General features: G+C 67.9%; 108 protein-coding genes and 1 tRNA gene (2 of these 109 cut by a window edge). 50 read left to right on the top strand and 59 right to left on the bottom strand.

All coding sequences use genetic code 11. The features are described from left to right. From B3611_RS10075 to B3611_RS10065, 3 genes are all read left to right on the top strand, one after another. Positions 1–726, top strand: the end of a protein-coding gene (locus tag B3611_RS10075; RefSeq protein WP_291314942.1) for an ABC-F family ATP-binding cassette domain-containing protein. 1,080 nt of this gene lie to the left of the window's left edge; 726 of the gene's 1,806 nt are visible here — the last part of the coding sequence; its start codon lies off the left edge, out of view; its stop codon occupies positions 724–726. Positions 727–976: 250 nt separating this feature from the next. Further along, positions 977–2,119: an NRAMP family divalent metal transporter gene (locus tag B3611_RS10070; protein ID WP_291314963.1), complete on the top strand. Its 1,143-nt coding sequence runs from the start codon at positions 977–979 to the stop codon at positions 2,117–2,119. Between the two features lie 30 nt (positions 2,120–2,149). After that, positions 2,150–2,944 carry a putative hydro-lyase gene (locus B3611_RS10065; RefSeq protein ID WP_291314941.1) on the top strand — a complete coding sequence of 265 codons (795 nt, stop codon included), beginning with the start codon at positions 2,150–2,152 and terminating at the stop codon, positions 2,942–2,944. 82 nt (positions 2,945–3,026) lie between these two features. On the opposite strand, the gene B3611_RS10060 is transcribed toward B3611_RS10065, so the two are convergent. From B3611_RS10060 to B3611_RS10050, 3 genes are read right to left on the bottom strand one after another with little or no spacing between them, the layout of a single operon-like run. Beyond that, entirely contained in the window at positions 3,027–4,769 is a 1,743-nt protein-coding gene (locus B3611_RS10060; RefSeq protein ID WP_291314940.1) for an acetyl/propionyl/methylcrotonyl-CoA carboxylase subunit alpha, read from the bottom strand. Between the two features lie 11 nt (positions 4,770–4,780). Further along, positions 4,781–6,340: a carboxyltransferase domain-containing protein gene (locus B3611_RS10055; RefSeq protein ID WP_291314939.1), complete on the bottom strand. Its 1,560-nt coding sequence runs from the start codon at positions 6,338–6,340 to the stop codon at positions 4,781–4,783. Beyond that, positions 6,337–7,098, bottom strand: a complete 762-nt coding sequence (locus tag B3611_RS10050) for a LamB/YcsF family protein (RefSeq protein ID WP_291314938.1) — start codon at positions 7,096–7,098, stop codon at positions 6,337–6,339. The genes B3611_RS10055 and B3611_RS10050 overlap by 4 nt, the downstream gene beginning before the upstream one ends. 194 nt (positions 7,099–7,292) lie before the next feature. Between B3611_RS10050 and B3611_RS10045 the strand changes: the two genes are divergently transcribed. Together B3611_RS10045 and ppk2 are read left to right on the top strand one after the other, a co-directional pair. Continuing rightward, complete coding sequence (locus B3611_RS10045; RefSeq protein ID WP_291314937.1) at positions 7,293–7,616, top strand: putative quinol monooxygenase; 324 nt, start codon at positions 7,293–7,295, stop codon at positions 7,614–7,616. A 47-nt stretch (positions 7,617–7,663) separates the two neighbouring features. Next, a complete protein-coding gene (gene ppk2 / locus B3611_RS10040) occupies positions 7,664–8,509 on the top strand; it encodes a polyphosphate kinase 2 (protein ID WP_291314936.1) in 846 nt (281 codons plus the stop codon). A gap of 10 nt (positions 8,510–8,519) precedes the next feature. On the opposite strand, the gene B3611_RS10035 is transcribed toward ppk2, so the two are convergent. Together B3611_RS10035 and B3611_RS10030 are read right to left on the bottom strand one after the other, a co-directional pair. Beyond that, entirely contained in the window at positions 8,520–9,083 is a 564-nt protein-coding gene (locus tag B3611_RS10035; RefSeq protein WP_291314935.1) for a DNA-3-methyladenine glycosylase, read from the bottom strand. 93 nt (positions 9,084–9,176) lie between these two features. After that, positions 9,177–9,839, bottom strand: coding sequence for a heme oxygenase (biliverdin-producing) (locus B3611_RS10030; protein WP_291314934.1), 663 nt, complete (start codon positions 9,837–9,839; stop codon positions 9,177–9,179). A gap of 122 nt (positions 9,840–9,961) precedes the next feature. On the opposite strand from B3611_RS10030, the gene B3611_RS10025 reads away from it, so the two are divergent. Both B3611_RS10025 and B3611_RS10020 read left to right on the top strand, forming a co-directional pair. Further along, complete coding sequence (locus B3611_RS10025) at positions 9,962–10,978, top strand: 3-hydroxyisobutyryl-CoA hydrolase (RefSeq protein WP_291314933.1); 1,017 nt, start codon at positions 9,962–9,964, stop codon at positions 10,976–10,978. Between the two features lie 151 nt (positions 10,979–11,129). Beyond that, the gene (locus B3611_RS10020; RefSeq protein WP_291314932.1) at positions 11,130–12,590 is read left to right on the top strand and encodes a glyceraldehyde-3-phosphate dehydrogenase; all 1,461 of its coding nucleotides are present in this window, start codon (positions 11,130–11,132) and stop codon (positions 12,588–12,590) included. Positions 12,591–12,653: 63 nt separating this feature from the next. Here the strand turns inward: B3611_RS10020 and B3611_RS10015 are convergent, their stop codons facing one another. From B3611_RS10015 to B3611_RS10005, 3 genes are read right to left on the bottom strand one after another with little or no spacing between them, the layout of a single operon-like run. After that, positions 12,654–13,727: a zinc-dependent alcohol dehydrogenase family protein gene (locus B3611_RS10015; protein WP_291314931.1), complete on the bottom strand. Its 1,074-nt coding sequence runs from the start codon at positions 13,725–13,727 to the stop codon at positions 12,654–12,656. Between the two features lie 38 nt (positions 13,728–13,765). Then, complete coding sequence (locus tag B3611_RS10010) at positions 13,766–14,908, bottom strand: glycosyltransferase family 4 protein (protein ID WP_291314930.1); 1,143 nt, start codon at positions 14,906–14,908, stop codon at positions 13,766–13,768. After that, positions 14,909–16,105 (bottom strand): NAD-dependent epimerase/dehydratase family protein, encoded by a 1,197-nt coding sequence (locus B3611_RS10005; RefSeq protein ID WP_291314929.1) that lies wholly within the window; start codon positions 16,103–16,105, stop codon positions 14,909–14,911. It lies immediately after the preceding gene. 163 nt (positions 16,106–16,268) lie between these two features. Between B3611_RS10005 and B3611_RS10000 the strand changes: the two genes are divergently transcribed. Continuing rightward, positions 16,269–17,951, top strand: a complete 1,683-nt coding sequence (locus B3611_RS10000) for an FAD-binding dehydrogenase (RefSeq protein WP_291314928.1) — start codon at positions 16,269–16,271, stop codon at positions 17,949–17,951. A gap of 22 nt (positions 17,952–17,973) precedes the next feature. Here B3611_RS10000 and B3611_RS09995 read toward each other — a convergent pair whose 3' ends face one another. Further along, positions 17,974–18,378, bottom strand: coding sequence for a hypothetical protein (locus B3611_RS09995; RefSeq protein WP_291314927.1), 405 nt, complete (start codon positions 18,376–18,378; stop codon positions 17,974–17,976). Positions 18,379–18,500: 122 nt separating this feature from the next. Here B3611_RS09995 and B3611_RS09990 point away from each other — a divergent pair, with 122 nt between their 5' ends. From B3611_RS09990 to B3611_RS09965, 6 genes are all read left to right on the top strand, one after another. Next, the gene (locus B3611_RS09990; protein ID WP_291314926.1) at positions 18,501–20,078 is read left to right on the top strand and encodes an SLC13 family permease; all 1,578 of its coding nucleotides are present in this window, start codon (positions 18,501–18,503) and stop codon (positions 20,076–20,078) included. Positions 20,079–20,209: 131 nt separating this feature from the next. Continuing rightward, entirely contained in the window at positions 20,210–21,364 is a 1,155-nt protein-coding gene (locus B3611_RS09985; RefSeq protein WP_291314925.1) for a YihY/virulence factor BrkB family protein, read from the top strand. 56 nt (positions 21,365–21,420) lie between these two features. After that, positions 21,421–22,308, top strand: a complete 888-nt coding sequence (locus B3611_RS09980; RefSeq protein WP_291314924.1) for an SDR family oxidoreductase — start codon at positions 21,421–21,423, stop codon at positions 22,306–22,308. A gap of 132 nt (positions 22,309–22,440) precedes the next feature. Further along, positions 22,441–23,124 (top strand): hypothetical protein, encoded by a 684-nt coding sequence (locus tag B3611_RS09975; RefSeq protein WP_291314923.1) that lies wholly within the window; start codon positions 22,441–22,443, stop codon positions 23,122–23,124. A gap of 36 nt (positions 23,125–23,160) precedes the next feature. Further along, entirely contained in the window at positions 23,161–24,033 is an 873-nt protein-coding gene (locus B3611_RS09970) for a patatin-like phospholipase family protein (RefSeq protein WP_291314922.1), read from the top strand. A gap of 252 nt (positions 24,034–24,285) precedes the next feature. After that, entirely contained in the window at positions 24,286–25,380 is a 1,095-nt protein-coding gene (locus tag B3611_RS09965; RefSeq protein ID WP_291314921.1) for an inositol-3-phosphate synthase, read from the top strand. Positions 25,381–25,421: 41 nt separating this feature from the next. Here B3611_RS09965 and B3611_RS09960 read toward each other — a convergent pair whose 3' ends face one another. Further along, on the bottom strand, positions 25,422–27,056 hold the full coding sequence (locus B3611_RS09960; RefSeq protein ID WP_291314920.1) for a peptide chain release factor 3: 1,635 nt from the start codon (positions 27,054–27,056) through the stop codon (positions 25,422–25,424). Positions 27,057–27,164: 108 nt separating this feature from the next. On the opposite strand from B3611_RS09960, the gene B3611_RS09955 reads away from it, so the two are divergent. Next, positions 27,165–27,701 (top strand): NADPH-dependent FMN reductase, encoded by a 537-nt coding sequence (locus tag B3611_RS09955; protein WP_291314919.1) that lies wholly within the window; start codon positions 27,165–27,167, stop codon positions 27,699–27,701. 12 nt (positions 27,702–27,713) lie between these two features. Here the strand turns inward: B3611_RS09955 and pth (B3611_RS09950) are convergent, their stop codons facing one another. Next, complete coding sequence (gene pth, locus B3611_RS09950) at positions 27,714–28,322, bottom strand: aminoacyl-tRNA hydrolase (protein ID WP_291314918.1); 609 nt, start codon at positions 28,320–28,322, stop codon at positions 27,714–27,716. A 16-nt stretch (positions 28,323–28,338) separates the two neighbouring features. Between pth (B3611_RS09950) and B3611_RS09945 the strand changes: the two genes are divergently transcribed. Further along, positions 28,339–29,250 (top strand): nitronate monooxygenase, encoded by a 912-nt coding sequence (locus B3611_RS09945; protein ID WP_291314917.1) that lies wholly within the window; start codon positions 28,339–28,341, stop codon positions 29,248–29,250. Here the strand turns inward: B3611_RS09945 and B3611_RS09940 are convergent. The 5 genes from B3611_RS09940 to B3611_RS09920 form a co-directional block, all read right to left on the bottom strand. Continuing rightward, positions 29,247–30,095 (bottom strand): fumarylacetoacetate hydrolase family protein, encoded by an 849-nt coding sequence (locus B3611_RS09940; protein ID WP_291314916.1) that lies wholly within the window; start codon positions 30,093–30,095, stop codon positions 29,247–29,249. The two genes, B3611_RS09945 and B3611_RS09940, sit on opposite strands and share 4 nt — an antisense overlap. 2 nt (positions 30,096–30,097) lie before the next feature. After that, positions 30,098–30,664: an aminoacyl-tRNA hydrolase gene (pth, locus tag B3611_RS09935; protein ID WP_291314915.1), complete on the bottom strand. Its 567-nt coding sequence runs from the start codon at positions 30,662–30,664 to the stop codon at positions 30,098–30,100. Between the two features lie 86 nt (positions 30,665–30,750). Then, the gene (locus B3611_RS09930; protein WP_291314914.1) at positions 30,751–31,428 is read right to left on the bottom strand and encodes a 50S ribosomal protein L25/general stress protein Ctc; all 678 of its coding nucleotides are present in this window, start codon (positions 31,426–31,428) and stop codon (positions 30,751–30,753) included. 198 nt (positions 31,429–31,626) lie between these two features. Further along, positions 31,627–33,519, bottom strand: a complete 1,893-nt coding sequence (locus tag B3611_RS09925) for an FAD-dependent monooxygenase (protein ID WP_291314913.1) — start codon at positions 33,517–33,519, stop codon at positions 31,627–31,629. A gap of 144 nt (positions 33,520–33,663) precedes the next feature. Continuing rightward, complete coding sequence (locus B3611_RS09920) at positions 33,664–35,055, bottom strand: MFS transporter (protein WP_291314912.1); 1,392 nt, start codon at positions 35,053–35,055, stop codon at positions 33,664–33,666. Positions 35,056–35,209: 154 nt separating this feature from the next. On the opposite strand from B3611_RS09920, the gene B3611_RS09915 reads away from it, so the two are divergent. The 7 genes from B3611_RS09915 (at position 35,210) to B3611_RS09885 (ending at position 43,164) form a co-directional block, all read left to right on the top strand. Next, positions 35,210–36,682 carry a fumarylacetoacetate hydrolase family protein gene (locus B3611_RS09915; RefSeq protein WP_291314911.1) on the top strand — a complete coding sequence of 491 codons (1,473 nt, stop codon included), beginning with the start codon at positions 35,210–35,212 and terminating at the stop codon, positions 36,680–36,682. 11 nt (positions 36,683–36,693) lie between these two features. Next, positions 36,694–37,371, top strand: coding sequence for a GntR family transcriptional regulator (locus B3611_RS09910; protein WP_291314910.1), 678 nt, complete (start codon positions 36,694–36,696; stop codon positions 37,369–37,371). A 41-nt stretch (positions 37,372–37,412) separates the two neighbouring features. Next, a complete protein-coding gene (hpaE, locus tag B3611_RS09905) occupies positions 37,413–38,930 on the top strand; it encodes a 5-carboxymethyl-2-hydroxymuconate semialdehyde dehydrogenase (RefSeq protein ID WP_291314909.1) in 1,518 nt (505 codons plus the stop codon). Positions 38,931–38,967: 37 nt separating this feature from the next. Next, a complete protein-coding gene (gene hpaD, locus B3611_RS09900; protein WP_291314908.1) occupies positions 38,968–40,041 on the top strand; it encodes a 3,4-dihydroxyphenylacetate 2,3-dioxygenase in 1,074 nt (357 codons plus the stop codon). 73 nt (positions 40,042–40,114) lie between these two features. Next, the gene (hpaH, locus tag B3611_RS09895; protein ID WP_291314907.1) at positions 40,115–40,900 is read left to right on the top strand and encodes a 2-oxo-hept-4-ene-1,7-dioate hydratase; all 786 of its coding nucleotides are present in this window, start codon (positions 40,115–40,117) and stop codon (positions 40,898–40,900) included. Further along, on the top strand, positions 40,885–41,676 hold the full coding sequence (locus tag B3611_RS09890; protein WP_291314906.1) for an HpcH/HpaI aldolase family protein: 792 nt from the start codon (positions 40,885–40,887) through the stop codon (positions 41,674–41,676). The genes hpaH and B3611_RS09890 overlap by 16 nt, the downstream gene beginning before the upstream one ends. Positions 41,677–41,688: 12 nt before the next feature. Then, positions 41,689–43,164, top strand: a complete 1,476-nt coding sequence (locus tag B3611_RS09885; RefSeq protein WP_291314905.1) for an NAD-dependent succinate-semialdehyde dehydrogenase — start codon at positions 41,689–41,691, stop codon at positions 43,162–43,164. Between the two features lie 61 nt (positions 43,165–43,225). On the opposite strand, the gene B3611_RS09880 is transcribed toward B3611_RS09885, so the two are convergent. Next, complete coding sequence (locus tag B3611_RS09880; protein ID WP_291314904.1) at positions 43,226–44,179, bottom strand: helix-turn-helix domain-containing protein; 954 nt, start codon at positions 44,177–44,179, stop codon at positions 43,226–43,228. 204 nt (positions 44,180–44,383) lie between these two features. Here B3611_RS09880 and B3611_RS09875 point away from each other — a divergent pair, with 204 nt between their 5' ends. Next, on the top strand, positions 44,384–45,793 hold the full coding sequence (locus B3611_RS09875; RefSeq protein ID WP_291314962.1) for an aldehyde dehydrogenase family protein: 1,410 nt from the start codon (positions 44,384–44,386) through the stop codon (positions 45,791–45,793). A 68-nt stretch (positions 45,794–45,861) separates the two neighbouring features. Here the strand turns inward: B3611_RS09875 and hisC are convergent, their stop codons facing one another. From hisC to B3611_RS09860, 3 genes are all read right to left on the bottom strand, one after another. Further along, positions 45,862–46,908, bottom strand: coding sequence for a histidinol-phosphate transaminase (hisC, locus tag B3611_RS09870; protein ID WP_291314903.1), 1,047 nt, complete (start codon positions 46,906–46,908; stop codon positions 45,862–45,864). A gap of 106 nt (positions 46,909–47,014) precedes the next feature. Continuing rightward, positions 47,015–48,679: an alpha-keto acid decarboxylase family protein gene (locus tag B3611_RS09865; RefSeq protein ID WP_291314961.1), complete on the bottom strand. Its 1,665-nt coding sequence runs from the start codon at positions 48,677–48,679 to the stop codon at positions 47,015–47,017. 62 nt (positions 48,680–48,741) lie between these two features. Then, complete coding sequence (locus B3611_RS09860) at positions 48,742–50,229, bottom strand: amino acid permease (protein ID WP_291314902.1); 1,488 nt, start codon at positions 50,227–50,229, stop codon at positions 48,742–48,744. A 106-nt stretch (positions 50,230–50,335) separates the two neighbouring features. Between B3611_RS09860 and B3611_RS09855 the strand changes: the two genes are divergently transcribed. Then, positions 50,336–51,496, top strand: coding sequence for a helix-turn-helix domain-containing protein (locus B3611_RS09855; protein ID WP_291314901.1), 1,161 nt, complete (start codon positions 50,336–50,338; stop codon positions 51,494–51,496). Here the strand turns inward: B3611_RS09855 and B3611_RS09850 are convergent. From B3611_RS09850 to B3611_RS09840, 3 genes are read right to left on the bottom strand one after another with little or no spacing between them, the layout of a single operon-like run. Beyond that, positions 51,493–52,470 carry a ribose-phosphate diphosphokinase gene (locus tag B3611_RS09850; protein WP_291314900.1) on the bottom strand — a complete coding sequence of 326 codons (978 nt, stop codon included), beginning with the start codon at positions 52,468–52,470 and terminating at the stop codon, positions 51,493–51,495. The genes B3611_RS09855 and B3611_RS09850 overlap by 4 nt on opposite strands. A gap of 8 nt (positions 52,471–52,478) precedes the next feature. Further along, positions 52,479–53,918, bottom strand: a complete 1,440-nt coding sequence (glmU, locus tag B3611_RS09845) for a bifunctional UDP-N-acetylglucosamine diphosphorylase/glucosamine-1-phosphate N-acetyltransferase GlmU (RefSeq protein ID WP_291314899.1) — start codon at positions 53,916–53,918, stop codon at positions 52,479–52,481. Positions 53,919–53,969: 51 nt separating this feature from the next. Continuing rightward, the gene (locus B3611_RS09840; RefSeq protein WP_291314898.1) at positions 53,970–55,217 is read right to left on the bottom strand and encodes an MFS transporter; all 1,248 of its coding nucleotides are present in this window, start codon (positions 55,215–55,217) and stop codon (positions 53,970–53,972) included. Positions 55,218–55,290: 73 nt separating this feature from the next. Between B3611_RS09840 and B3611_RS09835 the strand changes: the two genes are divergently transcribed. From B3611_RS09835 to B3611_RS09810, 6 genes are all read left to right on the top strand, one after another. Then, complete coding sequence (locus tag B3611_RS09835) at positions 55,291–56,793, top strand: multicopper oxidase family protein (protein ID WP_414646332.1); 1,503 nt, start codon at positions 55,291–55,293, stop codon at positions 56,791–56,793. A 1,292-nt stretch (positions 56,794–58,085) separates the two neighbouring features. Beyond that, positions 58,086–58,757: a TetR/AcrR family transcriptional regulator gene (locus B3611_RS09830; protein WP_291314896.1), complete on the top strand. Its 672-nt coding sequence runs from the start codon at positions 58,086–58,088 to the stop codon at positions 58,755–58,757. Then, complete coding sequence (gene mfd / locus B3611_RS09825; RefSeq protein ID WP_291314895.1) at positions 58,754–62,368, top strand: transcription-repair coupling factor; 3,615 nt, start codon at positions 58,754–58,756, stop codon at positions 62,366–62,368. The genes B3611_RS09830 and mfd overlap by 4 nt, the downstream gene beginning before the upstream one ends. A 45-nt stretch (positions 62,369–62,413) precedes the next feature. Continuing rightward, positions 62,414–62,490: transfer RNA gene (locus tag B3611_RS09820), tRNA-Leu, on the top strand. A 114-nt stretch (positions 62,491–62,604) separates the two neighbouring features. Continuing rightward, the gene (locus B3611_RS09815; protein WP_291314894.1) at positions 62,605–63,168 is read left to right on the top strand and encodes a DUF3558 family protein; all 564 of its coding nucleotides are present in this window, start codon (positions 62,605–62,607) and stop codon (positions 63,166–63,168) included. 656 nt (positions 63,169–63,824) lie between these two features. Continuing rightward, the gene (locus B3611_RS09810) at positions 63,825–65,108 is read left to right on the top strand and encodes a hypothetical protein (RefSeq protein WP_291314893.1); all 1,284 of its coding nucleotides are present in this window, start codon (positions 63,825–63,827) and stop codon (positions 65,106–65,108) included. 11 nt (positions 65,109–65,119) lie between these two features. Here the strand turns inward: B3611_RS09810 and B3611_RS09805 are convergent, their stop codons facing one another. Beyond that, entirely contained in the window at positions 65,120–66,271 is a 1,152-nt protein-coding gene (locus B3611_RS09805; RefSeq protein WP_291314892.1) for a lipase family protein, read from the bottom strand. Positions 66,272–66,548: 277 nt separating this feature from the next. On the opposite strand from B3611_RS09805, the gene B3611_RS09800 reads away from it, so the two are divergent. Beyond that, positions 66,549–67,040, top strand: coding sequence for a pyridoxamine 5'-phosphate oxidase family protein (locus tag B3611_RS09800; protein WP_291314891.1), 492 nt, complete (start codon positions 66,549–66,551; stop codon positions 67,038–67,040). A 7-nt stretch (positions 67,041–67,047) separates the two neighbouring features. On the opposite strand, the gene B3611_RS09795 is transcribed toward B3611_RS09800, so the two are convergent. From B3611_RS09795 to B3611_RS09745, 11 genes are all read right to left on the bottom strand, one after another. Further along, the gene (locus B3611_RS09795) at positions 67,048–67,899 is read right to left on the bottom strand and encodes a prenyltransferase (RefSeq protein ID WP_291314890.1); all 852 of its coding nucleotides are present in this window, start codon (positions 67,897–67,899) and stop codon (positions 67,048–67,050) included. Continuing rightward, the gene (locus B3611_RS09790; RefSeq protein ID WP_291314889.1) at positions 67,896–68,183 is read right to left on the bottom strand and encodes a lycopene cyclase domain-containing protein; all 288 of its coding nucleotides are present in this window, start codon (positions 68,181–68,183) and stop codon (positions 67,896–67,898) included. The genes B3611_RS09795 and B3611_RS09790 overlap by 4 nt, the downstream gene beginning before the upstream one ends. Continuing rightward, positions 68,180–68,491 (bottom strand): lycopene cyclase domain-containing protein, encoded by a 312-nt coding sequence (locus B3611_RS09785; protein WP_291314888.1) that lies wholly within the window; start codon positions 68,489–68,491, stop codon positions 68,180–68,182. Before B3611_RS09785 ends, B3611_RS09790 begins: the two co-directional genes overlap by 4 nt. Further along, positions 68,488–70,041: a phytoene desaturase family protein gene (crtI, locus tag B3611_RS09780; protein WP_291314887.1), complete on the bottom strand. Its 1,554-nt coding sequence runs from the start codon at positions 70,039–70,041 to the stop codon at positions 68,488–68,490. The genes B3611_RS09785 and crtI overlap by 4 nt, the downstream gene beginning before the upstream one ends. Beyond that, positions 70,034–70,909 carry a phytoene/squalene synthase family protein gene (locus B3611_RS09775; RefSeq protein ID WP_291314886.1) on the bottom strand — a complete coding sequence of 292 codons (876 nt, stop codon included), beginning with the start codon at positions 70,907–70,909 and terminating at the stop codon, positions 70,034–70,036. Before B3611_RS09775 ends, crtI begins: the two co-directional genes overlap by 8 nt. A 69-nt stretch (positions 70,910–70,978) precedes the next feature. Then, positions 70,979–71,779: a glycosyltransferase gene (locus B3611_RS09770; RefSeq protein ID WP_291314885.1), complete on the bottom strand. Its 801-nt coding sequence runs from the start codon at positions 71,777–71,779 to the stop codon at positions 70,979–70,981. Continuing rightward, positions 71,763–72,704: an ABC transporter substrate-binding protein gene (locus B3611_RS09765; RefSeq protein ID WP_291314884.1), complete on the bottom strand. Its 942-nt coding sequence runs from the start codon at positions 72,702–72,704 to the stop codon at positions 71,763–71,765. Before B3611_RS09765 ends, B3611_RS09770 begins: the two co-directional genes overlap by 17 nt. A gap of 11 nt (positions 72,705–72,715) precedes the next feature. Further along, entirely contained in the window at positions 72,716–73,396 is a 681-nt protein-coding gene (locus B3611_RS09760; protein ID WP_291314960.1) for an ABC transporter permease, read from the bottom strand. Next, a complete protein-coding gene (locus tag B3611_RS09755) occupies positions 73,396–74,043 on the bottom strand; it encodes an ABC transporter permease (protein WP_291314883.1) in 648 nt (215 codons plus the stop codon). The genes B3611_RS09760 and B3611_RS09755 overlap by 1 nt, the downstream gene beginning before the upstream one ends. Beyond that, the gene (locus tag B3611_RS09750) at positions 74,040–74,846 is read right to left on the bottom strand and encodes an ABC transporter ATP-binding protein (RefSeq protein ID WP_291314882.1); all 807 of its coding nucleotides are present in this window, start codon (positions 74,844–74,846) and stop codon (positions 74,040–74,042) included. The genes B3611_RS09755 and B3611_RS09750 overlap by 4 nt, the downstream gene beginning before the upstream one ends. Before the next feature lie 17 nt (positions 74,847–74,863). Then, on the bottom strand, positions 74,864–75,493 hold the full coding sequence (locus B3611_RS09745; protein WP_414646331.1) for a CPBP family intramembrane glutamic endopeptidase: 630 nt from the start codon (positions 75,491–75,493) through the stop codon (positions 74,864–74,866). Between the two features lie 75 nt (positions 75,494–75,568). On the opposite strand from B3611_RS09745, the gene B3611_RS09740 reads away from it, so the two are divergent. Next, positions 75,569–77,068, top strand: coding sequence for a tryptophan-rich sensory protein (locus B3611_RS09740; RefSeq protein WP_291314880.1), 1,500 nt, complete (start codon positions 75,569–75,571; stop codon positions 77,066–77,068). Between the two features lie 11 nt (positions 77,069–77,079). Here the strand turns inward: B3611_RS09740 and B3611_RS09735 are convergent, their stop codons facing one another. Continuing rightward, positions 77,080–78,048, bottom strand: a complete 969-nt coding sequence (locus B3611_RS09735; RefSeq protein ID WP_291314879.1) for a suppressor of fused domain protein — start codon at positions 78,046–78,048, stop codon at positions 77,080–77,082. Between the two features lie 150 nt (positions 78,049–78,198). Between B3611_RS09735 and B3611_RS09730 the strand changes: the two genes are divergently transcribed. Then, a complete protein-coding gene (locus B3611_RS09730) occupies positions 78,199–79,044 on the top strand; it encodes a Bax inhibitor-1/YccA family protein (RefSeq protein ID WP_291314878.1) in 846 nt (281 codons plus the stop codon). 158 nt (positions 79,045–79,202) lie between these two features. On the opposite strand, the gene B3611_RS09725 is transcribed toward B3611_RS09730, so the two are convergent. The 3 genes from B3611_RS09725 to B3611_RS09715 all read right to left on the bottom strand — a co-directional run bounded on the left by B3611_RS09725 (position 79,203) and on the right by B3611_RS09715 (position 80,929). Continuing rightward, positions 79,203–79,736: a hypothetical protein gene (locus B3611_RS09725; protein WP_291314877.1), complete on the bottom strand. Its 534-nt coding sequence runs from the start codon at positions 79,734–79,736 to the stop codon at positions 79,203–79,205. A 52-nt stretch (positions 79,737–79,788) separates the two neighbouring features. Further along, the gene (gene greA, locus B3611_RS09720; RefSeq protein ID WP_291314876.1) at positions 79,789–80,313 is read right to left on the bottom strand and encodes a transcription elongation factor GreA; all 525 of its coding nucleotides are present in this window, start codon (positions 80,311–80,313) and stop codon (positions 79,789–79,791) included. A gap of 109 nt (positions 80,314–80,422) precedes the next feature. Continuing rightward, on the bottom strand, positions 80,423–80,929 hold the full coding sequence (locus B3611_RS09715; protein WP_291314875.1) for a DUF4307 domain-containing protein: 507 nt from the start codon (positions 80,927–80,929) through the stop codon (positions 80,423–80,425). Positions 80,930–81,050: 121 nt separating this feature from the next. On the opposite strand from B3611_RS09715, the gene mca reads away from it, so the two are divergent. Genes mca through B3611_RS09700 form a run of 3 tightly spaced genes read left to right on the top strand, consistent with a single transcriptional unit; the run spans position 81,051 to position 83,095 of the window. Next, on the top strand, positions 81,051–81,977 hold the full coding sequence (gene mca / locus B3611_RS09710; RefSeq protein ID WP_291314874.1) for a mycothiol conjugate amidase Mca: 927 nt from the start codon (positions 81,051–81,053) through the stop codon (positions 81,975–81,977). After that, on the top strand, positions 81,977–82,270 hold the full coding sequence (locus B3611_RS09705) for a hypothetical protein (RefSeq protein WP_291314873.1): 294 nt from the start codon (positions 81,977–81,979) through the stop codon (positions 82,268–82,270). The genes mca and B3611_RS09705 overlap by 1 nt, the downstream gene beginning before the upstream one ends. A gap of 54 nt (positions 82,271–82,324) precedes the next feature. Beyond that, complete coding sequence (locus tag B3611_RS09700; protein WP_291314872.1) at positions 82,325–83,095, top strand: isoprenyl transferase; 771 nt, start codon at positions 82,325–82,327, stop codon at positions 83,093–83,095. A 13-nt stretch (positions 83,096–83,108) separates the two neighbouring features. Here the strand turns inward: B3611_RS09700 and coaA are convergent, their stop codons facing one another. Further along, a complete protein-coding gene (coaA, locus tag B3611_RS09695; protein ID WP_291314871.1) occupies positions 83,109–84,032 on the bottom strand; it encodes a type I pantothenate kinase in 924 nt (307 codons plus the stop codon). A gap of 161 nt (positions 84,033–84,193) precedes the next feature. Between coaA and glyA the strand changes: the two genes are divergently transcribed. Next, entirely contained in the window at positions 84,194–85,486 is a 1,293-nt protein-coding gene (gene glyA, locus B3611_RS09690; protein WP_291314870.1) for a serine hydroxymethyltransferase, read from the top strand. Here the strand turns inward: glyA and B3611_RS09685 are convergent. Then, complete coding sequence (locus tag B3611_RS09685) at positions 85,483–85,869, bottom strand: DUF5997 family protein (RefSeq protein ID WP_291314869.1); 387 nt, start codon at positions 85,867–85,869, stop codon at positions 85,483–85,485. The two genes, glyA and B3611_RS09685, sit on opposite strands and share 4 nt — an antisense overlap. A gap of 23 nt (positions 85,870–85,892) precedes the next feature. Here B3611_RS09685 and B3611_RS09680 point away from each other — a divergent pair, with 23 nt between their 5' ends. The 3 genes from B3611_RS09680 (at position 85,893) to B3611_RS09670 (ending at position 87,952) form a co-directional block, all read left to right on the top strand. Next, a complete protein-coding gene (locus B3611_RS09680) occupies positions 85,893–86,612 on the top strand; it encodes a LysR family transcriptional regulator substrate-binding protein (RefSeq protein ID WP_291314868.1) in 720 nt (239 codons plus the stop codon). Between the two features lie 52 nt (positions 86,613–86,664). After that, positions 86,665–87,243, top strand: coding sequence for an LGFP repeat-containing protein (locus B3611_RS09675; RefSeq protein WP_291314867.1), 579 nt, complete (start codon positions 86,665–86,667; stop codon positions 87,241–87,243). Between the two features lie 166 nt (positions 87,244–87,409). Then, entirely contained in the window at positions 87,410–87,952 is a 543-nt protein-coding gene (locus B3611_RS09670) for a GNAT family N-acetyltransferase (RefSeq protein WP_291314866.1), read from the top strand. A gap of 78 nt (positions 87,953–88,030) precedes the next feature. On the opposite strand, the gene B3611_RS09665 is transcribed toward B3611_RS09670, so the two are convergent. The 5 genes from B3611_RS09665 to glpX form a co-directional block, all read right to left on the bottom strand. Continuing rightward, entirely contained in the window at positions 88,031–89,746 is a 1,716-nt protein-coding gene (locus B3611_RS09665) for an MDR family MFS transporter (protein ID WP_291314865.1), read from the bottom strand. Then, on the bottom strand, positions 89,740–90,366 hold the full coding sequence (locus B3611_RS09660) for a TetR/AcrR family transcriptional regulator (protein ID WP_291314864.1): 627 nt from the start codon (positions 90,364–90,366) through the stop codon (positions 89,740–89,742). The genes B3611_RS09665 and B3611_RS09660 overlap by 7 nt, the downstream gene beginning before the upstream one ends. A 47-nt stretch (positions 90,367–90,413) precedes the next feature. Then, complete coding sequence (locus tag B3611_RS09655; RefSeq protein ID WP_291314863.1) at positions 90,414–90,941, bottom strand: hypothetical protein; 528 nt, start codon at positions 90,939–90,941, stop codon at positions 90,414–90,416. 65 nt (positions 90,942–91,006) lie between these two features. Continuing rightward, positions 91,007–92,407, bottom strand: coding sequence for a class II fumarate hydratase (locus B3611_RS09650; RefSeq protein ID WP_291314862.1), 1,401 nt, complete (start codon positions 92,405–92,407; stop codon positions 91,007–91,009). Positions 92,408–92,581: 174 nt separating this feature from the next. Then, positions 92,582–93,592, bottom strand: a complete 1,011-nt coding sequence (gene glpX / locus B3611_RS09645; RefSeq protein WP_291314861.1) for a class II fructose-bisphosphatase — start codon at positions 93,590–93,592, stop codon at positions 92,582–92,584. A gap of 266 nt (positions 93,593–93,858) precedes the next feature. Between glpX and B3611_RS09640 the strand changes: the two genes are divergently transcribed. Next, positions 93,859–94,437 (top strand): DUF4245 domain-containing protein, encoded by a 579-nt coding sequence (locus B3611_RS09640; protein WP_291314860.1) that lies wholly within the window; start codon positions 93,859–93,861, stop codon positions 94,435–94,437. A 6-nt stretch (positions 94,438–94,443) separates the two neighbouring features. On the opposite strand, the gene B3611_RS09635 is transcribed toward B3611_RS09640, so the two are convergent. Together B3611_RS09635 and xseA are read right to left on the bottom strand one after the other, a co-directional pair. Continuing rightward, positions 94,444–94,728: an exodeoxyribonuclease VII small subunit gene (locus B3611_RS09635; RefSeq protein WP_291314859.1), complete on the bottom strand. Its 285-nt coding sequence runs from the start codon at positions 94,726–94,728 to the stop codon at positions 94,444–94,446. 33 nt (positions 94,729–94,761) lie between these two features. Then, positions 94,762–96,018 (bottom strand): exodeoxyribonuclease VII large subunit, encoded by a 1,257-nt coding sequence (xseA, locus tag B3611_RS09630; RefSeq protein WP_291314858.1) that lies wholly within the window; start codon positions 96,016–96,018, stop codon positions 94,762–94,764. Positions 96,019–96,171: 153 nt separating this feature from the next. Between xseA and B3611_RS09625 the strand changes: the two genes are divergently transcribed. Continuing rightward, a complete protein-coding gene (locus B3611_RS09625) occupies positions 96,172–97,125 on the top strand; it encodes a 4-hydroxy-3-methylbut-2-enyl diphosphate reductase (protein ID WP_291314857.1) in 954 nt (317 codons plus the stop codon). Between the two features lie 78 nt (positions 97,126–97,203). Here the strand turns inward: B3611_RS09625 and B3611_RS09620 are convergent, their stop codons facing one another. The 3 genes from B3611_RS09620 to B3611_RS09610 are packed head-to-tail and all read right to left on the bottom strand — an operon-like array spanning position 97,204 to position 100,602. Further along, positions 97,204–97,998 (bottom strand): DUF6542 domain-containing protein, encoded by a 795-nt coding sequence (locus B3611_RS09620; RefSeq protein ID WP_291314856.1) that lies wholly within the window; start codon positions 97,996–97,998, stop codon positions 97,204–97,206. Positions 97,999–98,038: 40 nt separating this feature from the next. Further along, positions 98,039–99,133, bottom strand: a complete 1,095-nt coding sequence (locus B3611_RS09615) for a DNA recombination protein RmuC (protein ID WP_291314855.1) — start codon at positions 99,131–99,133, stop codon at positions 98,039–98,041. Positions 99,134–99,162: 29 nt separating this feature from the next. After that, complete coding sequence (locus tag B3611_RS09610; protein ID WP_414646330.1) at positions 99,163–100,602, bottom strand: AI-2E family transporter; 1,440 nt, start codon at positions 100,600–100,602, stop codon at positions 99,163–99,165. A 90-nt stretch (positions 100,603–100,692) separates the two neighbouring features. Between B3611_RS09610 and ychF the strand changes: the two genes are divergently transcribed. Both ychF and B3611_RS09600 read left to right on the top strand, forming a co-directional pair. Continuing rightward, positions 100,693–101,778: a redox-regulated ATPase YchF gene (gene ychF, locus B3611_RS09605; protein WP_291314853.1), complete on the top strand. Its 1,086-nt coding sequence runs from the start codon at positions 100,693–100,695 to the stop codon at positions 101,776–101,778. A 117-nt stretch (positions 101,779–101,895) separates the two neighbouring features. Next, positions 101,896–102,243 (top strand): VOC family protein, encoded by a 348-nt coding sequence (locus B3611_RS09600; RefSeq protein ID WP_291314852.1) that lies wholly within the window; start codon positions 101,896–101,898, stop codon positions 102,241–102,243. Here B3611_RS09600 and merB read toward each other — a convergent pair. Both merB and B3611_RS09590 read right to left on the bottom strand, forming a co-directional pair. After that, positions 102,240–102,785 carry an organomercurial lyase gene (merB, locus tag B3611_RS09595; RefSeq protein WP_291314851.1) on the bottom strand — a complete coding sequence of 182 codons (546 nt, stop codon included), beginning with the start codon at positions 102,783–102,785 and terminating at the stop codon, positions 102,240–102,242. The two genes, B3611_RS09600 and merB, sit on opposite strands and share 4 nt — an antisense overlap. A 130-nt stretch (positions 102,786–102,915) precedes the next feature. Continuing rightward, positions 102,916–104,370, bottom strand: a complete 1,455-nt coding sequence (locus B3611_RS09590) for an MFS transporter (protein WP_291314850.1) — start codon at positions 104,368–104,370, stop codon at positions 102,916–102,918. 94 nt (positions 104,371–104,464) lie between these two features. Here B3611_RS09590 and B3611_RS09585 point away from each other — a divergent pair, with 94 nt between their 5' ends. Continuing rightward, on the top strand, positions 104,465–105,169 hold the full coding sequence (locus B3611_RS09585) for a TetR/AcrR family transcriptional regulator (RefSeq protein WP_291314849.1): 705 nt from the start codon (positions 104,465–104,467) through the stop codon (positions 105,167–105,169). Here B3611_RS09585 and B3611_RS09580 read toward each other — a convergent pair. Next, positions 105,166–105,963 carry a Ku protein gene (locus B3611_RS09580; protein WP_291314848.1) on the bottom strand — a complete coding sequence of 266 codons (798 nt, stop codon included), beginning with the start codon at positions 105,961–105,963 and terminating at the stop codon, positions 105,166–105,168. The genes B3611_RS09585 and B3611_RS09580 overlap by 4 nt on opposite strands. A gap of 34 nt (positions 105,964–105,997) precedes the next feature. Here B3611_RS09580 and B3611_RS09575 point away from each other — a divergent pair, with 34 nt between their 5' ends. Next, positions 105,998–108,304, top strand: coding sequence for an ATP-dependent DNA ligase (locus B3611_RS09575; protein ID WP_291314847.1), 2,307 nt, complete (start codon positions 105,998–106,000; stop codon positions 108,302–108,304). Positions 108,305–108,421: 117 nt separating this feature from the next. Further along, positions 108,422–108,631 carry a DUF3072 domain-containing protein gene (locus tag B3611_RS09570; RefSeq protein WP_291314959.1) on the top strand — a complete coding sequence of 70 codons (210 nt, stop codon included), beginning with the start codon at positions 108,422–108,424 and terminating at the stop codon, positions 108,629–108,631. Between the two features lie 107 nt (positions 108,632–108,738). Here the strand turns inward: B3611_RS09570 and B3611_RS09565 are convergent, their stop codons facing one another. From B3611_RS09565 to B3611_RS09550, 4 genes are all read right to left on the bottom strand, one after another. Beyond that, complete coding sequence (locus B3611_RS09565) at positions 108,739–109,287, bottom strand: DUF488 family protein (RefSeq protein WP_291314846.1); 549 nt, start codon at positions 109,285–109,287, stop codon at positions 108,739–108,741. Positions 109,288–109,294: 7 nt separating this feature from the next. Beyond that, complete coding sequence (locus tag B3611_RS09560) at positions 109,295–109,819, bottom strand: hotdog fold domain-containing protein (protein ID WP_291314845.1); 525 nt, start codon at positions 109,817–109,819, stop codon at positions 109,295–109,297. Between the two features lie 125 nt (positions 109,820–109,944). Beyond that, positions 109,945–110,112: a hypothetical protein gene (locus B3611_RS09555; protein ID WP_291314844.1), complete on the bottom strand. Its 168-nt coding sequence runs from the start codon at positions 110,110–110,112 to the stop codon at positions 109,945–109,947. A 64-nt stretch (positions 110,113–110,176) separates the two neighbouring features. Further along, complete coding sequence (locus B3611_RS09550; RefSeq protein WP_291314843.1) at positions 110,177–110,926, bottom strand: spermidine synthase; 750 nt, start codon at positions 110,924–110,926, stop codon at positions 110,177–110,179. Between the two features lie 21 nt (positions 110,927–110,947). Between B3611_RS09550 and B3611_RS09545 the strand changes: the two genes are divergently transcribed. Beyond that, the gene (locus B3611_RS09545) at positions 110,948–111,388 is read left to right on the top strand and encodes a GNAT family N-acetyltransferase (protein WP_291314842.1); all 441 of its coding nucleotides are present in this window, start codon (positions 110,948–110,950) and stop codon (positions 111,386–111,388) included. A 37-nt stretch (positions 111,389–111,425) separates the two neighbouring features. Here the strand turns inward: B3611_RS09545 and B3611_RS09540 are convergent, their stop codons facing one another. Next, positions 111,426–112,862, bottom strand: a complete 1,437-nt coding sequence (locus B3611_RS09540; protein WP_291314841.1) for an MFS transporter — start codon at positions 112,860–112,862, stop codon at positions 111,426–111,428. Between the two features lie 63 nt (positions 112,863–112,925). On the opposite strand from B3611_RS09540, the gene B3611_RS09535 reads away from it, so the two are divergent. Then, positions 112,926–114,060: the 5' portion of a Dyp-type peroxidase gene (locus B3611_RS09535; RefSeq protein WP_291314840.1), read on the top strand. 2 nt of this gene lie beyond the right edge of the window; only the first 1,135 of its 1,137 coding nucleotides appear in the window; the start codon lies at positions 112,926–112,928; the stop codon is cut by the window's right edge — 1 of its three bases falls inside, at position 114,060.

Here is a 114,060-nt window from a genome sequence, read left to right as displayed (position 1 = left end):
CTCGACCCCACCCGCCGCGTCATCGACGCCGTGGAGGACGTGGCCAACTACGTCCAGATGGGCAGCCGCGAAATCTCCGCGGCCCAGCTCGCCGAGCGCCTCGGCTTCTCCCCGAAGCGCCAGCGCACCCCCGTCGGGGACCTCTCCGGCGGCGAGCGCCGCCGCCTGCAGCTCACCCGCGTGCTCATGTCGGAGCCCAACGTCCTGCTTCTCGACGAGCCCACCAACGACCTCGACATCGACACCCTCCAGGAGCTCGAGGACCTGCTGGACAACTGGCCCGGCACCCTGGTGGTCATCTCCCACGACCGCTACCTCATCGAGCGCATAGCCGATACCACCTACGCGCTGTTCGGGGACGGCACGCTGACCAACCTCCCCGGCGGCATCGGGCAGTACATTGAGCGCCGCGCCGCGGAGGAGGCGGCCTCCGGAACGCTCGATCTCGGGGAGGGGCGCGCGGACAGGGGCGTCGACAAGCGCCCCGCGATGAGCTCGCAGGAGGAGCGCGAGCTGCGCAAGAGGATGAACGCCCTGGAGCGCAAGATCGCGCGGGCGGAAGAGCGCTCTGGGCAGCTCGAGGCCGACATCGCCGCGAAGTCCGCGGCCGCCGCGCCCGATTTCGAGGCCATCGGGGCGGCGACCCGGGAGCTCGGCGCGATCCGGGCGGAGCGCGACGAGCTGGAGATGGAGTGGCTCGAGCTGGGGGAGGCGCTCGAGGGGTAGCGGGTAACACCGGCCCCGGGACGGGATGGGTGAATCGCCGGGTGTGCTCTACTATTTTTCAGGTCACATCTAACTTCACACTGAAAGGGGTGCCACAGTGAGTGCTCCCACGCCCCACGGCCCCAATCCGGTTGCCGGGAACACCGGCGGCTCCACCGCTGCAGCCGACGCCACGGATGCCCGCACCACCGGCTCCGACACCTCCGCCGCCCCGCGGGGGGTCGGCCCCGCCCTCGGCGCGGTCTTCCTCATGGCCACCTCGTCGATCGGCCCGGGCTTCCTTACCCAGACCTCGGTCTTCACGGTCCAGATGGGCGCCGCCTTCGCCTTCGCGATTCTCCTGTCGATCCTCGTCGACATCGCCATCCAGCTCAACGTGTGGCGCGTCCTCGGCATCTCGGGCCTGCGGGCCAACGAGCTGGGTAACCGCGTGCTCCCGGGCCTCGGCTGGGTCATGGCGGTGCTGGTGTTCATCGGCGGCATCGTGTTCAACATCGGCAACATCGCGGGCACCGGCCTGGGTGCGAACGCCATGCTGGGCGTCGACGCGAAGATCGGCGGTGGCGTCTCGGCCGCCATCGCGATCTTCGTCTTCCTCTCCAAGCGGGCCGGTGTCGCCCTCGACCGCATCGTCATCGCGCTCGGCGCCATCATGATCCTGCTCATGCTCTACGTCGCCATCGTCTCCCAGCCCCCGGTGGGCGAGGCGCTGAAGCAGACGGTGCTGCCGGAGAAGGTCGACTTCCTCGTGATCACCACGCTGATTGGCGGCACGGTGGGCGGCTACATAACCTTCGCGGGCGTGCACCGCCTCATCGACTCCGGCAACAGCGGGGTGGAGAACCTGAAGCAGATCAGCAACTCCTCCATCCTCGGCATCGTCGTCATCGGCATCATGCGCATCCTGCTCTTCCTCGCCGTGCTCGGCGTGGTCTCCTCGGGTGTCGCGCTGGCGAAGGACAACACCGCCGCCGATGCCTTCTTCCACGCCGCTGGCGAATTCGGCCTGCGCGCCTTCGGTCTCGTCCTCTGGGCGGCCGGCCTGTCCTCGGTGATCGGGGCGTCGTACACTTCGATCTCCTTCATCACCACCCAGGCCACCCCGGTGCGCACCCGCAACTGGCTCACCGTCGGCTTCATCGCCGCGTGCACCGTGCTCTACCTGCTCCTCGGCAAGGCCCCGCAGACGCTGCTCATCTTCGCCGGCGCCTTCAACGGCCTCATCCTGCCGATCGGTTTCGCCGTGGTGCTCTGGGCCGGGTGGCGCCGCCGGGACCTGCTGCAGGGGTACACCTACCCCAGGTGGCTCCTCGTCATCGGCGCTGTCGTCCTAGTCATCACCATCTACATGGGCGCACGTTCCCTGTCCAGCCTGACGGCCCTCTGGAGCTGACCGGCCAGCTATCCGGAATAGACTCGGGGCATGATCAGCGCCCCGAACCCCGCCGCCTTCACCCCCTCCGAAGCCCGCGCGTTCTGCCGCGACAACAACGTCGCCACCACCGCGGGCTTTTCCCGCGGTTACGCCCAGGCCAACCTCATTGCGGTGGACAAGAGGCACGCCTTTGACTTCCTGCTCTTCGCCCAGCGCAACCCCAAACCCTGCCCGATCCTCGGGGTTCTCGAACCGGGCCAGCTGAGCTCCGAACTCCTCCCGGACGGGGACATCCGCACCGACATCCCCGCCTACCGCATCTTCCGCCGCGGCGAGCTCGTCGACGAGGTCACCGACGCCACCGGGTACTGGACACCCGACACCGTCGCCTTCCTCATCGGCTGTTCCTTCACGTTCGAGCAGGCGCTTATCGACGCCCACGTCCCCGTCGCCCACATCGACCAGGGACGCAACGTCCCGATGTACATGACCGACATCGACTGCCGGCCCGCGGGCGTGTTCTCGGGCAAGATGGTGGTCTCCATGCGCCCGATCCCCGCCCGACAGGTCGCTGACGCGGTCCGCGTGACCTCGCGCTACCCGGCGGTGCACGGCGCCCCGGTTCACGTCGGCGACCCCGCCGCCATCGGCATCGCTGACCTCTCCGCCCCGGACTTCGGGGAAGCCGTGGATATCGCTCCGGGCACCATCCCGGTTTTCTGGGCGTGCGGGGTGACACCGCAGTCGATCGTCATGAGCTCCAAGCCGGAGCTGGCCGTGTGCCACTCGCCGGGGAAGATGCTCGTCACCGACATACGCGACAGTTTTTACCAGGTGCCGTAGGGTTCAGGCGCGCGAAACACCGGTGCCCCACGCGGGGGCACCGGGGCGTGCGCGGGGCGTCGTCACGCGACGCCGCGGGCGGCTAGGAGATCGTCGCGATGGTTGCGTTCGCACGGACGCGTTCGCCCTGCGCGGCCGTAAGCGAGATCTTTCCGTCGCGCGGGGCCTTGACCGTGGACTCCATCTTCATCGCCTCGACGGTGGCGATGGCCTCTCCGGCGGCTACGGTGTCGCCGTCGGAGACGAGCCACTCGACGATGGTCGCCTCGTACTTGCTGGTCACGGCGTTGTCAGGGGTCTCCGCGGCGGTGCCGGAGGAGTCCGCGGCCGGGTGCGCCGGGCCTCCGGCGCCGAGCAGCGCCGCGGGGAAGCCGACGGTGTGCAGGCGGCCGTCGATCTCGACGACCACCTGGGTGCGCTCGTCGTAGAGGTGCTCGATGTCGGCCACGTTGTGCTTCTCGGAGGGCGAGTAGTTGTGGTCCACCCAGTCGGTGTACACGCCCAGGGAGTCCCCGGTGAGCTCGGGTGAGGAAACCATGTCGCGGTGGAACGGCAGTACGGTGCGCACACCCTCGATGGCGAATTCCCTCAGCGCCTGGCGGGCGCGGGTGATGGCGGTGTCCCGGTCAGGGCCCCACACGATGAGCTTGCCCATGAGGGAGTCGTAGTAGGCCGGGATGGTCGTGCCGGTGCGCACACCGGTATCCACGCGGATACCGGGCCCGGTGGGCACGTCGAAGCGGGTGATGGTTCCCGGCGCGGGGGCGAAGCCGTTGGTCACGTCCTCGGCGTTGATGCGGAACTCGAAGGCGTGTCCGTTGACGGCCGGGTCGCAGTCCCCGCCGCCCCTTGCGAAGGAGAGGGGTTCACCGGCGGCGACGCGGAACTGCTCCGCGATAATGTCCACGCCCGTGACGGCCTCGGTGACAGGGTGCTCCACCTGCACGCGGGTGTTGACCTCGAGGAAGGAGACGGTACCGTCCTCGGAGACGATGTACTCCACGGTTCCGGCGGAGACGTAGCCCGCCCGGCGGCAGATGGCGCGGGCGCCCTCCTCGATGCCGCGGCGCTGCTCCTCGGTGAGGAAGGGCGCCGGCGCCTCCTCGATGAGCTTCTGGAAGCGCCTCTGCGTGGAGCAGTCACGCGTACCCAGCACGGCGACGTTGCCGTGGGTGTCGGCGAGGACCTGGGCCTCGACGTGGCGCGGGTGGGTGAGGAACTTCTCCACGTAGCACTCGCCCCGCCCGAAGGCCTCCCGGGCTTCGCGGCCGGCGGAGTTGAAGCCCTCCTCGATGTCCTCGACATCGAAGACGACCTTGAGGCCCCGCCCGCCGCCGCCGAACGCGGCCTTGATGGCGATGGGCATGCCGTGCTCGGAGGCGAAGTCGCGGGCCTCCTCCCAGGTGGTCAGCGGTTCTGAGGTGCCGGGGGCCAGGGGAGCGCCGACATCGACGGCGACCGCGCGGGCCGCGAGCTTGTCTCCGAGCAGCTCGATGGACTCCGGCGACGGCCCGATCCAGGCCAGGCCGGCTTCCTGGACGGTGCGGGCGAACCCGGCGTTTTCGGAGAGGAAGCCGTAGCCCGGGTGGACGCAGTCGGCGCCGGCGCGGTGGGCGACGTCGATGAGCGCGGGGATGTTCATGTAGGTCTCGGCGGAGGTCGTGCCGGGCAGGAGGTAGGCCTCGTCGGCGATCTGGGTGTGCAGGGCGCCGGTGTCGGGCTCAGAGTAGACGGCGATGGAGCGAATGCCGAGGTCGCGGGCGGTGCGGGCGATGCGCACGGCGATTTCCCCGCGGTTGGCGATCAGTACGGCGTTGAAGGTCATCAGTGCAGTCCTTACAGGGGGTAGAGCTCGAAGCGGATCTTTCCGCCGGGCGGGAGTTGGGCGGCGATGTCGACATCCTCGTTGACGACGGTGGCGATCACGGGGTAGCCGCCGGTGACGGCGTGGTCGCGCAGGAAGACGACGGGTTGGCCGGAGGGCGGGATTTGCACCGACCCGGCGACCATCCCCTCGGAGGGCAGCTCACCCTCGCGGCTGCGCTCGATCGGGGTGTCGGTTTCCAGGCGCAGCCCGACGCGGTTGGAATCGAAGGCCACAGTGAAGGTGGTGGACAGGAACGCCTCGATCGCCTCCGCGGAGAACCAGTCGTCGCGGGGGCCGAGCACGCAGCGCACCACGCCCACGGTCTGTCCGCCGACGCGCTCGACGCGGAGGGGGTTGCTCAGCAGCGCGTTGGCGGACTGCGGCGGGGTGAGCGACATGGAGATGGTGTCACCCTGCCGGATCGGCACGGGTCCGAGCCCGGAGAGCATGTCGGTGGCGGCGGAACCGAGCTCGGTGTCGGCGATGAGCCCGCCGCGCACGGCGACGTAGCTGCGCATGCCGGTGCGCTGCGGCGCGACGAAGAGCTCGGCACCCGCCGGTACGATGACGGGCGTGGCCAGGGGGACGGGCCGGCCGGAGACCGTCACGTTGGTCTCGGCACCCGTGACGCACACAACGGTCTCCGCCAGGGCCGCGAGAGTGAGCCCGCCGACGTTCTCGAGGAGCGTCGCGTTGCGGTGGTTGCCCACCGCCGCGTTCGCGGTGCGCGCCGAGGCACGGTCGCTCGACCCCGAGGTGGTCACACCGAGGTTTCCGTTGCCCTGCCGCCCGAGGTCCTCGTAGAGGGTCTGCAGCCCGGGGTCGTTGACGGTGAAGATGGGTCGTCGCGGCGGCCGGTCGAGGTGGAAGTGGCTCGGGGACTCATCGTCCGCCAGCTTGTCGACGGCCACGTAGCGCACCCGGTCGCCCGGTGCGACCAGGGCGGGCGGGGTGGCCGCGGAGTCCCACATCGGGGTGCGGGTGGTGCCGATGAGCTGCCAGCCCCCCGGGGAGGTCCGCGGGTAGATGGCGGAGAACTCTCCCGCCAGGGCGACGGCGCCCGCGGGCACCTCGGTGCGCGGGCTGGAGCGGCGGGGGACGGACAGGGCGGCGGAGGGGTCCGCGGGAACGCAGTAGGTGAAACCCGGGGCGAAACCGCCGAAGGCGGCGACCCACGTGGTGGAGGTGTGCCAGTCGATGAGCTGCGCGGGGGACATGCCGAGGCTGCGGGCCAGCTCGTCGACGTCCGAGCCGTCGTAAAGCACCTCGATCTCGATGTCGCGGGGGGTGGGGCGCTCGGCGGCCCCGGGCCGGAACCCGCGGAGGATGTCGATGGCGGCGGTGGTGGCGATCGGGGAGTCGAAGGTGACCAGCACCGTGCGCGCGGCGGCGACCACGTCGGTCTGGTGCTCCAGCGGGGAGGCGGTGAGGGCGGCGTGCCAGTCCATCACCGCGGCCAGGTCGGGTAGATCGACGATGAGCGCGCGGGTGCCCACGCGGCGCACGTCTGCGGTGGCGGGGGCGGTCACAGGAAGCTCCGGATGGAGATGCCCTCGTCCGCCAGGCGCGCCACCACGCTGCGCGTCAGCTCCACGGAGCCGGGGGAGTCCCCGTGCACGCACACGGATTCGGCAGCGACCTTTACCTCGGTGCCGTCGACGGCGGTGACGGAACCGGTGGCGGCGACCTGGAGGACGCGCGCGGCCACGGCGGCGGGGTCGTGCATTACCGCGTTGGGCTCGCGGCGCGAGACGAGCGTGCCGTCGGGGTTATACCCGCGGTCGGCGAAGGCCTCGCGGATGACGCGCAGGCCCGCCTTCTCGGCGATGCCCACGGCGACGCTGCCCGGCAGCAGCATGACCGGCAGGTTCCCGCCGAACGCCTTGATGCCGTCGACGACGGCGCGGGCGTGCGCCTCGTGGTGGACGATGGTGTTGTAGAGCGCCCCGTGGGGCTTGACGTAGCGCACCTCCGTCCCGTTGGCCCTGGCCAGGGCGTCGAGGGCGCCGATCTGGTAGAGGACCTCGTCCGCGAGCTCGGCCGGGGCGTAGTCGACGAAGCGCCGTCCGAAGGCGACCGGGTCGTGGTACGCGGGGTGCGCGCCGACCGCCACCCCCGCGCCAGCTGCGGCTGCGAGGGTGGAGGCGATGGAGTGCGGGTCTCCGGCGTGGAAACCGGTGGCCACGTTGGCGCTGGAGACCATGGTGAGCATGGCGGCGTCGTCGGCGACGGGGTTGCCCGCGGTGGTCTCGCCCAGGTCCGCGTTCAGGTCAATGGTTGTGCTCACGGTGTGCACCCTTCCTCGAACAGGATGGGGCACGGGCCGTCATCGCCCGCGCCCCACGTGGTTGATACCCCATTTATACCGTGGGTGCCGCCCTCGCCCGCTATCGTGAGCCGGCCCCGAGCCCCCGCCCGGCCTCCGCCCCGCGCGGTGCCCGCCCCGCCGGGGCGGTGGCGCCCGCGGGTAGCCTGGTTCGCATGATTCTCATCAACGTCAGGTTCCTGCCCAAACCCGAGCACGCGGAGAACTTCCGCGAGCTGGTCGACGAATTCACCCGGGCCACCCGCGCCGAGGACGCCTGCCTCTTCTTCGACTGGTACCGCAACGAGGACAACCCGGGCGAGTACATCCTCATCGAGGGTTTCCACGATGACGGCGCCGAGGCCCATGTCAACTCCCAGCACTTCAAGGATGCCGCCGAGCTTTTCCCGACCATCCTCACCGAGACCCCGCGCATCATCAACACCACCATCGAGGGCAAGACGGAGTGGGACGAGATGGCCGAGTTCCGGGTCGACTAAACAGCGGGTGGGCACCGCGCGCCCCGGCCAAGGTAGCGTTGGGTGACATGAGCGAGGACAAGACCAAGAAGCCACAGAAGCCGCCGAAGCTGTCCAAGAAGGCGTACGAAAAGGAGCTTCTGCGCCTGCAGGCCGAGCTCGTGGACATGCAGCAGTGGGTCGTCGAGACCGGCGCCCGCCTAGTCATCGTGATGGAGGGCCGCGACGCTGCAGGCAAGGGCTCGGCCATCAAGCGCATCACCCAGTACCTCAACCCGCGCACCTGCCGTGTCGAGGCGCTGCCCGCCCCGACGGAGCGCGAGCGAACCCAGTGGTACTTCGCCCGCTACATCGAGCGCCTGCCCGCCGCGGGCGAGATCGTCATCTTTGACCGCTCCTGGTACAACCGCGCCGGCGTGGAGCGCGTCATGGGCTTCTGCACCTCCCAGGAATACCGCCGCTTCCTCCACCAGGCCCCGATCGTAGAGCGGCTCCTGGTCGAGGACGGGATCATGCTGCGAAAGTACTGGTTCTCCGTCTCCGACGAGGAGCAGTACAAGCGCTTCCAGTCCCGCCTGGAGGATCCACTGCGCCGCTGGAAGCTCTCACCGATGGACCTGGAGTCCATCACACGCTGGGAGGAGTACTCCCGCGCCAAGGACGAGATGTTCGTCCACACCGACATCCCCTCGGCACCCTGGTACACCGTCGAGAGCGAGGACAAGAAGCGCTCGCGTATCAACGTCATCGCGCACCTTCTGTCCACCGTCCCCTACGAGCGCGTGAAGCAGGACCTCCCGGAAATCCCCGAGCGCCCCGAGGGCGACGATTACCAGCGCCCGCCCCGCGAGGAGTTCAACTACGTGCCCGACGTCGCCTCCAAGCTCGAGAAGAAGAAGGGCAAGAAGGCTTAGCGACGCCCCTTCACCCCTTCGGGTAACCCCTCGGCGTGGACACCGTGGGATCGCGCGGGATCCAGAAGCGCAGGGGGGCGTCGGCGTTCTTCGAGATGCCGATGCGCGGCCCGCACACCCACTCCGGCTCCTCCTCGCGCATGGTGAGCTGGACCGGCGTGCCGTTGTCCTCGAGCGTGAGCCCGAGCGCCTGCCCGAGGTTCCCCGGCCCCCGGGCGAGGTTCTCGTGCGGGATGAGGGCGCGCTCGGGGCGCTGGCGCCGCTCGCGGGCGAGATCCTCGCCCGCGATGACCTCCCCGCCGCGCATGAGGCAGCCCTGGCCCTCGCCCTCCGGGGCGCAGACGATGTTCCCGTTGTGGTGGATGCCGTAGGAGAAGTAGACGTAGAGCCGGCCGGGAGGGCCGAACATGGCGGCGTTGCGGGCTGTTTTGCCCCTGAAGGTGTGGGCGGCCGGGTCGTTGCCCCCCATGTAGGCCTCCACCTCCGTCAGGCGCACCGTCACCCCGTTGTGGGTGACCAGGCACCCCAGGAGCTGCGGAGCGACGATGTCCGCGGTGTCGGTGAAGTCGATCATGGAAAAGCCAGCCACCTTTCTCTGCGTCAAACGGCGTACCCGGCCACTGTAGGCGGGCCGGCGGGAACCCGGGCACTCGGGTTCATCGCCGTCTCACTGGCTGATGACGCTGCTGCGGCGTTCCAGATCGCGGAAGACGTTCTGGTTGTGGGTGAAGGCGTCCTTCGCGTGTGCGATCAGCTGGTCGCGTTCCGCGGGGGTCAGCTCGATGGAGTCGAGTGCGCGGCGGTAGGCGCTGCGGAACGGGGGAATCTTGCCCACGGTGGAGAAGTCGTAGAAGTGCAGGCCTTCGTTGTCCAGACCGTACGCGGTGTAGAGCATCCGGGCGATGACCTGGCCCCCGGCGATGTCGCCCAAGTAGCGGACGTAGTGGTGGGCGACGACGGCGGGGGCGTCGTCAGGCCCAAAGCTGTCCAGCGTGGCCGCGTAGGCAAGGGTGGACTCGGTGGGGGAGATGCGCTCGCGCCAGTCGGGCCCGATGAGGTGGGCGAGATCCGCCTCGAGGGCGGGGACGCGCTCGAGGCGGCTGTCCGCGAAGGCGGCGACGGCCGGCTCGGAGGAGAGGCGGCGCACAGCTGCCTCGAGGGCGGTGTAAATGAACCAGTACTGGGCGGTGAGGTCGATGACCTCCTCGCGGCCCAGCTTGCCCTCGACGAGGTCGGCCATGAAACGGGTGCTCTCGGCGTCACTGTGAGCGGAGGCGGTCTCCTCGCGCAGGGCGGTGGACAGGGGGCTGAGTACGGATGTCGCGGTCATGGGATCCTCCGGTTGGGAGTAGGTAAGGCTTACCTAAGGTTAGGGACTGTACAGGGGCTCAACAATCAACCGAACGGTTGATCCCGGGCGCGCGGCGCGTGGTCTGTGCCACACTGGCTCGCATGACTACTCCGAACGCAACCCCCACCGCCCCCGTGACCACGCAGGTCATCAATGCCACGGGTGTCATCACCCTCGACCGCCCCAAGGCGCTGAACTCCCTCAACCAGGAAATGGTCACGCGCATCACGGACGCGCTGAACGCCTGGCGCCACGACAACTCGATCGAGCAGGTCATCATCCGCTCCTCCGGCAAGCACTTCTGCGCCGGCGGTGACGTCCGCGCGGCCCGGGAGGGGATCCTCGACGGGCGCGCCGATGAGGTCGACCGCTTTTTCGCGGAGGAATACGCGATGAACCTCGCCATCGCGAGGTATCCGAAGCCCTACATCGCCCTGGTGGGCGGGGTTGACATGGGCGGGGGACTGGGAGTGTCCGCCCACGGTTCGCACATGGTGGTGGCGGAGGATGCCTTCGCCTCCATGCCCGAAATGAACATCGGTTACATCACGGACGTCGGCATGAGCTGGCGCCTGCAGAACATGAGTGCGCACCCCTCGCAGGGGCTCGGCACCTTCCTCGCCCTCACCGGGTACCGGATGACCCCCGACGACATGCTGGCCACCGGCCTGGCCACCCACAAGGTGGCCTCTCTCGACGGGTTGGCCGAGCGCATCGCGGAGGAGGGGCTCGGCATCCTCGACGAGGTTGCGCTCGCCCCGGGCGAGTCCGGGCTCGCCCGGTGGTTCGAACAGGCGGACAGGGTTTTTGTCGGTTCATGGGGCGAGATTCGACGCCGGTTGGAGGAGAGCCCCGAACTGGCCGATCTGAAGGAGCTGACGGACGAGCTCACCGCCCAGGCGTCGCCCTCGTCTCTCGTGGCGGCCGCGGAGCTGATGCAGGCCAATTCGGCGCGGGACCTCTCGGGCTCGCTGGAGAACGAGCGCGTCCTCGGTGCGATGGTCTCGCGGGAGCCGGACTTTGCGGAGGGTGTGCGCGCGGTGCTGAAGGACAAGACCAACGACGCCTCCTTCGCCCCCGAGCCCGGGACCGACAAGTACCGGGCAGTGCTCTCCTAACGGGGGGAGCGCGGCGGTCCCCCCGTCGCGCCCGCTTCAGCCATAAATAATTCTCCGAACAGGCATTCCGATAGAATGAGGGGCGTATGCGCACCCCCGGTTCGCGCGTTCAATGTTCGGATTCCCCCAGAAAAGCCAGTAAAGGACGACCGTGTCTGAAGCAACGACCACCCAGAACGACTGGAACCACAAGCTGACCCTCGCGCAGGAGATGCTGCCGCTGATCAGCAAGCTCCACCGCGAGAACAACGTCGTGACCTCCATCTACGGGCGTCTGCTGGTGGGTGTGACCGACGTGGACATCATCAAGGCGCACCGCTACGCCCGCCGCATCGTGGAGCGCGAGCTTCCCCTGGATGACACCCTCCCGATCCTCCGCGAGCTGGCCAACCTCAACCTCGGCACCGCCTCGATCGACCTCGGCCGCCTGGCCAAGAACTACTCCCGCGTGGAGGGCCGGGACCTGCGCTCCTTCCTCGAGGAGGAGCTCAGCGAGGTCATCAACACAGGCAGCGAGGTCGAGCCGCGCGACGTCGTGCTGTACGGCTTCGGCCGCATCGGCCGCCTGCTTGCGCGCATCCTCATCGCCCGCGAGGGCATGTACGGCGGCGTGCGCCTGCGCGCCGTCGTGGTGCGCAAGAAGGGTGCGGACGACATCGTCAAGCGCGCCTCGCTGCTGCGCCGCGACTCGGTCCACGGCGCCTTCAACGGCACCATCTCCGTCGACCACGAGAAGGACATCATCTGGGCCAACGGCACCCCGATCCAGATGATCTACTCGGATGATCCGGCGGGCATCGACTACACCAGCTACGGCATCAACGACGCCATCGTGGTGGACAACACCGGCCGCTGGCGCGACCGCGAGGGCCTGTCCCAGCACCTCCAGTCCAAGGGCGTGGCCCGCGTTCTCCTCACCGCCCCGGGCAAGGGCGACGTGCGCAACATCGTCTACGGCGTCAACCACGGCGACATCACCAGCGACGAGTCGGACCGCGTCATCTCCGCCGCGTCCTGCACCACCAACGGCATCACCCCCGTGCTGAAGGTGATCAACGACCGCTACGGCGTCAGGCACGGCCACGTGGAGACTGTCCACTCCTACACCAACGACCAGAACCTCGCGGACAACTACCACAAGGGCCCGCGCCGGGGCCGCGCCGCAGCCCTGAACATGGTGCTCACCGAGACCGGCGCCGCGAAGGCCGTCGCCAAGGCTCTGCCCGAGTTCGAGGGCAAGCTCACGGGCAACGCGATCCGCGTTCCCACCCCGGACGTTTCCATGGCTGTGCTGAACCTCGACCTGGAGAAGGAGGTGCAGAAGGACGAGGTCAACGAGTTCCTGCGCCGCGTGTCCACCGACTCCAACCTGCGCCAGCAGATCGACTACATCAACTCCCCGGACATCGTCTCCACCGACCTCCTCGGCAGCACCCACGCGGGTGTCGTCGACGGCCTGGCCACCATCGCCGCCGGCAACCACCTGGTGCTCTACGTCTGGTACGACAACGAGTACGGCTATTCCAACCAGGTCATCCGCATCGTCGAGGAGATCGGGGGCGTGCGCCCGAAGATCTACCCGGAGCGCAAGGAGCCCCAGGACATCCGCTAGAGCCGCGTGACGACGGCCCTCCCCGCAGCCAGCGGGGAGGGCCGTTTCCCTTCGGCCGCCGTACTACGGGTTGGTGATGATGACCTTCATCGCCTTGTTGCTCGACGCGTTGTAGAAGGTGTCCCAGGCCCGGTCCAGCTCGTCCCAGGTGAAGTGGTGGGTGGCCAGGGACTTGATCGGCAGGGTCGTCGACTGCACCGCCTTGAGCAGCATCCCGGTGGTGTTGGCGTTGACGAGCCCGGTGGTGATGGTGAGGTTCTTGATCCACATCTCGTTGAGGGCGAAGTCGACGGGCTTGCCATGCACGCCCACCACGGCGACGTTCCCGCCGGGTTTGACGTGGCGGGTGCACAGTTCCCAGGTGGCGGGCAGGCCGACGGCCTCGATGGCGGTGTCCACCCCGCGTCCCTCGGTGGCGGACTTGACCACGGTGTCGAAGTCCTGCGAGGAGGGGTTCACCGTGTGCGTGGCGCCCATGGAGCGGGCCATCTCCAGGCGGCTGTCATCCATGTCCGCCACGGTGATGCTGGCGGGGGAGTAGAACTGCGCGGTGAGCAGTACTCCCATACCGACGGGACCGGCGCCGACGATGAGGACATCGCTGCCCGGGGAGACCGCGCCGTACTGGACCCCGATCTCGTGGCCGGTGGGCAGGGCATCCGAGAGGAAGACGCCCACCTCCCTGTCCAGACCCTCCGGCAGGTGGTAGAGCGAATTGTCGGCGAAGGGGGTGCGCACGTACTCCGCGAGCGTGCCGTCGATCATGTATCCGAGGATCCAGGAACCGCCGTTCTCGCAGTGGCTGTAGAGCTGGCGCTGGCAGTTGCCGCAGGAGCCGCAGCGGGAGATGCAGGAGACGAGCACCTCGTCACCGGGCTTGAAGTTGGTCACGGCGGAGCCCACCTCCTCCACGATGCCGATACCCTCGTGGCCCAGGATCCGGCCCTTCCACTCGCCGGTTTCGCGGCGGGCGGTGTCCTCGATCTCCGGGTTCTTGCCGTGGGCGATGCCGAGATCGGTGCCGCAGATGGTGGTCGTGGTGATGCGGATGATGGCGTCGGTGGGCTCGAGGATGGTGGGGCGGGGGCGGTCCTCGATGCGGATGTCCTCGGTGCCGCAGTAGGTCAGGGCCTTCATGGTATGTCCTTTCGGGGAGGTAACTACCTCCGCCGATGCTACCGGGGTCCGGAGGATTGCGCGGCCGCCTCGTACACCTGAACCAGTTTCTCCGTCGCGGCCCGCCAGGACCAGCGCACCGCCTCCTCCCGGGCGCGGCGGGCCATGTCTCCGCGCAGCGCGGCATCGGTGAGCAGGCGCGCGAGCGGCTCCGCCCAGGCCGAGTCGGGCAGCGCCGGGTCGACGAGGAAGCCCGTGGAGCCGTCCTCGATGACGAAGGGAACCCCTCCCGCCCGCGCCCCGACCACCGGCACGCCCGAGGCGAGGGCCTCCAGGGCGACGAAGCCAAGCGTCTCGGTGGTGGAGGGGAAGAGGAAGGCGTCCGCGGAGGCGAAGGCGGCGGCCAGTTCGGGCCCGGACAGGTACCCGGTGAAGGTGATCCAGTCGCGCTCCATCGTCCGCCGCAGCTCGCGGTACTGCGGCCCTTCACCGACGAGGGCGAGCCGGGCGCCGGGGACGCTGCGGCGCACCTCCTCCATGATGCCGAGGGTGCGCGCCACGTCCTTCTCGGCGGAGATCCGGCCGACGTAGATGACGAGGGGGGCATCGGGGGAGCCGTCGCTTAGCAGTGCGCGCATCCGGCGCGTGTGCGCCGCCGGCGTAAACGTCCCGGTGTCCACGGCCTTGGGCCACAGCTCCAGGTCGCGGATGCCGTAGGACGCCGCCCTGTCCAGCATGGGGGCGGAGGTGACCAGGTTCGCGCGCGCGGTGCCGTGGAAGAGTCTGAGGGCCCGCTTCGAGCACGGGGCAAGCCAGGAGATGCCCAGGCGCAGCGTGTACTCGGGCACGTCCGTGTGGAAGGAAGCGACCACGGGAATGCCGAGGGCGCGTGCGGCGAGCGTGGCAAAGCCGGCGGTCCACATGGGGTTGACCGCGTGCACCACGTCAGGTTTGAAGCGCGCGAGGCGCAGGGGGACGCGCGGGTCGGGCAGCCCGGCGCGGATTTCGGGGTAGACGGGCCAGAACGGCACGGAGGGGATGCGCACGACCTCGAAACCCGCGTAGGTGCGGGGAGGATTCCCGGGGGCGAAGACGAGCACCTCGTGGCCCATGTCCGCCAGCTCGTCGAGGGTGCGGGTCACGCGGGTGATCACGCCGTCGATCTTCGGCAGGAAGACCTCGGTGAACAATGCGATCCGCATCTACTTCGCGCCGTCGGGCACGCCCTCGGCCTGGCCGCGGGTCCACAGGGAGCGCGCCGGGATCCGCTCCAGGTCGGCGCGGTGCGCGTAGCGCTTTGCGACATCCTCCACCTCGCGCAGGAGGCCCTCCTCGAGGCGGGTGGGTTCGAGGCCCAGGTCGAGGAAGGCGTCGTTGGCGACAAAGAGGTCGTTCTCGGGCGACTCCTTCCGCGGGTTCGGCACGTAGGCGACCCGGGCACCGGAGATGCGGCCGACCAGCTCGGCGAGGTCGCGCACGCGGTGGGTCTCGGTCATCTGGTTGAAGATCTTCACCCGTTCACCGCACGCGGGCGGGTTCTCCAGCGCGATCTGGATGCAGCGGACCATGTCCCGGATGTGGATGAACGCGCGGGTCTGGCCGCCGGTGCCGTGGACGGTCAGCGGGTAGCCGACAGCCGCCTGCATGAGGAAGCGGTTGAGCACGGTTCCGTAGTCACCGTCGTAGTCGAAGCGGTTGATCAGGCGCTCGTCGCGCAGCGTCTGGACTGTGTTGGTGCCCCAGATGATGCCCTGGTGCAGGTCGGTGATGCGCAGCTCGTCGTTTTTGGCGTAGTAGGCGAAGAGGTGCTGGTCCAGCACCTTGGTCATGTGGTACACCGAGCCCGGGTTGGTGGGGTAGAGGATCTCCTGGTCGACGTGCCCGCCGCCCTCGGTGGCGACCGTGACGCCGAGGTATCCCTCGGGGATCTTCATCCCGGCGGTCCCGTAGCCGTAGACGCCCATGGTGCCCAGGTGAAGGACGTGGATGTCGAGGCCGGACTCGACGATGGCGACGAGGAGGTTGTGGGTCGCGCTGACGTTGTTGTCCACCGTGTAGCGCTTCGTGCGCTGGTTCTTCATGGAGTACGGCGCGGCGCGCTGCTCCGCGAAGTGGATCACGGCATCCGGGCGGAATTCCCCGATGAACTCGAGGAGGCCGTCGAAGTCGCGCGCGATGTCGATGTTGTGGAATTCGATGTCTCGGCCGGAGACCTCGCGCCAGGCGGCGAGACGCTCGTTCACCGTCGCGATCGGAGTCAGCGACTCTGCTCCCAGCTCACCGTCGATCCGGCGGCGGGAGAGGTTGTCCACGATGGCGACCTCGAAACCGGCATCCGAGAGATGCAGGGAGGTCGGCCAGCCACAGAACCCGTCCCCGCCCAGAACCGCAACCCTCAACTCGACACCCTTTCTCCCGCCACCCCCTCGACACCGGTGGCACCTCCGGCCAATGTCCCGCCAAGGTTACCGGCCCCGCGGTGGTTCCGCCCGGTGAAGCGGGTGAACAACGGGTAACCGAAAGCGCCGTCGCGTGTCCGGGATGTTGGGTATGGTTTTGCCCATGAAAAATCAGGGTGCAGCCACCGCGGCGGGGGCGGACAACCCCGTCATCATCGTCGGTGCCGGCCTGGCCGGGCTGGTCGCGGCGCACGAGGCGGTCAAGGCGGGCCGCAGGGTGGTGATCGTCGACCAGGAGAGCCGGGCCAACCTCGGCGGGCAGGCCTTCTGGTCCCTCGGCGGGCTCTTCCTCGTGGGTTCCCCGGAGCAGCGCCTCATGAGGGTGGAAGATACCGAGGAGCTCGCCTGGCTCGACTGGGAGAACTCGGCGGATTACGACGACGCGGACCACGACGAGTGGCCGCGAAGGTGGGGCCGTGAGTTCGTCCGCTTCGCCTCGACGGAGATGCGCGCGTACCTGCGCGACCTCGGGTTGCGGGTGCTGCCGACGATCGGCTGGGCCGAGCGCGGCTCCGGCGACGCCTCCGGCCACGGCAACTCGGTGCCGCGTTTCCACGTCACGTGGGGCACCGGCCCCGAGGTGGTGCGCGTCTTCGCCGAGCCGCTGCTGGAGGCCGAAAAGCGCGGGGACGTCGAGTTCCGCTTTCGCCACCGGGTCGACGCCATCACCGTCGAGGGCGGCCGCGCCGTTGGCGTGGCCGGGGCCCGACTGGCGGAGGACGCGGGGGCACGCGGGGAGGCGTCGACACGCGACGAGCCCGGGCCCTTCGAGCTGCGCGGGGATGCCGTTGTGGTGGCGACCGGGGGCATCGGCGGCAACCTGGAGAAGGTGCGGCGGACCTGGCCCGAGGACCGCTGGGGACCGTGCCCGGAGGGCCTGGTCACGGGTGTGCCTGCGTTCGTCGACGGGCGCGGCATCGACATCGCCTCGGAGGCGGGTGCGCGGCTGGTCAACACCGACCGGATGTGGCACTACCCCGAGGGGATGGTCAACTGGGACCCGATCTGGCCCGGCCACGGCATCCGCATCATCCCGGGCCCCAGCGCGATGTGGCTCGACGCGACGGGCAGGCGGTTGCCCCCGCACCTCTTCCCGGGCTCGGACAACCTCGCCGCGCTCGCCCACATCGGGCGCACGGGGCACGGGTATTCCTGGTTCGTGCTCAACCAGGCCATCGCGGACAAGGAGTTCATCTTCTCCGGCTCCGAGCAGAACCCGGACATGACGGACAAATCGTTGCGCCGCCTGGCGGACAAACTCACCCCAGGCACCCCGGGTCCGATCAAGGCCTTCCAGGATCACGGCGTGGATTGGATCACGGCGGACACCATCGAGGAGCTCGTCGCGGGCATGAACGAGCTTGGCGACGTCCCCGTCGACGCCGACCTCGTCCGCCGGCAGATCATCGACCGCGACGCGCAGATGATGAACCCCTTCTCCAAGGACATCCAGGTCAACTACATCCGTATGGCGCGCAACTTCCTCGGCGACAGGATCGTCCGCGTCCACCCGCCGCACCGCCTGCTCGACGAGACGAAGGGGCCGCTCATCGCCGTTCGGCTGCACGTGCTGACCCGCAAGACGCTCGGCGGGATCGAGACCGACCTCGATGGCCGCGCCCTGCGCGGGGACGGATCGGTGTTCCCGGGCCTCTACGCCTGCGGCGAGGCGGCCGGGTTCGGCGGAGGCGGGATGCACGGCAAGAACGCGCTGGAGGGGACGTTCCTCGGCGGGTGCATCCACTCGGGCAAGCGGGTCGGGGAGGCGCTGGGGCGCCTCGTCTAGCGTTCTCCGGTCCCGGAAGAGGTTAAGCGCTCTCCACGATCACACCCAGGTGCAGCGAGTGCAGTTCGTGCGCGCCGGGCCCGGCGGGCAGGGCGGCAAGCTCGGCGGCGGTCTCCGCCGTGACGGGGATGATCCAGCCGAGGTTGGGGTCCAGGGCGGGGTTAGCGCGGGCATCGACCGGCACGAAGGTGACCGCCCGGCCTTCGGGGGCCGTGAGGCGCAGGGGAGTCCCGAGGTCCGCCAGCCGGGTCAGCGCCGACTCGGGGAGGGTGAGAACCACCATTTTTTCGTCGGTGTCGGGCGAGAGGTTCGCGGTGTGCACGTGCAGCGCGCCCACGCCCGCCTGCCGGAATTCGTCGGGGTAGTCCACCAGAGGGGTGGCGGGGGTGCCGCCGAGCAGCGCGCGCAGCCTGTCCAGAAGTCCCATGGCGGCAGTCTATCGCCTGGGCGGGTCGAAAACCGTGACGGCCGCCCGGCCCCCAACTGGGACTTTACGGTTCCCACTATTAAACTCGTAACCAACACCAATCTCTACGGAGGGAGTCTGCCGTGACCACGGCAACAGGCCACACCAACACCCCCAGCCAGCCCGGTGACGCGCCCGGCACCAACGCCGACAAGGGCCACCCGGAGCCGAAACACCCGGAGCCCAAACATCCCGACGACGAGCACCGGATGAGCACAGGCAAGCTCGTCTCGTTCTTCCTCTCCTTCGCCGCTCTCGCCGCGGTCCTGCTCATTCCGATGGACTCCATCGAGTGGCAGGGCCAGGTCGCCCTCGGCATGCTCGCCTTCGCCGTCATCATGTGGGTCTCCGAGGCGGTGAGCTACCCCGTCAGCTCCGTGCTTATCATCGGGTTGATCTCCATGCTGCTCGGCCTCTCGCCCGACCCGGACAAGCCGGAGAAGCTCTTCGGCACGAGCAAGGCGCTGGGCATCGCCCTCAACGGCTTTTCGACGTCCGCCGTGGCGCTCGTGGCGGCCGCCCTCGCCCTGGCCACCGCCATGCAGGCCACGGGCCTGCACCGTCGCATCGCGCTCTACGTGCTCAAGTTCGCGGGGGAGAAGACCTCGCACATCGTCGTCGGCGCCATCGTCATCTCGATCATCCTCGCCTTCTTCGTCCCCTCGGCCACCGCCCGCGCGGGCGCCGTCGTGCCGATCCTCCTCGGCATGGTCGCCGCCTTCGGACTGGCCGTCGACTCGAAGCTGTCGGCGCTGCTGATCATCACCGCCACCCAGGCGGTGTCCGTGTGGAACGTCGGCATCAAGACCGCGGCCGCCCAGAACCTGGTGGCCGTCGGGTTCATCGAGGACCAGATGCACACCACCGTCTCCTGGGGCCAGTGGTTCATCTGGGCGGCACCGTGGTCGGTGCTCATGTCCATCGCGCTGTTCTTCATCATGCGCGCGGCCATCAAGCCGGAGGTGGAGTCCATTGAGGGCGGCCGTGAGCTCGTCGAAAAGCAGCTCGGCGAGATGGGGCCCATGACGGGCGCCGAGAAACGGCTGACGGCCATCGCCGTCGTGCTCCTCGGTTTCTGGGCCACGGAGGGTGTGCTGCACCCGATCGACTCCTCCGTGATCACCCTCGTCGCGGTCGGCATCATGCTTCTGCCGGGCATCGGCGTGATGGAGTGGAAGTACGCGCAGAAGCACATCAACTGGGGCACCCTGATCGTGTTCGCGGTGGGCATCTCCCTGGGCTCGCTGCTGCTGAAGACGGGCGCGGCGACGTGGCTGTCGGAGAAGACCTTCGGCGCCATCGGGCTGGCCGGAATGCCGATCCTGGCCACCATCGCCATCGTGTCCATCTTCAACATCCTGATTCACCTCGGCTTCGCCTCGGCCACCTCGCTGGCCTCGGCGCTCATCCCGGTGTTCATCGCGCTGGCTTCGACTCTCGACGCCCCGAACGGCGGCATCGGCTTCGTGATCATCCAGCAGTTCGTCATCTGCTTCGGGTTCCTCCTCCCCATCTCCGCGCCGCAGAACATGCTGGCCTACGGAACGGGCGCGTTCACCACCAAGCAGTTCCTCAAGACGGGCATCCCCCTCACCGTGGTGGGCTACCTCCTCGTGCTGCTGCTGTCCGCCACGTACTGGAAGTGGATCGGGCTGGTGTAACCCCCTGCCCGGGTTAGGGTAGGCGCATGCGTTTGAGCCGTTCGAGCGAGGACCCCGGCAGCGGCCGCCGCACACCGTCGGTACCGCGGCCGGGGTCCGGCGCGTCCGCGGGGCGGGGACGGACCGGGTCCGTGCCGGACGGGGCCGCTCCGACCGGTGAGGCGCAGGCGGAGGCCGCGTCCCGCCGCGCCGAGCTGGTACTGCCCTACGGGGTGGGCGGGCTCGATGTCGTGGTGCCCGCCGGGGTGTTGCCCGACCCGCTCGCGGCGCCCGGCAACCGGCTCAGCTGGCCCGGGGCGAAGCTCGTGTTCAAGCGGGTGGTCGCGGACTTCTCCGTCGACGCGGTCACCGACCGGGCCGCGAGCCTGACGTACTACACGCTCCTGGCCATCGCGCCCGCGATCCTCGCCACTTACTCGCTCGTCCTCATGCTGCTGCCCCGCGACGGTACCGACGCCCCCCAGATGCTGCGGGACCTGCTCACCCGGTACGTGCCGGAGGCGCTGCAATCCCAGGCCGTCGAGCTGCTGGACACCATCGTGGGCACGCCGGCGGAGAACACGATCGCCCTGGCCGTCTCGGTCGCGGTCTCGCTGCTCTCGGCGTCCGCCTACGTCAGGTCCTTTTCCCGCAACGCAAACGTCATCTACGGACGCATCGAGGGGCGCACGCTGGTGGTCACGTGGGTGACCATGTGGGCGGTCACGCTGGTGCTGGAGGCGGGGGCGCTGGTGATCATCCTCGCCGCGCTGCTGCGGGAGTCCATCATCACGGGCGTGCTGGCGCCGGTCGCGCGGCCCCTCGGCCTGACAGGGGAGGTGGAGTACCTCACGGGGATCTTCCTGCCGGTGTGGTCCTGGCTGCAGCTGCCCTTCATTGTCCTCGTCTCGCTGGGCCTGGTGTCCATGCTCTTTTACTTCACGCCCAACGCCCGCCGGGGCAGATTCCGCCCCTTCACGCCTGGTTCGGTGTTCGCCGTGGCGGTCAGCGCCGCGAGCTGGACGGTGTTCACGTTGTACCTCTCGGCGGTGGGCGTGCGCAGTGCCTATGGGGCGTTCGGCACCGTTCTCACGGTGCTCGTGCTCGTCTGGTTCATGAACGTGGTGCTCCTGCTCGGGGTGAAGATCGACGCGGAGGTCCTGCGGGCCCGGGAGCTGCAGGTGGGTTACGACGCCGAGCGCGTGATCCAGGCGCAACCCAAGTCGATGGAGGCGGTGCAGTTCCGCCTGCGCGTGCAGCGGTGGCTCGACCGCGCCGCCGAGGACGTGAAAAACCGGAACGCGTGAATTTCGGTACGCTCGGTTATGTCACTAATTAGCAATTCGTTATAGGAGGATTCGCCATGTCGAACCTGACAGACCCGCGCAAGAAGTACCCCGTCATCTCCCCGCCGGCCCAGGAGCAGAAGCACCCGGGCCTGGAGATCAAGGCTGACCCGGTGCCGGAACTCGGCATGGACAGCTACAAGGGCAGCGGCAAGCTCGAGGGCCGCAAGGCCCTGATTACCGGTGGCGACTCCGGCATCGGTGCCGCCACCGCGATCGCCTACGCCCGCGAGGGTGCCGATGTCGCCATCGCTTACCTGCCCGAGGAGCAGCCGGATGCGGACCGCATCGTCAAGGCCATCGAGGAGGCCGGCCGCAAGGCCGTCGCCATCCCGGGCGACCTGCGGGAGCTGCAGACCTGCATCGACACCGTGACCAAGGCCGTCGAGGAGCTCGGCGGGCTGGACATCCTGGTCAACAACGCCTCGCGTCAGATTTACCACGACGGCATCCTGGAGATTTCCGACGAGGACTTCGACGACACAATGAAGTCCAACATCTACTCCTCCTTCCGCGTGACCAAGGAGGCCGTCAAGCACATGCAGCCCGGTTCCTCGATCATCTTCACCTCGTCGATCCAGGCCTACGAGCCTTCCGAGACCCTCCTGGATTACGCGATGACCAAGGCCGCGATGAACAACTTCTCCAAGGGTCTGTCGATGGACCTGCTGCAGAAGAAGGGCATCCGCGTCAACGCGGTTGCCCCGGGCCCGATCTGGACGGTTATCCAGCCCAGCCACGGCCAGCCCTCCGAGAAGGTACAGGAGTTCGGCCAGGGTTCCGAGATGGGCCGCGCCGGCCAGCCGGCCGAGCTCGCCGGTGCCTACGTCTACCTCGCCTCCGAGGACGCCTCCTACGTCTCCGGCACCACCCTTCCGGTCACCGGCGGTGCCCTGACGCCGTAGAACCGGCTCAGCAGAACCAGCAAAGTCGAACCGGCACACCGCCGGTGCCGCAGAGACCGCGGGAGACGGCACACGCCGTCCCCGCGGTCTCTGTGCGTCTACCGAACCGTTCGAGGGGATAGCATGTCCCGCATGACCGCCACCACGCGTGTGTTCCTCGCAACCCTCACCATCTTCCTCGCGGCGCTCGCCTCCGGGTGTGGTAGAGGCCAAGGTGAGGAGCAGGCGGCCCCTTCCACCGGGACGGAATCCGCCTCGCGGACGGTCACTGCGTCAGACACGGGGGCGTCGCCAAGCGAAAGCCCGCGGCCCCCCTTTCCTCCCGACGAGCCGCTTCCTGCGGATGCGAGGTTCACCTTCGCCAGCGGGCCCATCGAACTCGGCCGGGCGAACGGGGAGCCCGAGCTTTTCGACGCCTGCGCCGGCATCACCCCGGACGAGCTGAAGAAGGCGGGGCTGAGCCCGGCCTCGAACGGGGCGTTCAGGAACGACACCCAGATCGCGTGCACAACCATGAAGGACACGGGGGCGGTGGCCTACGTCATCTCCTCCATGAGGGGCGACCGTGACACCCTGCCGCAGCTGGATTCCACGTTCACCCTCCGCGAGGTCAACGCCTCGAAGAAGGTCCCCGCGATGTACGTCGCCCAGCTGGAGGACCTCCGCTCGAAGGTGCCCATGTGCGGCGCGTTCGTGGACACCCGGCGTGGGGCGCTCGGTGTGACGGTGATGGACGTGCACGGAAAGACCCCGGTGGACGCAATGTGCGCGGACGCGAAGGGGACGCTCGAGGCGCTCTACGCCGTCGGCAAGTAGCCCGCGCCCGTCCGGGCGGCGGTAGAGTCGGGGACCGTGATTGATGCACGGGACACGGCCCTGATCTTCGAGGGTGGCGGGATGCGCAACTCCTACACCGCCGCCTGCGTGGTCAAGCTCATCGAGGAGGACGTGCAGTTCGGCTGGGTGGGCGGGGTCTCCGCGGGCTCGAGTCACACGGTGAACTACCTCTCGCGCGACGCGTGGCGGGCGAAGGAGAGCTTCGTCGACTTCGCCAACAACCCCAGCTTCGGCGGTGTGTCCTCCCTGCTGCAGGGCACCGGCTACTTCAACGCCGAGTTCATCTACGAGACCTCCTCTGACGGGGACCTGCCCTTCGACTACGACGCCTTCGAGGCGAACCCAGCCGAGATGAACCTCGCGGCCACTCGCGCAGATACCGGTGACTCCGTGTACTTCACCCGCGCCGACATCCACGAGCGCGCGGACATGAACTCCTTCGTGCGGGCCTCGTCCACGCTGCCGCTCATCATGCCGATGCGCATTATCGACGGCGTGCCCTACGTCGACGGGGCCCTGGGAGAGTCCGGGGGTATCTCGATCCAGCAGGCGGAGGCGGCGGGGTACGAGAAGTTCCTCTTCGTGGCCACAAAGCCTCGCGACTACGTGCGACCGCAGGTCACGCGCCGCAGCGTCGTGCGGCAGGTGTTCCGCCGCAACCCGGCCGTCGGTAAGGCGCTCATCGAGCGGCCCGACAAGTACAACGCCTCCAAGCAGCGCCTCCTGGAGCTGGAGCGGCAGGGGCGGGCCCACCTGTTCTTCCCGGATGACATGCAGGTCACCTCGACAGAGAGGAACGTGGCCAAGCTGCGCTCGAACTTCGAGGCGGGGGAACGGCAGATGGAGGCGGAGTGGCCGGCCTGGGAGGAGTTCTTGGGGGCCGCCTGACACGGGGGCGGCAGTTTCCCCGGGAGCCCCGGAGGGCGGTTCCGTCGCTGACCCGTGCCAAAGTGGGGTGCGGTGTGCCGGCAATCACACCGGCGGGCTTGGCGCAGGACGGAGAAAACAATTCTCCGGCGGCTTGATCGGTAAAGCCACACAATCCGCTACCGAATGACGGGGGAGCTGCCAAAGTGAATTCGCACCGGGTTTCGTCGAATCAGTCGGCCCGGAACGGACGCTAAGGAGAATCACGCGAACATGGGAAACAAGAAGGTACGGGTCGCTATCGCGGGTGTGGGCAATTGCGCCACGTCCCTCATCCAGGGGGTGGAGTACTACAGGAACGCCCCGGTTGAGCAGAAGGTGCCTGGTCTGATGCACGTTCAGCTCGGCGATTACCACGTCGGGGACGTCGAGTTCGTCGCAGCATTCGACGTGGACGACGACAAGGTGGGCAGGGACCTCTCCGAGGCCACCGAGGCGGGCATGAACTGCACCATCAAGATCGCCGACGTTCCGCACCTCGACGTCCGGGTTCAGCGCGGCCCGACGTACGACGGCCTCGGCGAGCACTACCTGTCCACCATCACGGAATCCTCCGAAGAGCCCGTCGACGTGGCCCAGGCGCTCCGCGACGCCGACGCGGACGTCCTCGTGTCCTACCTTCCCGTGGGTTCCGAGGAGGCCGACAAGTTTTACGCCCAGGCCGCCATCGACGCGGGCTGCGCCTTCGTCAACGCCCTGCCGGTGTTCATAGCCTCCGACCCGGAGTGGGCGGGGAAGTTCACCGATGCCGGCCTGCCGATCATCGGCGACGACATCAAGAGCCAGGTGGGAGCAACCATCACCCACCGCGTGCTGGCCAAGCTCTTCGAGGACCGGGGTGTGCGGCTGGACCGCACAATGCAGCTCAACGTGGGCGGCAACATGGACTTCAAGAACATGCTGGACCGCAGCCGGCTCCAGTCCAAGAAGATCTCCAAGACCCAGGCCGTGACGTCGAACCTGACGGAGGGGCCGATCGCCGGCAAGGTGGAGGACCGGAACGTGCACATCGGCCCCTCGGACTACGTCGAGTGGCTCGACGACCGCAAGTGGGCCTACGTCCGTCTCGAGGGCACGGCCTTCGGGGACGTCCCGCTCAACCTGGAGTACAAGCTCGAGGTGTGGGACTCACCCAACTCGGCGGGCGTGATCATCGACGCGATCCGCGTGGCCAAGATCGCCCTCGACCGCGGGCTTGCGGGCCCGATCAACCCGGCATCCTCCTACCTGATGAAGTCCCCGCCGGCTCAGCTCGGCGACGAGGATGCCCGCGCCGACCTCGAGGCATTCATCAACGGCGGCGCCTGAGGGGTCTGAGAGGCCTGAGAGGCCCGGGGGGCCCGGTCCTCTCAGTCGGCCACCATCGGCTCCACCGTCAGCTCGGGGTGCTCCTTCTCCACGAAGGCCAGCTTCCACTTGTCCCCGAACAGCGCGATGAGCTCGCCGTCGGTGCGGGTGAAGATCTCCACACCGCGCTGCCGGCCTAACTCGACCGCGGACCCCGCGTCCGTGCGCCGGGCCACGGAGTAGGGCACCGGTTCCGTGATCGTCTCCACGTTGTACTCGTTTTCCATGCGCGCCTGCATGACCTCGAACTGCATCGGTCCCACGGCCGCCATGACGGGGGCGGCGTCGCCGCGCAGGTCGTTGCGCAGGATCTGCACCACGCCCTCGGCGTCGAGCTGGTCGAGGGCCTTGCGGAACTGCTTGTACTTGCCCAGGGACTTCGCCCGCAGCGTGCGGAAGTGCTCGGGAGCGAACTGCGGCATCGGCGGGAACTGCACTTTGCGCCCGGAATAGATCGTGTCGCCCGGGGCAAGCGCACCCGCGTTGACCAGACCGATGATGTCACCGGGGAAGGCGGTGTCGACGGTGTCGCGGGTACGCCCGAACACGGTCAGCGCGTACTTGGTGGAGAAGCTGCGCCCCGACTGCGCGTGCGTGACCTGCATACCGCGGTCGAACTCGCCGGAGACGACACGCATGAACGCCAGGGTGTCACGGTGGTTCTTGTCCATGCCCGCCTGCACCTTGAACACCACGCCCGAAAAGTCGTCTCCAAGCTGGCGGGTCGCGTCCATCGCGCTTGTCGACGCCTCCACGGCCGCCGGGTCGGAGTCCCTCCCCGCGGGTGCGGGCGCGATGGCGCACAGCGTGTCCAGGATCTGGTGAACGCCGAAGTTGAGCATGGCGGAGGCGAAGATCACCGGAGAGGTGACGCACTGCTCGAAGAGTTCCTGGTTGTGCACCGCGCCGTCGGCGGCGAGCAGCTCCGCCTCCTCGACGGCCGTCTCCCATGCGCCGGCCTCGCGTTCGAGGGCCTCTTCGGGGGAGAAGTGCTCCTCCGGGGCGATGGTGGAACCGCCCGCCGTGCGGATGAAGTGGACGTAGCTGTCGGCCTCGCCGTCAGGATTGATGTGGGCCAGCCCGCGGAAGTCCCCGGCCTCGCCCACGGGCCAGTAGAGGGGCGTGGGCTGCAGGTCGATCTCGGTGACGATCTCGTCGACGAGCTCGAGCGGCTCGCGCCCGATGCGGTCCCACTTGTTGATCACCGTGACGATCGGCAGCCCCCGCGCCTTGCACACCCGGAAAAGCTTCAGCGTCTGCGGCTCGAGGCCCTTGGCGGCGTCGATGAGCATGACGGCGGCATCGACGGCGGAAAGGACGCGGTAGGTGTCCTCGGAGAAGTCTGCGTGGCCGGGGGTGTCCACGAGGTTGATCACGTAGGGTTCCGCCGCGGTGGAGCCCTCCGGCAGGTACTCGAACTGCAGGGCGGAGGAGGCGATGGAGATGCCGCGGTCCTTTTCCATTTCCATCCAGTCGGAGACGGTGGACTTGCGGTTTCCCTTCCCGTGGACGGCGCCCGCCTCCGAGATCACGTGGGCGTGCAGCGCGAGGGCCTCCGTCAGGGTCGACTTACCGGCGTCGGGGTGGGCGATGACGGCGAAGGTGCGGCGACGGGCGGCCTCGGAAAGGGTGTTCATAAGGCCTACAGCCTAGTCGGGCCAGCGGTGGAGCCGGAATCGGTGCGCGGGCGCAGGCGTATAGTGTCCTCCGGAAACTGTAGACGAATCAACAAAAGGGAGTTTTCCATGAAAATCGGTGTCATCCTCGGCTCCATCCGTGAGGGCCGCCTCGGGGAGGAAGCGGCCCGCTGGGTCATCGAGTCCGCCTCCGGCCGCGGCGGGTTCGAGTACGAGCTGCTCGACCTCGCCGAGTTCAACGTTCCCGCCCTGGTCTCCGCGACCGTCCCGGCAATGGCGAACAGGCAGTACGAGGACGAGGCCGTCAACACCTGGTCGAAGGCCGTCGATTCCTGCGACGGGTTCGTCTTTGTCACCCCCGAGTACAACCACTCCGTGCCGGGCACGTTCAAGAACGCCTTCGACTCACTGTCCTCCGAGTGGACGGGCAAGCCGGTCGGTTTCGTCGGCTACGGCTCCGCCGGCGCCCTCCGCGCCGTCGAGCACTGGCGCCAGATCATCTCCAACTTCTCCATGCCCAACGTGCGCAACCAGGTCGCGCTGAGCATGTTCGAGGATTACGCGGACGGCGCCATCGCGCCGCGGGCATCGAAGGCGGCCGAACTCGACCGCATGCTGGGGGATCTCGAGGCGCTGCTCGCCTAGGAATGGCGCGCGTCAGGGGCGGGAATGGATGTCGTTCTGCGCCCGCTCCAGCCCGGCGGCGGTGATGAGCCGGGCGGCGTCCGCGGCCGTGGCCGCCTCCGCCGAGAAATCGCCCTCGACGGGGGAGAGGACCCAGTCCGGCACCGACGTGCCCTTCGGGGGCCGACCGATGCCCATGCGCACCCGGACGTATTCGCGCGTGCCCAGATGCTCGCTGACGGACTTCAGCCCGTTGTGGCCGTTCTCGCTGCCGCCCCGGCGCAGGCGCACCGTGCCCGCGGGCAGGTCCAGCTCGTCGTGAAGCACCACAACATGGTCCGGTTCCACCCCCAGGAGTTCGGCGAGGGGACCGACAGCCTCCCCCGATTCGTTCATGTAGGTTGTCGGGCGCGCGTAGGCGATACCCTCGTGGATCGCCACGAGGGCGCGGGTCCCACCCAGGGGCGCAAGCGCGGCCCCGGCCTTCGCGACCAACTCGTCAAGCGCCATGCAACCGACGTTGTGGCGTGTGGTTTCATAGCGCGGCCCCGGGTTGCCCAGGCCCACGACGAGCCACTCTGCGGTTGGGCTGCCGGCGGGGGCGGAGGAGCGGGGGAGACGGCGTCTGAGGAAGTCGAACACGGATATAACTGTAACCATGGACCTTCCGCGCATCATCGCCGCGCCCATGGCGGGCGGCCCCAGCACCCCGGAACTCGTCAACGCCGTGGGCTTCGGGTTTCTCGCCCTGGGCACCTGCAGCGTTGACAGTGCGCGTGAGCAGCTGGCTGCCGCGCGGGCACCCTTCGGCGTGAACCTCTTCTACCCGCAGCCCGAACCCCCGCGGGAGCGGGTACGCGCCGTCGCCGAAAAGTTGGGTGTGGGAATACCGGACGCCGACGTGACCAGCGGCTTCCACGAGAAGTTCGCGCTCGTGCTCGAGGCGGGCCCGGCCGTGGTGTCGTGCACCTTCGGGTGCTTCACCGCGGAAGAGATCGCGCTGCTGCACACGGCGGGGATCGAGGCGTGGGTGACCGTGACCGACGAGGCGGAGGCTGCCGAGGCCGCGCAGCGCGGTGCCGACGGACTCATCGTGCAGGGCCCTCTCGCCGGCGGGCACCGGGGAACGTGGAGCCAGGATGACGACCCGGACGAGCGCCCCCTGGAGGAGCTGCTCGCCGCCGTGACGGCCGCGGTGGGGCTGCCCGTCATCGCAGCGGGCGGGGTGCGCGGCCCGGGGGACGTCGAGAAGCTCCTGGCTCTGGGGGCGAAGTCGGTGGCGTGCGGAAGCGCCTTCCTTCTCGCGGACGAGGCCGGTACCAGCGAGCGCAACCGCGCGCTGCTGCGCGCCGGCGGGCAGTCCGTGCCCAGCCGCGCGTTCTCCGGCAGGTGGGCCCGCGGGGTGGAGACCGGCTTCACGCGGGATCACCCCGGCATGCCGGCGATTTACCCGTACCTCAAGCCTATGGTGCCGGACAATCCATATTGCCTGGTCGGCGCAGACTTCGCGGGTCTGGAGGAGGCGCCCGCGGCGGAGATCGAGGCGCGGCTCACCTCTTCCGCCCGCTAGACCACGCGGGTGGTGTTCTCGATGTAGCCGAGGCCGGCAACGGCCACGCGGACCGTATCACCGTCGGCCAGGTAGCGCTGCGGAGTGCGGGCGTGGCCGACACCGTCGGGGGTGCCGGTGGCGATCACGTCGCCCGGGTTGAGCGGGTAGAGGTGCGAGATGAACTCGACCAGCGCGGCGGGGTCGAAGACGAGGTCGTCGGTGGGGGCGTGCTGCACCCGCTCGCCGTTGAGCGTGGTCTCCAGCGCGGGGCCGGGGGTCCAGTCGGTGTCGAGCCAGGGGCCGAAGCCCGCCGTGGTCTCGAGCGATTTGCCCTGGTGCCACTGCTGGGTGCGTTTCTGGTAGTGGCGCTGGGTGTAGTCGTTCATGATGGAGTACCCGGCGATGTGGGTGTGGGCATCCGCGCGGGCGACGTGGCGGGCGCGGGTGCCCATCACCACCGCGAGCTCGCCCTCGTAGTCCAGGGTTCCGGCGTTGAAGGAGGGGACCACCGACTCGTCGTAGGGGCCGACGAGGGCATCGGCGAACTTGATGAAGAGCGTGGGAACGTCGGGCCGCTCGTGGCCCATCTCCTCGATGTGCTTGGCGTAGTTCAGCCCCACGCAGATGATCTTCCCCGGGCTGGGGACCACGGGGGCGAGGTCGGCGGGGGAGAAGCGGACTGCCGAGCCGTCGGCCGCGGCGGCAATTTCCCTCCACTGCGGGTCGGCGAGGAGCGCCCCGACGTCGGAGTAGCCAGGAATGACGCAGGCTTCGGTGTCGGATGTGAACCGGGCGGCGACAGTGAGGCTGTCGGCGTCGCGGGTGCTATCGCTGCCGTGTGTGCGGAGTGTGACGAGTCGCATGGCTACACGCTACCCGCCGCGCGAAGCAGCTCGTCGGCGGCGTCGGCGGCCACGATGGGAAGCTCCTCCGCCTCCTTCCTGCCGAAGGATTTGAGCACGTAGTCGGCCGGCGCCATGCGCCCGGGCGGGCGCCCGATCCCCACGGCCAGCTTGTTGTATTCGCGCGTGCCCAGGGACTTCGTCACCGACCGCAGGCCGTTGTGGCCGTGGTCGCCCCCGCCGGCGCGCAGCTTCACCTCACCCAGATCCAGGTCCAGCTCGTCGTAGATGACGTAGAGGTCGCGGGGTGCGGCACCGAAGTAGTCCGCCAACGCCTTGACGGGCCCGCCGGAGACGTTCATGTAGCCGCGCGTGCGGGCCAGCACCACCCTGCGGCGGGGCAGCAGCCGCCCCGCCGCGAGCTCGGCGACCTCCGTGTTGGTCTTCTTGTGCGCGCTGAGCTGGGCCGGCATCGGGGTCGCCCGGACCAGGAGCTCCTCGAGGACCACCACGCCGGCGTTGTGGCGGGTGGAGGCGTACTGCGCACCGGGGTTGCCCAGGCCGACGATCAGGACGGGGGAATCAGTCACGCCCACATCTTAGGGCAGGCCGGGAACGGGAAACGCCCCGCTACCCGGGTGGGCAGGGGGGCGTCGTGAAGCGGGTGCGCCGGGGCTTACTCGGAAGCGCCCTCGTCGCCCTCGCCGCCGTCGGCGATCTCGACATCCTGCTCGTTATCGGCGGAGTCGGCACCGGCCTCGGCGCCGCCCTCCTCGGCCTCGGCGGCAGCAGCCTCGAGCTCCTCGTCCTCCTGGAAGTAGGTGATGTTGACCATGAGGGTCTCCGGGTCGGTGACCAGGGAGGCGCCCTGCGGCAGGGTGATGTCGGCGGCGGTGATCTGGTCGCCGATCTCCTTGCCCTCGATGGAGATGGAGATCTCCTCGGGGATGTTCATGGCGTCGACCTCGATCTCGAGGACGGTGGCCTCCTGCAGCACGACGGCGTCCGGCTGCGCCTCGCCCTCGGTGATCACCGGGATCTCCACGACGACCTTCTCGCCGCGCTTGATGCCCAGCAGGTCGATGTGGTCGATGTCGAGGGTGAGCACGTTCTGGTCGATGTGCTTGACCATGCAGAGCATCTTCTGGCCCTCAACCTCGAGCTCGAGGACGGCGTTGGTCCCCTCGTTGCGCACGAGGGCGGTCATCTCGATGCGGTCCACGGAGAAATGGACGTTCTCGATGCCGGATTCGTAGAGCACGCCGGGGATGCGGCCCTCGCGGCGCAGGCGGCGGGATGCGCCTTTGCCGAACTCCTCGCGCTTGTCTGCCTTGATGACGGTCTGGGTAGCCACGTTCATTCTCCTGTGGTTCGGGGATGGGTCACAGGAAAAGCCTGCGACCACTTAACGGATGTGTTCTCGTCGAGTGATCGCAGGCTTTCAACAAAGTCTGGGATACATATCGCGTCGATAACGGCCTTGCAGCCCTCGCCGAGACCCTCACAGCCTACCAGTGGCGGCGGGGCCCGCAAAACCGCTTGTCGACGTCCCCTACCGCTGCGGGAGCAGAGCCTTGGCGAAGTACGCGTCCAGTGCCCCGTGGTCCCCGAGCGGCAGGACGGCGCCGACGTACTGGTCGGGCCGCACGACGACGACGGCGCCGTCGCGGCTGATGCCGCGCGCCTCGAAGATGTCACCCGCCCCGTTCGGGTTGGCGGACCACACGTTGTCCCACAGCTCCACCTTGAACTTGCCGGTGCGGGGGCGGAAAACAGCCGGCACGTCGGTGATCTCGTAGTCGCGGTAGTTCCGCTGGTAGATCACGTGCACCTCGAAGGTGCCGTCCTCGTTGGCGCCGGCCGGGGTGTACCGGCGGAAGAAGGCGTCGTCCTTCTCCATGTGCTCGGCCAGGGACCGGACCTTGGAGGAGGGGGAGGTCGGGTGCTCCGCGTCAGCGAAGACGTAGATGCGGTAGCGCCCGTCGGCGTAGTGCGCGTGGCCCAGCTGCTTCTCGTTGGCGTCCGAGCGGCGCATGGCGGGGAAGGACTTGAAGCGCCGTCCCACGGGGTAGCCCTCGGCGATCTCCTGGTGGGCGGTGTCGGCGGTGATGAGGTTTTCCGGGTACTCGGTGAGGAAGCCCGCGGCGAACTCCTCGGCGGCGACGTAGTAGTCCTCCACCGCGGTGGGGTTCTCCAGCTGGTCCACCGGGGTGGCCATGAGGGTGGACCACTCCTTGTCGAAGCGGATGAGGTTGGCCGCGGCGGGCTGGCGCTCGCCGTGGTAGGTGCGCAGGAGCGACTCCGGGGCCATCCCCGACAGCACCTGGCCGAGCTTCCAGGCGATGTTGAAACCGTCCTGGATGGAGACGTTCATGCCCTGGCCGGCCTTGGCGGAGTGGGTGTGGCAGGCGTCGCCGGTGAGGAAGACGTGGGGCTGTGCGTTCTCGTCCGCGTGGTCGCACTCGTCGAAACCGTCGACGAGCCGGTGGCCGACTTCGTAGATCGAGTTCCAGGCGACGTTCTTCACGTCGATGGAATAGGGGTGGTAGATCTCGTTCGCCTTCTCGATGACCCTCTCCACCGGCGTCTCGCGGATCCTGCCGTTGTCGCCCTCGGGAACCATGCCCATGTCCACGTACACGCGGGCGAGGAAGCCGCCCTCGCGCGGGATATGGAGGATGGAGCCGTTCTTCGAGTGGATGGAGCACTTGGTGCGCCAGTCGGGGAAGTCGGTGTCCACCACAACATCCATCACGCCCCACGCCTGGTTGGCCTGGTCGCCCTCGAGCTTGCGGCCGATGGACTTGCGCACGCGGGAGCGGGCGCCGTCGCAGCCGATGACGTACTTGGCGCGCACCGTGCGGGTCTCGCCCTCGGTGGCGCCCGCGGAGCGCCTGAGCTTCACGACGACCGGGTACTCCGCGTCCTCCTCCACCGTGACCTCCTCGGCCTCCCAGCCGTAGTCGGGCTCGATGCGGGCCGGGCCCTGCTTGGCAAAGCGGAGGAAGTAGTCCAGCACGCGCGCCTGGTTGACGATGAGGTGGGGAAACTCGGAGATGCCGTTTTCGTCGTCGATCGGGCGTGCGGTGCGCACGATGTTCTCGGGGGCGTTCTCGTCCGGCACCCAGAAGCTCATCTCGGTGATGCGGTAGGCCTCGTCGGTGACCTCGGTGGCGAAGCGGAAGGCCTGGAAGGTCTCCACGGAGCGGGCCTGGATGCCGTCGGCCTGGCCCAGCTCGAGCCGGCCTGCCCGGCGCTCAATGATGCGGGTGTTCACGTCGGGGAACATGGACAGCTGAGCGGCGGCGATCGCACCGGCCGGCCCGCTGCCGACGATGAGCACGTCCATCTCGTCCGGCAGCTCGGGGGAGCGGTCGATGCCGTAACCGGCGGCCTCGGCCTTGCGGGGGTCCTGGGAGACGTACCCGTTGTGATGGAAGTGCATGGGTGGGTCCTTTCCGTGCCACCCCCGCGGGGGGGAGGGGGGAGCGTAGTGGGTGCGGTGGGAATTTAGTTTTGGGGTGGGCGCGCATGTGCCGGGGCCGTACGGGACCGGAGGGCGCACCCCTCTAGCTATGAAATATACGATTCACAGTCGCGCGGCGGGCTCGGTCCGGCCCTCGACGGCGAGCTGCTCCTGCCACGGCCGTTCCCAGATGAAGTGGCCGGTTTCCTGCACGCTCTCGTAGTCGTGGCCCAGCGGGATGCCCTTGCGCTCGCGCAGGCACAGCGCCACGAGGAGGCCGATGACGGAGGCGGTGACCAGGTAACCCGTGATCGCCCACGTTGTACCCGTGCGGGTGTAGAGGGTGGCCGCGATGGTGGGGGCGAAGGCGCCGCCGAGGATGGAGCCGATGGCGTAGGTGATCGAGGCCCCGGAGGCGCGCACGGAGGCCGGGAAGAACTCGGCGTAGGTCGCACCCGTGTGGCCGTAGGTCAGCCCCAGGCCCACGGTGAGGAAGATCAGGGCGGCGTAGATGCGGCCGAGGTCCGCGGAGTTGACCAGGGGGAACAGCAGGAACGCGCCGATGCCCTGGACGATGAAGCCGAGGATGAAGGTGTTCCTGCGGCCGATGATGTCGGAGATGTAGCCGGCGAGGGCGGTGGAGAGCATCCAGGTGAAGCCGGAGACCGTCACGGCCAGGAGGATGTCACCGCGGTTCATGCCCAGCCCCTTGACGGCGTAGTTCTGGATGTAACCGCCGGTGGTCATGTACCCCACGGTGCCGTTGGCCGCGAAGAGCAGGGCACCCATGAGCACGAGCGGGCTGAAGCGGCGGAACAGGGTGCCGACCGGGTTGGTGACCTCCACCTCCTTGATCTCCGCCATCTCTTCGAAGACGGGGGATTCCTCCACGCCCATGCGGATGAACAGACCGATGATGACCAGCACGGCAGAGAAGAGGAAGGGCACGCGCCAGCCCCAGCTCATGAAGGCGTCACCCGGGGCGATGGCGTCCATCAACGCAAGCGCGCCGGAGGAGAGCAGCAGGCCGGCCGGCACGCCCACCTGGGGGCCGGCACCGAACAGGCCGCGCTTGGCGGTGGGGGCGTGCTCGACGCTGAGCAGGACCGCGGAGCCCCACTCGCCGCCCGCGGAAATGCCCTGGATGATGCGCAGGCAGATCAGCAGGACGGGGGACCAGATGCCGATCATTGCGTAGGTGGGCAGCAGGCCGATCAGGGCGGTTGCCCCGCCCATGGCGAAGAGGGTGACCATGAGGACGAGCCGGCGGCCGAGCTTGTCGGCGAAGTGGCCGGCGAAGAACGCGCCCAGTGGTCGGAACAGAAAGGACAGGCCCACGGTGAGGAAGCTGACGATGGTCGCGGTGCTGGAGCCCAGGCCGGCGAAGATCAGCTGGTTGAAGACCAGGCCCGCGGTGGCCGCGTAAAGGAAGTAGTCGTACCACTCAATGGCAGTGCCGATCGTGGTCGCGGCGACGACGCGCCCCCGCTCCTTCGTCATCGTTGCTTGTGTCATGTTCCAACCTCTGGTTTCGGGTGTGCTGGGCGTCTCCGGCACGGGAAGCGTGTGACCCGGAGCACTTGCGTAGGTGTACCAAATCATATACGATTCGGTTCCGAACGCAAGGCGTTGCCGGAAATTCCTTTCATCACCCTGGAGAACCTTCGCTATGACCACACCCGCCCACCTCCCGGTAGAACCGGGCAAGATCATCGCCGTGCATGTGGCTTTCGAGTCGCGCGCCGCACAGCGGGGGCGCCGCCCCTCCGCGCCCTCGTACTTCCTCAAGGCAACCAGCTCCCTGTCCGGTTCCGGTGACGTCGAGCGCCCCGCCGGGTGCGAGCTTCTCGCGTTCGAGGGTGAGATCGCACTCATCATCGGCACGAGGGCGCACCGGGTCTCCCTGGAGGACGCATGGTCCCACGTCGGCTGGGTGACCGCCTCGAACGACCTCGGCATCTACGACTACAAGTCCCAGGACAAGGGTTCGAACACCCGCTCCAAGTCCCGAGACGGTTACACCCCCGTAGGGCCGAACTACATCGATGCCTCCACCGTCGACCCCGCGGGCCTGCGCCTGCGCACCTGGGTCAACGGCGAGCTCGCCCAGGACGACACCTCCTCCGCCGAGGACCTCATCTTCCCGCTCGCCCAGTTCGTCGCCGACCTGTCCCAGCACATGACCCTGGAGCCCGGCGACATCATCCTCACCGGCACGCCCGAGGGTTCGACAGTGATCAAGGACGGCGACGTCGTCGAGGTCGAGGTGGACGCGCCGGGTGCGCCTGGCGCACCGACCTCGGGGCGGCTGACCACCCGCGTAGTCGAGGGCCCGGGCGACTTCGACCCCGCCTTGGGCCTGATGCCGAAAACGGACGACAAGCTGCGCGAGGACGCGTGGGGCTCGCGGGAGGCTGCGGGGCTTGCTCCCGAAAGCCCCGCCGGTGCCCCGCTCAGCCCCGAGCTGCGTGCAAAGCTCATGGAGGCGCCGACGGCCGGCCTCTCCGCCGAGCTGCGCGCGCGCGGTTTGAACCAGGTGGTCATCGAGGGCGTGTACCCGCAGACCCCGGGAACCAAGCTCGTCGGCCCCGCCCGCACCCTGCGCTTCCTGCCGGAGCGCGAGGACCTTTTCAAGACCCACGGTGGCGGCTTCAACGCCCAGAAGCAGGTCTTTGACGCGGTCGGGGAGGGTGAGGTCATCGTCATCGAGGCCCGCCGCCAGCCCGAGTCCGGCACGATGGGCGACATTCTGGCCCTGCGCGCCCGGCACCGCGGTGCCGCCGGCGTGGTCACCGACGGCGGCGTGCGCGACTACGCGGCGGTCAAGGAAATCGGCCTGCCCGTGTTCACGCAGGGCGCCCACCCCGCGGTGCTCGGCCGGCGCCACGTTCCGTGGGACGTCGATACGGCGATCGCCTGCGGGAACGTGGCGGTGCTCCCGGGCGACATCATCGTCGGCGACGACGACGGGGTCGTGGTCATCCCCCGCGGGATCGTCGAGGAGGTCGTCGACGCGGCGCTGGCCAAGGAGCACCAGGATGGGTGGGTGGCCGAGCAGGTCAAGGCCGGCCACAAGCTCGACGGCATGTTCCCCCCGACCGGGGAGAACAAGAAGGCCTACGAAGAGTACGCGGGCAAGTAGCGGGGCAGCGCGTGACGACGACCCAGGTGCCCGCCGGAACATCCAAGACGGAGAGGGCCTACGACTGGATCCGCGAGCGGATCCGCACCCGGGAGTACGAGCCGGGCCACCGCCTCGTGCTTTCCAGCATCGCCGAGTCCCTGGATGTCAGCGTCGTCCCCGTCCGAGAGGCCATCCGCATCCTCGAGGCCGAGGGGATGGTCACCTACGAGCACAACGTCGGCGCGCGGGTGTCCATCCTCAATCGCCGCGAGTACGCCGAGACCATGGAAACGGTCGCGGTGCTCGAGGCAGCGGCGACGGCACTTGCCTCCCCGCACGCGACGGACGGGGACCTCGCCGAGGCGGAGCGGATCAACGAGGAGATGAAGGAGCTGATCAATGACTTCGACGCGGTGGCGTTTACCGCCCTGAACCAGCAGTTCCACAGCGCGCTCTTCCGCCACTGCCCGAACAGGCGCCTGGTCAACCTGGTGCTGCGGGAGTGGGAGGAGCTGGACCGCCACCGCGTGTCCACCTTCCGCTACGTGCCGGAGCGCGCCGCAACCTCCGTCGCGGAGCATTCCCAGCTGATCGCCCTGATCCGCGCGAAGGCGTCCCCCGACTATATCGAGACCGTCGCCCGACAGCACCGTATGGCGACGCTGAAGGTCTACCTCGACCACGTCGACCACCCCGACACCCCCTGATAACCAACCCCTGAGAAACCCCACCACCGAGGAGAAAAACCATGACCTACGACAACAGTGCAGCAAAGCCCGACAACCTGCCGGAGAAGATCCTCCACTACATCAACGGCGAGTTCGTCGAGTCCCTCGACGGCGACGAGTTCGAGGTCCTCGATCCCGTCACCAACGAGACCTACATCAAGGCCGCCTCCGGCAAGTCCGCCGACATCGATCGCGCGGTCGCCGCCGCGAAGCACGCCTTCGACAACGGCCCGTGGGCCCGCGCCCTGCCGCGTGAGCGCTCCCGCGTCCTGCACAAGATCGCGGACATCGTCGAATCCCGCGCCGAGACCCTCGCCGCCTGGGAGTCCTTCGACTCCGGTCTGCCCATCACGCAGGCCAGCGGCCAGGCCCGCCGCGCCGCGGAGAACTTCCGCTTCTTCGCGGACCTCATCGTCGCCCAGACCGACGACGCCTTCAAGGTCCCCGGCCGCCAGATCAACTACGTCAACCGCAAGCCGGTCGGCGTCGCCGGTCTGATCACCCCCTGGAACACCCCGTTCATGCTCGAGTCCTGGAAGCTGGCGCCCGCGCTGGCCACAGGCAACTCCGTGGTGCTCAAGCCCGCCGAGTTCACCCCCCTGTCCGCGCAGCTGTGGGGCGGCATCTTCGAGGAGGCCGGCCTGCCCAAGGGCGTATTCAACCTCGTCAACGGCTTCGGCGAGGAAGGCTACGCCGGCGACCCGCTGGTCAAGCACCCCGACGTCCCGCTGATCTCCTTCACCGGCGAGTCCCGCACGGGCCAGATCATCTTCGGCAACTCCGCGCCCTTCCTCAAGGGCCTGTCCATGGAGCTCGGCGGCAAGTCCCCGGCCGTCGTGTTCGAGGACGCCGACCTGGAGGCCGCCATCGACGCGACCATCTTCGGCGTGTTCTCCCTCAACGGCGAGCGCTGCACCGCCGGCGCGCGCATTCTGGTCCAGCGCTCGATCTACGACGAGTTCGTGGAGCGCTACGCCGCCCAGGCCTCCAACGTCAAGGTCGGCCTGCCGTCCGACCCGTCCACCGAGGTCGGTGCCCTGGTCCACCCGGAGCACTACGAGAAGGTCATGAGCTACGTGGAGATCGGCAAGCAGGAGGCCCGCCTCGTCGCCGGCGGCGGCCGCCCCGAGGGCTTCGAGGAGGGCAACTTCGTCCAGCCCACCGTCTTCGTCGACGTCAAGCCCGAGGCCCGCATCTTCCAGGAGGAGATCTTCGGCCCCGTCGTCGCCATCACCCCCTTCGACACGGAGGAGGAGGCCCTCGAGCTGGCCAACAACACCAAGTACGGCCTCGCCGCCTACATCTGGACCTCCGACCTGAAGCGCGCCCACAACTTCGCGCAGAACGTCGACTCCGGCATGGTGTGGCTGAACTCCAACAACGTCCGCGACCTGCGCACCCCGTTCGGCGGTGTGAAGGCCTCCGGCCTCGGCCACGAGGGCGGCTACCGCTCGATCGACTTCTACACGGAGCAGCAGGCAGTCCACATCAACCTCGGCGAGGTCCACAACCCCGTCTTCGGCAAGCAGGGCAAGTAAGCCCCGTCCCCGCACCCCCACATCAAGGAGAAAAGTCATGACCGCACAGGCACCCGATATCCTGCGTTGCGCCTACATGGAGATCATCGTCACCGACCTCGCCGAGTCCCGCCGCTTCTACGTGGACACCCTCGGCCTGGTCGTCACCGAGGAGGATGACGAGGCCATCTACCTGCGCACCTACGAGGAGTTCATCCACCACAACCTGGTGCTGCGCAAGGGCCCCGAGCCGGCCGTGGCCGCGTTCTCGTTCCGTGTCCGTTCCCCGGAGGACCTGGACAGGGCCGTCGCATTCTACGAGGAGCGCGGCTGCCGCGTGGAGCGGCGTAAGGAGGGCTTTGTCAAGGGCATCGGCGACTCCGTGCGCGTGGAGGATCCCCTGGGCTTCCCCTACGAGTTCTTTCACGACGTCAAGCACGAGAAGCGCCTCGCGTGGTCCTACGATGCCCACATCCCGGGTGCCCTGGTCCGACTGGACCACTTCAACCAGATCACCCCGGACGTGCCCAAGGCCGTGGAATACATGGAGGACCTCGGTTTCCGCATCACCGAGGACATCCGCGACAAGGAGGGCACCGTCTACGCGGCGTGGATGCGCCGCAAGCCCACCGTGCACGACACCGCCATGACCGGCGGCGACGGCCCGCGTATGCACCACATCGCCTTCGCCACCCACGAGAAGCACAACATCATCGCCATCTGCGACAAGCTGGGCGCGCTGCGGGAGTCCGACCGCATCGAGCGCGGGCCCGGCCGCCACGGCGTGTCCAACGCGTACTACCTCTACCTGCGCGACCCCGACGGCCACCGCGTGGAGATCTACACGCAGGACTACTACACCGGCGATCCGGACAACCCGGTGGTGACCTGGGACGTGCACGACAACCAGCGCCGCGACTGGTGGGGCACCCCGGTCGTGCCCTCCTGGTACCGCGACGGTTCCCGCGTGCTCGACCTCGACGGGAACCTCGTCGACCTGGTCACCCGCACCGACGCATCCGAGCTGGAGCAGACCATCGGCGCCGACGGGTTCTCCTACACCCGCGAGGACGACGCCGAGGAGATGCCCGACTGGAAGCAGGGCGAGTTCAAGCTGGGCCACAGCCTCTAGGACCGGCGCGCCCGCGGTGGCGCTGACAAGGGAAGAAAACCGGCCCGAACTACACGCACTGGAGTGACTGACATTGCTGGAAAAGAAGGTAATCGACCGCATCGCGGACGAGCTGGCGGAGGCGGAGAGCACCCGCTCCATGGTCCCTCTGCTGACCAGGCGCTACCCCGGGATGGAGGTCGAGGACTCGTACGCCGTCCAGGCCGAATGGGTGCGCCGGGGTGAGCAGGCCGGGCGTCGGCTCGTCGGCCGCAAGATCGGCCTGACCTCGAAGGTCATGCAGGAGGCGACCGGTATCACCGAGCCGGATTACGGCGCCATCTTCGACGACATGATCTTCGAGAACGGCTCCGTGATCGAGCACGGCCAATTCTCCAATGTGCGCATCGAGGTCGAGCTTGCGTTCGTGCTGAAGAAGGACCTCTCCGGGCCGAACGCGACAATCTTCGATGTCCTCGACGCCACGAAGTACGTGGTGCCTGCCCTGGAGATCCTCTCCAGCCGCATCGAGATGCAGGGACGCACCATCGTGGACACCATCAGCGACAACGCCGCGATGGGCGCGATGGTCTACGGCGGCAACCCCGTCGCCCCGGACGCCGTGGATCTGCGCTGGGTCTCCGCGCTGCTCTACCGCAACGAGTCCCTCGAGGACACCGGCGTCGCCGCGGCGGTGCTCAACCACCCCGCGATGGGTGTGGCGTGGCTGGCCAACAAGCTCCACGGCCACGGGGACGCCCTCAAGGCGGGTGACATCATCCTCGCCGGATCCTTCACCAAGCCCATGTGGGTGCACAGGGGCGACACCGTCCACGCCGACTACGGAAAGCTGGGAGCGATCACATGCCGTTTCGTCTAGAACTTCCCCCCACCTTCGCCGAGCGGGTCTCGGCGCTGCCTGAGGGCGACGCCCTCGTCGGCGCGTGGGTCACCTCCGGCTCCGCCACCAACGCGGAGATCGTCGCCAACGCGGGTTTCAGCTGGGTGCTTATCGACGCCGAGCACTCCCCGTACGGGCTTGAAACCATCCTCGACCTGCTGCGCGCCGTCGGCTCCTCCCGGGCGACACCCGTGGTGCGCCTGCCCGTGCTGGACACCGCGCTGATCAAGCAGTATCTGGACCTGGGGGCGCAGAACCTCATGGTCCCGATGGTGCACACCCCGGAACAGGCGGAGCAGGCCGTCGCCGCGATGCACTACCCGCCGCGCGGTGTGCGCGGGGTGGGCAGCGCCCTGGCGCGCTCCTCCCGGTGGAACGGGGTGGAGAACTACCTCGCCCGCGCCAGCGAGTCGGTGAGCCTGACCGTGCAGATCGAATCCAAGCAGGCCGTGGAAAACGCCGCCGAAATCTTCGCCGTCGAGGGCGTGGACCAGGTCTTCGTCGGCCCCTCCGACCTGGCAGCGTCGATGGGCCTGCTGGGTCAGCAGACCCACCCGGAGGTGCTCGCCGCCGTGGAAGAGACCTTCCGGGCCGCCCGCGAAGCTGGTAAACCGGTGGGTGTCAACGCTTTCAATCTCGACCAGGCCCGCACGTATCTGCGACAGGGTGCGGCGTTCGCCCTCGTGGGCGCTGACGTCCAGCTGCTGGCGAACTCGGCGCGCGCGCTGGCCGCGGACTTCACGCACGACAACTAAGGAGCTAGGGAAATGGTTAACACGGAAGAACTTCTGAACAAGATTGAGAAGCGTCTGTTCATCGGCGGCGAGTGGCGCGACGGCTCGGCGGGGGAGACCTACGAGGTACTCAACCCCGCCACGGAGGAGGTGCTCGCGACGATGGCCTCCGGTACCCGCGAGGACTCCCTCGCCGCTCTGGATGCCGCACACGCGGCCCGAAAGGAATGGGAGCGCACCGCACCGCGCACCCGCGCCGAGATCCTGCGCAGGGGTTACGACCTGATGATGGAGCGCGCCGAAGAGTTCGCCACCATCATGACCCTGGAGATGGGCAAGTCCTTTACGGAGGCGAAGGGCGAGGTCGCCTACGGTTCCGACTACCTGCTCTGGTTCTCCGAGGAGGCGAATCACTTCTTCGGCCACACCAACCAGTACCCGGCCAAGGGCAACCGCATGGTCACCGTGCACAAGCCGGTGGGCCCGTGCCTGCTGATCACCCCGTGGAACTTCCCGCTGTCCATGGCCACGCGCAAGATCGCCCCGGCGCTGGCGGCGGGCAACACGGTGATCGTCAAACCGGCGAAGCTGACGCCGCTGACCATGCAGTACTTCGTGCAGACGATGGTGGAGGCCGGCGTTCCCGACGGTGTGATCAACATCGTCTCCTCGAAGTCCGCCTCCAACGTCTCCGAGCCGATCATGGAGGATCCGCGCCTGCGCAAGATGTCCTTCACGGGTTCCACCCCGGTCGGCTCCTCGCTCATGGAGCTTGCGGCGAAGAACGTCATCAAGGTCTCGCTCGAGCTGGGGGGCAACGCCCCCGCCATCGTGTTCGCGGACGCCGACGTTGACGGTGCCGTCGCGGGTGTCAAGGCCGCGAAGATGCGCAACATCGGCGAGGCGTGCACTGCCGCCAACCGCATCCTGGTGCACGAGTCCATTGCGGAGGAGTTCACCGCGAAGTTCGTCGAGGCGGTTGCCGCGATGAAGGTGGGCAACGGCATGGACGAGGGTGTGGAGGTCGGCCCCCTCGTGGAGGCCAAGGCCGTCGAGCACATGAAGGAGCTCGTTGAGGACGCCGTCGCCCACGGCGGCACCGTCCGAACCGGCGGCAAGGCCGTCGACGGCAGGGGCTACTTCTTCGAGCCGACCGTCATCACGGGTGCGTCGCGGGACGCGAAGGTGTTCCGCGAGGAGATCTTCGGGCCCATCGCGCCCATCTTCACCTTCTCCACCGAGGAGGAGGCGTGGGAGATGGCCAACGACACCGAGTACGGCCTCGCCTCCTACGTGTTCTCCGAGAACCCGGACATGATGTTCCGTGCCTCGGACAACCTGGAGTTCGGCATCCTCGGTTTCAACTCCGGCGTCATCTCGGACGCGTCCATCCCCTTCGGTGGCGTGAAGGCCTCCGGCCTGGGCCGCGAGGGATCGCGCGAGGGGATGCTCGAGTACACGGAGGTCCAGCACATCGGCACCCGCGACCCGTACGAGCGCGTCAAGTAGCTTCGCGTGCGGCTGAAACCCTGCCCGGTCACCTGGCCGGGCGGGGTTTTTGTTTGCCTGCTCAGGCCGCGCCGGGGGCGGAAAGGGCCTGCTTACGGAAGGCGCTCGGGCTGATCCCGTACGCACCCTTGAACAGGCGCGACAGGTGCGAGGGGTCCGGCAGACCCACCTCGGCGCCGATGGTGACGATGGCGTCGCCGGCGCGGCGCGGATCCGCCAGCTTGGAGCGCAGCAGGCGCAGGCGCTTGTCGCGGATCACAGCGGCAACTGTTGTGCCCGTCCCGGAAAAAAGGCCGTGGAGGTGGCGCACGGAGATGAACAGCGCGTCGGCGATGGTGCGTGGGTTGAGTTCCGGGTCTGCAAGGTGGGCGTCGATGACGGCGTGCGCGCGGCGGATGAGGGTGTCGGTGCGGTCGTTGTCGCTCTCCGGGCCGAGCTCGGAGGCGAGGACGGCGACCAGCATGTCGAGCGCGGAGTGGATCAGGGCGCTGCCGTGGGGGCCGTCGAGAAGCGAGAAGTTGTTGGCGAGCTGCCGCAGGAGAGGGACGATAACCGTTCCCAGCCCCTCGTCCGCCGCGACCCGCCGGGCGGTGATGCCGCGGATGCTCGCGCCCGGGAGCTGCACGAGGCGCTCGGGGAAGAGGATGATCAGGCTGCGCTGATCGCCGCTGTAGCACAGGTGGTACGGCCGGTGTGTGACGTAGAGGGCGAGGTCGCCCGGGCGGAGGTGGGTGGTCCGGCCGTCCTGGGTGACCACCAGCTCGCCGTCAAGCTGGAGGCTGAGCTTGCAGTACGGGCCCGCGTGGCGGGCGTTCGCGGCGGCGCTGACCTCGTCGAGGGAGACGGTGTGGGCCGGTGTCTCCAGGAAGAACAGGCTCACCCCGTCGATGTCCATGCGCTGGATGGAGCCCGAGAATGCGGTGGGGGCATCGGCATTGATGCGCAGCGCACCGAACCCGGCGGTGGCCTCGCGCCACTGGGGGAGGGACAGGCTGGTGCTCACCTGGATGGACACGGGGCCTCCTTCCGCCGGTGGTGCGCCCTGGGACGGGCAGATCCCTGGCTCTGATCCTTGACACCGGATGAAACATTCGTGCACGGAATGTGAACTACGGTACACCACGGTCAAAGTAGTTAGGTGCCGCTCATGAGATGATGGCGGAGTTCGAACACAACCTTTTGCACACCCCCGAGGACAGGAGCACCCCGTGTCTTTCCCATCTACTCTTCCTACGACGAGCTTCTCGCGGCCATTGATGCCGGCGAGTCCGGGCGCGAGATTCTCAACCCCGCAACGGGTGAGCGCGTCGGCTTCGCGGACACCGACACCGTCGAGGACCTCAACAGCGCCGTCGCGCGCGCCCGGGAGGCCTTTGCGACGTCCCGCACCACCACCCACGAAGAGCGCAGCGCCATGCTCAACGCTGCGGCAGATGCCATCGACGCGAACGCGGAGCCGCTGGCGGAGCTGCTCTCCCGCGAACAGGGAAAGCCCCTGAACGGACCGAACGCCCGTTTCGAGGTCGGCGCGTGCTCGGGGTGGCTGCGCGCCACCGCCTCCTTCGAGCTTGAACCCGAGGTCGTCGTCGACGACGGCGAGACCTACTCCACCATGACGTACCGCCCGATCGGGGTCGTGGGTGCCATCGGCCCGTGGAACTGGCCGATGATGATCACCGTCTGGCAGGTCGCCCCCGCCCTGCGCATGGGCAACACCGTGGTGGTCAAGCCCTCGGAGTACACCCCGCTGTCCGTCAAGGCGCTGATCCACCTCATCGCCACCGCCGTACCGGAGGGCGTGCTCAACTACGTCTCCGGCGACCGCGAGCTCGGCGCCGCGCTGTCGAAGCACGAGGACGTGGACAAGATCATGTTCACCGGCTCGACCGCGACCGGCCAGAAGATCATCGAGGCCTCCGCGCCCACCTACAAGCGCCTCACCCTGGAGCTCGGCGGCAACGACGCGGGCATCGTGCTTGACGACGTCGACCCGAAGGCCGTCGCCGAGGGCCTCTTCTGGGGCGCCTTCATCAACACCGGCCAGACCTGTGCCGCCCTGAAGCGCCTCTACGTGCCGGACGCCATCTATGACGAGGTCGTCGACGCGCTCGCCGAGTTCGCCGCGAACGTCCCCATGGGCGAGGGCATCGACGAGAACAACGTTCTCGGCCCCCTGCAGAACAAGGCGCAGTTCGACATCGTCGCCGACCTCGTGCAGAAGGCGAAGGACTCGGGTGCCCGCATCGTCATGGGCGGTGACCCCGAGGAGGGGCAGAAGGGTTACTTCTACCCGACGACCCTCGTCGCCGACATCGACCCGGGCAACGCTCTAGTGGTGGAGGAGCAGTTTGGTCCCGCCCTGCCGATCGTGCGCTACACCACGCTCGACGAGGCCATCGACATGGCCAACTCCCTCGACGTGGGCCTCGGCTCCTCCGTCTGGTCCTCCGACCGCGAGCGCGCCCTCAAGGTGGCCGAGCGCCTGGAGGCCGGCACGACGTGGATCAACAACCACGGCGCCGTCGACCCGCGCATCCCCTTCGGGGGTGTCGGCCACTCCGGTTACGGCGTCGAGTTCGGCGTCGAGGGTCTTAAGGGCCTCGGCCAGCCGCACGTGATCACGGGCTAGGGTTTCCGGGAACGGCCGAAGGGGCCGTCGAAAAGCACTCCGCTTCTCGACGGCCCCTTGAACGCGCACTAGGCGGAGTAGGACTTATCCCAGGCTTCGAGGAACGCGTCCGTCTCCTCCGCGTTGGTGACGGTGATGCGGATGCCCTCGGGGAAGGCGCGCACGAGGAGGTTGTTCTCGGCGAGCTTCTTCGCCAGGTCCTGGGGGCTGACGCCAAGGGACTCGGCGGGGATCCAGACGAAGTTGGTCTGCGACTCCGGGGAACCGAGGGGGGCGAGGGCCCCGTGTAACCGCTCGCGCTGCTCGGCGGTGGTACGCACCCGCTTGTCCAGCTCATCCTGCATCTCCAGCGAGGCCAGGGCGCCGGTCTGGGCGATGGAGCTGACGCTGAAAGGCACGGCGACCTTGTTCAGGGCCTCGATGATTTCCTCGGGCCCGAAGGCGTAGCCGATGCGCGCGCCGGCGAGACCATATGCCTTGGAGAAGGTGCGAAGGCCGACGACGTTCGGGTAGGCGGAGATCTCCTCGGTGGCGATGGGGGAGGTTCCGGAGAGGTTGTACTCGAAGTAGGCCTCGTCGAGCCCGACGAGAACGTCGGCCGGAACCTTGGACATGAAGTCCTTCCACTCTTCCTTGGTGATGGTCGTCGCGGTCGGGTTGTTGGGGTTGCACACGAAGATGAGCTTCGTGTTCTCGCTCACCGCCGCGAGCAGCCCATCCAGGTCGACGCGGTGGTCGGCGGTGAGCGGCACCGCGACTGGGTTGGCACCGGCCACGCGGGCGAAGATCGGGTAGGCCTCGAAGGAGCGCCAGGGGAAGACCACGTCGTCGCCCGGCTGAGCCACAATGTTGACCAGCTGCTGGCACAGTGCGGAGGAGCCCGTGCCCACCGCCACCTGCTCGGGCGCGAGCCCCAGGTGGCCCGCAATGGCGGTGCGCAGCTCCAGGGCGCCCATGTCCGGGTAGCGGTTGATGGTCTCGAGGGACTCCGCCATGGCCGCCTTGACGGAGGGCAGCGGGCCCTCCGCGATCTCGTTGGAGGAGAGCTTCACGGCCGCGTCGTTGCGCGCACCGGGGACGTAGGCGGGGAGGTGGGAGAGGTCGGGTCGGATCACGGGGGTGTACTCCTTCAGGGGCTTTTCGGGCGGTGTCGGTTAACTCTGGCTCGCTGCGAACCGTACCCCGCGGCGCGTGCTGCGGGGTACGGTGGGCGCGCGGTGTCTACGGGTTGCGGGGGCCGCGGGGTCCGAAGTCGAAGTCGGCGGTGGCGGGTCCGAAGCCCTGCAGGGCCTTGGGGGCGTCGAAGGGGTCGAGGTGCATCTCGATGAACGCGCCCTTGTCCGAGTCGGCGACCTTCGCCAGCACGTCCTCGAGCTCGCCCTCCGTGGAAACCTTGTGGCACTCCACGGTGGTGTCGGCCTTGAACACCCTGGGCAGCTCGCTGAATTGCCAGTTCTGGATGTCGTTGTACTCCTGCTCCATGCCGAGGATGAAGCGCTCGATGGTGTAACCGCGGTTGTTCATCAGGAAGATGATGGGCTTGAGGTCCTCGCGCAGGATGGTGGAGAGTTCCTGTGCGGTGAGCTGGAAGGACCCGTCGCCGATGAACAGCAGGTGGCGGCGCTGCGGGGCGGCGAGCATCGCGCCCATGAGGGCGGGAAGGGTGAAGCCGATCGAGCCCCAGATGGGCGAGTTGATGTACTTCACCGAATCCGGCATGCGCTGCGGGCCCAGCCCAATGTTGGAGGTGCCGGCCTCGGCGATGACCACGTCGCCCTCCCGGATGAAGTTGGCGATGCGCGGCCACAGGCGGGCCTGGGTGAGGGATTTATCCGGCTGGACGTCGTACTCCGGCGCGCCGACCGGCTCCGCCTCGGTCTTGGCCCGCTCGGGGATGGCCGAGGCAATGTCCTCGAGCACCTCGAGGGAGTTGATGCCCACGATGAACTCCTGGTCGAGCACCATGTGCTGGTCGCCGAAGTTGACCACCCGGTCCTCCGGGAGGGCGTGGGTGAAGTTGCCGGAGTTGACCTCGATGAACCGCGGGTTGGTGGTGACCAGGAAGTCCGAACCCTCCACCTGCTCGCGCACCCCCGGCGCGGAGGCGGCGCCGTTGTAGGTGCCCACGCACAGCGGGTGGCGCTCGTTGAGCTGCGCCTTGGCGGACGCCATGTGTGCGTAGGGGATCTGGGCACGGTCGATGATGCGGCGGAACACGTCGGTGAAGCCGTGCCGGTCCGTGTCCTGGTCGAGCAGGAAGAGCGGCCGCTCAGCCTTGGTGAACTCGCCCAGGAATTTCTCCACGGCCGCTTGGCGACGCTCCGAGTCGCTCGACGGGAGCTCCACGGTGAACGGGGCATCCGGCACCTCCACCTCGAGGTGGGTGATGTCGGAGGGGATCTGGATGTGCACCGGGCGCTTCTCGCGCACGCAGGTGCGCAGTGCGCGGTCGAATTCCTCGACCACGTTCATCGGGGACACGCGGATGGCGACCTCGGTGAAGGGCCGGAAGGCGTCGAGCATGTTGTCGTAGTCGCCGTCGGCGAGGGAGTGGTGCAGGTTCCAGCGGTACTCGGTGGCGTACTGCGGGGGAGCACCGGCGATGGAGACGACAGGGACGTGCTCGGCGCGGGCCCCGGCGATGCCGTTGAGCGCGGAAAGCTCGCCGACACCGTACGTGGTGAGCAGGGCGCCCACGCCGTGGAGGCGGGCGTAACCGTCGGCTGCGTAGGCCGCGTTGAGCTCGTTGCACGTGCCCACGAAGCGGAAATCGTCCGCGGCCTCGATCTGCTCCAGGAAGCTCAGGTTGAAGTCGCCGGGCACACCGAGGATTTCCCGGATGCCGAGGGCCTTGAGCCGGTCGATGACGAAATCACCGATGGTCATTGTTGCCACAGTGTTCTCCTTGGTGTTGTGTTTACCGGCGGGGTGCCGGGGTTGTTTGGCGTCTAGCGGGTGATGATCGATCCGTCTGCCGCGTGGTCAGCAGCGACCCGGGGAGCGGCGATGGCGAGGGGGCTCTCCCCATTATCGGTTACACCCATGCGCCGGTCGTTCATCAGCTTGCCCTGCCAGATCACGCCGAGGGCGAGGATCCAGCCGATGAGGGCGATCAGGCCGGTGCGGTACTCGGGCAGGATGCCCATGAGCACGATAACGAGGGCGAACACCGCCAGGCAGAGCCAGTTGGCGAAGGGGTAGAGCGGGGCACGGAACCGCGCGGTGTTGCCCGCGCGGTTGAAGCGCTGGCGGAACTTCAGGTGGGACAGCACGACACCGGTCCAGGTGATGAGCTCCGCCCCGGTGATGATGGCGAGCAGGACGACGAAGATCTTGCCCTCGAAGAAGTAGTTCAGGACCACGACGACGGCCATGAGCGCGGCGTCGAAAAGCAGTGCCCGGAGGGGCAGGCCCTTGGCCGTCGTCGCACCGAAGAACGCGGGGGCCTGGCCATTGCAGGCGAGGTCGCGCAGCATCCGGCTGCCGGAGTATGTCATGGTGTTGAGCACGGAGGCGACGGCGACCATGATCACGATGTTGAGGGCCGTGGCTGCGCCGTTGACGCCGATCGTGGAGAGCACCCGCACGAAGGGGCTGGCGTTGGTGTCCTGCTGGTCCCACGGGGCGAGGAGGAGAATGACACCGATGCCGCCGATGTAGAAAACGAGGATGCGCCAGATCACGGAATTGATGGCCTTGGGGATCGCCTTCTCGGGATCGGAGGCCTCACCGGCCGCGGTGCCGAGGGACATGATGCCGCCGAAGGTGAAGATAACGGCGACGAGCGAGTAGAGAATGCCGGTGACGCCGTTCGGCATGAACCCGCCGTGCTCCCAGAGGTTGGAGAAGCCGACGGCGGGCTCCGGGGTGAGTCCGAAGACGAGCGCGAGCCCGCCCACGATCATGAGGATCAGCGCGGCGACCTTGATGAAGGACAGCCAGTACTCGGCTTCGGCGAAGACGCCGACGTGGAGCAGGTTGATCGCCACGATGGTCACCAGGGACACCAGTGCGGTGATCCAGTGCGGGATGCTGGGGTACCAGAAATCGAGGAAGGTTCCCATGGCGGTGAGCTCGAGCATGCCGACGACGATGGTGGTGAACCACCAGTTCCAGCCGGTGATGAATCCGGCGCGACGGCCGAGGTACTCACGGGAGTAGGCGGCGAAGGTGCCGGAGACGGGGTGCTCCACCGCCATCTCGCCGAGCATGCGCATGAGGAAGTAGATGATGAAGCCGACCACGGCGTAGGAGACGAGCACGGCGGGTCCGGCGTAGGTGATCGAGGACGCGGAGCCGAGGAACAGCCCCGTGCCGATCGCCGAACCGAAGGCGATCATCTGCAGGTGCCGGTTCTTCACCCGGCGTTGCAACCCCTCGTCGGCGGGTCCCTCCGCCGCGGGCGTTGCGGCGACGGGAGATTTGTCGTGGGCCATATTTACCCTCCAGTGTGATTCGGGACATAGTTTTGTGCCTAAACGGAAATTATCGTTGCCCCTGGATTGCTTGTCACCGCACAAAACAAACAACTAATTTTGACATATGTCGCACATTCCCCCGATTCAGGAGGCGGCCGACGATTTGGCCCGCCGGTTGAAGCGCTCCGTGGAGGTGGATTCCCCTTCGCTCCACGTCATCTGCGCCTCCGCCCAGCACGGGCCCATCGACCAGAGCCGGATCAGCTCCATCATCAACCGGACCCCGCCGCTGGAGCCGGTGCCCTGGATGCTCGGCTTCGGCATCCAGGAGTCCACCGCACCGGTGCGCATCCCGCCCAACGACGAGTATGGAATGCTCGGGCGGATCTGCATACCCCTGCGGCACGGCGGAAGGCTTGTCGGGCACTTGTGGCTCATCGACTCCCCGCCGCTGACCGACCCCGAAATCGATGTGGCGGTGGCTGCGGCGTCATCCATCGCGGAGCTCGTCCAGCGCAGCGATTCCGCTCTCCCGAACGTGGCGGAGCAGCGCGGGGAGGTCGCCCGCCTCATCCTCAGCGGGGACGAGCCCTCGCTTGCCGACGCCCGCCAGCGCGACTGGCTGCCGGGGGACGGAACACTGACGGTGCGCAAGGTGCTGGTCGAGGCGCCCCCGGAAGCCATTCGCCGCTTCGGGGAGGAGCTGGCCCGCCCGACCTTCCACCGCCCCTACCTCGTGCACCCCGAGTTCAGCTCGGTCACCCTCATAGAGTCGCCGCGCACCGCGGAAGATACGGACTTGGTCACCGCAGATCTGCTCCATGCGGCGCGTGCGTGCGACGTCGACATCACCGCCTGGGGAACCGCGCGGGCCGTCGACGGCGTCAGCGCGGCAGCGGCGCTCGCCCGCGCGCGGTTCGTCGCGGAGGTGGCAAAGCTCTCGGGGGTGGAGTCGTTGGCGTGGGGTGAGGCCGGGGCCTGGCGCCTTCTCTTCGGCTGGGAGCTGCGCCCCGAAACGGTGCGCGCAGTCAGCCCGCACGCCGCGGCGCTCCTCGACGCGCCCACCAACTCCTACTGGCGCACTCTGTTGACGTATCTCGACTTGGGGCGCAACGTCACCGAGGCAGCCGCGGCATGCTTCATCCACCGCGCCACGCTGCACTATCGCCTCGACAGGGCGCGCGAGATCATGGGTGAGGCCACGCTTGACGACGGCTGGGAGACCGCCGCCCTCCACGTCGCGCTCAAGCTGCACGGCGTGTTGGAGTCGAGGAGCGAGCGTTAAGCCTGGCCCTCGAAGAGGGTTGTGACGGAGCCATTCTCGAAGATCTCGTGGATCGTCTTGGCCAGAAGGGGGGCGATGGACAGGACGGTGAGGTTGTCCCAGCCCTCGGTGGACTGCGGCAGGGTGTCCGTCGCAATGACCTCCTCGGCGCCGCACTTGCTCAGGCGCTCGCGGGCCGGGTCGGAGAAAACACCGTGGGTGGTGGCGATGAGCACGGACTTTGCGCCCGCGTCCTTGAGCACGCCGACGGCACCTGCGATGGTTCCGCCGGTGTCGATCATGTCGTCCATCAGGATGCAGTCCTTGCCGGAGACATCACCGACGACGCGGTTGGAGACGACCTGGTTGGCGGCGTCGATGTCGCGGGTCTTGTGGACGAAGGCCATGGGGGCGTCGCCAAGCGTGTTGGCCCACTTCTCGGCGGTCTTCACGCGGCCGGCATCGGGGGAGACCACGCAGAGGTTGTCCAGGGAGTACTTCTCCTTGATGTAGTCCGTGAGGATCGGCATGGCGTGCATGTGGTCGACGGGCCCGTCGAAGAAGCCCTGGATCTGGTCGGTGTGCAGATCCACGGAAACGATACGGTCCGCACCCGCGGCGGTGAGCAAGTCTGCGACGAGGCGGGCGGAGATGGGCTCGCGGCCGCGGTGCTTCTTGTCCTGGCGCGCGTAGGGGTAGAACGGCAGAATAGCCGTGATGCGCTTCGCGGAGCCTCGCTTGAGGGCGTCAATCATGATGAGCTGCTCCATCAGCCACTTGTTCAGCGGCTGGGCATGGGACTGCATGACGAAGCAGTCGGACCCGCGGACGGACTCCTCGAAACGGATGAAGATCTCGCCGTTGGCGAAGTCGCGCGCGGTGGTGGGCACGAGATCGATGCCCAGTTCCTTGGCGACGGCCTCGGCGAGCGCGGGGTGGGCGCGCCCGGAGAAGAGTTTGAGGTTCTTGTGGCTCTCGGTGGAATATCCGGTCATCGTTTTCCTTACTTCTCGCGTGCGTTCTTCGCGGCCTCGGCCGCGTCCGTGCCGGGGCGGTTCTTCTCCACCCAGCCCTCGATGTTGCGCTGGCGGCCCTCCTTGATGGCGAGCGCGCCCGCGGGCACATCTTCGGTAACAACTGTACCTGCGCCGGTGTACGCGCCGTCGCCGATGTTGACGGGGGCGACGAACATCGTGTCGGAGCCGGTGCGGCAGTAGTCGCCGATGGTGGTGTGGTGCTTGGAGATGCCGTCGTAGTTGGCGAAGACGCTCGAGGCGCCGATGTTGGACTCCCGGCCCACGGTGGCGTCACCGATGTAGGTCAGGTGCGGCACCTTGGAGCCGGGCCCGATCTGGGCGTTCTTCGCTTCCACGAACCCGCCGAGTTTGCCGTCCTCGCCCAGCTCGGTCCCCGGGCGGATGTAGGTGAAGGGGCCGACGGAGGCGCGTGCACCGATCACGCCGAGTTCGCCCTGGGTGCGCACGACCTTCGCGTCTTCCCCGACCTCCATGTCGGTCAGCGTCGTGTCGGGGCCGATCTCCGCGCGGTCGCCGATGACGGTCGAGCCCCACAGCTGGGTGTTCGGGTGGATGAGCACGTCCCGGCCGATCTCGACCTCGACGCCGATCCACGTGGTGGCCGGGTCGATGACGGTGGCGCCGGCGCGCATCGCGCGCTCGACGCTGCGGCGGTTCAGCTCGCGGCCGGCCTCGGCGAGCTGGACGCGGTCGTTCACGCCCGCGAGCTCCCGGGCATCGGGGGCGGTGAAGGCGGCCACGGTGCGCCCGTCACCGCGGGCAATGCCGAGCACATCGGTGATGTAGAGCTCGCCCTGTGCATTATTGGAGTCAATGCGCGTCAGCGCGTCGCGCAGCACGGCGCCGTCGAAAGCGAAGACACCGGAGTTGACCTCCGTGACCTTCCTCTGGGAGGCGGTGGCGTCCTTCTCCTCGACAATCTCGCGGACCCCGCCCGCCTCGTCGCGGATGATGCGCCCGTAACCGGTGGGGTTGTCCAGCTCGAGGGAGAGGACGGTGACGGCCGCCGAGGCAGCCTCGTGGGCATCGATAAGCGCCTTGATCGTTTCCCCGGTGAGCAGCGGGACATCGGCGTTGGTGACCACCACGGTCCCGTCGAAGTCGGGCAGCGTCTCGAGCGCGACCTGGACGGCGTGGCCCGTTCCGTTCTGCTCCTCCTGCACCGCCTGGAGGATGGTGGTGCCTATGTCCTCCGCGATCCTGTCCACCGCCGGGGCGACCTGATCGCGCTGGTGGCCGACGACGGCCACGAGGTGGGAGGGGGAAACGGACGCGGCGGCGTGCAGGGAATGCGACAGGAGGCTCCGCCCGCCGATCTCGTGCAGCGTCTTCTGCTTGTCCGACTTCATGCGGGTTCCCGCGCCCGCGGCGAGTACGACGACGGCGCATTCGGAGTGGTTAGTCACTCGGAGACTCTCCTTTAATTGTGGAATTCACAGCGTGCAACAGCATAACGCTTAGCCCGCGCGCCCGGAGACGTCTTCCAGGTTCGACGCGCCGAAAACACCGATGAAGCCCACAACCGCGAGGAACAGGAGCGTGGGTTCAGGGCCGAAGTGCGCCACGAGCGAGGAGATACCGCCCATGACCAGCAGAATCACACCCATGATGGTGTTTGACGCGCCTGTGATCATGGTTCGGCGCGCACCGTCGGCCATGTCCACGAGGTAGGTCTTGCGCGCCACGCGCACGGAGGTGTGGGCGAGGTTGACCAGGAAAAAGCCGATGGGCATCACCCAGGCATTGACGCTTGTCGACGCCCACTGGGCGGCCGCCACCAACAACACCAGTACGACGGAGGCGAAGCCGGCGCTGACGGCCATCGCGTTCTTGGAGGAGCGGTCCGACCAGATGCCGGAGGCGCGCCCGCCGACGAGCGAGGCCCCGCCCGAGGCGAGGATGAACCCGCCCAGGCTGCTGAGGTCCTGGCCCTCCTTCTGGCCGAGGACGATGATGAACGGGGTGGAAAGAGCCGTGACCAGCATGAGTGAGCGCACGAGGAGGAACCGGCGCAGTTTCCGGTCGCCGCGGACGAGGTCCAGGGTGGCGCGCACCCATCCGGTGTCGAACGTCTCCGTCGGGTGCTCGGCGTTCGGCTCCTCAATGCGCGTGAACACCCCGGCGGCGAGAACCCAGGTTGCGGCACCGCCGGCGAGGAGCGCGGCGATGATCCAGCGGGGGAGATGGGTGGGAAGCACGCTCATGGCCAGGCCGATGGCCAGTGTGAACGCCCCCGACAGCGCAGTCGCGCGTCCGGTGATGAGGCCGCGGCGCCCCTTTTCGATGGTGTGCCCCTGCACGTCCTTGCCCGCGATCGAGCACACCGCGCGGAAAACGGACAGGACCGCCAGCAGCGCGATCACAACCAGGCCCAGGACAAGGCCGCGCAGGAAAAGGGCGGCAACGGCGATGCCCGCGGCCGCCGCCGCCTGGCCGAGGGAACCGAGGATCCACACCCTTTTGCGTGCCGGCGTGGAGCTGATCCAGGGGCTGATGGCCGCCTGGGGCAGCATGGACCCGGACTCGCGGATCGGAACGAGGAACGCGGTGAACGCGGCCGGGACGCCGGCCGCCGTGAACAGCCACGGCAGGACGGTCTTGGCTGCGACGATCTGGTCCCCAATGCCCTGGAGCCCGTTAGCCCAGATGAACCGTCGGGCGTTGGCCTCCTGGTTCGGAAGCCCCTGAGGGGTCGTTTCGCTCATGAGTGGAAATAGTAGGGTCGGGTGAGAGGCACCGCTGGGGTAAGTCTCGGCTAAGCAGGGCAGGAGGCGCACGATGGGTTTCAGTCGGCGGACGTTTTTCAGGGGCGTGGTTCTCACCACTGCGGGGGTCCTCGCGGCGTGCACCGGCCCAGGCGGCACCGCCCGCGGCCAGAAGGTGCCGCGCGGCGCCAAGGAGGAGGCGCGGCCGCTACCCGTCCCGGCTCTGGAGAAGGGTGAAGTGGACGGTTCGACGCGGCGGTTCACCCTCACCGCGCAAGCGGGCCAGTACGAGATCGTCCCCGGTGTGAGCACCAACACCTGGGGCTTCAACGGCCCCTGGCTCGGCCCGGTGCTCTACATGCGGCGCGGGGAAACCGTCGAGATGACGGTGCGCAACGAGGTCACTGAGCCGACCGTCGTGCACTGGCACGGCCTGAATCTACCCGCGGCCGCCGACGGGGGACCGGCGCTGGTCTTCGACCCGGGGCAGAGCTGGAACCCCACCTGGACGGTGGACCAGCCCGCCGCGACCTGCTGGTACCACCCCCACCCGCACCAGATCTCCTCCCTGCACGCCTACCGCGGGCTGGCGGGCGGCATTGTCGTGGCCGATGACGAGGCGGACGCGCTCGGCCTGCCGTCTGAGTACGGGGTGGACGACATCCCGGTAATCATCACCGACGCGAAATTCACCGATGACGGACAGCTGGACGAGACCATCGACCCCACCTACGGCCTGCTCGGTGACACCCCGCTGGTCAACGGCATCACCAAACCGCGTCTCGACGCGCAGCGCCGCCGGCTGCGTCTGCGCGTGGTCAACGGAACCACCATGCGCTACCACAACCTCAGCCTCGGCAGGCCCGTCCACGTCGTGGGCACGGACCAGGGGCTTTTGGACGCCCCCGTCGAGGTCGACTCCGTCCTCCTCAGCCCCGGCGAGAGGGTGGAGATAGTGGTCGACCTGGAACCGGGGAGGAACTGCACGCTCCGTTCGATCGGCGTGCCCGACAACGGCGGGCTGGAGAAGGGGGAGACCGCGGACGGATTCGGCATGCGCGACACCTTCAATCTGCTGGAAATAGCGGGACCGCCGGAGGGCGCGGCGGCACCGGGTGATCTCCCGGGCAGGCTGGTCGACGTCGTCAAGCCCGATGCCTCGGGTGCCGTCGAGCGCGAGTTCCGGCTCAGCGGGTTCCAGATCAACGAGCAGTCCATGGACATGGGCCGGGTCGATTTCGTTGTCGACCACGAGGGGCCCGAGGTGTGGAAGGTGACCAACGAGAACTCCGACTGGCCACACAACTTCCACGTGCACAACGCGCGTTTCCAGGTGCTCGGGGTGGAAAACGGGAATATCGCGTTCACGTCGGGCTGGCACGACACGATCACCATCCCGCCGCTGTCCACGGTTTCCCTGTTGGTGGAGATCGGGTGGTACCCGGACCCGACGCTGGCGTACATGTTCCACTGCCACATGCTCTTCCACGAGGACCAGGGGATGATGGGGCAGTTCGTCGTTGCGGAACCGGGCCAGGAGGTGCGGTTGAAGCACGCGGGGATGCACGGGCACTAATCGTTACCAGCCGTATTGTGCGGCCTTCCGCGCCACAGCCTCACACTTTTCCGGGTCGTTGATATAACCTTTTTCGCACCCGTTCATCAACTGTGTCTCCCCGGATGTCGGGTTGGGGTTTCCATTCGCATCGTGCCCGTAACCGCATTTGTACGCGGGGCAGGTGCCCCCATCTGCGTAAGAGATCTGATCTAAAGGAGTCTCGTCGCGCTGCCAAGGCGCGCATTTCGACGGGTCATCTACATATGAATCCGTATGGGGGCACCGGTAGCTGCCGCGGTTCGCGACACCTTGGTCGTAGCAGTCTTGGCTGAACCGAGTTGAACCATCAGACCAGAGGGCGGGGCCGGGTATACCCGGCTCGCACTGTACGACGTAGGGTGCAGCGACCGGGGGCGCAGCTTCTGGCTCCGTAGCGGCGGCGTCTCGTGGGGCTGCGGTCGCGGTCGACGTCATGGTTAGGGTGGCCGACGTCGAGCTCGGGACGGTGGTGTTCGAAGAGACGGTGGTCGTCTCAGTCGCATCCGAACCGTTTCCGATCTCACCGGTTCCGCAGGCACCAAGTGCTCCCGCAAGAACGATGACACCAAGAATGGGGAGGGTGTTTTTCATGGCCAATACTTTCTTGAGGGGTAGACGGCTGAGGGAGTGGGTTTCTTTTTGAGTCGCGTACATCGATCGGCCCGTGATTTGACAGTCTCCCAGTCACGATCAGACGGTAATAAGGTATGAAATATCCAGGATTCCTGGCACCGATGTTATGGGACATCGCTTTGTCCGGTAAGAAAATCTGACTTTTTCGCCGTACCCCCACGCTCGCCGGGATCTAACTGAAGGATGTTCCACCTGAACGCACGCTGGATAGAGCAATAATTCCTGGGGATGTAAGTCTGCATACATCCTGAGAAAAACTGAGGCGCCCCTCGTTTTCGGCCGTCTGAATTAGATTGCTGCGGGAGAGACGGGCCAATCTATCGATGCGGTGGGAAACATGTTCACTTCAAGCGCCAAAATTTCGGGTCTGCACCGCGAGGCTTCCCCGGCATCCGAAATGGCTAGAGCTGATGAACCGCTTCAGTCCACTGTGTTCTCTCGCGCAGACTCCCAAACTCAAGAAACAATTAAAAAGAGCCCACAAAAAGCTTCCCCACCAGGACTCGAACCTAGAATGACGGTACCAAAAACCGTAGTGTTGCCAATTACACCATGGGGAAATCAGTTGCTCATTGTAGCGGACGGCCCCAGGTTGCCTAATCTGCGGGTATGTCGGCCCCGCCCGTAAAGTGGTCGGCATGGCTCGGCAGCGAATGACAGGTTCCCAGCGCAGGGCGCAACTCATCTCCATCGGCCGCGCGGCATTCGCCGAGCGCGGCCTCGACGGCGTGTCCGTCGAGGAAATCGCCGTCCGCGCCGGAGTGTCCAAGCCGGTGATCTACGAACACTTCGGCGGCAAGGACGGCCTGTACAAGGCGATCATCGAGGAGGACGCGGCCGAGCTCGAGGTGATGATCCTCGAATCCATCTCGCACGGCCGCTGGCGCGAACGCATCGAGGGAAGCATCGTCGCACTCCTGACGTTCGTGGAGGAGAACACCGACGGCTTCCTCATCCTCGTCCACGGCCAGGTGCCGGGGGAAGAGAGGACGTTTTCCACGCTGCTCAACAAGTCCATCGCGCAGGTCTCCTCGTTCCTCGGTGTGGCGTTCAAGCACCGGGGCCTGGACCCGACCATCGCACCCCTGTACGCCCAGGCCATCGTCGGCACCGCGTCGAACACCGCGTTGTGGTGGCTGGACCAGCGCTCGCCCGACAAGTACACGGTGGCCGCGCACGTGGCCAACCTCGCCTGGAACGGTTTGAGCGGCATGGAGGCCACGCCCAAAATAGAACCCGCAGGCGGCAGCGCCCCGCCGACACCGTCCGACAACCCCACCAAAGAATCTGAGAAAACGGAGGATGCATGACCGACTTGACGCCCGCCCTCGGGGGGCTGCTCACCACCGCGCTGACGGACCCGAAGCTCAAGGGGCTGGTGAGCAACGTCGGCCAGGAGCATCTGCACGTCACCGGCATCGATCAGGTGCGCAGCTGGGCCGCCGCGGCTCTCTCCCGCGAGGTTCCCGTGCTCCTCGTCACCGCCACCGGACACGAGGCGGAGGACCTGACCGCCGAGCTCACAGCCCTGCTCGGGGAGGGGGAGGTCGCGCAGTTCCCCTCGGTGGAGACGCTTCCCCACGAGCGGCTCTCGCCGGCCGCGGATGTCGTCGGCAAGCGTGCGAAGGTGCTGTGGGACATGCCGCGCGTCATCGTCGCGGCGGCGCGGGCAGCGTGCCAGCCCGTCCTGCCCGCCGTGGAGCCGATCACCGTGGCAGCGGGGGAGGAGCACGACTTCACCGAGCTCACCAAGCGCATCGCCGGCTACGCCTACGAGCACGTGGACATGGTGGCCAAACGCGGTGAGTTCGCCACCCGCGGCGGGCTCATCGACGTCTTCCCGACCACCTCCGAGCACCCCGTGCGCATCGAATTCTGGGGCGACGAGGTCACCGACCTCCGAACTTTCGCAGTCGCGGACCAGCGCACGATCGACGACATCGCCAGCGTCAAGCTTTTCCCCGCGCGGCAGCTGCTTATCGACGACGCCGTCGCCTCCCGCGCCGACGCCCTGGCCCGCCAGTTCCCCTCCAACCCCACCCTGGTGCAGCTGCTCACCCGCGTCTCGGAGAAGACGCACGCGGACGGCATGGAGGCGCTCATCCCCGCGCTGACCGACAAGCCGTTCCGGGCCCTGCCGGAGCTCCTGCCGGAGGGTTCGATCGTCCTGGTCACCTCCCCTGAGAAGGTCAAGGCCCGCATCGCGGACTTGGAGGCGACTGATCGGGAGTTCCTCGAGGCCGGGTGGGAGGCCGCCGCGATGGGCGCGGAGGGCCCGCTGGCAGTCGAAGGCCTGGATGTCTCCGCCAGCTCGTACCGCTCCTTCGAGTCCCTGCGGGTCTCGGCCGAGCAGGCGGGCGTGGCGTGGTGGACCTTCGCCCCTCCCGGCATGTTCACCGCGGACGATTCGGAGACGCTTCCGCTGGAATTCGAGCCCGCACCCGCACTCAAGGGTGACCCGAAGGCGATCGAGAACCTCTACGCCACCATCAAGCTCCATGTCGCCGCAAACGGAGGGAAGGCCGCCTTTGTCGCCCCCGCGAAGGGGACGGTCGAGCGCATGGCGGACCGCCTGCGTGAGCACGGTATCTCCGCCCGCCTCGCCACCCCGGGCATGGAACCCGTCGAGGGTGCGGTGACCATTTACCAGGCGCTGTCCCACGCGGGTCTCGTGTTCCCGGGCCCGAACCTCGTGGTCATCACCGAAACGGACGTGACGGGCAACCGCGTCGGTGACATCGCAGGCGCCAAGCGACGTGCCCCGCGCCGGCGCAACCGCGTTGACCCGCTCGCGCTCAAGCCCGGCGACTTCGTGGTGCACGACACCCACGGCATCGGGCGTTTCGTCAAAATGGCTGAGCGCACCGTCAAGGCCGGCGACGAGGACTCGCGCCGCGAGTACATCGTGCTCGAGTACCAGCCCGCCAAGCGCGGCCAGCCCAACGACCAGCTATGGGTGCCCATGGAGTCGCTCGACCTTTTGAGCAAGTACTCCGGCGGCGAGCAGCCCTCCCTGTCCAAGATGGGTGGCTCCGACTGGAAGAACACAAAGCGCAGGGCGCGCGCGGCCGTGCGGGAGATCGCCGGCGAGCTCATTGAGCTCTACGCCAAGCGCCAGGCGGCACCCGGCCACGCATTCGCCCAGGACACCCCGTGGCAGCAGGAGATGGAGGACAACTTCCCCTTCGTCGAAACGGAGGACCAGCTCGCCGCGATCGAGGCCGTCAAGGACGACATGGAGAAACCCACCCCGATGGATCGGGTGATCGTCGGCGACGTGGGCTTCGGCAAGACCGAGGTTGCGGTGCGTGCCGCGTTCAAGGCGGTGCAGGACGGCAAGCAGGTCGCGGTACTCGTGCCCACCACCCTGCTGGCACAGCAGCATTTCTCCACCTTCAACCGCCGCATGGACGGCTTCGGGGTGAACATCAAGGAGCTCTCCCGCTTCACCACCGCCAAGGAATCGAAGGAGATCTTTGCCGGGCTTGCCGACGGCTCCATCGACGTGGTCATCGGCACCCACCGCCTCCTGCAGACGGGTGTGCACTGGAAGAACCTCGGTCTCGTGGTGGTCGACGAGGAGCAGCGCTTCGGTGTCGAGCACAAGGAGCACATCAAGGCGCTGAAATCGCACGTCGACGTGCTCACCATGACCGCGACCCCGATTCCGCGCACCCTGGAGATGTCGCTGACGGGCATCCGCGAGATGACCTCCATCACCACCCCTCCCGAGGACCGCCACCCGGTGCTCACCTACGTCGGGCCCCAGGAGGACAAGCAGGTCGCCGCAGCCGTGCGCCGCGAGCTGCTCCGCGACGGCCAGGTCTTCTACATCCACAACAGAGTCTCCGACATCGAGGCCACCGCGCGCCGCCTGCGCGAGCTGGTGCCCGAGGCGCGCGTCGTCGTCGCCCACGGGCAGATGTCCGAGCAGCTCCTCGAGCAGACCGTCGAGGGGTTCTGGAACCGCGAGTACGACGTGCTCGTGTGCACCACCATTGTGGAGACGGGCCTCGACATCGCCAACGCCAACACCCTGATCGTCGAGAACGCGCAGAACATGGGCCTGTCGCAACTGCACCAGCTGCGCGGGCGCGTCGGCCGTTCCCGCGACCGCGCCTACGCGTACTTCCTCTACCCGAAGGAGAAGACGCTGACCGAAACGTCCTACGACCGGCTGGCCACCATCGCCCAGAACAACGACCTCGGCTCCGGTATCGCCGTGGCACAGAAGGATCTGGAAATGCGAGGTGCCGGCAACGTGCTCGGCGCGGAGCAGTCGGGCCACATCGCGGGTGTGGGTTTCGACATGTATGTCCGGTTGGTTGGCGAGGCCGTCGAGACGTTCAAGGCCATGATGAAGGGCGAGACCATCGACGCCACCGACAACGGCCCGAAGGAAATCCGCGTGGACCTGCCTGTCGACGCGCACATCCCCGAGTCCTACATCAACTCCGAGCGCCTGCGCCTTGAGGTCTACCGCAAGCTTGCGGAGGCCCGCGACGACGCGGACCTGGCCAAGGTCGCCGACGAGGTGACCGACCGCTTCGGGCCCATGCCAACGGAGGTTGACCACCTCATGGCCGTCGCGCGCGTGCGCCACCAGGCGCGCCGGGCCGGCGTGGCGGACATCCTGGTGCAGGGAACGCGGATCAAGTTCCAGCCCGTGGCGTTGCCGGACTCCAAGCAGGTGCGGCTGAAGAGGCTCTACCCGGGAGCGAACTACCGCGCCGCTGCCCAGGCGCTGCAGATCCCCTTCCCGCGCGCGGGCAAGGGCATCAACCAGCCCACGCTCCGCGACCTCGAGCTGCTGCAATGGGTCGCCGATTTCCTTTCCGACATGTTCGACGTGGAGAAGATCTCGGTCACCGGCTCCACCAAGGTGACGGGGAAGAAAAAGGTGGTCTCGGTAAGCGAGTAACCGATTGATGCGTGCGAAGCCCGCGCACGTAAAATATCCGGGCATGCCCCTATAGCCCAATTGGCAGAGGCCGCGGACTTAAAATCCGCTCAGTGTGGGTTCGAGTCCCACTGGGGGCACCAACGTCCCGCTCCTGTTGCGGAGTGGACCCCGGCGGATGAGAATCAGGGGGAAGTTCATTCACTGATTTTCGGGGGTAAGTGGTGAAACCATTTCGGGGGTTCATTTTCGCATGCTTGACGACGCTCAGCGGCTGCGCACTACAACAATCTGACGCGGAGGTCGCCCACGGTGGAGGTGAGGCGGCGCCAGCGGAAACGGTGGCGCAGGAGGAACAGCCTGCGTTCCACTTCAAGAGCGGGGATCTGGTCCTGGGGGAATTCGACCCTTATACGATCGGCGACGATCTGTTCAACCCGTGCGAAGAGATATCCGATGAGGAGTTTGCTGAGCTGGGTTTGCACGCGAAGCGGGACCTTGGTTACAACCCCGTGACCCAAAAGGCGGGTTGTTACTTCAAGCCGGATGACCCGCGGGTCCAAATTGGGTTCGTGTCCAATGCCGCAAATAAGCTAATCGTCCTTTCCAAGATGAAACTGCATTCAGAAAATGATTGGGGATCAGTTCCGGGCGCTTATGTGTTCGAACACCCCAATCTCCAGGGAAATTGTTATGCCATGGTCGACACCGAGCGAGGAGCCTTCGGCACCAACGCCGTCTCTGTCTCTATCGATGACCAGAACTATCTATGTGCACTTGCTCAGGACGGTCTCGAGCGGATCTATTCCGCAGCAAAATGATTAAGTCCTCGATGCGCATTATGTTGTGACCAAAGGGCCAACGGTAGAAACCGCGATGCCCTAACTTCAACGAGGAACCGGCGCAGGGGTGCCGGTATAGCGGCAAGTTGTGGGCCACAGTTTAGGGGGGCGAAATGGCAAACAGCATGTCTGTCGACATTGCTTCTGTACGTAATGCAATTGATTCACTTCGGCAAATATCAGAGGGTCTCGAGTCCTTTATTGGCGTGTCTGCCCTCGCAGATCTTCTCAATTTCTCTGCTGTTTCGGGATTGGATTTCGCAGGACGCACGCACGGCACAATCACTGAGGATTATCAGCCCGTTTCCTCAAGGGCCCTTGCTTCGCACATCCTTGATGCAGCCTCACTGTTGGAATCAAACCTAGGAAATACGGTTCTGACGGATTTCCAGTTCTCGAAGGCGTTCTCCCACATTGGTTTGGCGGATGTGCCGGGGCTGGATAAGGCGGTTGCTGCAATGGACGGGGGAGTTCCGGAACCAGCCCTCGTCAACGCGACGACCGGGCGTTTCGCCAATGCGTTACCGGTGGCCGGCCCGCAGTTCTCGCTTCCGGGGCTCAATAGCCAGTTCTCTAGCACGTTTCCCCAGCAGGCGTCTAACGCTTCCACCCAGTGGATGCAGACATCCCAGTTCTTGACCGAAACCGTTGCCTCGCTTGACGGCGCAAAGGCCTCCCTGGGCTCCTCCGCCACCACGAGTTGGGTCCAGGCGGCCATTGAACGCATCAACCAGATCCAGTGGGCGGGTGGGACCTACGCTGGTCACGCGGAGGCCCTGGCGGGCCACACGGCGAACTTGGCGGCCGTCGCCCAGGCAAACCAAATCAACACAGCCGTGGCACACGGCACCTGGCTCATGCTTCCCACGATGGAGCAGAAAATCGCCTTCGAGCGCGCGTACCTTGCGCCCTTCGCACCCAACCTCACTACGAGCCTGGTGCCGGTGAACCCGGTGTTCAACCAGCTGCTGCCGCCCCTGTCAGACATGCCCGGGGACGAGTACAAGCCTGAGGCCGTATCGGTGCCCCGTACGCCCGAGTTCGAGAAGACGCCGCTGCCGAGAGTGGTCGCGGACGCCCTCAGCCAGCGCGGCTTCAACGACCTGGCCCGGGCCAGTACGCCCACCGAGGTCATCGAGCAGTTCGACGCAATCACCCCCGACACCCTCGGTGCCCTCTCCGAGGGGGCGACACCGACCCAGGCCGCGGCCGTGGCAGCCCCGAGCATGCCGCCCACCTTGAATCCCGGCGCTGGCCTGGGGGCCGGAGGAACGGGCTGGCCCGGAAACGGGGCGACCGGTGTTGGTGGTGCGTCCACTGCCCCGCTTATGGCGGGCAACGGCGCGTTCGGGCCCGGGCTGGCCTCCGCGGCGCAGCGGGGTGCCCCTGCCGGCCTTGGAGCACCCGGTGCCGTGCCACGCGGGGGCACCGCCGGAGCGTGGGCAGGCGGCGTCCCCAACCCGGGTGTCGGCCGGCCGCTCGGTGGGCGGCTACCGGCCCCGGGCGGCGGGGTCGGTCTGCATGGGGGTTCGTTCGGGGCGGGGGCTTTCCCCGGTGCCGTCGGCGGGGGAGCGGGAAACGGTGCGCGCACGGGTGGCATCACCGGAACCGGGGTAGGGGCAGGCATCCCGGGTGCGGGGTTGGGAGGCCCCGGTGCGGGGGCTGGGGCGTCGTCACGCGTTGCGGGCGTACCCGGGGCATCGGGGGCATCGGCTAACTCGAACCCTGCCCGGGCCTATCCCGTTGGCGGGCCGGCGGGGGCCGCGTCCCGCGGGGTGGAGCGGGACAGGAAGGCGAACCGGGTCAAGGCCGTGACCAGCGCGGTCGAGCGCGACGGCAACCTGCGTGCGCTGCTGGGTGAGGCTCCCGCGCTGCTGCCGGACGTGATCGGGGACAACGTCAAACAACCGCGCCGGTAGTGGGGGCCGGGTTACCGGGAGCTGCCCGGTAGCCCGGCTGCCGGCGGGGTGGTGAAGATGTTGCGGAGGAAGGGGGTGGAATCCGCGGTGGAGAGGTTCACCGTGCCGCTGTGGTCGGTTGGGTACCAGTGCACCCCCACCCGGTTGTTGCGGGTGGCGGCGTCGAGGTTGAACTGGTGCAGCCACATGTCGCTGTTCAGGAGCACGCCGATGGGGGAGGGAACATCGATGTCCCTAAGTCCATGGCCGAGGAATACCGGTTTGTCGTAGCCGGTGACGGGGGTAGCCATGAAGTCGCGGGTCGCCTGCTCGAGACCGGGGACGTCGCGAAGCGGCTTGGAAAACGCGCGGGACAGGTTCGTGCCGGCCACCGCGGCCGCGACCTCCGGGTAGCAACTCTTCCCTGCTTCCGAGATCATGAAGCGGCCTTCGTCGGTGAGCGCGGAGTCGATGTCGAGCTCGGGGTGGGCCTCCTTCACGGCAGCGAGGATGTAGAGGCCGTAGGTGGTCATTCCGGGTGGCAGGGGAACCGGGGGAAATGTCGGACCCGCAGCGATGACGATCTCCTCGATATAGGCCGGTGCGCCCGTGGCCACCGCCCCGCGGTAATCAAGACCCAGTTCCCGGCTTAACGCGGTCGCACGGTGCGCCACATGCAGCGCGACACCGCCGCCCTGCGACTGGCCAATGACGGCCCACTGCTGTGAAAGCACCGGGCCGAATGCCATGCGGTGGGCGGCCTGCACAGCATCGACGACGTTCGCGGCGGCGACGCGGCCGTTGAGGTAGCTGTGGAATCCGGTTGTCCCCAGCCCCGCGTAGTCGGAGGCGACGATCGCGTAACCCTGGTCCAGCCAGTGGTTGAGGTACTCGGCATCGCGGGCGGAGGGGGCGTTCATGCTGGGTGTGCACTCGTCGCTGAGGCCGACCGTGCCGTGCGCCCACGCCAGTACGGGCCAGCCACCTTCCGGGGCCTCACCGCGGGGCAGAAAGACGGTGCCGGTGCCGGGCACGCTTTGGTTGTGCTGGTTAGTGGTTGAATACGCGATCCGGTACTGCGCACCCGCCGAGGAGAGGCCAACCCGCGGATCGAGGGGAACTTCGGCGAGCAGCGAACCCGCAGGCTCAGCGGCAACGGGGATGGGCAGGCCGCTGTCGAACACCGGGGCATCACGGGGGAAACCGGACGCATCGGCTCCCCGCCCTGGACAACGGCCGGGGGAGCGAGATCGGCGGCGGAACCGAGCACGGCTGCGCCAGCGGCGGGGGAGACGACCGGCGCCGTGAGGCAGGACGCGAGAAGGGTGGAAGCGGCGTACGCGGCGGCACGTCGGGGTCTGAAGAGCACGGCGGTTCCTTTCGGGGTTTAAATACTTTTCAACCACAAAATACATGCCCCGAGGCCCGGTTTAACCGGAGTTTTTGCAGTAGGGTGGCCCCATGGCACAAAACGAGAATGTCACGAAGAACGACATCATCGACATCATGCGCGGCAAGTCCGTGGGGATGCTCACCACCGTCGGCGGGGGAGGCAGCCTGTACTCCCACCCGATGGATACCCAGCAGGTCACCGATGACGGAGACGTGTACTTTGTCGTCGGCACGAACTCGGATCAGGCGCGGTGGCTCCAGGACTCACCGCAGGTAAACATGGCGTACTCGGACGCAGGTTCCTGGCTGTCGGTGACGGGCAAGGTCCGCTTCCTCGAGGGGGAGGAGCGCGCGGCGAAGATCGAGCAGCTGTGGGACGAGTCCATGACCGCCTTCTTCTCGGGCAAGGACGACCCGAACATCGGCGTGATGCTGCTCAGCTCCGAGTCCGCCCAGTTCTGGGGCAACAAGGATGGACGCGCGGCAGCTCTCTTCGACCTTGTGAAGACCCGTCTGACCGGCCAGGAACCGGAGGGCGACACCGCCACCGTCGACCTGTGACGGCCCGCTAGAACACGCTCGTCACGACCGCGATCGTGACCACCGCGCCGGTGAGGTAGTTCAGCCAGAGGAACACGCGCCAGGCGCGGTTGACCTGCTCCGATGACTCGTCGGTGACCCGCGCGAAACGCAACGTATTTGTCGCGTAGCCCAGCCCGAGGAGTGCTACGACCCAGCCAGGGAACGGCAGGGTAGCCACCAGCCCCGCCGAGACGAGGTAGAGCACGGCGGCGAAAAGCGTTGTTCGGCGCGCCCCGAATTGCGTGGCGACGGAGTGCAACCCACCCTCCCGGTCAGCCTTGACGTCCTGGACGGCCCCAAGGGCGTGGCTGGCCATTCCCCAGAGGAAGAAGGCGGCGAAGCCCGCAAAGTAGCGCGCATCCACCGAAGGATCCGTTATCGTCGCCCCCACCACCGCGGGGAGGGTGAAGTGGGCGGAGGACGTGGCGGAGTCGAGGAGGGGAATCTCCTTGAACCGGAACGGTGGGGCCGAGTACGCGTATACCGCGAAGAGCGCCAGTGAGAGCCATGCCGCGGAAGTAAAGGTGCCGGCGGCGTACAGCACCACAGCAAGCGGGATGACCGTCACGGCGGAGGCCACGAGCAGCGGGCGGTGCATCGAGCGCGGGAGAACCGCGCCCTCCACCCCTCCCTTGCGGGGGTTGCGGATGTCGGATTCGTAGTCGAAGACATCGTTGATTCCGTACATGGCGATGTTGTACGGGATGAGGAAGAACACGAACCCCAGGACGAGGAGCCAATCCGAGCGCGGGGTGTCCAGCAGGTACGCGAGCGCGAACGGCACCGCGGTGTTGACCCAGCTAATGGGCCGTGAGGCAGCGAGGATAGATCGGATCATGGCGCCTTCCTCGGCCACAGGGAGGTCACAACGAGGCAGACGAACACCGTGTAGAAGAGGTCCTCAACGGGGATGAGCCCGAGGCGGACACCCATGTTGTTGGAGGTGTCGTACTGCATCAGTCCCGCCGCGACCATGAGGTTGTCAAAGACGATGGTCAAGACCGCCATGACGGTTGTCACGGCAAGGGTAACCCGACCCTGTCCGGGGTGTGCCCCGCGTCGGACCCACCACAGCAGCGCGGCGGCGGCGAGGAACGGGACGCTGATCAGGAGGTAGGTCACGGGGTGGTCACCTTTCGTGCCGCGGCGGTGAGGTTCATGGTCAGGTAGGTGAGGAAGAACAGGAAGACGGGCTCCTCGAGCGGCAGCTCGGGCGCGAGCTCGATGCCGGTCATGTAGGGCGAGTCGCCGCGGAAGAACGTCCCGGTGGCGATGCCCAGGCCGTCCCAGGCGAGGAAGATGGCGACCGTGCCCAGGCTGACCAGGAGCGCCCGGCGGGGGTCATGGAAGAAGGTCAGGCGGCCGCGGTGGTCCCAGATCGCCATACCCGCCAGGGAGAAGGCGAGGAACGCCAGGTACGTGAGGGTCATCGGCCCACCTCGGGGAGCGGCCCGGGGGAGCGGTCGCCGCGGACGCGCTTGAGCACGTTCTCGGCGGAGATGAGGCACATGGGGACACCCACGCCCGGGACGGTAGTTGCGCCGGCGTAGTAGAGGTTGTTCAGTTTCCGGGAGCGGTTCGACCCGCGCAGGAACGCCGACTGCCGCAGCGTGTGGGCGGGCCCGATGGACCCGCCCGACCACGCGTGGTAGCGCTCGGCGAAGTCGGCGGGGCCGAGGGTGCGTCGCACTACCACGCGCGAGGCCAGGTCGGGCACCCCGCACCACTGCGCGATCTGCTCGACCGCCTGGTCGGCGACGGCCTCCACCTGGGGCGACGCCGTCCCCCGGTACATGTCACCGTGGCCGAACTCCTCCGCCGCGGGCACGGGGACGAGCACGAAGAGGTTCTCCGAGCCCGCCGGGGCCGTCGACGGGTCGGTGGCCGAGGGCATGGAGATGTAGATCGAGCGGGACGACCCCGCGGGGCGCGCCTCGGTCGGCCCGTCGAACACGGCCGTGAAGTCTTCTTCCCAGCGCTCACTGAACAGGAGGTTGTGGTGGGTGAGCTGGGGGAGCTTGCCCTCCACGCCCAGCATGACCAGCACGGTGCCCAGACCCGGGTCGCGGGAGGCGAACCACCGCTCGTCGTAGGTCCGTTTCTCCTTCGGCAGAAGGCGGGTCTCCGTGAAGCGGAGGTCCGCTGCGGAGACAATGAGGTCGGCGCGCAGCTCGGTGCCGTCGATAAGCCTGACGCCCGTGGCCCGAGATCCGTCGTGGGTAATGGCGGAAACATCCGAGTTGAGGCGGATCTCCGCGCCGTTCTCCTCGGCGAGTCCCAGGATGGCGTCCATGACCGCGGTGAATCCTCCCTGCGGGTACTTCACCCCCTGGACCAGATCGGTGTGGCTCATCAGGTGGTACATGGACGGGGTGCGCGCCGGGTGGGAGGAGAGGAAGACCGCGGGGTAGGTCAGCATCTGGCGCAGGCGGGTGTCGGCGAAGCACCGGGCGACGAACCTGTCCAGCGGAACGGTCAAGAGGCGGGCCAGCTCGAGGTAGCGGGAGCGCAGGCCTCCGTCCACGAAGGGGCGAAGGGAGGTGAAGGTGGTGTAGAGGAAGCGCTCAACGGCCATGTCGTAGGTGTCGGCGGCGGAGTCGAGGTAGTCGGCGAGCCGCTCGCCTGCGCCGGGCTCGAGCGATTCGAAGAGGGCAATCGCCTCGGCGCGCCCGGAGGTGACATCGACGGGCTCCCTCCCCTCGGGGAAGAGGCGGTAGGCGGGGGTGAGGTCGACCAGGTCGAGAAGGTCTTCCGTGCGTTTGCCGAAGAGCGCGAAGAAGTGGTCGAAGGCGTCGGGCATGAGGTACCAGGACGGTCCGGTGTCGAAGCGGAACCCCCCGACGCTCTCCTCACCCGAGCGCCCGCCGATGGATCCGAGGCGCTCGACGACGGTGACCTCGTAACCCTCCCGGCCAAGCAGGGCGGCCGTGGCGAGCCCGGCAGAGCCGGCGCCGATGACGAGGGCGGTGGGATTACTCATGGGTGGTTCCTTTCCGGTGCCGCGCGACGGCGCGGGCGGTGAGGGCGAGCTTGCGGTGGTTAGGGACGGATATACGTGTGGTGGCCAGGGTCGCGGCGGGGGTGGCTTCGATGCGGTCGGTGAGCTCCCGGAAGAGCGCCTCGGCGGCGGCCACCGCCCCCCGCGCGCTCGCCGGCAGCAGCGGTATTGTTCGCCGGGCCCGGTCAAGTTCGGAGCGGATGTCTGAGACGAGGTCGGCCTTGGTGGCGTCGTCAAGTGGGAGGCCCCTGAGCTGGGGGAAGTACGTGCGGCCGAGCTCCCCGCGGTCCTCGGCGTAGTCGCGGAGGAAGTTGATCTTCTGGAAGGCGGAACCCAGCGCCCGCGCCCCCGCCTCCATGTCGGCGCGGCGGGTGGCGGGAACCTCCTCACCCGCGAGGAAGGCGGAGAGGCAGAGCAGTCCGATCACCTCGGCGGAGCCGTAGACGTAGGAGGTGAAACCAGCCTCGTCGTAGTCGTTCTGGGTGAGATCGCGGCGCATGGAGGCGAAGAACGCGCGGATGTGCGCCGGGTCAAAGCCGCAGCGCCGGGCGCTGCCCGCGTAGGCGTGCAGCACGGGGTCGGTGTGGAACCGGGCACCCGGCGCGGCGAGGACGGCGGCCTCGTAGGCGTCGAGGAGCGGGCCCGGGTTCCCGCCGGCCTGGGAGGCGGCACCGTCGACGATTTCGTCCGCGATGCGGACAACGGCGTAGAGGTTGAGGATGTCCCGGCGCAGGCCGCGGCCGAGGAAGCGGGTGGCCAGGGCGAAGCTCGTGGAGTAGCGGGCGATGACCTGCGCCGCGGCGGCGTCGCACATCGCGTCGTAGCGCGCGAGGTAATCGGGGTGGGGCATGGGGTTATTCTGCCTCTTCGCTGGTGGGTGAGGTGGGCCGCCGAATTGTTCCGGGGAGCTTGCCGTAGTCTATCGCGGCCGTGCCGCGTCCCTGCGCCACCGGGAGAGTCTCCAGGCCAGCCGCTGCGCGAGCCGGCGCGGGGGCGGGGACGAGGCGAAACCACGCATCATCGAATGCCACCCGCGGGTGAACCTCCGCCGCATCTGGGCGCGGCCGCGCAGCGCACGGGAATCCATCCGCACGTGCAGGCCGCGCCGGTGGAGGACCGTCTCACCGGGGCGCACGGCGAAGGAAAGCTGGATGTCGTCGTGGGAGACCACGTCCGCCGAGTCGATGCCGTCGCGCACCGAGCGCCACCAGGCGGTGGTGAAGGAGCAGTTCGTGCCGAACAGCGGCGGGTGCCCGAGGGCGGAGCCGACGGCCAGACGGTACGAGCCGAGGTAAAACGCGCTGACGGGGCGGGATAATGCGGGCAGGTCGAAGGTGGCGTCGCCGGTCAGCCCCACGACCTCCCGGCCGGGGCGCAACCCGGCCCGCTCCCATTCCGAGTGGAGGGTTGCCACGAGATCGCGGGGGGCGATGCTGTCTGCGTCGGTGCGGAGGATGACATCGCAACCGAGGTCGGATGCGGCGTCGTAGCCCGCCCGCGCGGCCCAGGTGATGCCCACGCGGGGTTCGCGGACCACGACGGCCCCGCGGGAGCGCGCCACCGCGGCACTGTGGTCCGAGGAGGCGTTGTCCACCACTACGACGGCATCGGCGGGCACGGACTGGCGGGCGAAGCTGTCCAGGCAGCGCCCCAGCAGCGCGGCGTCGTTGCGGCAGGGGATGACGAGGGCGACCGAGGGCCGGCTAGAGCTTGCGGTCAACCCAGTCCTTGGCAATCTGCCCGGGCTCCGCGCGCTCCGGGCCAACGTTGCGGCGGTTCATCTCCACCAGGTCGTCGGTGGTGAGCTTCGCGTCAACCTTGTTGAGGACGTCGAGGGCTCCGTCGGGAAGCGAGCCCGCCTTGGTTACCGGCAGCACGTTCTGCGGCGGGATGAGGTTCTTGGTGTCGGTCAGGGTCACCAGGTCGGCCTCTTTGCCGTCGTTGAGAAGCGCCGGCGAGGTGGTGAAAATGTTCGCGGCGTTTGCCCCACCCTCCACGAGGGCCTGGACGGTCAGGGGGCCGCCGCCGTCGGAAATCGGGTTGACGCTGATTTTCGACGCGTCAATGCCGTAGACCTTGGTCAGGCCCTTCGGCCCGGCGGGGCGCTCAGCGAACTCGGGCGGGGCGGCGATGGTGATCTTGTCCAGCTTGTCCAGGTCAGCGATGGTGGACAAACCGTACTGGTCCGCCACCGTGCGCGTCACCCGGTAGGCGTCCTTCGACTCCGCGGGGCTGAACTCTCCCGCCTCGAGCCCGCTCGGCAGCGCCCCGGCGAGAGCCTTTTCGACGCCCTCCTTGTCCGCGCCCTCGGGGAGCTCCCCGTAGAACTGGGTGAGGTTGCCGGCGTACTCGGGCACGACGTTGATGTTGCCCACCTGAAGGGCGCCGAGGTAGACCTCCCGGGAGCCAATGCCCGAGGAGACCTTGACGTTGAAGCCCTCCTTCTTCAGTGCCTCGGCCCAGATCTGGCCGATGATTTCGGACTCGGGGAAGTTGGCGGTGCCGATGACGACGGTGCCGGCCTCCGCCGCCGTCGACGGCGCGGAGCTTTGCTCGCTGAAGGGGTCGGTCGTCCCGCACGCGGAAAGTGTCAGGGTGGCGAGGGCCAAAGAGGAGACGGCGCCCGCGGCAGCTAAGCGTTTCATGCCCGCCAAGCCTATCGGGTTTTCGCACCCCCGCGCGGGCGAACGAGGCGCTGCACCCCCGCCAGGGCAAGATCCACTGCGAGGGCGACGGCGGTGACCAGAACGGCGCCGGCGACCATGCGCGGGTAGTCCTGCACCGCGAGACCGTCGATGAGGTAGCGCCCCAGTCCTCCCAGGCCGATGTAGGCGACGACGGTGGCGGTGGCGATCACCTGCACGACACAGGAGCGCAGCCCTCCCACCATGACGGGGGCGGCGAGCGGCAGCTCCACGCGGGTGAGGATCTGCCCCTCGCTGTACCCGGCGGCGCGGGCGGAGTGGACAACGTCGCGCTCAACGGAATCGAAGCCGGCCACCACTCCCGCCAGCAGGGGAGCCACCGCGAGCAGGACGAGGACAACGGTCGCGGGCACGAGCGGCATTGTCGCCCCGCGCGGCAGCGCGATCGCGAGCCACGTGAGCAGGCCCAGGGCGGGAAGGGCGCGCAGGGCACCGGCGGCGGAGAGCACCGCGTTGGAACCGCGGCCGTAGTGCCCGACGGCGATTCCCAGGGGCACCGCAATCAGCGCCGCGATGCCCACGGCGAGGGCCGTGTATCCGAGGTGCTGGCCGATGCGCGACCAGAACCCCGCGGCGCCCGACCAGTTGGAGGCGGTGGCGAGGTAGGCCCAGGCCTGGGAGAGCTGGTTCATCACAGGGCCGCCCTTCGCGTCCAGGGCATCGTGAGGCGCCCGAGGCCGACGAGGATGGCGTCGACAAGCACGGCGAGCAGGATGGTTCCGACGAGCCCGGCGATGATCTGGGTGGGAAACGAGCGCTGGAAACCCTCCGTGAACAGCGTGCCCAGGGACTGCACACCGATGAGGGCACCTACGGAGACGAGGCTGATCGTGGAGGCGGCGACAACGCGCACGCCGGCGAGCAGGCCCGGGCCGGCCAGCGGCAGCTCGACCCCGAGAACGCGCCGCAGTGGCGTATATCCGGCGGCTTTGGCCGACTGGGTGACGTCCGCCGGGACGGCATCGAAGGAGTCCGCCGAGGTGCGCACCATCAGGGCGATGCCGTAGATGGTCATGGCCACCACGACGTTCAGTGGCGACAGTACCGAGGTGCCCATGATGAGCGGGAGGAGAACGAACATCGCCAGCGACGGGATGACGTAGATGAGGCTCGTGGCCACCACGATGGCCTCCCGGGCGCGTCCGGAGGCGTGGGCAAGCCAGCCCAGGGGCACCGCGAGGAGGAAGGCGAGGGCGATCGCGGGCAGCGACAGCAGCAGGTGGTCGAGGGTGAGCGAGCCTATCCGCCCCATGTTGGTGCTGAGCCAGTGCCAGTTCACGCGAGCACCCCCTTGATGTGGCCGGAATCGTCGACCACGAAGGTCTGCGAACCGCGTTGCTCCGTGCGCAGGCGCCGGTCGTCCGCCCCGATGAACTCGCGCACGGCATCGTTGGCGGGGTGGGCGATGATCTCGTCGGGCGTGCCGATCTGCTCCACGCGCGCCGCGCGCCCAAGGATGACCACGTCGTCGCCGAGCAGGAACGCCTCGTCAATGTCGTGGGTGACCATGAGCATGGTGGTCTCCATCGCGTCCTTCAACGAGAGCACCTCGCGCTGCAGACCCCGCCGGACGACCGGATCCACGGCCCCGAAGGGCTCATCCATGATGAGGATGTCCGGGCGGGTGACCATGCCGCGCGCCACGCCGACGCGCTGCGCCTGCCCGCCGGACAGCTCTGCGGGGTAGCGCCCGTAGAGTGCCGGGTCGAGGTTGACCAGCTCCAGCATCTCGCCCGCGCGGGTTTTCGCCTCGCTTTTCGACGCCCCCGCCAGCGCCGCGATGTCCGCGACGTTGTCCAGGACGGTGCGGTGCGGCATCAGCCCGGAGTGCTGCATGACGTAGCCGATGCTGCGGCGCAGCTTGACCGGGTCCACACCGGAGACATCCCGGCCGCGCACGCAGACGCGCCCGCTGTCGGGCTCGACCATGCGGTTGACCATGCGCAGGAGCGTGGTCTTTCCGCAGCCGGACGGGCCGACGAAGACGGTGGTCGAGCCGTTCTCGACCGTGTGGCTGAAGTTCTCGACAGCCGGGGTGTCGCTCTGGGCGTACGTCTTGGAGACGCCGTGGAACTCGATCATGGGGAACCAGCCTATCGCTAAGAGAAGAACACGGGCATGAGGAAGAGCATCGAGGTGCTCCAGGTCAGGTGGGCGGCCACGGGCGCCCAGAGGCGGCCGGTGCGTGCCGCCAGCCACTGGCACAGCGCGCCAAGGGTGGCGGCGCCGACGAGCAGGAGGGGAACGCCCATGGCCACGGTGACCAGCGTGTAGATGACCACGGAGACCGCACCCACCCTCATCCGGCCGCGGACGAGGCCCCGCGACGTGAGCTGGCCAGGTACCACGTCGCGGTAGACGAGCTCCTCCGCGATGCCGTTAATGACCAGCACGAACAGGGTGGCGGGGAGCCCTCCGCGGTCCGTGGCCGAGAGCAGGTCGGCGACGGGCTCCGCGAGGAGCGGAACGTGGCTGACCACCAGGGCTCCGCCGACGAACACCACCGCCAGGCCGAGCCCGAGGCCGATGCCCGCGGCGAGGTCGCGCGCGGCACCGGGGCGGGAGAAGGAGCCGCGCCGGCCCCACCCCAACCACGCGCCCAGGTAAACCGCGGCGGTAACGCACGTCGCCGCGTAGTAACCGGGCGTGCCGTCACCCATCCGGCGGGCCGCGTAGAGGCCCGCCGCACCCGCGGCGCAGGGGAGGAGGAACGACAGCGTGCGTGCCAAGGCGGGCACCTCTCTGGGATCGTCGACGCGCCGGTGTCCCGGCGCAGCTTAACGCCGAAGTATAGACTTTGGCGCATGACTTCGTCGCCTTCCCGTGCCAGCTCCGGGGATCCCGCAGCAGGCCACACCGCGGATAACTCCGCCCGTCTGGCGCTGGTCACCGGCGCGACCGGATTCGTCGGCAGCCTGGTGGTCGCCGAGCTGCTGAGCCGGGGATGGGCAGTGCGCTGCCTGAGCCGCGACCGCGACAAGGCCGGCGGGCAGCCGTGGGCCGCGCACCTCACAGCGCCCGGGGAACCCGCCACCCCGGGGCGCGTCGAGGTGATCGAGGGAGACGCGGGTGACGCCGACGACCTTGCCCGCGTGATGGAGGGTGTCAGCTGCGCCTGGTACCTCCTGCACTCGATGGACGAGGGCGCGGGCTTCGCCGAGCGCGAGGAGGAGATGGCGCGCGGTTTCGGCGAGGCCGCGAGGGCGGCCGGGGTGGGGCGCATCGTCTACCTCGGCGGGCTGCACCCGGATGGCACGGAGCTCTCCGAGCACCTCGCCTCCCGCGTCAAAGTGGGTGACGTGCTCATGGCGTCCGGCGTGCCCACCGCGGCGCTCCAGGCGGGAGTGGTGCTGGGCAAGGGTTCGCTGTCCTACGACCTCTTGCGCCACGCCGCCGACCGCGTGCCGGTCTTTGTCGCGCCCACGTGGATCACCAACGAGATCACGCCCATCAGCGCGAGAGACATCGTGCATTACCTGGTCGCCGCGGCTGACCTGCCCTCCGGGTTCAACCGCACCTTCGACGTGGGCGGGCCCGACACGATGCAGTACGTGGAAATGATGTCGCGCTGCGCTCAGGCGCTCGGCCAGCACGACCGCCCGTTTCTCACCGCGAACATCATGACCCGCCGCATCGCCGCGTGGGGCCTGGGCCTGCTCACCCCCCTGACGTACGCGCAGATCCTGCCGATCTTCGACAGCGTCTCCTCCAGCACCGTGGTCAAGGAACGCGACCTCGAGGAACTCGTGGGTGCTCCCGAGGGCGGTCACATGGGCTTTGACGAGGCGGTCCGCCGCGCCGCCCGCAGCGAGCACCCGGGCCGCTACGGCAAGATCGCCTCCTCGGTCCACGCCTCGGTCCTCTTGACAGCGGTCGCGGGGTCGCTGCTCACCGACACCTCATCGGCGAGCTACCGGCGACTGAGCAAACCCGCGTGGCAGCCGCCGGGTGCGGTCTTCCCCCTCGTCTGGACCGCGCTCTACGCCGACCTCGCCGTCATGGCGACGACCACCATCGCCGACGCCTACGAGCGCGGCGACACCCCCCGGGGCCGCTCCAACGCTGCGGCGCTCGCAGTCAACCTGGCGCTCAACGTGGCCTGGTGCGGCCTGTTCTTCCGCTCTCGGCGCCGTGGCCTCTCCACGCTCACCGCCGCCGCCCTCGCCGCGTCCTCGGCGGATCTGGTGCGCCGCGCGAACCGGGAAAAGACCCAGCGCGCGTGGTGGCTCGCCCCTTACGCGGTGTGGTGCGCCTTCGCCACCGCCCTCAACGCACGGATCGCGCGGCTGAACCGCGGCCGCTGACCCGCTCATCCTCAGCTGCGCGGGTCCACCACGTGGATCTCCAGGGGAGCCGAGCGCAGCCGGTAGACGCCGGGGGCGGGGTCGAGGACGGCGAGGATTTCGTCGACAAGCGCGGGTTGCGCGCCCACCTCGAGGAAACCTTCCCCGGTCTCGGTCGCCTCGCCGGGTGTGAATCTCACCCAGGTCTCTCCGCGCCTGCTGACCAGCGCAAATGCCCGGCCGAACTTGAGTCTGCCCCGCATCGCCCGCAGGAGCGCACTCACCGCGCCGGGGTCGAGGTCGATCCGGCCGGGTTCGATGCCCAGGATCTTCGCCTCCACGGCGCTAATCGACGACCCCTCCTCCGCCACGGCCGCCTCAACCCGCGCCCGGGCCGCGGGATCGCGACGCAGCGCCGCGCGGCCGGGATCCGTCAAGCCGAGGGGAAAGACCTCGCCGAGCTCGCCGGTGAACCTGACCGGGTCCCACCGCAGCGCGTCGTCGAGGTCTTCGGTGGTCAACCCCACGGCGTAGGTGTAGCGGACCGCGCCGGTGACTGTCTGCACCTCCGGCACAAGCGGGTCGGCGACGAAGGAGAAACCTGCCAGGCGGCCCATGTGCGGGCGGGGAAGCTCCATGTAGTGGCCCGGCTCCAGGGTGCGTCCGGTGCGTCGGACGTGGGCGCACAGCAGGGCGAGCGCGTCGGCGGGCCACTGCAGCGGCAGAGGGGAGGTGACCCGGGTGCGCATGCTCAGCTCCATCTGCACGCCCGCAACGGGGACGGTGGATTTGACCCGTGAGAGCCCGAACGTGGTGTAGAGGACGTGGGGGAGGGGTTCGGCGCTGAAGTGGGCGAGAACGTCGACGTCGGCCGCACCCTGGTAGGAGAAGGGGTAGGGCTCGTCATGGGTTGCCACCCCGGCCAGCGCCTCGAGCAGCGCATCCCCGCCGACCCGCGGGCCGCGGCGGGGGAGGCGGAAGGCGCGGTCGATGAGGCTCATGGGGGCATCATAAGCCGGGCCGGGCGGCTCGCGGGAGGGGATTGAGGGACTCGCCCGGCCGCCGCGTTCGGCACCCCGGGAACTAAACGCACGTCCACGGCGTTGGAACCTGTGAACCATGCGAACCCACGACGAAAGGAAACGGGCGCAGTGAAAACAAACAACCCGGTGCTGAACTCCCTGCCGGGGGCACAGGCGCAGAGCGGTTACGGCTACGGCCAGCCGCAGGCGGACTACGGATACGGACAGGCACAGGCCGGTTACGGCCAGGCACCGTTCGGGGCGGCGGCGCCGATGCAGACGCAGCGCCCGATGACCATCGACGACGTGGTGACCAAGTCGGGCATCACCCTCGGCGTGATCGTCCTGTTCGCCGTGATCAACTTCGGCATTGCCATCGTGGCCAGCTACTCGCTCGCCATGATGCTCACCCTCGTGGGCGCGATCGGCGGGTTCATCACGGTTCTGGTCCACTCCTTCGGACGCAAGTACGGCAGCAGGGCCGTGACCCTGACCTACGCCGTCTTCGAGGGTCTCTTTGTCGGCGGCTTCTCGCTGCTGCTCAGCGGCTGGATCGTAGGTGGCGCAGACGCCGGCGCGATGATCTTCCAGGCCATCCTGGGCACCCTGGGCGTCTTCTTCGGCATGCTCTTCGTGTACAAGACGGGCGCGATCCGCGTCACCCCGCGCTTCAACCGCATCCTCACCGGCGCCATCTTCGGCGTCGCGGTGCTCGCCCTGGGCAACTTCCTCATGGCGATCTTCACGCCGATGAACCCGCTGCGCGACGGAGGTGCCCTCTCCATCATCTTCGGGGTGGTCTGCATCGTGCTGGCGGCCCTGAGCTTCCTGCAGGACTTCGACGTGGCCGACCGCCTCGTGCGCACCGGCGCGCCGGAGAACATGGCCTGGGGTGTTGCCCTCGGCCTCGCGGTGACGGTGGTGTGGCTCTACACCGAGATCCTGCGCCTGCTGTCCTACTTCAACAGGAACTAGCCCCAACGGGATAACCCGAACCAAAGCGCCCGCCCGGATCACCGTGGCGGGCGCTTTGCTGTGCGCGGCCGACCGGAGCCGCTGCGGAGGGCGGGGGTAAAAATGCGGGTGCACAAGCAAAAACCCCGCCTCGGGGGCGGGGTTGCGCGGGAGGTTACCTAGCGGTCGCGGCTTTCCGGGTTGATCTTGGTGCCGTCGACGGTGACGGTGGTGAACTGCATCTCGCCGTCGATCATCTCGGGGTTGCCCAGGACGATCTTGGTGTCCTCCTCGCGGCGATCCGGGCTCACGGTGATGCGGGTGCCGGTGCCGGTCGCGAGGTCGGTTCCCCAGTCCTGCCAGACGATGTTGTCCATGAAGTCGTCCTGGTCACCGCAGGCGAGGACGATGCGCGCCGGCTTGGTCTGGGAGCTCTCCCCGCAGTTGCGCAGGACGGGGAGGGTTCCGGCGGGCACCGGGGAGGCGCTGGTGCTCGCCGACGCGCTGGCGGAGGAGGCCTCGGCGACGTTCGTGGGCTTGCCCTCGCTGGACTGGGTCGCCCCGCCGTTCAGGGAACCGGCGTTCTGGCTCGTCGCGGTGTCCACCTTCTGCGCCGAATCCACCTGGCCGGGAGGGGAGCAGGCAGCCATGCCGAGGGCCGCGACTGCGAAGAAGCCGGCAGCCACTGCTTTGCGGGAGGAAGAGAGGTTCACGGGAAAGTCCTTATGCTTGTGAAGTTCCGGGGATGTGTTGACGCGCGGGCGTTTAGGAGCGCGAGCGGGGCGTGGAGGCCTTAACAGAATCATACGGCGCGGCGTCCACGATCGTGACCGAAATTTCCCGGCCGTTCGGGGCGGTGTACGTGCGGGTTTCACCCTCCGCCGCACCCACCACGGCCGCACCGAGCGGGGAGTTTTCGGAGTAGGTCTCCAGGTCCTTGTTACCGGTGGAGGCGGCGCGGGTGCCGATGAGGAAGGTTTCTTTGTCGTTCTCGTCGCCGTTGTAGTACACGTGCACCACGGAACCCACCAGGGCAACACCCTCGACGATGCCACTGCGCTCGGTGGTGGAGTTTGCCAGGATCTCGGAGATCTGCTTGATGCGGGCCTCTTCCTGGTCCTGCTGCTCGCGGGCGGCATCGTAGCCCGCGTTCTCCTTCAGGTCACCCTCCTCGCGGCGCTCGTTGATCTCGGCCGCGATGACGGGGCGGTTATCGATGAGCGCCTGCAGCTCGGACTCGAGCTTGGCCTTCATCTCCGGGGTGATGTACTGCTGCTGAGTTTCAGCCATGAAGCGGGGCCTTCCCTGATACGTCGCGCGGGCCCGCGCCTACAGGCGTGGGCACCGCGGTTGGAATAGTTATATACAGCCGGATTCTAGCACGGTGCCCGGGGTGGCCTTAGCGGGCCTCGTTGTGCGCGGCGGAGGTGTCCATGTAGAACGGAATGTCCTCCGAGCAGCCGTAAACGCGCCCGGAAACCGCCGGTTCACGCACCGGAAGCTCGGTGCTCACGCGGGTCAGTTCGTCACCGCCGGCGGGGAGCACCACTTCACGACGCCCCACTTCCGCAAACTCGTAATTCAGGGCCGTGACAATGCAGTACGAGGGGACGGAGGGGTCTTTCCGGGTCACGTCGACCCAGAGGCGCGTGGTGTGGTCGTCGACAGCCTCCTGCGAGACAAAGTTGGCCTTCACCGGAATGGAGCGGCGTTCCATGACGTTGCGCCCGTATGCCACGGCGATGAGGACAACGAAGATAACAGCCCCGATGACGACGATCTTGCCGCCGATGCTGCTCGCGGCCCCGGGCCGGGGCGAGGCACCCGCCGCGCGCGAGCTCCCCCCGCGGGCGCGCGCGCCGTAGCGGGAGGTGGGGCGTTGGGGCGCGGGCTGCGGTGTGGGCACGGCGGATCCTCTGGGTGCTCGGGGGCTTGGGGGCTGGAGGTGGCGGGGAAAATGACTTCAGAACCGATGGTACTAAGATGAACCGGGTTGGAGAAAAGCCCCTACTAAAGTTGGAGGAACAGTGAGCGGCAAGCGCCTCCTGGCAATCCACGCGCACCCCGACGACGAAGCCTCGAAGGGCGCGGCGACGATGGCGAAATACGTCGCTGAGGGCAATCGCGTCAAGGTGCTCACCTGCACCGACGGGCAGCGGGGCGACATTCTCAATCCGCGCATGGACCGACCCGGTGTGCTGGAGAACATGAAGAAGGTGCGGGAGGAGGAGATGGCGCGCTCCGTGGCCGCCCTCGGTGTCGAGCACGAGTGGCTCGGTTACGCCGACTCCGGTCTGCCCCAGGGCGACCCGCTTCCTCCGCTCCCGGAGGGCTGCTTCGCCCTCGAGGACAGCGGCGCGGTGTGCCGCGAGGTGGTGCGGGTGATCCGCGAGTTCCGCCCCCACGTGATCATCACCTACGACGAGAACGGTGGTTACCCCCACCCAGACCACCTGAAGGTGCACGAAGTCTCCATGCTGGCGTGGGAGAAGGCGGGAGACCCGTCCTACGCGCCGGAGGCCGGTGAGGCGTGGACGCCGCTCAAGCTCTACTACACGCACGGATTCATTCTCCAGCGGATGAAGATGCTCCAGGACCTCCTCTACGAGCGCGGCCAGAGCAGCCCCTACGAGATGATGATCCAGCGCTGGGAGGAAAACCTCGCCGATGTGATGACGCGCGTGACAACCCAGGTGGAGTGCAGCGACTACTTCCCGCAGCGCACCGAGGCCCTGACGGCCCACGCCACCCAGATTGACCCGGCCGGCGCGTTCCTCGCCAGCCCCGTGGAGGACCAGCAGAAGGTCTGGCCCACGGAGGAGTTCGAGCTCGCCCGCACCCGCGTGGAGACGGACCTGCCCGAGACGGACCTGTTCGCGGGCATCCCCGACGAACCCGCCAGCCCGGAGGGCCCCGGCGATGCCGCCGCGCCCCGGGACGAGAAGGAGAACTAATGCCTGCCACCACGCTCACCACCGCCGCGGGCTGGGTCATCGCTCAGGCCCCGCCGGAGACACCCGTCGGCCCGGAGTTCGGCAAGGCCTCGCCGATCGGCCTGCTCATCATCGTCTTCCTCCTGGTCCTGGTCCTCAGCCTCGGCTTCGCCTTCCACCGCCGCTACTCCCGCTTCACGCGCCGGCGCATGTTCGCGGAGGCCCACGGAATCGACCCCTTCGACGAGGAAGCCCTGGATAAGGCGATGGCCGAGGCCGGCGTGCTTGACCGCCGCCGCAAGACCTTCATTTGATGCCCTATTTGATGCGCTATTTGATGCGCTGACACGGCAGACTAGGCTGGAAACGTGGCTGCGCTGGCGAAGATTCTGTACCCCCTCTACGAGGCGCGGTTGAAGCGCGAGCTCCGGGGCAAGGAGCACCCCAGGCACATCGCCGTCATGGCGGACGGCAACCGGCGCTGGGCCCGCGAGTCCGGTTACGTCGACATCTCCCACGGCCACCGCGCCGGGGCCGCGAAGATCGGCGAGCTGGTCCGGTGGTCCGCCGAGATGGACGTGGACGTGGTCACGATCTACCTCCTGTCCACAGAGAACCTCAAGCGCACGACCGAGGAGGTCGAGCTGCTCTTCGACATCATCTCCGACGTGGTCGACGACCTCGCCACCGAGAACTACACCTGCCGCGTGAAGCTGGTCGGGCACCTCAACCTTCTGCCGCCGCACGTCGCGGACCGGATGAGCAAGTCCGCCGCCAGCACCACCGAAAAGCCCGGGCTCACCGTCAACATCGCCGTCGGTTACGGCGGGCGCCAGGAAATCGTCGACGCCGTGCGCGCGCTCATCGATGCCAACCTCGCCGCCGGGACACATGTCGAGGAGCTGGCGGAGAAGGTCACCATCGAGTCCGTCTCGCGCAACCTCTACACCTCCGGTCAGCCCGATCCGGACCTGGTCATCCGCACCTCCGGCGAGCAACGCCTCAGCGGGTTCATGCTGTGGCAGGCGGCGTACTCCGAGATCTGGTTCACCGACACGTACTGGCCGGCGTTCCGCAAGATCGACTTCCTGCGCGCGCTGCGGGACTACTCGCAGCGCTCGCGACGGTTCGGCAAGTAGGGGCGTCGAAAAGCTAGAGCTTGCGCATGCGCACGCGCTGGACGGCGTGGTCGGGGCCCTTGCGCAGCACGAGCGAGGCGCGCACCCGGGTGGGGAGGATGTTCTCCACGAGGTTGGGCAGGTTGATCGACTGCCAGATCTCGCGGGCCTCGCGGGTGGCGCGCTCCTCGCTGAGGTCGGCGAAGCGGGCGAAGTGGGCCCCCGGCTGGCGGAAGGCGGTGGTGCGCAGCTTGAGAAAGCGGTCGATGTACCAGCGCTCTATGTGGGCGGTGGCGGCATCGACGTAGATGGAGAAGTCGAACAGGTCGGAGACCATGAGCGTCGGCCCAGTCTGCAGGACGTTGAGGCCCTCGAGGATGAGGATGTCGGGGCGGCGCACGTACTGGTACTCGCCGGGGATGATGTCGTAAGCGTTGTGCGAGTAGACGGGGGCCTTGACCTCCGGGTAGCCCGACTTGACCTCGGTGACGAAGCGCATGAGGTTGCGCCGATCGTAGGACTCGGGAAAACCCTTGCGGTCCATCAGCTTGCGCTCGGCGAGCACCGCGTTGGGGTGGAGGAAGCCGTCGGTGGTGACCAGGTCCACCCGCGGGTGGGACTCCCAGCGCTGGAGGAGCACCTGCAGCACGCGGGCGGTGGTGGACTTGCCGACGGCCACCGAGCCGGCCACCCCGATGATGTAGGGCACGTGCAGGGTGCTGCCGATGAAGGTTTCCGTCGCCGCGGTGAGCTGCTGGCGCGCGAGGATCCGCAGGTGGATCAAGCGTGAGATCGGCAGGTAGATCTCGGCAACCTCGTTGAGGTCCAGACTCTCCCCGATGCCGCTGAGCTGGGCCACCTCCTCCTCCGTGAGCACCTGGGGCCAGGCGGCGCGGCGCTCACGCCAGGCATCGCGGCTGAATTCGAGGTAGGGGCTGGTATCGACAGCGCGGGACATAGGGGACATTGTCTCACCTGCGCGGCTGCCGGGGCGGATTGGGCCGGTCCGGGCCCGCGGCACAACGCCCGCCCGCCCGTGCGCGCGGGAGAATATACTGCAGTGAATGGCTCCGCTGCGGGCCAGGCCCACCTGTAATTCAATGAAAGGACCCGGTGTACGTGTCTGAGGACCTCCGCTACCAGGATCTCGCTTCGTTCGACCCCGAAGTTCACGAGGCCATCGTCAACGAGCTCAGCCGCCAGCGCAACACGCTGGAGATGATCGCGTCGGAGAACTTCGTTCCGCGCTCCGTCCTGCAGGCGCAGGGCTCCGTGTTCACCAACAAGTACGCCGAGGGCTACCCGGGCCGCCGCTACTACGGCGGCTGCGAGTTCGCCGACGTGGTGGAGGACCTCGCCCGCGACCGCGCCAAGGAGGTCTTCGGAGCGCAGTACGCCAACGTCCAGCCGCACTCCGGTGCCCAGGCCAATGCCGCGGTCCTCATGGCACTGGCGGAGCCGGGGGACACCCTCCTCGGGCTTGACCTTGCCCACGGTGGCCACCTCACCCACGGCATGAAGATCAACTTCTCCGGCAAGCTCTACAACGTCGCCGCGTACCAGGTGGAGAAGAACACCTGCACCATCGACATGGTCAAGCTCCGCGAGCAGGCCCGGGAGGTCAAGCCGAAGGTCATCATCGCGGGCTGGTCTGCCTACCCGCGCCAGGAGGACTTCGCGGAGTTCCGCTCCATCGCCGACGAGGTCGGGGCCTACCTGTGGGTGGACATGGCGCACTTCGCCGGGCTCGTCGCCGCCGGCCTGCACCCCTCGCCGATCCCGCACGCCCACGTCGTGTCCTCTACCGTGCACAAGACCATCGGCGGGCCGCGCTCCGGGTTCATCCTCACCAACGACCTCGAGCTGCACAAGAAGATCAACTCGGCGGTCTTCCCCGGCCAGCAGGGCGGGCCGCTCATGCACGTCATCGCGGCGAAGGCGACGGCGTTCAAGATCGCCGGCACCCCCGAGTTCAAAGACCGCCAGGAGCGCACGCTCGAGGGCGCGCGCATCCTCGCCGAGCGCCTCACGCAGGATGACGCCAAGGCCGCCGGGATCGACGTGGTCTCCGGCGGCACCGACGTCCACCTCGTCCTCGTGGACCTGCGCAACTCCGACATGGACGGCCAGCAGGCGGAGGACCTCCTGCACCGCGCGGGCATCACCGTCAACCGCAACGCGGTGCCCTTTGACCCGCGCCCCCCGAAGGTCACCTCCGGCCTGCGCATCGGCACCCCGGCCCTGGCCACGCGCGGGTTCACCGCCGAGGACTTCCGCGAGGTCTCCGACATCATCGCCGAGGTGCTCATCCAGGGTGAGGCCGCGGATGTGGAGGCGCTGCACGGGCGCGTCGACAAGCTGGCGGAGAAGTACCCCCTCTACCCGGACCTGGAGGACTGGAAGCTGCTCTAGCTTTCCCCGTCTTTTCCACTGCCCTCCCCGCTGTCCCCGGCGTCGCGCTCCTCCGCGAGCGCGGTGCGGGCCTCGCGCAGCCACTCGGGCTGGTCGGCGAGGAGGTTCTTGATTTGCTCGGTGGTCAGCGGCTCGTCCATCCCGTTCTTCTTCAGCGCGGTGATGCTGATGCCGAGTTTGCGGGCCACCTCCGGCCGCGGGTGGGGGCCGTTGAGACGCAGCTCCTGGAGCCACTCCGGGGGGTTGGCCTGAAGATCGCGCAGCTCGCCGTGGGTTACGGCGCCCTCCTGGAAGTTCTGCGGGGTGGCCGGGAGGTGGATCCCGAGCTTCTTCGCGGCGGTGGCGGGCTTCATCGCGGTGCCTGAGGGCTGCTGGTTCGTCATGGTCACGACGGTAGCATTAACGCATGCTCAGGCTTTCCTTCGTCACAGGCTCCGAACCCGGCAAGTGGCTGCGGCGCTACGAGGCGGCGACCGCGCACGGGCTGCAGGCCCGGGGCAGCGACGACCCGCTGGCGGACCTCGCCGCGGGGGAGTGCGACCTCGCGCTCGCGAGGCTTCCCGACGAGCGGGTCGGGCCGGCGCACCACGTCGTGTCACTTTACGACGAAACCCCCGGCGTAGCGGTGCCCAAGGACTCCGTCTACGCGGAGGTGGGGGAGGACGTCCGTGCGGGGGATGTCGCGGGGGAGATCGTGAACTTCCGCTTCACGCCGGGAGCCTCCATCGACGAGCTTCGGGCCGCACTACAGGTCGTGGCCGCCAACGTCGGTGTGGCCTTCGCGCCCGCTCCGCTGCTGAAGGTGCTGTCGAAGAAGCAGGTGGTCACGCTCGCCCTGGTCGGTGGGGACGCACCTCGGACGAGCGTGGCGCTGGTGTGGCGCAGGGAGGCGGATTCGGACGCGATCCAGGATTTTGTGGGCGTAGCCAAGGGGCGCACCTCCAACTCTTCCCGCGGGTCCGCCGGGGAGGGGAAGACCCGCGTCGGGTCCACGGCGAAAGCCGCGCGTAAATCGGGGGCCCCGGGAAGGACGGGACAGGCGGGGAAACCCCGCCGCCCGGGCGGGAAACGTGGGAATTCTGGGAAAACCGGTTCCCGGGGTGCGGGTAGGCGTCGCTCGCGTTAACAGGCGTATCGGTTAACCTTGTTAAGAGATCCTCAAATAGAAAGGTTCCACAATGATGAAGAACACGAAGATCGTCGCGTCCGCCGCGGCCCTCGTTCTGGCCACCGGTCTGGCCGCCTGCTCCTCCGACGACTCCAAGTCCGACTCGACTTCGGAGTCCACCTCCACGGTGAAGGAGACCGCGACCGAGACCCAGACCGCCACCGAGTCCTCCGCGACCGGTTCCGCCGCCTCCGGCACCGCAGACCGCACCAACAAGACCGTGGAGGTCAAGACCGCCGACGGCGCGACCACCCTGGTTCCCCAGGGCGTCAAGGACGCAATGGACAAGTACGGCAAGGACTGGGGTGAGCCCGCCTCCGTGGAGGAGACCCCGAACGGCTGGATCGTCTCCTACGACGCGGAGCACTACGTCACCTGGAACCAGAACACCGGCGGCGCTCCGACCTGGGGTGAGATCTCCAACAACTGGCTGACCAACGTCCGCGCCGACTCCTCCCTCGGTTTCCCGACCGCCCCCGAGGAGAAGCGCGCCGACGGCAACGGCTGGACCCAGCAGTTCGAGCACGGCTCCATCGACTGGACCCACGGCCCGGACGGCGTCTTCGGCGCCACCGTCACCCCGAAGTAAGACCCGGGGACCGGTCGCCGCGCCCCCGTTGCGGGGCGTGCGCCGCAAGACGAGCCCTTCCCGGCACCCGTATAGGGTGCGGGAGGGGCTTTTCCCGTGCGCGGCGCGGTGCGGTGCGGGTTCGGCCCTGTTGCACGGGCGTGTGCTGGTGTGAAAAATGGGCCCCATGCCTGACAACGGTTACACGCTCCGCCCCATCCGCCCCGAGGACTACCCGCAGGTCCGCGACATCTACGAGATCGGACTGGATTCGGGCCACGCGACGTGGGAGACCTCCGCTCCGACATGGGAGGAGTTCTCCGAGGGCAAACTCCTGGAAACGGTCTTCGTCGCGGCGGACGCCGAAGACGAGGGGAATATTCTCGGCTGGGTTTCGGCCGCGAAGGCCTCCTCGCGCTCCGTCTTCCACGGCGTGGTGGAGGATTCGATCTACACCCACCCCGACGCGCGGGGGAGGGGGATCTCGGGGGCCCTCCTGGACCAGCTCATTGAAACGTGCATCGAGCTGGGCAAATGGTCCATCCACTCCTGGATCTTCCCCGAGAACACGGGGTCCGCGCGCCTACACCTTTCCAGGGGCTTCACAAAGGTGGGCACCTTCCATCACATGGCGAAGATGACCTACGGGGAGCTGGAGGGCGCCTGGCGGGACACCGACATCTACGAGCTGCTGCTGCCCAAGCCTGAGGACGGGGGTGGTCGCGGCTAGGGGCATGGCAAAGGGCCGGCGGGGGTTCCCGCCGGCCCTCAGGTTTTCCGTGGGTCGGGTGCCAGTGCGCGCTGCGCCTTAGCGCGGGGTGGCTACGGTGCTGCCGGAGCCGCCGGTAGCGGTCGGAACCGACGCCTCGGTATCGGGGACGTCCGCACCGACGGGCTCCGGGGCGATGTCGCCCACCGGGATGCCCGTGGCGGTGCCCGCGGCGTCGTCGGACGCGGGGTGGCCGGAGCGCTCGCCGGAGTCCTCGACCGTGTCGTTCAGCGGATCCTCCTGGACCGGCAGGAGCAGCAGCAGCGCCAGGATGGCCAGCGGGAGGACCAGCAGGAAGATCGGGGTCAGGCCGTCGTTGTAGCTGGAGAGGACCACGTCGCGCAGCGCCTCGGGCAGCTTGCCCACGGCGGCCGGGGTGAGGGACTGGCGACTGGCGCCAGAGGTGAACGCCTCCGCGTAGGGAGCACCGGCCGGGCCCATGGAGGCCAGGGCGCCGGGCAGGCGGTCGTGCAGGTTCTGCGTCATGTTGTGGATGAACAGCGAACCGATGAGCGACGCGCCCACGGCCCCGCCGATCTGGCGGAAGAAGTTGTTCGCCGCGGTGGCGGTGCCCACCATGGACAGCGGGAAGGAGTTCTGGACGATGAGCACGAGCACCTGCATGACCAGCCCGAGGCCGAAGCCGAAGATGAACATGTACAGGCCCAGGGTGGTCAGGGAGGTGGTGACCTCGAGGGTGGAGAAGAGCCACAGGCCGACCGCCGTGATGGCCATGCCGATGATCGGGAAGATCTTGTAGCGGCCGCTCTTGGAGATGATGAAACCGACGCCGACGCCGGTGCCGAGCATGCCGATCACCATGGGCAGCATCATGAGACCGGCCTGGGTCGGCGTGAGCTCGTGCACCATCTGCAGGTAGGTGGGCAGGTAGCCCAGGGTGCCCATCATGGCGATGCCGAGAACGAGACCGGCGACGGTGGTGAGCAGCATGTTGCGGTTGCGGAACAGCGTCATCGGGATGAGCGGGTTGGTGGCGCGCAGCTCCACCAGAACGAAGAGGATCCACGCCACGACGGAGGTGACGATCAACCCGATGATGGTCGGGGAGGACCAGTCGTACTGGGTGCCACCCCACGTGGTGGTGAGGATCAGGGTGGTGGTGCCCACGACCATGAACAGGGTGCCCAGCCAGTCGTACTTCAGACCGGAGGCGGAACCCGTGCGCAGCTTGAGCACGACGGCCGAGATGCCCATGGCGATCAGCGCCAGCGGGATGTTCATCCACAGGCCCCAGCGCCAGCCGGGGCCGTCGGTGAACCAGCCGCCCAGCACGGGGCCGAGCACGGAGGAGATGCCGAAGACGGCGCCCATCGCGCCCATGTACTTGCCGCGCTCGCGGGCGGGGATGACCTCGGCGATGATGGCCTGGGAGTTGACCATCATGGCACCGGCGCCGAAGCCCTGGATGGCGCGGCCGATGATGAGGACGGTCATGGTGTTGGCGAAGCCGCCCATCGTCGAACCGATGAGGAAGAAGGCGATGCCGCCGATGTAGAGCCACTTGCGGCCGAGGCCGTCGCCAAGCTTGCCGAAGACAGGCAGGGCGATGGTCATGGTGACGAGGAACGAGGAGATGACCCAGCTCATGTGGTCGACACCGCCGAGCTCGCCGACGATGGTCGGCAGCGCGGTGGAGAAGATCATCTGCCCGAGGGAGCTCATGAGCATCGTGGTCATCAGCGCGGCAAATATGAGGCCGACGTGCGGCCTCTCAGAAGTTTTTGTCTCTACCATGAGAGCTCCTTAGCTAGATCAGTGTGAAATTGTGCCGCATTCTTCAACGGCTGGACGCCCTGCGCCTCGGTGGGGGGAAATTCCGGGTTGCTCAGATACATGTTGACCGCCGCGTAGAAGAGGTCGACGAGGACGTTCACCTCGATGGCGAGGGGGGCGTCGTTAAGCTTGCGGTCGCCGGGAAAGGAATGGAAGTGCTTTTCGACGGCCTGCCCCAGCTCCGTCAGGGTCTCGCTCTTGCGCACGTAGACGGCCCCTGCGAGGGCTGGGTTCTGCGAAAGAATGGCGCGGCGTCGCATGAGACGCTCGCGGTTGTGCGCGTCCGGGACGGCCAGGATCTGGGAGAACATCAGGTCGAGGACGTTGTCGGACTGCGTTGTGGCGATGACCTCGAGCGCGTCTTCCGTGATCTCAAAGGGGTGTGCGCCGAGGACGGCCTGGTCCTTTGAATCCATGTAGTTGAAGAAGGTGCGCCGGGAGATGTCGGCCGCCTCGCAGATGTCCTCGACGGTGACGTTGGTGAAGCCCTTGGCTTCAACCAGCTTCATCGCCTCGTCGACGATGCGCCGCCGGGTGTCGCGTCGCTTCCGTTCCCGGAGCCCGCTGCATTGTTCTTTCACAGGGTGCGAGATTACACCCAGTGCAAGATTTGGTCAACGCGGTCCCGTCATTCCGGGTTGCCCAGCGAGAGCGAACCTTTGACCTCGTCGTTTCCGTCGCGGTCCTGGTGGGCCTCGACGACACCCGGCTCCCTCTGCGAGAGCGTCCAGGCGGCGTCGGTGGCGCCACAGGGCTTGTTCAGGGCGCGGGGCTGCCACTGCCCGCCGTCGGCGCGGGTGAGCAGCGCCGTGCAGCCACCGTTGAGGTAGGCGATCATCGCCGAGTCGCCGGAGACCGTGAGCACGGCATTCCACCCTGACTCGCCCGAGCGGGAGGAGGAGAAAAGCCAGCCGGAGTAGGTGCCGGGGGAGGGGGTGCCGGCGGGCCACGGGGACGCTGCGGAGGGGGCCGGCGGCTGCGCCGTGACCGTGACCACCCGGGGAATGGGGTTGCGTTCCTCGGCCGGGCGGGTCAGCGCCCAGCCCGCCGCGCCCAGGGCCGCGAGCGCGGCGACGACGAGGACAGCCAGGCCCCCGATGACCCACGGGCGGTTTGACCCGCCGTGGCGGCGGAGCTCGGAAAAGGAATCGGACACAGGTGAACCCCCAGCTAGTCGGTGCTGGGGGTTCATCTTAGCGGGCGCGCGACCCGGGTCGGACGCTAGTTGCGGTCGGTGTTGGCCATGCTGAGCACGTCGAGGCGCTTGTCCAGCTCCTCCTCGGTTAGTTTCTCGCCGTCGACGAAACCGAGGTCGATGACCGTCTGGCGGATGGTCTTCCCCTCCTTGAGGGCGGTCTTGGCCACCTTGGCGGCGTTCTCGTAGCCGATGGCGGAGTTCAGGGGGGTCACGATGGACGGGGAGGACTCCGCGAGCTCCTTCATGCGCTCGACGTTCGGCTCGATGCCGTCGACGAGCTTGGTGGCGAACTGGCGGGCCGTGTTGGCCAGCAGGCGCGAGGACTCGAGGACGTTGCGCGCCATCATCGGGATGAACACGTTGAGCTCGAACTGGCCCTGGGAGCCGCCGAAGGCCACGGCGGCGTCGTTGCCGACCACCTGCGCGGCGACCTGGGTGGCGGTCTCGCAAAGGACGGGGTTGACCTTGCCCGGCATGATGGAGGAACCCGGCTGCAGGTCGGGAAGGTGGATCTCACCGAAGCCGGCGAGCGGGCCGGAGCCCATCAGGCGGATGTCGTTGGCGATCTTGAACAGGGAGACGGCCACGCTACGCATGGCGCCGGAGAACTCCACGAGGGAATCCCGGTTGGCCTGGGCCTCGAAGTGGTTCTTCGCCTCGGAGAGCTGCTCCACACCGGTGAGCTTCTTCAGCTCCTCGGTGACCTTGCCGCCGAACTCGGCCGGGGTGTTGATGCCGGTGCCCACCGCAGTGCCGCCGATGGGCAGCTCGCCCAGGTGCTTGAGGGTTGCCTCGACGCGCTCGATGCCGAGCTCGATTTGCCGGGCGTAACCGGAGAACTCCTGGCCTAGGGTGACAGGGGTGGCGTCCATGAGGTGGGTGCGGCCGGACTTGACCACCTCGTGCCACTCCTTGGCCTTCTTGTCCAGCGACTCGTGCAGCACCTTCAGGCCGGGGATGAGGTCGGTGACCGCGGCCTCCGTGGCGGCCACGTGGGTGGCAGTGGGGAAGGTGTCGTTGGAGGACTGGCCCATGTTGACGTCGTCGTTGGGGTGCACCTCGACACCGTTGGCCTTCGCGATGGACGCGATGACCTCGTTGGTGTTCATGTTGGAGGAGGTGCCGGAGCCGGTCTGGAAGACGTCGATGGGGAACTGGTCGTCGTGCTGGCCGTCGGCGATCTCCTTCGCGGCGGCAATGATCGCGTCGGCCTTTTCGGCGTCGAGCTTCCCCAGGTCCTTGTTCACCTGGGCGCAGGCAGCCTTGAGCAGGCCGAGAGCGCGGATCTGCTGGCTTTCCAGAGGGCGGAAGGAGATGGGGAAGTTCTCCACCGCGCGCTGGGTCTGGGCGCGCCACAGGGCGTCGACGGGGACCTTGACCTCGCCCATCGTGTCGTGCTCGATGCGGTATTCCTGATCAGCCATGAAATTCCATCCTTTTGTCTGCTGCGGGGTTTCGTTGAACGATTATGCCCCGTTCCCACGTGGGTGGTCGGGGCATTGCGGTTTTCACCGTTCCGGGCACGGGGACATCCGTGCGGCCCGGATGCGGGTTGGCGCCGGTTCCTAACGGGTTTCCAGCCGACGCCCAACCGGTTCTCAGTCGGTCGGGTCGGAGTAGTCCACCACGGAATACTCCTGCAGCTTTGCCAGCTGGTGGATCGACTCGACGTAGCGGACCGTGCCGGAGCGGGCGCGCATGACCAGGGAGCGGGTGGTGGCGCCGTTCTTGCGGTAGGAGACGCCGCGCAGCATGTCACCGTTGGTCACACCGGTGGCGGCGAAGTAGCAGTTGTCGGAGGAGACGAGGTCGTTGATGCCCAGCACCAGGTCGAGGTCGTGGCCGGCCGCGAGGACGTGCTCGCGCTCCTCGTCGGACTGGGGGGCAAGCTGGCCCTGGATCTCGCCGCCCAGGCACTTCATGGCGCATGCGGTGATGACACCCTCGGGGGTTCCGCCGATGCCCATCGCGATGTCGATGGAGCTGGTGTCCTGCGCGGCGGCAATGGCACCGGCGACATCGCCGTCGGTGATGTAGCGGACCTTTGCGCCGGCCTCGCGGATCTCCTTGACTAGGCCGTCGTGGCGCGGGCGGTCGAGCACCACAACGGTGACGTCGGCCGGCTTGATGCCCTTGGCCTTCGCCACGGACTTGATGTTCGACTCGACGGACGCGGTGATATCGATGGCGCCGGCGGCCTCGGGGCCGACGGCGATCTTGTTCATGTAGAAGGCGTCCTTGGGGTTGAACATGGTTCCGCGGTCGGCGGCGGCGATGACGGAGATCGCGTTCGGGCGGCCCTCGGCCATGAGGCGCGTGCCATCGACGGGGTCCACGGCGATATCCACCTGGGCGCCGGAGCCGTTGCCCACGTTCTCGCCGTTGTAGAGCATCGGGGCCTCGTCCTTCTCGCCCTCGCCGATGACGATCACGCCGTCCATGCTGACGGAGTTGATCATCTTGCGCATCGCGTCGACGGCGGCGCCGTCACCCTCGTTCTTCATGCCGCGGCCAACCCAGCGGCCGGAGGCGAGCGCCGCCGCCTCGGTGACGCGCACGAGTTCCAGTGCGAGGTTACGATCCGGGTACTCCGTAGACAGTTCCGTCATCGAAGGCAGCCTCCTGAGCTGTTGAAAGTATGTCGTGGGCATGCCGGTGGCATACCTGTGGTTCGTTATGTGTCCGCTCGCGCGGCACGGGGGTGCATTCGGGCAACCCGCTGTCTCCATTCTTCCACTTCGGGGTCTGCCCACCCCGGTACCCCACACACTTACGGGGGTGAAACCATCCGCCCCGGGCATCCGCGCGGTTGAGGGCCGGCCCGCCCGTCCCGCCGAATTCGGGGGCGGGTTGGCTCCGTGACATACTGGTGCGCGTGGCAGGCGACGAGAAACCCCGCATTTTCCAGGACGGCCGGGACATGATGCTCAACGTGGCGATCATCATCGTCACCATGCTCGTGGTGGTCGGCTTCACCGGGCTGTGCTCGTTCAGCCCGGGCAAGCCCGAGAAGGGGCCGGTCCAGGAGGTCGACGCCAAGGCCTTCCTCGACCTCGAGGCCCGCGCCGTCTCCTTCCCCGTGCGCTACCCGCAGATGCCGGAGGGCTGGACCACCAACTCCGCGCGCCGCTCGATGATCGACAACACCCCCGCCCCCGTGGTGGGGTGGGTCACGCCGGACCAGGGCTACATCCAGCTCACCCAGACCGGGGCACCGCTTGACGACGCCGTTCGCGGCCTCGACTCCCACCAGCGTTCCTTCACCCGCTCAGAGGATGTGAAGGGCACCGAGGCTGAGGCTAAGGTGTTCCACTCCGACGACAAGGACGTGCGCGACGTGTGGGCCGTCGACGCGGGCGACGCTCGCCTGCTGGTCACCGGCGCCGGCACCGACGACGAGCACCGCGACGTGATCGAGGCGGCCCTGGCCACCCCGCCGATCAGCCCGCGGTAGCGGGGGTCAGCTCTCGCCGTCAGTCGCATCCCCCGCGTCGTTGCCGTCCCCGGTGTTGCCGATTGCCGCCTCGACGCGCTGCGTGGCGCCGTCGAGAAGCACCTCGCACCGCTTTGCCAGCGCCTCGCCCCGTTCCCAGTACTGCAGGGACTCGTCCAGGCTCATCTGGCCGAGCTCGAGGATCTTCACTGTTTCGACGAGCTCCTCGCGGGCCTGCTCGTAGGTGAGTGACTCGGGATCGGGGAGGGCGTCCTGCCCGCCGCGGCCGCTTCCAAAGGTGTTCTCCGTCATTGTCTACTCCTCGGGTGTGGGTGTCTTTGGGGGTCAATCTGCCTTGGTGGTTCCCATGGCGGCGGCGGTGATCGAGCCGTCGCCGACGCGGATGCGCAGCTGCGAGCCGGGTGGCGACTGCCCGATGCCCGTGACCACCTCGGGGCCGCTCCCGTCGCGGGGGATCACCTGGACCACCGCGTAACCGCGGGCGAGGGTCGCCGATGGGCCGAGAGCCGAGACCTGGGCGCGCAGGCTGCGCACGGCGGAGCTCTCCGCGGCGAGCATGTAGGTGATGTCGCGCCGGATCAGGGACCGGGCGCGCTCGACCTCCTCGCGGCGGCGGGTGATGGGCGTGAGCGGGTTCGCCAGAACGGGGCGGGAGCGCAGCGAGTCGATGCCCGCGCGCTCGCGGCGCACCCACCCGCGCAGGGCCGCGTTCATTCGGGCGCGCTGGTCGGCGACCAGCGCATGCTCCTGGGCAACCTCGGGCACGACGCGCTTCGCGGCGTCGGTGGGGGTGGCGGCGCGCACGTCCGCGACGTTGTCCAGCACCGGGTTGTCGGGCTCGTGGCCGATGGCGGAGACTACCGGGGTTCCCGCCGTGGCGACGGCGCGCTGCAGCGCCTCCTCGGAGAACGGCAGGAGGTCCTCCACGGAACCTCCGCCCCGGGCGATGATGATGACGTCGATGAGCGGGTCGCGGTCGAGCTCCTCGAGCGCGGCGACGACCTCGGGTACCGCGTTGGCGCCCTGCACCGCGGTGTTGCGCACGGTGAACTGCACGGCGGGCCAGCGCAGCTGCGCGACCGAAAGCACGTCGCGCTCGGCGGCGGATCCCTTCCCGGTGATCAGCCCGACGCGGCGGGGGAGGAAGGGCAGCGGCTTCTTCCGGGCCGGGTCGAAGAGCCCCTCGCCGGCGAGCTGGGCGCGGAGGCGCTCGATGCGCGCGAGGAGTTCGCCCTCCCCGACGTGGCGGATCTCGGTGACCCACATGGAGAACGAGCCGCGCCCCGCGTAGAAGGCGGGCTTGCCGTGGATGACCACGTGGTCCCCGTCCTTCAGGGGCGCGGGCATGGAGCGCAGGAGCTGGGTGCTGGCCGTGAGCTGGACGCTGACCTGTTCCTGGGTGTCGCGCAACGTGAGGTAGGACAGCTTCCACGTCGGCTTCATGTTGACCTGGGTCAGCTGGCCCTCGACCCAGAGCCAGCCGAGTTTCTCGATCCAGTTCTTCACCGACTGGTTCAGCTTGGACACGGCCCACGGGTTTTCCGGGGTGCTGGCCGGGGATGTGCTCGGCGATGAGGTCACGGCGGTCGCGCGCCCCTTTCATGGTCGGTGGGTTGCCGGGTGGCCGGGTCCGCGGGCGGGGCGCGTCGGGCGTGTCGGCGCCGCCCCTCCTGCGAAAACACCCAGCATAGTGCTGCCTGTTGTTTTAGACAGCGATTCGATACCCTGGGTTCCATGACAGATCAGGGTAAGAAGGTTCTTCTCGCTGCTCCGCGAGGGTATTGCGCTGGCGTGGACCGCGCGGTGGAGACCGTGGAGAAGGCGCTGGAGAAGTACGGTGCCCCCGTGTACGTGCGCAAGGAGATCGTGCACAACAAGTACGTGGTGGAGACCCTGAAGGATCGCGGCGTCATCTTCGTCGAGGAGACGGATGAGGTTCCCGAGGGGGGCCACCTCGTCTTCTCCGCGCACGGGATCTCACCGGCGGTGCGTGACTCCGCCGCCAGCCGCAACCTGCTTGCGCTCGATGCGACCTGCCCACTGGTGACCAAAGTGCACAACGAGGCCAAGCGCTTCGCCCGCGACGGCTACCAGATTCTCCTCGTGGGCCACGAGGGCCACGAGGAGGTCGAGGGCACCGCCGGGGAGGCGCCCGAGGTGACCTACCTCGTTGACGGGCTCGACGGTGTTGATCGCCTGCCCGATTTCCCGGACGACCAGAAGCTGGTGTGGCTCTCGCAGACCACGCTCTCGGTGGACGAGACGATGGAGATCGTCAACAAGCTCCACGAGCGCTACCCGAACCTGCAGAATCCCCCGAGCGACGACATCTGCTACGCCACCCAGAACCGTCAGGTGGCCGTCAAGGCCATCGCGCCGCGGGTCGATCTGATGATCGTGGTGGGTTCCCAGAACTCCTCCAACTCCAAGCGCCTCGTCGAGGTTGCCCTGGAGGCCGGAGCGAAGGACTCCCACCTCATCGATTACGCCCACCAGATCGACGACGCGTGGCTGGCCGGCGTGGAAACCGTGGGCATCACCTCGGGCGCGTCCGTGCCCGAAATCCTCGTGCGCGAGGTGGTCGACCACCTCGCCGAGCGCGGCTACACGGACGTGGAGGAGGTCACCACGACCACCGAGACGATCACTTTTGCGCTGCCGCGCGCGCTGCGGCCCGCGCGCACGTAAGAGCCGGATAGAAACAGGGACTGTGCGACGAAGGCCGGGCAGCGCATCACGCGCCGCCCGGCCTTGACCGTGCCGGAATCAGCCGCCGTAGAGGTCGTCGTTGAGGGGGCGCCGCACCCTGCTGCTCCCGCGGCGGGGTGTCTCGCCGGAACCGCGCGACGAGGCATGGGTGCCCCGCGCCGACGGCTGGGCGCCGCTGGCGCGGGGATTGATGCGCTCGGTGCGGGAGGCGCGCTCCACCCGCTCCGGGCGGGTTGTACCCCCGATCCTCTGGGCCGGTCGCATGCGGGTGGAGGGGGCGGGCTGGTTGCGCCGCTGCATGAGCTCCTCGACGGTGACCGCGTTTGTGCGCTCCCGGGCGCGGCGGCTCTGCTTGCTGGTGCGGCGGTTGCTCTCGGCGGCACGGGTCCGCTCGCGCACGTCGTTCCTTGTCAGGCGCGCGTTCTGCCTCCTGATCAGGGCCAGGCGCAACAGCGCGATGACGATCGATCCGACGGTGACCGCGGCCAGCGCCGGAAAGAATTCGATGGCTGGGTAGGCGATGGCCAGGATCGAGGTCTTGGACAGGCCCGCGCCGTCGGGGCGGCTGTTGCCCCGCGCGATTGCCCACCCGGCCCCGATGAGGGCGATGAAGAAGAGGATGGGGGAGCTGGCCACGGTGAGGAAGAGGCCCTTGGGGTTCATCAGGGCCGTCACCAGAATGACCGAGGCGGCGAAGAAGGTGAGGTAGGGCCACCCGATCTGCTCGGTGTAGACGGACACGAGCGCCCCGGTGAACAGCGCGGCGGCGATGATGGCTATGCCGGATCCGGTCGGCAGCCCGACAAACGTCGCTCGGTGAGCGTTGGATTTCCGGGAGGGCAGGTGCGACACGGTGGTTGAGTCTACCTATTCCGGATGACGGAAAGGTGCACTACCTGCTTTCAGTGGGCGGGCGCGTCGCCCCCGGCAGCGCGTCAGGCGCCCCCGCCTCCTCGGCGGCGTGCCGCGGGGAGGCCGAGATCTGGCTGAGGGGGGCGACCCGGCCGCGCGTGGTGCGGGACGGCACGCCCATCTCGTCGAGTTTGCGCGCGGTGACCATGACGCGGGTGTCCATGGAGGCAAGCGTGGAATTGAACGCGTCGACCGCTTTCTCCAGCGACTGTCCTACCCGGTTGTAGTGCTCGCCCATCGTGCCCAGGCGCTGGTAGAGCTCCGCGCCGAGGCGCTGGATCTCCTTGGCCTTGTCGTTCATCGCCTCGTGGCGCCACCCGAGCGCGACCGTGCGCAGGAGTGCGAAGAGCGTGGTGGGGGTGGCGATGACGATGTCGCGGGCGAAGGCGTAGTCCAGCAGCTCGGGGTCGATGGCCAGGCCGGCATCGAGGAAGGGGTCGGCCGGGACGAACATGACGACGAACTCGGGCGTGGGCTGAAAGGCCTCGATGTAGGGCTTCGCGGAGAGGGTGTCCACGTGCTGGCGCAACAGGTGGGCGTGGCGGCGCAGGTACCCCTGTTTTTCCTCCGGGTCGTCCGTGTTCAGCGCGTCGAGGTAGGAGGCGAAGGGGACCTTGGCGTCGACGACGATGGAGCGCCCCTCGGAGAGGCGGATGACCATGTCGGGGCGGACCCGGGTGCCGTCGACAAGCGTGCTGCTCTGGGTGTCGAAGTCGCAGTGCTCGACCATCCCGCCGAGCTCAACCACGCGCTGGAGCTGCATTTCACCCCAGCGGCCGCGGGTCTGCGGGGAGCGCAGGGCGGAGATGAGCTGGTCGGTGCGGTCGGTCAGGCGGGTGGAGGTGCGGGTGATCGCCTGGACCTGGCTGGCGAGGGCGGAGTAGGCCACCGCCCGGTCCTCGTCCATGTCGTCGAGCTGGCCGGCGAGGCGTTCCAGGGCGCGGGTGACGGGGGTCATGTCCGCGGGCGCGGGCTGCGGGGGAGGCGGTGTCTGACCGCGGCGCGCCGCGTAGCCCGCGAGAGCTCCGAGCGCGAGGCCGAGGATGAAGACGGTGAGCGTGGCAGCGGTGGACATGGGTGGCAGTGTGCCACACGCGCCCGACACTACCCGGTGGAGTCGCCCTTCCTGTCGAACATACGTGCGACCCGCGACGCCTCGGCCAGTTTGCGCAGCCGCTGCCCCTCCCGGAACCGGCGCCACCGGCGGCTCATGGCGGGGGACTGCTGGCCGCGGGATTCGTCCGCGGTGACCGGGGCGGGCGCCCAGTCGCGATCGCCGCGCCATTCCCTGCGCTCGTATACGGATTCGCGCTCCTCCAGCTCGGCGATCGCCCTGCCCTCCGGGGTGGTGAAGGTGAGCTCGGCGGCGGTCTTCTCGCCGGAGTGGATCTTCACCATGTCGAGGAGGTAGCGGTAGGTCACGGCGACCATCGCCGCCACGGGGACGGCGAGGAACGCGCCGACGAGCCCGAACAGCCCGCCGCCGACCGTGACGGAAACCAGCACGACAACCGGGTGGAGATCCATCGCCCGGGACTGGAGGATCGGAGACAGTACGTTGCCCTCGAGCTGCTGCACCGCGAGCACGATTCCGAGGACGATGAGGGCCTTGGTGAAACCGAGCGAGACCAGCGCCACCAGGACGGCGAGGGCCCCGGCGACGACGGCGCCGACGATCGGGATGAACCCCGCGAAGAAGGTGATCACCGCGAGCGTGAAGGCCATCGGCACGCCCACGAGGTAGATGCCGAGGCCGATGAAGAGGGCGTCGACGAGCGAGACCAGCGCCTGGGCGCGGATGAAGCCCGAGAGGGTGTTCCACGCGCGGGTGAGCAGCTCGGTGGCGTGGAGGCCCGTTCGCCCACCCGAGGCGGAGCGCAGCCAGGGGAGGAAGCGGTGGCCGTCCTTGAGGAAGAAGAAGGTGAGCACGAGCACCACCGTGAGGGTCACGGCCAGTCCCGCCGCCGTGCCGATGCCCGCGAACACCCCACCCGCGATGGCGCCCGCCTGGTTCTGAAGCCACTGCGCGATCTCGTTGACGGCGTCGTTGAGGTCGTCGGGGTTGACGTTCAGGGGCGGGCCCTGCAGCCACAGCTGGAGGCGCTGGATGCCCTCGAGCGCCTGCAGGTAGAGGATCTGCGAGTGGGCGGTGATGTCCGGGGCGATGAGCGTGCCCACGAAACCGCCGATGCCGAAGAAGGAGAGGAGGGAGAACAGGGCCGCGAAACCGGACGGGATGCCGCTGCGGCGCAGGAAACCGGCTATTGGTGCGAGGACCGTGCACACGATGAGCGCCAGGACCATAGGTAGGATGCCGCCCCAGAACGCGCCGATGATTTTGCTCAGCGCGAAGAGGAACACCGCGATGACCAGCACGCGCAGCGCGAACATGGCGGCGGACTTGAGCCACGTGTTGAGCACGACCCCGCGGTCCACCCGGTCGCCCGGCGGGCGCACCGTGGCGGCCGCGTCGGGCCCGGGTTGGGCGGCCGGGTCGTTTCCGGCGGGGCTGGCGGGGCTGTCGGGGGCGGTGGGGGAGCTCACCCGCACCATCTTGCCCGATGGACGCGGGCTTTGCGACGCCACACGCGCCCCCCGATTGGCGTGTCCGGCAGGTGGGATAGGATTGCGCCCGTGAGCCTTACTCTTGGAATTGTCGGTCTGCCCAACGTGGGTAAATCCACCCTCTTCAACGCGCTGACGCGCAACGACGTCCTCGCGGCGAACTACCCGTTTGCCACCATCGAGCCCAACGTCGGCCTGGTGGAGCTGCCCGACCCACGCCTGGGGCGCCTCGCGGAAATCTTCAAGTCCGAGCGTATCCTGCCGGCGACGGTGTCCTTCGTGGACATCGCCGGCATCGTCAAGGGCGCCTCCGAGGGCGAGGGCATGGGCAACGCCTTCCTGGCCAACATCCGCGAGGCGGACGCGATCTGCCAGGTGGTGCGCGCCTTCTCCGACGACAACGTCATCCACGTCGAAGGCAAGGTCGACCCGGCCACCGACATCTCCGTGATCAACACCGAGCTCATCCTCGCCGACCTGCAGACGATTGAGAAGGCCCTACCGCGTCTGGAGAAGGAGGCGCGCAAGGACAAGGACGTCGCCGCCACCGTCGCCGAGGTGAAGAAAGCCCAGGAGGTGCTCGAGGACGACCGCACCCTCTTCGCGGCCAGCCGCGCCGGCGAAATCGATCTCGCACCGCTGCGGGAGCTGCACCTGATGACGGCCAAGCCCTTCCTCTACGTGTTCAACTCCGACGAGGCCGTCCTGACCGACGACGCCAAGAAGGACGAGCTGCGCGCACTCGTCGCCCCGGCCGAGGCCGTATTCCTCGACGCGCAAAGCGAGACCGAGCTGCTCGAGCTGGACGAGGAGGATGCCGCTGAGCTTCTCGCGGCCGTGGGCCAGGACGAGCCCGGGCTGCAGACGCTGGCAAAGGCAGGCTTCGAGACCCTCGGGCTGAAGACCTACCTCACCGCGGGGCCGAAGGAATCCCGCGCCTGGACCATCCACCAGGGCGACACCGCGCCCAAGGCTGCCGGCGTGATCCACTCCGATTTTGAGAAGGGCTTCATCAAGGCGGAGATCGTCGCCTTCGAGGACCTCGACGAGCTCGGTTCCATGGCCGAGGCCCGCGCCCACGGCAAGGTGCGCCAGGAGGGCAAGGACTACGTCATGGCCGACGGCGACGTGGTGGAGTTCAAGTTCAACGTCTAGGGTGCGGTTTCCCTGCGCGCCCACCGGAAACGCTGGATAGGATCGGGTCTCATGCGAGTGATTCCCTACCTCGCCTTTCACTGCAACGCCCGCGAGGCCTTTTAGTTCTACCAGTCAGTGTTCGGCGGTCACCTCGACATCACGACGTACGGTGAGCGGATCGATTCCGGTGCGCCGTTCCCGTTCGACCCGCCCCGCGAGACGGTGGCCCACGCCACCCTCACCCGCGCTTTCACCTTTGGCGGGGGAGACAACCTCGGGGGGAAGTCTCCGCGGCTCACCCGCGGGGATCTCGGGTTCATGGTGGAGGCAGACTCCGTCGACCAGGGCCGCGAACTTATCGACGCCCTCGCGGCCGACGGGGGAGAAATTTCCATGCCATTCGAGAAGGCACCGTGGGGGGACCACTTCGGCATGGTGACGGACAAGTTTGGTCTAGCCTTCAACATCGCGGTTTCGGCCTAGCGGCGGGAGGCGCCGCACCCCGACTCCGCGGGCGTCGCCGAGCCCCCGGACTCCCGGGAAAGCACGCCCCCCGCAAAGGCGGCGGCAATGGACTGGGCCCGCCCGACCGCGATCGCCGTGGTCGGCCTGGTCTGCCCGGCCGCCCACCCGCGGTAGGCATCCACGGAAGGGAAGAGGTTGGCGAAGGGGCAGAACGCCTCCGTGAAGTGAGCGCCTCGTGCGTCGCGGGGTAGGGGGAAGGACACAACGTAGTCGGGATCGGCGTGAACCGACCCACCGGAGACCGCGGCGGTCAGCGGTGCCGCGGAGGTGGGTGGGCGGCTCTCGACGCGGAGATCGCACCGGAAAAGACCCGCCAGAATGAAGGCATCGAGGACACACCAGGTGTACACCCGGGCCCCGGTCGACAGCGTCGCGCGGTGGGGCGTCGGGGTCAGCGAAATGAGCCGCAGCGCAAGTTCGTGGGGGCCGTGGCCCACATGGTCCGCCAGGAGGGCGTGGAGGTCCTCGGCGGTGGGGGAGTATGTATCGACGGAAAGCACGCACCCACCCTAGCAATAATGAAAAGCATTACCAATAGCGGTGGCCGGGCCTAAGACGCGACATCCCCTGCGCACCTGGCGCAGGGGATGGGGGTTCGGGGATCTCGCTTGCACCGCGACCTGTAAAAATTTAGTGCTCGTCGGCGGTGTGGGAGTTCGTCAGCGTCGACGCTCCGTAGCCCACAACCACTCCGATGATGACCGCGAGCACCCCGTAGATCACGCGCTCGCCGTCGAAGAAGCTGGCCTGCAGGGCGGGCTCCCAGGCGTCGGCGGGGAGCGCCTTGGTCACCAGGGCGGCGATCATGGTGCCCACGAGGGCGACACCGAGGGAGCTGCCGACCTCCTGGACCACGTCGTTGAGCGCGGTGCCCAGGCTGGTCTGCTCCTCGGGGACGGATTCGATGAGCGCGATGGCGCAAACCGTCATGATGATGCGCAGGCCGACGGTCATGATCACGATGCCGGGCACGAGCGGCCAGTAGCCGTGGGGTGCGGCCCAGGCGAGCTCCACCAGGCCGACGGTGAGCAGCGCAGCCGCGATCATGCAGGTGACGCGGTGGCCGTAGCGGATGGTGAGCTTCTCGGAGACGGGCGTGGCCACGAGCATGGTGAGGAAGAACGGCAGGTTGCCCAGGCCGGCCTGGAGCGGGGTCCAGCCCATGGCGAACTGCAGGTGCATGGAGAGCAGGAACATCGACGCGATCATGGCGACGGAGGAGCCCGCCTGGGCGAGCGCCGAGCCGCTGACGGTGCGGTTGGCCATGATGTGCAGGTCGATCATCGGGTGCTTCGCGGTGGCCTCGCGCCAGACGAAGGCGGCCAGGGACGCGACGGCGGCGAGCGCGCAGGCGAGGGTGATGCCGGAGGTCCAGCCGTGCTCGACACCGGCGGTCATGGTGTAGCAGAGCATGCCGATGCCGAGCATGGTCAGGGCGACGGCAGGCAGGTCGAGGGGCTCCGGGCGCAGGTCCTCGGGGCGGTCCCTGTCGATGCCCATGAGCACGCCGAGGGTGGCGATCAGCGCGACGGGGGTGTTGACGAAGAGCAGCCAGTGCCAGCTCACGTGGGTCAGCGCCGCGCCGGCGAGCAGCGGGCCGAGGGCCATGGAGCTCATGCCCACGACGATCATCACGTTAATCGCCCGCATGCGGACGACGTCGTCGTCAAATAGCCGGAAGACGAGGCTCATCGTCACCGGCGCCATGCCGGCGGCCGCGACACCGAGCAGGGCGCGCATCGCGATGAGCTCACCGGGGGTGTGCACGAACCAGACGAGGGCGGAGATGGCGCCGAAGAGGAACAGCGCGCCGATGAGGAGGCGGCGGCGTCCGAAGCGGTCCGCGGCGGAGCCGGTGGCGAGCAGGAGGGAGCCGAAGACGAGGGAGTAAGCGCCGGTGATCCACTGCATCTGGGTGGTGCCTGCACCCAGGTCGCGCGCCATGGACGGCAGGGCGAGGTTCATGATGGTGTTGTCCACCATCTCGACGAAGAAGGCGAGGGCGAGTGCCGTGAGCGGCACCCAGGCGTCGCGAAGCCGCTGCGGGCCGGCCGCCTGTTCTGTGGGGGCTGTGGTGGTAGTCATTGTGGGTCCTTTCTCGAACCGTGTTCTATCGAATGGTGTTCGACAATAGAACCATGTTCGGTAAAGCGCAAGTCCCGTATGAGAGGATGGGGGCATGCCAGGAAAAACCGCCGATCCCTCCCGCGTGCGACGCGGACGCCGCCCCACCCTGTCGCTCGAGCAGGTGGTGGCCGAGTCGATTTCGCTTCTCGACGCCAAAGGTGCCTCCCACCTCACCCTTCGCCGCCTCGCAGACAGCCTCGACACGGGAGTGGGAAGCCTCTACCACTACGTCTCCGGCAAGGAGGAATTGCTGGACAGGGCGACGAACGAGGTCCTGGGCGAGGTTCTGGCGTCGCTAAGCCTGCCCGGGGACCCCTTTGACGCGCTCGAGGAGCTGTCGATGACCTTCTACGCGACGATGGACCAGCACCGCTGGCTTGGCGCGTACATGCTGCGCGACGTCACCATGCAGCCGAACTCCATGAGGATGTTCGAGCTCTTCGGCCAGCAGCTGATGGGCCTCGACCTCACGCCCATGCAGCGCTTCGACGCGGTGAGCTCCCTGATCAGCTTCGTCACCGGTGTCGGCGCGGAGATGAGGGAGCTGCCGGAGGAGGTGACCCGCGAGCACCTGGACCAGCGCCAGGCGCTGCACCGCTTCGCGGTGGCGTGGAGGCAGCTCGACCCGGAGGAGTTCCCCTTCGTGCACTCCGTCGTGGACGTGTTCGAGACCCACGAGGATGTGGAGCAGTTCCGCGCCGGGGTGGAGCTTATCCTGGACGGAATCCGCGTCCAGGCCGGCCTCAGCGTGGGCTAACCGGCCTTCTTTTTCTTCAGGGAGGCCTTGAGCGCCTCCATGAGGTCGACGACCTCGGCGTCTTCATCCCCGGAATCGTCCGCATTGCGGTCCTCGGACTCGGCGGTGCCCGCGCCCTCGCCCGCCTCGAGCTTCGCCTCAACCATCTTGCGAAGCTCCACCTGGTAGTCGTCCTGGAACTCCTCGGGGGTGAAATCGGAGGAGTACTGCTCCACCAGCTGCGCGGAAAGCTCCAGCTCCTTGTCGGAGATCTTGGCGCGCGACTTCGCGCCCTTGAAGTCCACGTCGCGCAGCTCGTCCGCCCACAGGAGGGCCTGGAGAACGAGGACCTTGTCGTGCACGTAGAGGGCGCCCAGCCGGGTCTTCTGCCGCAGCGCGAACTTCACGATGGCGGTGCGCTCGCTCGCCTCGAGCGTCTGGCGCAGGAGCAGGTAGGACTTCGGGGTCTTGGCCTGCGGCTCGAGGTAGTAGGAGCGCTCCAGCATCATCGGTTCGACCTGGTCGGAGGGGACGAACTGGACCACCTCGATCTCGTCGTTCTCCGCCTCGGGCAGCGAGCCGAAGTCGTCCTCGGTGATGACGACTGTCGTGCCGTCCTCCTCGTAGGCCTTGTCGATGTGCTTGTACTCGACCACCTCGCCGCACTTCTCGCAGCGGCGCTCGTAGCGGATCCGCCCGCCGTCCTTGTCGTGCACCTGGTGGAAGGACATGTCGTGGTCCTCCTCCGCCGCGTACAGCTTGACCGGCACATTGACCAGCCCGAAAGTGATGGCACCGCTCCAGATCGCTCGCATACCCTAGAGGTTACGTAATTCGAGGAGGTGCGAGGTGGCGGACACGTCGACGTACAAGGTGGGCGGGCGATCGCTTCAGGTCAGCAGCCTGGAAAAGGTGCTCTACCCGGCGACGGGCACGACGAAGGCGGATGTGCTGCGCTACTACCTGCAGGTGGCGCCGGTGATGATCCCGCACCTCGCCGGGCGCCCCGTGACCCGGAAGCGGTGGCCGGATGGTGTCGCCGGGCAGTCCTTCTTTCGCAAAAATCTGGAGGATTCCGCGCCCGACTGGATCCCCACCTGCAGCATCGAGCACAAGGAGACGACGAATGCGTACCCGCTCGTCACCGAGGCCGCCACACTCGCATGGTTCGGACAGGTCGCGGCGCTCGAGCTGCACACCCCGCAGTGGCGCTTCGACTCCGGATGCGAACGGCTCAACCCCGACCGGCTCGTGCTCGACCTCGACCCGGGCGAGGGCACGTCGCTCGCCGACGCCTCCAGGATCGCCCTGACCTGCCGCGACATCCTGGAGGGGATGGGTCTGACGTGCTTCCCCGTCACCTCCGGATCCAAGGGGATCCACATTTACGCGGGTTTGGACGGGACGTCGACACCCGAGCAGGTCAGCGCCGTTGCAAAGGAGCTCGCCCGGGCCCTGGAGGCCGAGCACCCCGACAAGGTGATCCCGACGATGGCGAAGAAGGACCGCGCCGGGAAGGTGTTCCTCGACTGGAGCCAGAACAACGGCTCCAAGACCACCGTCAGCCCGTACTCCCTGCGCGGCAGGGAACGGCCCACCGTCGCGGCGCCGCGCACGTGGGATGAGCTCGAGGGCGGTGACCTGGCCCAGCTCACGTTCGAGGAGGTGCTCGTACGCCTGGAGAGTGACGGCGACCCGCTCGCGGAGCTGGCGGGGACGGCCGGTGACCCGCTGGCGACCTACCGCTCGATGCGCGACGCCTCCAAGACCGCCGAACCCGTGCCTGAGGTGGTGGCGGTGAGGCAGGGTGAGGCGCCGATCTTCGTCATCCAGGAACACCACGCGAGTTCGCTGCACTGGGACTTCCGCCTCGAGCGCGGCGGCGTACTCGCGTCGTGGGCCGTGCCGAAGGGCCCGCCCCTGGACGCCTCCGAGAACCGCCTCGCCGTGCAGACGGAGGACCACCCCGTGGAGTACGCCTCCTTCGAGGGGACGATCGCCAAGGGCCAGTACGGTGCCGGCGAGGTGACCATCTGGGACTCCGGGACCATCGAGGTGGAGAAGTGGCGGGAGGGCAGGGAGGTCATCGCGGTGCTGCACGGCCGCCCCGACGGCGGGCTGGGCGGGGTTCCGCGCCGGTATGCGCTCATCCACAGCGGTCAGGGCGGGGAGGCGAACTGGCTGCTCAAGCTGATGAAGAAACAGCCCGAGGCAGGGGAGACCGCGCTCGGTGAGCTCCCGGCGCCCATGCTGCCCAGTCCCGGCACGGAGGCCGACATCCGCCTGAGCACCCAGGACGGCCACACGTGGGTCCATGAGATGAAGTGGGACGGTTACCGCATCATCGCCGGAATCGACCACGGCACCGTCTCCATGCGCAGCCGGGGCGGCAAGGACTACACCTCCATGTTCCCGCACGCCCGCGAGCTCGCCTCGCTTGTCGACGCCTCCACGGCCGTCCTCGACGGCGAGCTCGTCGCCTTCGACGCCGACGGCCAGCCCGATTTCTCGCTGCTGCGGCAGGAGGAGCAGCCGGAGGACATCCGCTACGTGGTCTTCGACATTCTCGAGCTCAACGGCCGCCCGCTGCTGGACACGCCGCTGAGCGACCGGCGGGTGGTGCTCGAGCAGACGGTACGCGAGGGTGAGGGCGTGATGCTGCCGCCGTCCTTCCCCGGGGAGCTAGACAAGGCACTGAAGGTGAGCGGGGACCTCGCGCTGGAGGGGGTCGTCTCCAAGCGCGCCGACTCCGTGTACCGGCCCGGGGAGCGCACGCCCCAGTGGGTCAAGATCAAGCTCCGGCGCCACCAGGAGGTTGTGGTGGTGGGGGTGCGCCGCGGCAAGCGCGGCATCGCCTCGCTGCTGGTGGCGGTGCCGGACAGCGAGGGGGAGCTGCGCTACGCAGGCAGGGTGGGCACGGGGTTTACCGGGAGGGACCTTGGGGACGTCGAAAAGCGGCTGCGGAAGATCGAACGCGCGACCCCGCCCCTCGGGGACATCCCCGCCGCCGACAGGGCCGACGCGTGGTGGGTCACGCCGAAATTGGTCGCCGAGGTCGAGCTCGCGGGCCGGACCGTGAATAACCGTGTGCGGCAGGCCTCGTGGCGAGGGTGGCGGGACGAGAAGAAACCCGCCGACGTGCGGTGGGAGGTCTGATCCGCGGGTACCCTTGCTCACATGACGAATCCCAACGAAAACGCACCCATCCCCAACGAGCCTCCCTTCGACCCCGAGATCGACGGCCCCGCGGCCGATAACCAGGGCACCGAGGAAATGATCGGCGCCACCGGCGATGCACAGGGGGACTCCAACCTGGAGAAGGACCCCTCCGACTGGGTCAGCGGCGATGAGCCGATGACCGAGGCCCAGAAGTCCTACCTGGACACCTTGGCCAAGCAGGCGGGCGAGCAGCTCCCGGCCAACCTGACCAAGGCGCAGGCGTCCGAGCACATCGACCGCCTGAAGAAGGCGACGGGGAACTAGGTTCCCATCGGATTAGCGACGCCAGCGGCGCGGTGCACGGGTTGTGTGCTGCGCCGCTGGCTTTTCATCCTTGGGGCACGATGGATCGGCTTAACCGGTCACGTGTTCTAGTGCGCGGGCTGCGGGTAGCGCACCACGTCGTCGTTACCAACGACCGCGCCCTCGGTGAGCACCGCGTCGGAGAGAGTCGTTCCGTTCCCGGTGTGCCCCATGATGTGGCGCACCCGGTCCCCGCGGGCCAGGAGGTGGTCGGCGATGATTCGGCGGTGGCACCGCCACCAGACAGCCTCCGAGCACATCACAGCCGTGGGGTTCGCCACGGCCATTGCGCGAAGCTCATCCAGGGCCCCATTGAACTCGGCACCCAGTGCGTGGTCGGCGTAATTGTGGAAGCTGCGGTTACGCCAATTGCCGTTGACGTCGAACGGAACGGTTTCGGAAACGTTGCGCCGCCCGGTGAGACCCTCCAGGCGGTTATACGAGATCCCGTTCTCGGGGAGGGCCACCGCTAGGTGGTCGTCATTGAACCAGGGGTATGTGCGCGAACCGGGCAGTTTCCGGACGTCGACAAGCGTAGAGATGCCGGCGCCCCGCAGCATCGTGAGGAAATCCCCGAACTCGAGGTTGGAATGCCCGACGGTAAAGATTTCCGCCATGAGAGGCCTACGAGCGCTTTGCGGTGATCCACACGTCGATTTCAGCGAGGACGGGCTCGACACCTGCATCGTCGACGATTTCGCACTTCACCGTGACCAGCTGGCCACCGGTCTCGCGGGTGACCTCGGCGAAGTCCGGGAAGTCAGCGGTGGCGGTGATGGTGAGCCCGCCGGTGGACTTGGCGGGGTAGTCGGCGCGCATGCCGCGGGGGATCCAGCGGTGCGTGGTGGGCACGGTGGTTTCGCACAGAAGGCCCATCGCGGCCTCCGCGCCGTTGAGCGCGGCGATGACGTGGAATGTGCCGATGTGGTTCTTCACGCCCCACCACTTGCCCAGGCGGATCACGCAGCGTTCACCCGGGATGACCTCGCGCACGCGCGGGAGCACGGTGCGGAAGTACGGGGCCTTCAGGGCGTAGACGGTGGAGAAGGCGCCGCGCTTGAGGGGGGAGTCGCTGAGTCGGTCCCACAGGCTGTAGATCGGGTTGACCGCGGTCTGGGCGGAGGGGCGGGAATCTGTAGCGTGCGTCATAGTGGGCAATGATAGTGAGCGCTCACGCATTCCGGGCCGGGTACGGAGGTTTTCTTATCAATCTCCCCAATCTCCTCGGGGCATGCGTAAACCCCCGGGCGACGGCCCGGGGGTTTACGGCTTGGTTAGCCCTGGTTCTCCTCACGCTGCGTCTCGTCGACGCCTTCGGGGGTTTCCTCGCCGTACCCCAGCTGGGAGCCGGTGTCCTGCGCGAACTGGTCGTCGTCGCGGTCAACCGGCTTGTTGGAGCTCTTCTCGGAGGAGTAGCCGGGCTTTGCGGGATCGTTGTGCATGTGATTCCTTTCGTCCGTCGGTGAAGTGAGTGCCCATCGTACGCCGGGCCACCCCGCGCCGCTCTCAGTCCCACCGGGCCCGAGCCCCATCCGCCAGCACCTCACCTTCCCGGAACACGGCGCCCCCGGTGTAGGAGAGCGGCTGATCCGATGCCGCAACCACAACGTTGCCGTACGCCCGCCCCTCCAGCATTGCGGGCACCGACACGGCCCCGGTGAAGCGGAAGACCTCCGCCAGGCCCGCCATCTCGGCCCGCGTTTCCGCCAGGCCGGCACGGTCTCCGACGTTCGCAACGAACACCCCACCCGGGCGCAGGGCCCGGCGGGCGGCGCGGTAGAACTCCACCGTTGTCAGCGAACGCGGTGTGGCGGGACCCGCGAACGCGTCACGTACAAGCACGTCCACCGTTCCGGGTGCGAGCGCGTGCGTGAACGCCCGTGCCTCCGCGACCCGGATCTCCACGGGTGGGTCGAAGGCCCGGCGGACCAGCTCCGCGAGGCCCCTGTCGATGTCTACCGCCACGGTCCGCCCACCCCACCGGGAGGAGAAGTACGAGGGAAGCGCGCACCCTGCCGCGCCAAGGTGCACGGAGAGCTTGGGGGCGGCGGGGACAAGGCCGGCGATCCACTCCATGTAGTCGAACGCGAGCACCTCGGGTGCCCCGAGCACGACGTAGGAGCTGGGCACGTTGTTGACCTCGAGGGTGTACCCGCCGTCGCGAAGCGGGTCCGCGATGATGCGTGCGGTGCCCGTATCGATTGGGTACTCGCCCTCGATCCGCTTCTTCCCGTGCCGGGGTTTGCGCGCCTGCATGAACGGGTATTGTTGTCGCTCATGCTTAAAGTGCGTGAAGCGACCCCCGCCGACAAGGCGGCAGTGATCGAGGTGTGGGACGAGTCCGGCATCAGCCAGCCGTGGAACGAACCCCCGCGGGACTTCGACCGCGCAATGGAAGCCCCCGGTTCGGCGGTTCTCGTCGTGGAGGGCGAGCGCATCGAGGCCGTGGCCATCGCGGGCTACGACGGCCACATGGGCTGGATCCACATGATGGGGGTTCGCCCGGGGCTGCAGGGGCAGGGCGTGGGGCGCATGCTTGCCGACGCCTGCAAGGACCACCTGCTCAAGGCCGGAGCAACGGACGCGTACCTGCTGGTGGCCCCCGACAACACCAACGGCATCGAGTTCTGGGAGCACCTGGGATTCTTCAAGATTGATGCTCCGGTGTGGACCATCCCGCTCGACGACAAGAAGCCCTTCGACGTGGCGCGGGGCTAGCCGCTTCCGGCCGCGTTTCCCGGCCACGCCCGGGCCCCTAGTCGCCCCAGGACCTCGTCCGGGCGAAGAACGCCGCGACAAGCGCGCCGACCAGAACGACTGCGGCGGGCAGCCACAGCGAGTGCGCCATCGCCAGAGCAAAGGGAGCGTGGATGAACTCCGGCATTGGGCCCGCCTGCGTCGGGTTCTCGCTCGCACCCGGGCCGAGCTGCTCGGTGAGCTGGGAGGTCATGAGCGCGGCGATGGATGCCGAGCCGATGACGGCGCCGACCTGGCGCACCGTGTTGTAGACCGATGAGCCGGCACCGGCCAGCTTCGTGTCGAGGTTGCGGGTGGCGATCATGGACAGCGGGCCCCACATCATCGAGTTGCCCAGGCCGGCCACCACCGACACCGCGAGCATCCACTGCGGGTTGATGTCGGGGTTGGTGATCCACGCCGTGAGCGCCACGGACAGGCCCATGAGAACCAGGCCCGCGATGGCGAAGGGTTTCGGGGAGTACGTGTTGGTCAGTTTGCCGATCCACGGTGCCAGCACGCCCGAAATCAGGCCCGAGGGCAGAATGAGCAGCGCCGCGCGGGTGGGGGAGTAACCCTGCACGGACTGGACGTAGATCATCCAGGGGATGATGTACGTGGAGATGGTGAACCCGACCGTCGCAATGGTCAGCGAGGCCAGGGAGAAGTTGCGGTCGCGGAAAAGCTCGAGGGGAACCAGCGCATCGCGGCGCGTGCGCGCCTGCCACAGGACGAACAGGCCCAGCAGCACCAGGCCCACCGCGATGAGTGTGAAGGGACGCCAGTCCCAGCTCAGGCGGTCGCCCTCCTGGATGCCGAAGATGAGGCCGAACATGCCGGCGGAGCTGAGGGCGACGCCGAGCCAGTCGAAGGTGCGGGCGGAGAGCTCGAGCTTCGGCACGTAGATCCACGCGAGGATCACACCGATAACGCCGATGGGGACGTTGACAAAGAAGATCCACTCCCAACCTGCGGCGTCGACGAGCAGGCCGCCGAGCAGCGGGCCGACGATCGTGGCCAGGCCGGCCGTCGCTCCCCACACACCCATGGCGCTGCCGCGTTCCCTCGGGCTGAAGGTGCGGATCATCACGGACATTGTCTGCGGCGTGACCATCGCGCCACCGAGGCCCTGGAAGGCCCGGGCGATGATCAGCGCCTCAATGGAGGAGGCCATGCCGCAGGCGAGGGAGGATACCGTGAACAGGGCGAGGCCCAGCAGGTAGATCACCCGGGGGCCGAAACGGTCGCCGAGGCGCCCCGTGACCAGTAGGGGCACCGCGTAAGCGAGCAGGTAGGCGCTGGTGACCCAGATGACTCCGTTGTAGCTCGCGTCGAAATGGGCGGTGATGGCCGGGATGGCCACTGAAACAATGGTCGAGTCGACCAGGATCATGAAGAAGCCCAGCATCATGGACAGCAGTGCCGGCCACGGGGACTTTTGTTTGGTGTCGTTCACCGGCGAAACTTTACAGGGTGCAATTATCCCGCGTCGATCGGCTGAATGCGTAGGGTGGTGCCCATGAGCGACGTGAATTCCGCCGAGGTTGCGCAGACCGTGATCCTGCCGCAATCGAGGGACGCGATCTTCCTCACCGTGACCATCCGCGGCGGGGGTGAGGCCCGGGTCATCGAGGCGTTGACGGGGCTTTCCGGGCTTGTCGACGCCGTCGGCTTCCGCTGGCCGGCCGCGAACCTGAGCGCGGTGGCGGGCATCGGTGCCAAACTGTGGGACCGGCTGTTCACCACCGAAAAGCCCGAGCACCTCCACGAGTTCGTGGAACTGCAGGGCGGGGTCCACGCCGCGCCATCGACCCCCGGGGACCTGTTCTTCCACATCCGCGCCGACGAGTACGACGTGGCCTTTGAGCTGGCGCGCCGCATCTGCCGGGTACTCGGGTCCGCTATCGACACCTTCGACGAGGTCCACGCCTTCCAGTACCAGGACTTCCGCGATCCCCTCGGTTTTGTCGACGGCACGGAGTCCCCGCGCGGAAAGGAGGGCATTGAGGCGGCGATCATTCCCGACGGGCCGTGGGCGGGCGGCAGCTACATCGTGGAGCAGAAATACGTCCACGACCTCACCTCCTGGGATGTCACCACCGTCGAGGAGCAGGAGCGCGTCATCGGGCGCACCAAGCACTCCGACATAGAGTTCGACGACGCCGACAAGCCCCTTAACAGTCACGTCGCCGTCAACACGGTGGAGGACGCGGAGGGAAACGAGCTGGAGATCGTCCGCGACAACCTCGCCTTCGGTGACGCCGCGGGCCAGCAGGGCACCTTCTTCATCAGCTACGCCCGCGACGTGCGGATTACCGAGCTCATGCTGCGCCGCATGTTCATTGGCGAGCCCGAGGGCAACCACGACCGCATCCTCGACTTCTCCACCGCACTGACCGGATGCAACTTTTTCGCCCCGCCCCAGCACTTCCTCGACTCCGCGGACGAGCACGCCCGGCCGGGGATCTTGCAGGGTGAGGAGTACGAGAGTCCCACCCAGCCCGCCACCGAGTTACCCCAGGGGCAGAGCGTCTACGGCGGGAACGGAGCCGCGCAGAGCCCGAGCGCAGACAACGACAACGCCGGCTCCGCCCCCGGCCCGCGCCCGCCGGGCCCGGACGGGTCCCTGGGAATCGGAAGCCTGAAGGAGAACT

Origin of the sequence: Corynebacterium sp. UBA2622 (assembly GCF_002339505.1) — a bacterium.
GTDB lineage: Bacteria > Actinomycetota > Actinomycetes > Mycobacteriales > Mycobacteriaceae > Corynebacterium.
Note: the sequence above shows the minus strand (reverse complement) of the source record. Positions and strands in the feature narration are given on the sequence as shown.

Excerpts from the sequence above, each read along its gene's own strand:
- B3611_RS10070 (WP_291314963.1), top strand. The coding sequence starts at position 977 with ATGGCCACCTCGTCGATCGGCCCGGGCTTCCTTACCCAGACCTCGGTC.
- B3611_RS10065 (WP_291314941.1), top strand. The coding sequence starts at position 2,150 with ATGATCAGCGCCCCGAACCCCGCCGCCTTCACCCCCTCCGAAGCCCGC.
- B3611_RS10060 (WP_291314940.1), bottom strand. The coding sequence starts at position 4,769 with ATGACCTTCAACGCCGTACTGATCGCCAACCGCGGGGAAATCGCCGTG.
- B3611_RS10045 (WP_291314937.1), top strand. The coding sequence starts at position 7,293 with ATGATTCTCATCAACGTCAGGTTCCTGCCCAAACCCGAGCACGCGGAG.
- ppk2 (WP_291314936.1), top strand. The coding sequence starts at position 7,664 with ATGAGCGAGGACAAGACCAAGAAGCCACAGAAGCCGCCGAAGCTGTCC.
- B3611_RS10035 (WP_291314935.1), bottom strand. The coding sequence starts at position 9,083 with ATGATCGACTTCACCGACACCGCGGACATCGTCGCTCCGCAGCTCCTG.
- B3611_RS10030 (WP_291314934.1), bottom strand. The coding sequence starts at position 9,839 with ATGACCGCGACATCCGTACTCAGCCCCCTGTCCACCGCCCTGCGCGAG.
- B3611_RS10025 (WP_291314933.1), top strand. The coding sequence starts at position 9,962 with ATGACTACTCCGAACGCAACCCCCACCGCCCCCGTGACCACGCAGGTC.
- B3611_RS10015 (WP_291314931.1), bottom strand. The coding sequence starts at position 13,727 with ATGAAGGCCCTGACCTACTGCGGCACCGAGGACATCCGCATCGAGGAC.
- B3611_RS10010 (WP_291314930.1), bottom strand. The coding sequence starts at position 14,908 with ATGCGGATCGCATTGTTCACCGAGGTCTTCCTGCCGAAGATCGACGGC.
- B3611_RS10000 (WP_291314928.1), top strand. The coding sequence starts at position 16,269 with ATGAAAAATCAGGGTGCAGCCACCGCGGCGGGGGCGGACAACCCCGTC.
- B3611_RS09995 (WP_291314927.1), bottom strand. The coding sequence starts at position 18,378 with ATGGGACTTCTGGACAGGCTGCGCGCGCTGCTCGGCGGCACCCCCGCC.
- B3611_RS09980 (WP_291314924.1), top strand. The coding sequence starts at position 21,421 with ATGTCGAACCTGACAGACCCGCGCAAGAAGTACCCCGTCATCTCCCCG.
- B3611_RS09975 (WP_291314923.1), top strand. The coding sequence starts at position 22,441 with ATGACCGCCACCACGCGTGTGTTCCTCGCAACCCTCACCATCTTCCTC.
- B3611_RS09965 (WP_291314921.1), top strand. The coding sequence starts at position 24,286 with ATGGGAAACAAGAAGGTACGGGTCGCTATCGCGGGTGTGGGCAATTGC.
- B3611_RS09960 (WP_291314920.1), bottom strand. The coding sequence starts at position 27,056 with ATGAACACCCTTTCCGAGGCCGCCCGTCGCCGCACCTTCGCCGTCATC.
- B3611_RS09955 (WP_291314919.1), top strand. The coding sequence starts at position 27,165 with ATGAAAATCGGTGTCATCCTCGGCTCCATCCGTGAGGGCCGCCTCGGG.
- B3611_RS09945 (WP_291314917.1), top strand. The coding sequence starts at position 28,339 with ATGGACCTTCCGCGCATCATCGCCGCGCCCATGGCGGGCGGCCCCAGC.
- B3611_RS09940 (WP_291314916.1), bottom strand. The coding sequence starts at position 30,095 with ATGCGACTCGTCACACTCCGCACACACGGCAGCGATAGCACCCGCGAC.
- B3611_RS09925 (WP_291314913.1), bottom strand. The coding sequence starts at position 33,519 with ATGCACTTCCATCACAACGGGTACGTCTCCCAGGACCCCCGCAAGGCC.
- B3611_RS09920 (WP_291314912.1), bottom strand. The coding sequence starts at position 35,055 with ATGACACAAGCAACGATGACGAAGGAGCGGGGGCGCGTCGTCGCCGCG.
- B3611_RS09915 (WP_291314911.1), top strand. The coding sequence starts at position 35,210 with ATGACCACACCCGCCCACCTCCCGGTAGAACCGGGCAAGATCATCGCC.
- hpaE (WP_291314909.1), top strand. The coding sequence starts at position 37,413 with ATGACCTACGACAACAGTGCAGCAAAGCCCGACAACCTGCCGGAGAAG.
- hpaD (WP_291314908.1), top strand. The coding sequence starts at position 38,968 with ATGACCGCACAGGCACCCGATATCCTGCGTTGCGCCTACATGGAGATC.
- B3611_RS09890 (WP_291314906.1), top strand. The coding sequence starts at position 40,885 with ATGCCGTTTCGTCTAGAACTTCCCCCCACCTTCGCCGAGCGGGTCTCG.
- B3611_RS09885 (WP_291314905.1), top strand. The coding sequence starts at position 41,689 with ATGGTTAACACGGAAGAACTTCTGAACAAGATTGAGAAGCGTCTGTTC.
- B3611_RS09865 (WP_291314961.1), bottom strand. The coding sequence starts at position 48,679 with ATGACCATCGGTGATTTCGTCATCGACCGGCTCAAGGCCCTCGGCATC.
- B3611_RS09860 (WP_291314902.1), bottom strand. The coding sequence starts at position 50,229 with ATGGCCCACGACAAATCTCCCGTCGCCGCAACGCCCGCGGCGGAGGGA.
- B3611_RS09855 (WP_291314901.1), top strand. The coding sequence starts at position 50,336 with ATGTCGCACATTCCCCCGATTCAGGAGGCGGCCGACGATTTGGCCCGC.
- B3611_RS09850 (WP_291314900.1), bottom strand. The coding sequence starts at position 52,470 with ATGACCGGATATTCCACCGAGAGCCACAAGAACCTCAAACTCTTCTCC.
- B3611_RS09840 (WP_291314898.1), bottom strand. The coding sequence starts at position 55,217 with ATGAGCGAAACGACCCCTCAGGGGCTTCCGAACCAGGAGGCCAACGCC.
- B3611_RS09835 (WP_414646332.1), top strand. The coding sequence starts at position 55,291 with ATGGGTTTCAGTCGGCGGACGTTTTTCAGGGGCGTGGTTCTCACCACT.
- B3611_RS09830 (WP_291314896.1), top strand. The coding sequence starts at position 58,086 with ATGGCTCGGCAGCGAATGACAGGTTCCCAGCGCAGGGCGCAACTCATC.
- mfd (WP_291314895.1), top strand. The coding sequence starts at position 58,754 with ATGACCGACTTGACGCCCGCCCTCGGGGGGCTGCTCACCACCGCGCTG.
- B3611_RS09800 (WP_291314891.1), top strand. The coding sequence starts at position 66,549 with ATGGCACAAAACGAGAATGTCACGAAGAACGACATCATCGACATCATG.
- B3611_RS09795 (WP_291314890.1), bottom strand. The coding sequence starts at position 67,899 with ATGATCCGATCTATCCTCGCTGCCTCACGGCCCATTAGCTGGGTCAAC.
- B3611_RS09785 (WP_291314888.1), bottom strand. The coding sequence starts at position 68,491 with ATGACCCTCACGTACCTGGCGTTCCTCGCCTTCTCCCTGGCGGGTATG.
- crtI (WP_291314887.1), bottom strand. The coding sequence starts at position 70,041 with ATGAGTAATCCCACCGCCCTCGTCATCGGCGCCGGCTCTGCCGGGCTC.
- B3611_RS09775 (WP_291314886.1), bottom strand. The coding sequence starts at position 70,909 with ATGCCCCACCCCGATTACCTCGCGCGCTACGACGCGATGTGCGACGCC.
- B3611_RS09765 (WP_291314884.1), bottom strand. The coding sequence starts at position 72,704 with ATGAAACGCTTAGCTGCCGCGGGCGCCGTCTCCTCTTTGGCCCTCGCC.
- B3611_RS09760 (WP_291314960.1), bottom strand. The coding sequence starts at position 73,396 with ATGAACCAGCTCTCCCAGGCCTGGGCCTACCTCGCCACCGCCTCCAAC.
- B3611_RS09750 (WP_291314882.1), bottom strand. The coding sequence starts at position 74,846 with ATGATCGAGTTCCACGGCGTCTCCAAGACGTACGCCCAGAGCGACACC.
- B3611_RS09740 (WP_291314880.1), top strand. The coding sequence starts at position 75,569 with ATGACTTCGTCGCCTTCCCGTGCCAGCTCCGGGGATCCCGCAGCAGGC.
- B3611_RS09735 (WP_291314879.1), bottom strand. The coding sequence starts at position 78,048 with ATGAGCCTCATCGACCGCGCCTTCCGCCTCCCCCGCCGCGGCCCGCGG.
- greA (WP_291314876.1), bottom strand. The coding sequence starts at position 80,313 with ATGGCTGAAACTCAGCAGCAGTACATCACCCCGGAGATGAAGGCCAAG.
- B3611_RS09705 (WP_291314873.1), top strand. The coding sequence starts at position 81,977 with ATGCCTGCCACCACGCTCACCACCGCCGCGGGCTGGGTCATCGCTCAG.
- coaA (WP_291314871.1), bottom strand. The coding sequence starts at position 84,032 with ATGTCCCGCGCTGTCGATACCAGCCCCTACCTCGAATTCAGCCGCGAT.
- B3611_RS09685 (WP_291314869.1), bottom strand. The coding sequence starts at position 85,869 with ATGACGAACCAGCAGCCCTCAGGCACCGCGATGAAGCCCGCCACCGCC.
- B3611_RS09680 (WP_291314868.1), top strand. The coding sequence starts at position 85,893 with ATGCTCAGGCTTTCCTTCGTCACAGGCTCCGAACCCGGCAAGTGGCTG.
- B3611_RS09675 (WP_291314867.1), top strand. The coding sequence starts at position 86,665 with ATGATGAAGAACACGAAGATCGTCGCGTCCGCCGCGGCCCTCGTTCTG.
- B3611_RS09670 (WP_291314866.1), top strand. The coding sequence starts at position 87,410 with ATGCCTGACAACGGTTACACGCTCCGCCCCATCCGCCCCGAGGACTAC.
- B3611_RS09665 (WP_291314865.1), bottom strand. The coding sequence starts at position 89,746 with ATGGTAGAGACAAAAACTTCTGAGAGGCCGCACGTCGGCCTCATATTT.
- B3611_RS09650 (WP_291314862.1), bottom strand. The coding sequence starts at position 92,407 with ATGGCTGATCAGGAATACCGCATCGAGCACGACACGATGGGCGAGGTC.
- glpX (WP_291314861.1), bottom strand. The coding sequence starts at position 93,592 with ATGACGGAACTGTCTACGGAGTACCCGGATCGTAACCTCGCACTGGAA.
- B3611_RS09635 (WP_291314859.1), bottom strand. The coding sequence starts at position 94,728 with ATGACGGAGAACACCTTTGGAAGCGGCCGCGGCGGGCAGGACGCCCTC.
- B3611_RS09625 (WP_291314857.1), top strand. The coding sequence starts at position 96,172 with ATGACAGATCAGGGTAAGAAGGTTCTTCTCGCTGCTCCGCGAGGGTAT.
- B3611_RS09615 (WP_291314855.1), bottom strand. The coding sequence starts at position 99,133 with ATGTCCACCGCTGCCACGCTCACCGTCTTCATCCTCGGCCTCGCGCTC.
- B3611_RS09590 (WP_291314850.1), bottom strand. The coding sequence starts at position 104,370 with ATGACTACCACCACAGCCCCCACAGAACAGGCGGCCGGCCCGCAGCGG.
- B3611_RS09585 (WP_291314849.1), top strand. The coding sequence starts at position 104,465 with ATGCCAGGAAAAACCGCCGATCCCTCCCGCGTGCGACGCGGACGCCGC.
- B3611_RS09580 (WP_291314848.1), bottom strand. The coding sequence starts at position 105,963 with ATGCGAGCGATCTGGAGCGGTGCCATCACTTTCGGGCTGGTCAATGTG.
- B3611_RS09570 (WP_291314959.1), top strand. The coding sequence starts at position 108,422 with ATGATCGGCGCCACCGGCGATGCACAGGGGGACTCCAACCTGGAGAAG.
- B3611_RS09565 (WP_291314846.1), bottom strand. The coding sequence starts at position 109,287 with ATGGCGGAAATCTTTACCGTCGGGCATTCCAACCTCGAGTTCGGGGAT.
- B3611_RS09560 (WP_291314845.1), bottom strand. The coding sequence starts at position 109,819 with ATGACGCACGCTACAGATTCCCGCCCCTCCGCCCAGACCGCGGTCAAC.
- B3611_RS09555 (WP_291314844.1), bottom strand. The coding sequence starts at position 110,112 with ATGCACAACGATCCCGCAAAGCCCGGCTACTCCTCCGAGAAGAGCTCC.
- B3611_RS09550 (WP_291314843.1), bottom strand. The coding sequence starts at position 110,926 with ATGCAGGCGCGCAAACCCCGGCACGGGAAGAAGCGGATCGAGGGCGAG.
- B3611_RS09545 (WP_291314842.1), top strand. The coding sequence starts at position 110,948 with ATGCTTAAAGTGCGTGAAGCGACCCCCGCCGACAAGGCGGCAGTGATC.